At 72.0% G+C, this 111,365-nt stretch carries 111 protein-coding genes and 4 pseudogenes (1 of these 115 cut by a window edge); 73 read left to right on the forward strand and 42 right to left on the reverse strand.

The features are described from left to right. The first annotated feature begins 182 nt into the window (after positions 1–182). From ACIQJT_RS02375 to ACIQJT_RS02510, 28 genes are all read left to right on the forward strand, one after another. Complete coding sequence (locus tag ACIQJT_RS02375) at positions 183–581, forward strand: holin (RefSeq protein WP_402639181.1); 399 nt, start codon at positions 183–185, stop codon at positions 579–581. A 169-nt stretch (positions 582–750) separates the two neighbouring features. Further along, positions 751–984, forward strand: coding sequence for a hypothetical protein (locus ACIQJT_RS02380; RefSeq protein WP_402639183.1), 234 nt, complete (start codon positions 751–753; stop codon positions 982–984). Next, positions 977–1,459 (forward strand): phage terminase small subunit P27 family, encoded by a 483-nt coding sequence (locus tag ACIQJT_RS02385; protein WP_402639185.1) that lies wholly within the window; start codon positions 977–979, stop codon positions 1,457–1,459. Before ACIQJT_RS02380 ends, ACIQJT_RS02385 begins: the two co-directional genes overlap by 8 nt. 16 nt (positions 1,460–1,475) lie before the next feature. Next, a complete protein-coding gene (locus ACIQJT_RS02390) occupies positions 1,476–3,299 on the forward strand; it encodes a terminase large subunit (protein ID WP_402639187.1) in 1,824 nt (607 codons plus the stop codon). A gap of 13 nt (positions 3,300–3,312) precedes the next feature. Continuing rightward, entirely contained in the window at positions 3,313–3,513 is a 201-nt protein-coding gene (locus ACIQJT_RS02395; RefSeq protein ID WP_402639189.1) for a hypothetical protein, read from the forward strand. Beyond that, a complete protein-coding gene (locus ACIQJT_RS02400; protein ID WP_402639191.1) occupies positions 3,513–5,591 on the forward strand; it encodes a phage portal protein in 2,079 nt (692 codons plus the stop codon). The genes ACIQJT_RS02395 and ACIQJT_RS02400 overlap by 1 nt, the downstream gene beginning before the upstream one ends. Positions 5,592–5,790: 199 nt before the next feature. Continuing rightward, positions 5,791–6,555 carry a hypothetical protein gene (locus tag ACIQJT_RS02405; RefSeq protein ID WP_402639193.1) on the forward strand — a complete coding sequence of 255 codons (765 nt, stop codon included), beginning with the start codon at positions 5,791–5,793 and terminating at the stop codon, positions 6,553–6,555. A 58-nt stretch (positions 6,556–6,613) separates the two neighbouring features. Further along, entirely contained in the window at positions 6,614–7,813 is a 1,200-nt protein-coding gene (locus ACIQJT_RS02410; RefSeq protein ID WP_402639195.1) for a phage major capsid protein, read from the forward strand. Positions 7,814–7,867: 54 nt separating this feature from the next. Further along, positions 7,868–8,263: a hypothetical protein gene (locus ACIQJT_RS02415; protein WP_402639197.1), complete on the forward strand. Its 396-nt coding sequence runs from the start codon at positions 7,868–7,870 to the stop codon at positions 8,261–8,263. A gap of 14 nt (positions 8,264–8,277) precedes the next feature. Further along, entirely contained in the window at positions 8,278–8,619 is a 342-nt protein-coding gene (locus ACIQJT_RS02420; protein ID WP_402639199.1) for a hypothetical protein, read from the forward strand. Continuing rightward, positions 8,619–9,191, forward strand: coding sequence for a hypothetical protein (locus tag ACIQJT_RS02425; RefSeq protein WP_402639200.1), 573 nt, complete (start codon positions 8,619–8,621; stop codon positions 9,189–9,191). Before ACIQJT_RS02420 ends, ACIQJT_RS02425 begins: the two co-directional genes overlap by 1 nt. Further along, positions 9,188–9,541 (forward strand): head-tail adaptor protein, encoded by a 354-nt coding sequence (locus ACIQJT_RS02430; protein WP_402639202.1) that lies wholly within the window; start codon positions 9,188–9,190, stop codon positions 9,539–9,541. Before ACIQJT_RS02425 ends, ACIQJT_RS02430 begins: the two co-directional genes overlap by 4 nt. Next, the gene (locus ACIQJT_RS02435; protein ID WP_402639204.1) at positions 9,534–9,872 is read left to right on the forward strand and encodes a hypothetical protein; all 339 of its coding nucleotides are present in this window, start codon (positions 9,534–9,536) and stop codon (positions 9,870–9,872) included. Before ACIQJT_RS02430 ends, ACIQJT_RS02435 begins: the two co-directional genes overlap by 8 nt. Next, positions 9,872–10,051 carry a hypothetical protein gene (locus ACIQJT_RS02440; protein ID WP_402639206.1) on the forward strand — a complete coding sequence of 60 codons (180 nt, stop codon included), beginning with the start codon at positions 9,872–9,874 and terminating at the stop codon, positions 10,049–10,051. Before ACIQJT_RS02435 ends, ACIQJT_RS02440 begins: the two co-directional genes overlap by 1 nt. A 4-nt stretch (positions 10,052–10,055) precedes the next feature. After that, on the forward strand, positions 10,056–10,445 hold the full coding sequence (locus ACIQJT_RS02445) for an HK97-gp10 family putative phage morphogenesis protein (protein WP_402639210.1): 390 nt from the start codon (positions 10,056–10,058) through the stop codon (positions 10,443–10,445). Then, complete coding sequence (locus ACIQJT_RS02450; protein ID WP_402639212.1) at positions 10,442–10,870, forward strand: DUF3168 domain-containing protein; 429 nt, start codon at positions 10,442–10,444, stop codon at positions 10,868–10,870. The genes ACIQJT_RS02445 and ACIQJT_RS02450 overlap by 4 nt, the downstream gene beginning before the upstream one ends. 55 nt (positions 10,871–10,925) lie before the next feature. Beyond that, entirely contained in the window at positions 10,926–11,357 is a 432-nt protein-coding gene (locus ACIQJT_RS02455) for a phage tail tube protein (protein ID WP_402639214.1), read from the forward strand. Between the two features lie 22 nt (positions 11,358–11,379). Beyond that, entirely contained in the window at positions 11,380–11,796 is a 417-nt protein-coding gene (locus tag ACIQJT_RS02460) for a hypothetical protein (RefSeq protein ID WP_402639216.1), read from the forward strand. A 14-nt stretch (positions 11,797–11,810) separates the two neighbouring features. Beyond that, complete coding sequence (locus ACIQJT_RS02465) at positions 11,811–12,098, forward strand: DUF4035 domain-containing protein (RefSeq protein WP_402639218.1); 288 nt, start codon at positions 11,811–11,813, stop codon at positions 12,096–12,098. Continuing rightward, positions 12,079–13,668: a hypothetical protein gene (locus ACIQJT_RS02470; RefSeq protein WP_402639220.1), complete on the forward strand. Its 1,590-nt coding sequence runs from the start codon at positions 12,079–12,081 to the stop codon at positions 13,666–13,668. The genes ACIQJT_RS02465 and ACIQJT_RS02470 overlap by 20 nt, the downstream gene beginning before the upstream one ends. Position 13,669: 1 nt before the next feature. Beyond that, on the forward strand, positions 13,670–16,930 hold the full coding sequence (locus ACIQJT_RS02475) for a hypothetical protein (RefSeq protein WP_402639222.1): 3,261 nt from the start codon (positions 13,670–13,672) through the stop codon (positions 16,928–16,930). Positions 16,931–16,939: 9 nt separating this feature from the next. Next, positions 16,940–17,446 (forward strand): hypothetical protein, encoded by a 507-nt coding sequence (locus tag ACIQJT_RS02480; protein WP_402639223.1) that lies wholly within the window; start codon positions 16,940–16,942, stop codon positions 17,444–17,446. A gap of 10 nt (positions 17,447–17,456) precedes the next feature. After that, positions 17,457–17,675 (forward strand): hypothetical protein, encoded by a 219-nt coding sequence (locus ACIQJT_RS02485; RefSeq protein WP_402639225.1) that lies wholly within the window; start codon positions 17,457–17,459, stop codon positions 17,673–17,675. Positions 17,676–17,746: 71 nt separating this feature from the next. Next, positions 17,747–18,178, forward strand: coding sequence for a hypothetical protein (locus ACIQJT_RS02490; protein WP_402639227.1), 432 nt, complete (start codon positions 17,747–17,749; stop codon positions 18,176–18,178). Then, a complete protein-coding gene (locus ACIQJT_RS02495) occupies positions 18,178–19,104 on the forward strand; it encodes an N-acetylmuramoyl-L-alanine amidase (protein WP_402639229.1) in 927 nt (308 codons plus the stop codon). Before ACIQJT_RS02490 ends, ACIQJT_RS02495 begins: the two co-directional genes overlap by 1 nt. A gap of 19 nt (positions 19,105–19,123) precedes the next feature. Beyond that, positions 19,124–19,330: a hypothetical protein gene (locus ACIQJT_RS02500; protein ID WP_402639231.1), complete on the forward strand. Its 207-nt coding sequence runs from the start codon at positions 19,124–19,126 to the stop codon at positions 19,328–19,330. A gap of 9 nt (positions 19,331–19,339) precedes the next feature. After that, a complete protein-coding gene (locus tag ACIQJT_RS02505; RefSeq protein ID WP_402639233.1) occupies positions 19,340–19,603 on the forward strand; it encodes a hypothetical protein in 264 nt (87 codons plus the stop codon). Further along, positions 19,600–20,301, forward strand: a complete 702-nt coding sequence (locus ACIQJT_RS02510) for a collagen-like protein (protein WP_402639235.1) — start codon at positions 19,600–19,602, stop codon at positions 20,299–20,301. The genes ACIQJT_RS02505 and ACIQJT_RS02510 overlap by 4 nt, the downstream gene beginning before the upstream one ends. Positions 20,302–20,355: 54 nt before the next feature. Here ACIQJT_RS02510 and ACIQJT_RS02515 read toward each other — a convergent pair whose 3' ends face one another. After that, a complete protein-coding gene (locus tag ACIQJT_RS02515; protein WP_402639237.1) occupies positions 20,356–21,117 on the reverse strand; it encodes a helix-turn-helix domain-containing protein in 762 nt (253 codons plus the stop codon). A gap of 185 nt (positions 21,118–21,302) precedes the next feature. Here ACIQJT_RS02515 and ACIQJT_RS02520 point away from each other — a divergent pair, with 185 nt between their 5' ends. From ACIQJT_RS02520 to ACIQJT_RS02535, 4 genes are all read left to right on the forward strand, one after another. Then, the gene (locus ACIQJT_RS02520; RefSeq protein WP_402639239.1) at positions 21,303–21,767 is read left to right on the forward strand and encodes a glycine-rich domain-containing protein; all 465 of its coding nucleotides are present in this window, start codon (positions 21,303–21,305) and stop codon (positions 21,765–21,767) included. Positions 21,768–21,845: 78 nt separating this feature from the next. Next, entirely contained in the window at positions 21,846–22,511 is a 666-nt protein-coding gene (locus ACIQJT_RS02525) for a class I SAM-dependent methyltransferase (protein ID WP_402639241.1), read from the forward strand. Between the two features lie 412 nt (positions 22,512–22,923). Further along, the gene (locus tag ACIQJT_RS02530) at positions 22,924–24,204 is read left to right on the forward strand and encodes a helix-turn-helix domain-containing protein (RefSeq protein ID WP_402639243.1); all 1,281 of its coding nucleotides are present in this window, start codon (positions 22,924–22,926) and stop codon (positions 24,202–24,204) included. Between the two features lie 87 nt (positions 24,205–24,291). After that, positions 24,292–24,912 carry a hypothetical protein gene (locus ACIQJT_RS02535; RefSeq protein WP_402639245.1) on the forward strand — a complete coding sequence of 207 codons (621 nt, stop codon included), beginning with the start codon at positions 24,292–24,294 and terminating at the stop codon, positions 24,910–24,912. A 103-nt stretch (positions 24,913–25,015) separates the two neighbouring features. Here ACIQJT_RS02535 and ACIQJT_RS02540 read toward each other — a convergent pair. The 3 genes and pseudogenes from ACIQJT_RS02540 to ACIQJT_RS02550 form a co-directional block, all read right to left on the reverse strand. Continuing rightward, positions 25,016–25,330: pseudogene (locus ACIQJT_RS02540) on the reverse strand (GTP-binding protein); the annotation flags it as partial. A 16-nt stretch (positions 25,331–25,346) separates the two neighbouring features. Continuing rightward, positions 25,347–25,517, reverse strand: coding sequence for a 50S ribosomal protein L32 (gene rpmF / locus ACIQJT_RS02545; protein WP_365454975.1), 171 nt, complete (start codon positions 25,515–25,517; stop codon positions 25,347–25,349). 72 nt (positions 25,518–25,589) lie between these two features. Beyond that, positions 25,590–26,000: a (2Fe-2S) ferredoxin domain-containing protein gene (locus tag ACIQJT_RS02550; protein WP_402639247.1), complete on the reverse strand. Its 411-nt coding sequence runs from the start codon at positions 25,998–26,000 to the stop codon at positions 25,590–25,592. 127 nt (positions 26,001–26,127) lie between these two features. Between ACIQJT_RS02550 and ACIQJT_RS02555 the strand changes: the two genes are divergently transcribed. Continuing rightward, positions 26,128–26,619 carry a hypothetical protein gene (locus ACIQJT_RS02555; RefSeq protein ID WP_402639249.1) on the forward strand — a complete coding sequence of 164 codons (492 nt, stop codon included), beginning with the start codon at positions 26,128–26,130 and terminating at the stop codon, positions 26,617–26,619. Between the two features lie 6 nt (positions 26,620–26,625). Here ACIQJT_RS02555 and ACIQJT_RS02560 read toward each other — a convergent pair whose 3' ends face one another. After that, positions 26,626–26,841, reverse strand: a complete 216-nt coding sequence (locus tag ACIQJT_RS02560; RefSeq protein WP_365454984.1) for a dodecin — start codon at positions 26,839–26,841, stop codon at positions 26,626–26,628. Between the two features lie 91 nt (positions 26,842–26,932). On the opposite strand from ACIQJT_RS02560, the gene ACIQJT_RS02565 reads away from it, so the two are divergent. Continuing rightward, the gene (locus ACIQJT_RS02565; RefSeq protein ID WP_402640061.1) at positions 26,933–28,108 is read left to right on the forward strand and encodes a MalY/PatB family protein; all 1,176 of its coding nucleotides are present in this window, start codon (positions 26,933–26,935) and stop codon (positions 28,106–28,108) included. Between the two features lie 43 nt (positions 28,109–28,151). On the opposite strand, the gene egtD is transcribed toward ACIQJT_RS02565, so the two are convergent. The 4 genes from egtD to egtA are packed head-to-tail and all read right to left on the reverse strand — an operon-like array spanning position 28,152 to position 32,501. Next, entirely contained in the window at positions 28,152–29,114 is a 963-nt protein-coding gene (gene egtD, locus ACIQJT_RS02570; RefSeq protein ID WP_402639251.1) for an L-histidine N(alpha)-methyltransferase, read from the reverse strand. Then, positions 29,111–29,884, reverse strand: coding sequence for an ergothioneine biosynthesis protein EgtC (gene egtC, locus ACIQJT_RS02575; protein ID WP_402639253.1), 774 nt, complete (start codon positions 29,882–29,884; stop codon positions 29,111–29,113). The genes egtD and egtC overlap by 4 nt, the downstream gene beginning before the upstream one ends. Continuing rightward, a complete protein-coding gene (egtB, locus tag ACIQJT_RS02580) occupies positions 29,884–31,215 on the reverse strand; it encodes an ergothioneine biosynthesis protein EgtB (protein ID WP_402639255.1) in 1,332 nt (443 codons plus the stop codon). The genes egtC and egtB overlap by 1 nt, the downstream gene beginning before the upstream one ends. Continuing rightward, positions 31,212–32,501 (reverse strand): ergothioneine biosynthesis glutamate--cysteine ligase EgtA, encoded by a 1,290-nt coding sequence (gene egtA / locus ACIQJT_RS02585; RefSeq protein ID WP_365454996.1) that lies wholly within the window; start codon positions 32,499–32,501, stop codon positions 31,212–31,214. The genes egtB and egtA overlap by 4 nt, the downstream gene beginning before the upstream one ends. 235 nt (positions 32,502–32,736) lie before the next feature. Between egtA and ACIQJT_RS02590 the strand changes: the two genes are divergently transcribed. After that, positions 32,737–33,597, forward strand: coding sequence for a TIGR02452 family protein (locus ACIQJT_RS02590; protein WP_402639257.1), 861 nt, complete (start codon positions 32,737–32,739; stop codon positions 33,595–33,597). A gap of 374 nt (positions 33,598–33,971) precedes the next feature. Here ACIQJT_RS02590 and ACIQJT_RS02595 read toward each other — a convergent pair whose 3' ends face one another. Further along, on the reverse strand, positions 33,972–34,427 hold the full coding sequence (locus ACIQJT_RS02595; RefSeq protein ID WP_365455002.1) for a type II toxin-antitoxin system PemK/MazF family toxin: 456 nt from the start codon (positions 34,425–34,427) through the stop codon (positions 33,972–33,974). A gap of 51 nt (positions 34,428–34,478) precedes the next feature. Here ACIQJT_RS02595 and ACIQJT_RS02600 point away from each other — a divergent pair, with 51 nt between their 5' ends. After that, on the forward strand, positions 34,479–34,895 hold the full coding sequence (locus ACIQJT_RS02600; protein ID WP_402639259.1) for a hypothetical protein: 417 nt from the start codon (positions 34,479–34,481) through the stop codon (positions 34,893–34,895). Positions 34,896–34,984: 89 nt separating this feature from the next. Here the strand turns inward: ACIQJT_RS02600 and ACIQJT_RS02605 are convergent, their stop codons facing one another. From ACIQJT_RS02605 to ACIQJT_RS02615, 3 genes are all read right to left on the reverse strand, one after another. Beyond that, positions 34,985–36,463: an SPFH domain-containing protein gene (locus ACIQJT_RS02605; RefSeq protein ID WP_365455008.1), complete on the reverse strand. Its 1,479-nt coding sequence runs from the start codon at positions 36,461–36,463 to the stop codon at positions 34,985–34,987. Positions 36,464–36,596: 133 nt separating this feature from the next. Beyond that, positions 36,597–36,815, reverse strand: coding sequence for a hypothetical protein (locus ACIQJT_RS02610; RefSeq protein WP_030044637.1), 219 nt, complete (start codon positions 36,813–36,815; stop codon positions 36,597–36,599). A gap of 25 nt (positions 36,816–36,840) precedes the next feature. Continuing rightward, entirely contained in the window at positions 36,841–38,259 is a 1,419-nt protein-coding gene (locus ACIQJT_RS02615) for an amidase (protein ID WP_402639262.1), read from the reverse strand. 250 nt (positions 38,260–38,509) lie between these two features. Here ACIQJT_RS02615 and ACIQJT_RS02620 point away from each other — a divergent pair, with 250 nt between their 5' ends. Continuing rightward, on the forward strand, positions 38,510–39,889 hold the full coding sequence (locus ACIQJT_RS02620) for a glycoside hydrolase family 43 protein (RefSeq protein WP_402639264.1): 1,380 nt from the start codon (positions 38,510–38,512) through the stop codon (positions 39,887–39,889). 1 nt (position 39,890) lies between these two features. On the opposite strand, the gene ACIQJT_RS02625 is transcribed toward ACIQJT_RS02620, so the two are convergent. After that, positions 39,891–40,922 (reverse strand): saccharopine dehydrogenase family protein, encoded by a 1,032-nt coding sequence (locus ACIQJT_RS02625; protein ID WP_402639266.1) that lies wholly within the window; start codon positions 40,920–40,922, stop codon positions 39,891–39,893. Between the two features lie 101 nt (positions 40,923–41,023). Between ACIQJT_RS02625 and ACIQJT_RS02630 the strand changes: the two genes are divergently transcribed. Continuing rightward, on the forward strand, positions 41,024–41,998 hold the full coding sequence (locus tag ACIQJT_RS02630; RefSeq protein WP_402639268.1) for a helix-turn-helix domain-containing protein: 975 nt from the start codon (positions 41,024–41,026) through the stop codon (positions 41,996–41,998). Between the two features lie 215 nt (positions 41,999–42,213). Here ACIQJT_RS02630 and ACIQJT_RS02635 read toward each other — a convergent pair whose 3' ends face one another. Further along, complete coding sequence (locus ACIQJT_RS02635; protein WP_402639270.1) at positions 42,214–42,948, reverse strand: SDR family NAD(P)-dependent oxidoreductase; 735 nt, start codon at positions 42,946–42,948, stop codon at positions 42,214–42,216. A 60-nt stretch (positions 42,949–43,008) separates the two neighbouring features. Beyond that, entirely contained in the window at positions 43,009–43,770 is a 762-nt protein-coding gene (locus tag ACIQJT_RS02640; protein WP_365455024.1) for a ZIP family zinc transporter, read from the reverse strand. Positions 43,771–43,929: 159 nt separating this feature from the next. Between ACIQJT_RS02640 and ACIQJT_RS02645 the strand changes: the two genes are divergently transcribed. Next, entirely contained in the window at positions 43,930–45,123 is a 1,194-nt protein-coding gene (locus ACIQJT_RS02645) for a PP2C family protein-serine/threonine phosphatase (RefSeq protein WP_402639272.1), read from the forward strand. Positions 45,124–45,173: 50 nt separating this feature from the next. Here ACIQJT_RS02645 and ACIQJT_RS02650 read toward each other — a convergent pair whose 3' ends face one another. Further along, entirely contained in the window at positions 45,174–45,578 is a 405-nt protein-coding gene (locus ACIQJT_RS02650) for an STAS domain-containing protein (protein WP_365455030.1), read from the reverse strand. A gap of 163 nt (positions 45,579–45,741) precedes the next feature. Here ACIQJT_RS02650 and ACIQJT_RS02655 point away from each other — a divergent pair, with 163 nt between their 5' ends. The 3 genes from ACIQJT_RS02655 to ACIQJT_RS02665 all read left to right on the forward strand — a co-directional run bounded on the left by ACIQJT_RS02655 (position 45,742) and on the right by ACIQJT_RS02665 (position 49,309). Further along, positions 45,742–46,197: an ATP-binding protein gene (locus tag ACIQJT_RS02655; RefSeq protein ID WP_365455033.1), complete on the forward strand. Its 456-nt coding sequence runs from the start codon at positions 45,742–45,744 to the stop codon at positions 46,195–46,197. A gap of 432 nt (positions 46,198–46,629) precedes the next feature. Next, positions 46,630–48,270, forward strand: coding sequence for a phosphoglucomutase (alpha-D-glucose-1,6-bisphosphate-dependent) (pgm, locus tag ACIQJT_RS02660; RefSeq protein ID WP_402639275.1), 1,641 nt, complete (start codon positions 46,630–46,632; stop codon positions 48,268–48,270). A 139-nt stretch (positions 48,271–48,409) separates the two neighbouring features. Further along, positions 48,410–49,309, forward strand: coding sequence for an amidohydrolase family protein (locus tag ACIQJT_RS02665; protein ID WP_365455039.1), 900 nt, complete (start codon positions 48,410–48,412; stop codon positions 49,307–49,309). Positions 49,310–49,492: 183 nt separating this feature from the next. Here the strand turns inward: ACIQJT_RS02665 and ACIQJT_RS02670 are convergent, their stop codons facing one another. The 3 genes from ACIQJT_RS02670 to ACIQJT_RS02680 all read right to left on the reverse strand — a co-directional run bounded on the left by ACIQJT_RS02670 (position 49,493) and on the right by ACIQJT_RS02680 (position 52,743). Next, entirely contained in the window at positions 49,493–50,416 is a 924-nt protein-coding gene (locus tag ACIQJT_RS02670; protein ID WP_402639277.1) for a hypothetical protein, read from the reverse strand. Between the two features lie 302 nt (positions 50,417–50,718). Next, positions 50,719–51,930, reverse strand: coding sequence for a hypothetical protein (locus ACIQJT_RS02675; RefSeq protein ID WP_402639279.1), 1,212 nt, complete (start codon positions 51,928–51,930; stop codon positions 50,719–50,721). Positions 51,931–52,020: 90 nt separating this feature from the next. After that, complete coding sequence (locus tag ACIQJT_RS02680; protein WP_402639281.1) at positions 52,021–52,743, reverse strand: TetR/AcrR family transcriptional regulator; 723 nt, start codon at positions 52,741–52,743, stop codon at positions 52,021–52,023. 151 nt (positions 52,744–52,894) lie between these two features. On the opposite strand from ACIQJT_RS02680, the gene ACIQJT_RS02685 reads away from it, so the two are divergent. From ACIQJT_RS02685 to ACIQJT_RS02725, 9 genes are all read left to right on the forward strand, one after another. After that, positions 52,895–54,190 (forward strand): amino acid permease, encoded by a 1,296-nt coding sequence (locus ACIQJT_RS02685; RefSeq protein WP_402639283.1) that lies wholly within the window; start codon positions 52,895–52,897, stop codon positions 54,188–54,190. A gap of 22 nt (positions 54,191–54,212) precedes the next feature. Beyond that, positions 54,213–55,865 carry an amidohydrolase gene (locus ACIQJT_RS02690; RefSeq protein WP_402639285.1) on the forward strand — a complete coding sequence of 551 codons (1,653 nt, stop codon included), beginning with the start codon at positions 54,213–54,215 and terminating at the stop codon, positions 55,863–55,865. A gap of 123 nt (positions 55,866–55,988) precedes the next feature. Then, entirely contained in the window at positions 55,989–57,647 is a 1,659-nt protein-coding gene (locus ACIQJT_RS02695; RefSeq protein ID WP_402639287.1) for an NAD-dependent malic enzyme, read from the forward strand. Between the two features lie 114 nt (positions 57,648–57,761). Further along, complete coding sequence (locus ACIQJT_RS02700; RefSeq protein ID WP_365465677.1) at positions 57,762–58,778, forward strand: LacI family DNA-binding transcriptional regulator; 1,017 nt, start codon at positions 57,762–57,764, stop codon at positions 58,776–58,778. 206 nt (positions 58,779–58,984) lie between these two features. Beyond that, a complete protein-coding gene (locus ACIQJT_RS02705; protein WP_402639289.1) occupies positions 58,985–60,418 on the forward strand; it encodes a GH1 family beta-glucosidase in 1,434 nt (477 codons plus the stop codon). A gap of 84 nt (positions 60,419–60,502) precedes the next feature. Further along, positions 60,503–60,970 (forward strand): helix-turn-helix domain-containing protein, encoded by a 468-nt coding sequence (locus ACIQJT_RS02710; RefSeq protein WP_365465671.1) that lies wholly within the window; start codon positions 60,503–60,505, stop codon positions 60,968–60,970. 298 nt (positions 60,971–61,268) lie between these two features. Next, positions 61,269–62,375 carry an LLM class flavin-dependent oxidoreductase gene (locus ACIQJT_RS02715; RefSeq protein WP_402639291.1) on the forward strand — a complete coding sequence of 369 codons (1,107 nt, stop codon included), beginning with the start codon at positions 61,269–61,271 and terminating at the stop codon, positions 62,373–62,375. A gap of 67 nt (positions 62,376–62,442) precedes the next feature. Continuing rightward, positions 62,443–62,874, forward strand: coding sequence for a tetratricopeptide repeat protein (locus ACIQJT_RS02720; protein WP_402639293.1), 432 nt, complete (start codon positions 62,443–62,445; stop codon positions 62,872–62,874). A 174-nt stretch (positions 62,875–63,048) separates the two neighbouring features. Next, on the forward strand, positions 63,049–64,140 hold the full coding sequence (locus tag ACIQJT_RS02725; protein WP_402639295.1) for an ABC transporter substrate-binding protein: 1,092 nt from the start codon (positions 63,049–63,051) through the stop codon (positions 64,138–64,140). Between the two features lie 31 nt (positions 64,141–64,171). On the opposite strand, the gene ACIQJT_RS02730 is transcribed toward ACIQJT_RS02725, so the two are convergent. From ACIQJT_RS02730 to ACIQJT_RS02755, 6 genes are all read right to left on the reverse strand, one after another. Continuing rightward, positions 64,172–64,525: a VOC family protein gene (locus tag ACIQJT_RS02730; protein ID WP_402639297.1), complete on the reverse strand. Its 354-nt coding sequence runs from the start codon at positions 64,523–64,525 to the stop codon at positions 64,172–64,174. 187 nt (positions 64,526–64,712) lie between these two features. Beyond that, a complete protein-coding gene (locus ACIQJT_RS02735; RefSeq protein ID WP_402639299.1) occupies positions 64,713–65,693 on the reverse strand; it encodes an aldo/keto reductase in 981 nt (326 codons plus the stop codon). Between the two features lie 199 nt (positions 65,694–65,892). Further along, positions 65,893–66,264 carry a hypothetical protein gene (locus tag ACIQJT_RS02740; protein ID WP_402639301.1) on the reverse strand — a complete coding sequence of 124 codons (372 nt, stop codon included), beginning with the start codon at positions 66,262–66,264 and terminating at the stop codon, positions 65,893–65,895. A gap of 138 nt (positions 66,265–66,402) precedes the next feature. Further along, on the reverse strand, positions 66,403–67,524 hold the full coding sequence (locus ACIQJT_RS02745) for a PP2C family protein-serine/threonine phosphatase (protein WP_365459568.1): 1,122 nt from the start codon (positions 67,522–67,524) through the stop codon (positions 66,403–66,405). A 370-nt stretch (positions 67,525–67,894) separates the two neighbouring features. Beyond that, positions 67,895–69,163 (reverse strand): MFS transporter, encoded by a 1,269-nt coding sequence (locus tag ACIQJT_RS02750; protein WP_402639303.1) that lies wholly within the window; start codon positions 69,161–69,163, stop codon positions 67,895–67,897. A 240-nt stretch (positions 69,164–69,403) separates the two neighbouring features. Then, positions 69,404–71,134, reverse strand: coding sequence for a helix-turn-helix domain-containing protein (locus ACIQJT_RS02755; RefSeq protein ID WP_402639305.1), 1,731 nt, complete (start codon positions 71,132–71,134; stop codon positions 69,404–69,406). 232 nt (positions 71,135–71,366) lie between these two features. Between ACIQJT_RS02755 and ACIQJT_RS02760 the strand changes: the two genes are divergently transcribed. The 6 genes from ACIQJT_RS02760 (at position 71,367) to ACIQJT_RS02785 (ending at position 77,799) form a co-directional block, all read left to right on the forward strand. Next, the gene (locus tag ACIQJT_RS02760; RefSeq protein ID WP_402639307.1) at positions 71,367–73,106 is read left to right on the forward strand and encodes an FAD-dependent oxidoreductase; all 1,740 of its coding nucleotides are present in this window, start codon (positions 71,367–71,369) and stop codon (positions 73,104–73,106) included. A gap of 51 nt (positions 73,107–73,157) precedes the next feature. After that, positions 73,158–74,027, forward strand: coding sequence for an intradiol ring-cleavage dioxygenase (locus ACIQJT_RS02765; protein WP_365459555.1), 870 nt, complete (start codon positions 73,158–73,160; stop codon positions 74,025–74,027). Then, positions 74,024–75,091: a maleylacetate reductase gene (locus ACIQJT_RS02770; protein ID WP_402639309.1), complete on the forward strand. Its 1,068-nt coding sequence runs from the start codon at positions 74,024–74,026 to the stop codon at positions 75,089–75,091. Before ACIQJT_RS02765 ends, ACIQJT_RS02770 begins: the two co-directional genes overlap by 4 nt. 43 nt (positions 75,092–75,134) lie before the next feature. After that, positions 75,135–76,049, forward strand: a complete 915-nt coding sequence (locus tag ACIQJT_RS02775) for a YceI family protein (RefSeq protein ID WP_365459549.1) — start codon at positions 75,135–75,137, stop codon at positions 76,047–76,049. Between the two features lie 49 nt (positions 76,050–76,098). After that, positions 76,099–76,506, forward strand: coding sequence for a DUF3224 domain-containing protein (locus ACIQJT_RS02780; RefSeq protein ID WP_365459546.1), 408 nt, complete (start codon positions 76,099–76,101; stop codon positions 76,504–76,506). A 186-nt stretch (positions 76,507–76,692) separates the two neighbouring features. Next, the gene (locus ACIQJT_RS02785; RefSeq protein ID WP_365459543.1) at positions 76,693–77,799 is read left to right on the forward strand and encodes an FAD-dependent oxidoreductase; all 1,107 of its coding nucleotides are present in this window, start codon (positions 76,693–76,695) and stop codon (positions 77,797–77,799) included. A 157-nt stretch (positions 77,800–77,956) separates the two neighbouring features. Here the strand turns inward: ACIQJT_RS02785 and ACIQJT_RS02790 are convergent, their stop codons facing one another. Together ACIQJT_RS02790 and ACIQJT_RS02795 are read right to left on the reverse strand one after the other, a co-directional pair. Further along, positions 77,957–78,634 (reverse strand): response regulator transcription factor, encoded by a 678-nt coding sequence (locus tag ACIQJT_RS02790; RefSeq protein WP_365459540.1) that lies wholly within the window; start codon positions 78,632–78,634, stop codon positions 77,957–77,959. A gap of 218 nt (positions 78,635–78,852) precedes the next feature. Continuing rightward, entirely contained in the window at positions 78,853–79,698 is an 846-nt protein-coding gene (locus tag ACIQJT_RS02795) for a helix-turn-helix transcriptional regulator (protein ID WP_365459537.1), read from the reverse strand. Positions 79,699–79,801: 103 nt separating this feature from the next. Here ACIQJT_RS02795 and ACIQJT_RS02800 point away from each other — a divergent pair, with 103 nt between their 5' ends. After that, positions 79,802–80,509, forward strand: coding sequence for an SDR family oxidoreductase (locus ACIQJT_RS02800; RefSeq protein WP_402639313.1), 708 nt, complete (start codon positions 79,802–79,804; stop codon positions 80,507–80,509). Positions 80,510–80,542: 33 nt separating this feature from the next. Here ACIQJT_RS02800 and ACIQJT_RS02805 read toward each other — a convergent pair whose 3' ends face one another. The 3 genes from ACIQJT_RS02805 to ACIQJT_RS02815 all read right to left on the reverse strand — a co-directional run bounded on the left by ACIQJT_RS02805 (position 80,543) and on the right by ACIQJT_RS02815 (position 82,693). Then, positions 80,543–81,736 (reverse strand): CaiB/BaiF CoA transferase family protein, encoded by a 1,194-nt coding sequence (locus ACIQJT_RS02805; protein ID WP_402639314.1) that lies wholly within the window; start codon positions 81,734–81,736, stop codon positions 80,543–80,545. Between the two features lie 93 nt (positions 81,737–81,829). Further along, entirely contained in the window at positions 81,830–82,096 is a 267-nt protein-coding gene (locus ACIQJT_RS02810; RefSeq protein ID WP_402639315.1) for a hypothetical protein, read from the reverse strand. Positions 82,097–82,234: 138 nt separating this feature from the next. Continuing rightward, positions 82,235–82,693: a MarR family transcriptional regulator gene (locus tag ACIQJT_RS02815; protein ID WP_365459525.1), complete on the reverse strand. Its 459-nt coding sequence runs from the start codon at positions 82,691–82,693 to the stop codon at positions 82,235–82,237. A 125-nt stretch (positions 82,694–82,818) separates the two neighbouring features. On the opposite strand from ACIQJT_RS02815, the pseudogene ACIQJT_RS02820 reads away from it, so the two are divergent. The 3 pseudogenes from ACIQJT_RS02820 to ACIQJT_RS02830 form a co-directional block, all read left to right on the forward strand. After that, positions 82,819–83,094 (forward strand): annotated as a pseudogene (locus tag ACIQJT_RS02820) (hypothetical protein); the annotation flags it as partial. Positions 83,095–83,270: 176 nt separating this feature from the next. Next, a pseudogene (locus ACIQJT_RS02825) lies at positions 83,271–83,387 on the forward strand (TerC family protein); the annotation flags it as partial. A gap of 122 nt (positions 83,388–83,509) precedes the next feature. Continuing rightward, a pseudogene (locus tag ACIQJT_RS02830) lies at positions 83,510–84,390 on the forward strand (LLM class F420-dependent oxidoreductase). On the opposite strand, the gene ACIQJT_RS02835 reads toward ACIQJT_RS02830, so the two are convergent. Then, positions 84,387–84,593, reverse strand: a complete 207-nt coding sequence (locus ACIQJT_RS02835) for a hypothetical protein (RefSeq protein WP_053847708.1) — start codon at positions 84,591–84,593, stop codon at positions 84,387–84,389. The pseudogene ACIQJT_RS02830 and the gene ACIQJT_RS02835 overlap by 4 nt on opposite strands. Positions 84,594–84,710: 117 nt before the next feature. Between ACIQJT_RS02835 and ACIQJT_RS02840 the strand changes: the two genes are divergently transcribed. Beyond that, positions 84,711–85,616: a LysR family transcriptional regulator gene (locus ACIQJT_RS02840; protein WP_402639317.1), complete on the forward strand. Its 906-nt coding sequence runs from the start codon at positions 84,711–84,713 to the stop codon at positions 85,614–85,616. Between the two features lie 136 nt (positions 85,617–85,752). On the opposite strand, the gene ACIQJT_RS02845 is transcribed toward ACIQJT_RS02840, so the two are convergent. Continuing rightward, entirely contained in the window at positions 85,753–86,316 is a 564-nt protein-coding gene (locus ACIQJT_RS02845) for an NAD(P)H-dependent oxidoreductase (protein WP_053847706.1), read from the reverse strand. Between the two features lie 101 nt (positions 86,317–86,417). On the opposite strand from ACIQJT_RS02845, the gene ACIQJT_RS02850 reads away from it, so the two are divergent. Genes ACIQJT_RS02850 through ACIQJT_RS02865 form a run of 4 tightly spaced genes read left to right on the forward strand, consistent with a single transcriptional unit; the run spans position 86,418 to position 90,846 of the window. Beyond that, positions 86,418–87,095 (forward strand): TetR/AcrR family transcriptional regulator, encoded by a 678-nt coding sequence (locus tag ACIQJT_RS02850; RefSeq protein ID WP_365459513.1) that lies wholly within the window; start codon positions 86,418–86,420, stop codon positions 87,093–87,095. 59 nt (positions 87,096–87,154) lie between these two features. Then, positions 87,155–88,183 (forward strand): LacI family DNA-binding transcriptional regulator, encoded by a 1,029-nt coding sequence (locus ACIQJT_RS02855; protein ID WP_402639320.1) that lies wholly within the window; start codon positions 87,155–87,157, stop codon positions 88,181–88,183. Between the two features lie 17 nt (positions 88,184–88,200). Next, positions 88,201–89,379: a 4-hydroxybenzoate 3-monooxygenase gene (locus ACIQJT_RS02860; protein WP_402639322.1), complete on the forward strand. Its 1,179-nt coding sequence runs from the start codon at positions 88,201–88,203 to the stop codon at positions 89,377–89,379. Between the two features lie 30 nt (positions 89,380–89,409). Beyond that, the gene (locus ACIQJT_RS02865; protein ID WP_402639324.1) at positions 89,410–90,846 is read left to right on the forward strand and encodes an aldehyde dehydrogenase family protein; all 1,437 of its coding nucleotides are present in this window, start codon (positions 89,410–89,412) and stop codon (positions 90,844–90,846) included. A gap of 3 nt (positions 90,847–90,849) precedes the next feature. On the opposite strand, the gene trxA is transcribed toward ACIQJT_RS02865, so the two are convergent. Then, positions 90,850–91,236, reverse strand: a complete 387-nt coding sequence (gene trxA, locus ACIQJT_RS02870; RefSeq protein WP_053847702.1) for a thioredoxin — start codon at positions 91,234–91,236, stop codon at positions 90,850–90,852. Positions 91,237–91,380: 144 nt separating this feature from the next. Here trxA and ACIQJT_RS02875 point away from each other — a divergent pair, with 144 nt between their 5' ends. Next, positions 91,381–92,820, forward strand: coding sequence for a dihydrolipoyl dehydrogenase family protein (locus ACIQJT_RS02875; protein WP_402639326.1), 1,440 nt, complete (start codon positions 91,381–91,383; stop codon positions 92,818–92,820). Here the strand turns inward: ACIQJT_RS02875 and ACIQJT_RS02880 are convergent. After that, positions 92,817–93,461 (reverse strand): peptide deformylase, encoded by a 645-nt coding sequence (locus tag ACIQJT_RS02880; protein ID WP_365459498.1) that lies wholly within the window; start codon positions 93,459–93,461, stop codon positions 92,817–92,819. The two genes, ACIQJT_RS02875 and ACIQJT_RS02880, sit on opposite strands and share 4 nt — an antisense overlap. A 118-nt stretch (positions 93,462–93,579) precedes the next feature. Here ACIQJT_RS02880 and ACIQJT_RS02885 point away from each other — a divergent pair, with 118 nt between their 5' ends. Further along, positions 93,580–94,974: a PepSY-associated TM helix domain-containing protein gene (locus tag ACIQJT_RS02885; protein WP_402639328.1), complete on the forward strand. Its 1,395-nt coding sequence runs from the start codon at positions 93,580–93,582 to the stop codon at positions 94,972–94,974. 17 nt (positions 94,975–94,991) lie between these two features. On the opposite strand, the gene ACIQJT_RS02890 is transcribed toward ACIQJT_RS02885, so the two are convergent. Both ACIQJT_RS02890 and ACIQJT_RS02895 read right to left on the reverse strand, forming a co-directional pair. After that, positions 94,992–95,438 carry a MarR family winged helix-turn-helix transcriptional regulator gene (locus ACIQJT_RS02890; protein WP_402639330.1) on the reverse strand — a complete coding sequence of 149 codons (447 nt, stop codon included), beginning with the start codon at positions 95,436–95,438 and terminating at the stop codon, positions 94,992–94,994. Next, entirely contained in the window at positions 95,435–95,917 is a 483-nt protein-coding gene (locus ACIQJT_RS02895; RefSeq protein WP_365459489.1) for a MarR family transcriptional regulator, read from the reverse strand. The genes ACIQJT_RS02890 and ACIQJT_RS02895 overlap by 4 nt, the downstream gene beginning before the upstream one ends. 91 nt (positions 95,918–96,008) lie before the next feature. On the opposite strand from ACIQJT_RS02895, the gene ACIQJT_RS02900 reads away from it, so the two are divergent. Beyond that, positions 96,009–96,974, forward strand: coding sequence for a pirin family protein (locus tag ACIQJT_RS02900; RefSeq protein ID WP_365459486.1), 966 nt, complete (start codon positions 96,009–96,011; stop codon positions 96,972–96,974). Positions 96,975–97,031: 57 nt separating this feature from the next. Here ACIQJT_RS02900 and ACIQJT_RS02905 read toward each other — a convergent pair whose 3' ends face one another. The 3 genes from ACIQJT_RS02905 to ACIQJT_RS02915 all read right to left on the reverse strand — a co-directional run bounded on the left by ACIQJT_RS02905 (position 97,032) and on the right by ACIQJT_RS02915 (position 101,174). Continuing rightward, positions 97,032–97,787, reverse strand: coding sequence for an NPP1 family protein (locus ACIQJT_RS02905; protein ID WP_402639333.1), 756 nt, complete (start codon positions 97,785–97,787; stop codon positions 97,032–97,034). Positions 97,788–97,799: 12 nt separating this feature from the next. Continuing rightward, the gene (locus ACIQJT_RS02910) at positions 97,800–98,915 is read right to left on the reverse strand and encodes a glycoside hydrolase family 19 protein (protein WP_402639335.1); all 1,116 of its coding nucleotides are present in this window, start codon (positions 98,913–98,915) and stop codon (positions 97,800–97,802) included. Between the two features lie 72 nt (positions 98,916–98,987). Then, positions 98,988–101,174, reverse strand: a complete 2,187-nt coding sequence (locus tag ACIQJT_RS02915; RefSeq protein WP_402639337.1) for an RICIN domain-containing protein — start codon at positions 101,172–101,174, stop codon at positions 98,988–98,990. Positions 101,175–101,834: 660 nt separating this feature from the next. Between ACIQJT_RS02915 and ACIQJT_RS02920 the strand changes: the two genes are divergently transcribed. The 4 genes from ACIQJT_RS02920 (at position 101,835) to ACIQJT_RS02935 (ending at position 107,868) form a co-directional block, all read left to right on the forward strand. Further along, positions 101,835–102,914, forward strand: coding sequence for a YihY/virulence factor BrkB family protein (locus ACIQJT_RS02920; protein WP_365459474.1), 1,080 nt, complete (start codon positions 101,835–101,837; stop codon positions 102,912–102,914). Between the two features lie 55 nt (positions 102,915–102,969). Continuing rightward, positions 102,970–103,518, forward strand: a complete 549-nt coding sequence (locus tag ACIQJT_RS02925; RefSeq protein WP_365459471.1) for a phosphatase PAP2 family protein — start codon at positions 102,970–102,972, stop codon at positions 103,516–103,518. 435 nt (positions 103,519–103,953) lie between these two features. Further along, entirely contained in the window at positions 103,954–106,857 is a 2,904-nt protein-coding gene (locus tag ACIQJT_RS02930) for an aminotransferase (RefSeq protein ID WP_402639340.1), read from the forward strand. Between the two features lie 45 nt (positions 106,858–106,902). Beyond that, positions 106,903–107,868, forward strand: coding sequence for a LacI family DNA-binding transcriptional regulator (locus tag ACIQJT_RS02935; protein WP_402639342.1), 966 nt, complete (start codon positions 106,903–106,905; stop codon positions 107,866–107,868). 27 nt (positions 107,869–107,895) lie between these two features. Here the strand turns inward: ACIQJT_RS02935 and ACIQJT_RS02940 are convergent, their stop codons facing one another. Both ACIQJT_RS02940 and ACIQJT_RS02945 read right to left on the reverse strand, forming a co-directional pair. Then, positions 107,896–108,963, reverse strand: a complete 1,068-nt coding sequence (locus ACIQJT_RS02940) for a LacI family DNA-binding transcriptional regulator (RefSeq protein ID WP_402639344.1) — start codon at positions 108,961–108,963, stop codon at positions 107,896–107,898. A gap of 106 nt (positions 108,964–109,069) precedes the next feature. After that, positions 109,070–111,365, reverse strand: the 3' portion of a protein-coding gene (locus ACIQJT_RS02945; RefSeq protein ID WP_402640063.1) for a beta-galactosidase. Its footprint extends 89 nt past the window's final position; 2,296 of the gene's 2,385 nt are visible here — the last part of the coding sequence; its start codon lies beyond the right edge, outside the window; the stop codon is at positions 109,070–109,072.

The following is a 111,365-nucleotide window of genomic DNA, read 5'->3' on the forward strand; positions in this document are numbered from 1 at the left end:
GTCCGACCCTCCCGATCCGTTGGATGGCGCGCCGTACGGCTTGCTGCCGGGCAAGGCCATCACGGATCGGCGAGGCTCCGGCGGCCCCGCACTCATGACCACCCAGGGCCGGGTGGAGGGGAGAGGCTGACCGGGTGACCTGACACCCGGTCAGCACCCCCACCCCTGGGGAGGTGAGGCACATGCCCACCCGCGCACCCCGCCCCTGCAGCACAGGCGCATGTCCGGGCACGCCCGTACGAGGCTCAGCCAAGTGCGCCGACTGCCTGGCCCGCTCACGCCGCGACCGCCCCTCAGCCACGGCCCAGGGCTACGGCGCCGAGCACCGCCAGCGATTCCGCGCCGGCGTCCTCGCCCGGGACCCGACGTGCGTGTGCACCGAGCAGGGCCATGGCCATGGCGTGCCGTGCGGTGCCCCGAGCGAGCATGCCGACCACTGGCCGCTGTCCAAGCGCGAGCTGCAGGCACGGGACTGGGACGAGCACGACCCCCGGCACGGCCGCGGCCTGTGCCACCCCTGCCACTCCAAGGAGACCGGCAAGCACCAGCCCGCCGGCTGGAACGACACCCCGCCGTTCTGACACGGAGGGTGAGGGGGAGGGGGCCCCGGATCCCTGGCTCCTGGGGACCGCGGAACGCGGGGGGGAGGACCCTCTCGCGCTGACAGGTAACGGGAACCGCCGTACCGGGGCCGCCGCCGTAACCGAACGTGACCGGCAATCGCCCGCTGAGTTGATCATGGAGGTGCTCGTGAGCCAGGTGTGGATCGTCGCCGAAGTGAAGCGCTTCGCCGCCGACGGCTGGGCTGACGACTGGGAGTTCGCCGGCGTCTTCACCACCCGGGCCGCGGCCGCCGACGCATGCACGCGCCCAGGCATGTGCCTGTTCTCCGCCGAGCTCGACGCCCTCGTGCCGAACGCCGAGGTCACCACCCGGACGCCGAACCTGGCCTACCCCGCGGGCGCGGAGACGCGCCGTGGGTAAGCGCGGGCCCGCCGGGAAACCCACCGCACTGCGCGTTCTGCACGGCGATCGCAAGGACCGGATCAACACCGACGAGCCGCAGCCCGACGCCGGCGAGGTCGCACCGCCCGACTGGCTCGGCGACCAGGCCCTGGAGATCTGGGACACCTACGCCCCCGAACTCGAGGCCAAGCGCGTCCTGACCCCGTGGGACGTCGAGGCCTTCGCGAACTGGTGCGACGCGGTCGCCCGCCGGCGGGACGCCGCCGAGCACGTCGACGAGGAGGGCGCCGTCGTCGAGCTGAACGTCTTCAACAAGAACGGCGAGCTCACCGGCACACGGCGCGCGAAGAATCCCTGGCTCCTCGCCCTCGACGCCGCCGACGCCCAGGTCCAGAGATACGGGGCCCGCTTCGGGCTGACCCCGTCCGACCGGGCCGGGCTGCGGATCCCGAGCGAGGGCAGCGGGCAGGGGCCGGAGCGGCTGCTGTCCTGACCCTCGGGAGGGTGCCATGTCCCCGGCCGCGACGACCCGGCGCCCCGCCCGCAGCAAGGCCGCCACCCGCCCCGGGCGTACGACCCGGCGGCGCGTCCTCAAGGTCGACCACAACAAGCGCTGGCGGCCGAGCAGCCGGCGCGGCGGGACGTGCGGGTACACCCTCGACGGCAAGACGTGCAGCAAGCGCGGCGCGCACTACTGCGAGCCGCGCGCCGACAAGGTCGTCAAGTTCTTCGCCGAGCTGCTCATCCATCCCGCCGGCGCGCTCGCCAACACCCGCTTCGTGCTCGCACCGTGGCAGGAACACGAGATCATCCGGCCCCTGTTCGGCGAAGTGCACTGGTCGGAGCAGTGGGGCCGCTACGTCCGCCGCTACACCCGCGCGACGATCGTCATGGCCCGCAAGAACGGCAAGTCCGCGCTGCTGTCGGGCATCGCGCTGTACATGCTCGTCGGGGACGGCGAGGAGTCCGCTGAGGTCTACTGCGCGGCCGCCAACACCCGCCAGGCCGGGAAGGTGTTCGAGCCCGCGGTCAAGATGGTCCGCAAGTCGCCGATCCTCGCGGGCCGGCTGACGCACATCAAGAACATCCGCCGCCTGGTCGACGAGAAGACGAGCAGCCACTACGAGGCCATCCCGTCCGACGCCGACAACGAGCTCGGCCACTCGCCGCACTGCTTCATCCTCGACGAGGTCCTCAGCCAGCCCGACGACACGCTGTGGAAGGCGATGGTCACCGGCGCCGGCGCGCGCACGCAGCCCCTCATGCTGGCGATCACCACCGAGACCACCGACCAGGTCAGCTTCGGCGCCGAGTTCATCGACGAGGCCGACCGGGTCATGGAAGACCCGGCCCGCTCCCCGCACCACTTCGCGTTCGTGCGGAAGATGCCGCGCAACGTCGACGAGCTGGAACGGCTGTGGCGGCTGTTCCCCGCCCGCCCCGAACTGCCCGTCTCGCTGGATCCATGGGACGAGGCGAACTGGTACTGGCCCAACCCCGCCCTGGGCAGCTTCCTGTCTGTCCAGGCGCTGCGCGAGGACGCCAGCGAGGCCCGCACGGACCTGTCCAAGGAGAACGGGTTCCGCCAGTTCCGCCTCAACCAGCGTGTCTCGCAGGTCACCCGGTGGATCTCCATGGACCTGTGGAACGCCCGTACCGGCGAGGTCGCCCCCACCCCGGACTGGATCCGCGGCAAGCTGCGCGGCCAGCGCTGCTGGGGCGGACTGGACCTGTCCAGCAAGCTCGACCTGACCGCGTTCGCGCTCGTCTTCCCCGGCGGCGAGGTGCTGTGGCGGTTCTGGATCCCCGAGTCGGTCGTGCCGCAGCTCGCCGAGCACACCGGCGGCAAGTTCGCCGAGTGGGTCCGGGACGGCTGGATCACCGCGACCGAGGGCGACACGATCGACTACGACCGGATCTACGACGACATCACCGCGGACCACAAGGAGTTCCGCATCGTCGACATCACGTACGACAAGTGGTCCGGCGAGCCGGTACGGCAGGAGATTGTCAAGCGCACCCGGCTGACCATGGTCGAGTCGGACACCACCTACCTGCGGATGACGCCGCCCATGGCAGAGCTCATGCGCCGGCTGAAGTCCAAGGACGACGAGCTGCAGCACTTCGGCAACCCCGTCGCCCGGTGGATGGCCGACACCGTCGAGAAGAAGTCCCCGCGCGACGACCCGGACCGCCAGCGGCCGGTGAAGCCGGACCGCGAGAAGACCGGCAAGCGCATCGACGGGATCCCCGCGCTGCTGTTCGGCCTCGACGGCTCGATGCGCGGCCTGCCCAAGAAATCCGTCTACGAGAGCCGCGGAATGCTCGGCTGAAGGGAGGGCGAGCGTGGATCGCTGGGACGTGTTCGGCCTGGTGGGACTGCTGCTGCTCGGGGGCGGACTGGGCCTGCTGGCGCCCTGGCTCGGCGTCGCCGTGGCCGGCCTGCTGCTCTTCACCGTCGCGGTGTGCGGAGCCCTGGCCGAGCACCGCCAGGAGGCGCGCGCACAACTCGCCGAAGCGGTCGCGGGCAAGGGCGGTGAGCGCTGATGGGGATCCTGCGATCCGCGACGGCCGCCGTCGCACACGCCAAGTCCGGTCCGCTGTCGGGGATCGCCACCCCGGAGAAGTGGATTGTCGACTGGTTCACCGGCGGCATGGAGAACAGCTCCGGCGTCCGCGTCGACCAGGAGACGGCGATGATGTACGCGCCGTACTTCGCCGGCGTACGCGTCATCTCCGAGGACGTCGGCGGCCTGCCGCTGTTCATGTACGAGCGCCTGGCCCGCGGCAAGCAGCGCGCCACCACCCACCCGCTGTACACCCTGCTGCACGACGCCCCCAACGACATGATGGGCGCCCTGTCGTTCCGGGAGGCCCTGACCGGTCACGCGATGAACTGGGGCCGCGGCGCCGCGTACGTCGTCACCCACGAACGCACCGGCGTCATCGAGGAGCTGTGGCCGCTGCGCCCGGACCGGCTGCACGTCAAGTGCCGGCGTATGGGCAAGGGCCGCTTCGAGCGCTGGTACCAGTACCTCGACGACGTCAACGGCATCTATGCCAACCTCGCCCCAGGCGAGGTCCTGTTCGTGCCCGGCGTCGGCGACAACGGGTTCGGCGGCCACTCCATCGTCGAGCTCGCCGCGAACTCCATCGGGCTGGGGCTGGCGACCGAGCACTACGGCGCGAAGACGTTCGACAACAGCTCCGCCCCGGGCGGTTTCCTCACCCACCCCGACGTGGTCTCCGAGGAGGCCCGCAAGCGGATGCGGGCGGACTGGGAGGCCTACCACCGCGGCATCAACCGGGCGGGCCTGATGGCCATCCTGGAAGAGGGCGTCACCTGGACGCAGGCCGGCCTGCCCAACGACGCGAACCAGTTCCTGGAGACCCGCAAGCTCCAGGTCACCGACATGTCCCGCTGGCTGCGCCTGCCCCCGCACATGATCGGCGACCTCGACCGGGCCACCTTCAGCAACATCGAGCAGCAGCAGCTCGACTACGTGTCCATGGCCCTGGCGTCCTGGCTGGTCCGCTGGGAACAGGCCATCGTCACGCAGCTCCTACTGCCCGAGGAACGCGCCCGCTTCTACCCCGAGCACCTGGTCGACGGACTCCTGCGCGGCGACACCGCGGCCCGCTACGCGGCCTACGCGATCGGCCGCCAGTGGGGCTGGCTGTCCGCCAACGACATCCGCGAGCGGGAGAACCTCAACGCCATCGACGGCGGCGACGAGTACCTCGTCCCGCTCAACATGGTGCCCGCCGGCAGCAGCAGCGCCGGCGCCCCCGAGCGGTCCGTCGTACGGCTGGCCCGGATGCTGCGCGGCGGCCGCCGCTCCTGGCGGGCCCGGGCGAACATCGCCGCCGCCTGGGAGTCGAAGATCGCCGACGCCGACCAGGAGATCGCGGACCTCGAGGCCGAGAAGGTCGGCGAGCTCGTCGCCAAGGACCTGCCCGTGGCCGAGGACGGCGACCGCTCGTTCTCACACCCCGCTGACGGCGAGCGGCCCCGCCGCGTCCGTTCGGTCGCCGGGTTCCTCCAGGGCCTCGGCCGGCTGTACGCCGAGGACGGCCCGATCGGCGAGCGGATGTCGGCATTGTGGCTGCCGCTGTTCACGGCCTTCGCCGCAGACGTCGCCATCGAGGCCGCCGACGAGGTCGGGCATGAGGACGACATCGACCTGTCGGTGTGGGCGCGCGCGTACGTCGTCGCCCACGTCGCCTACCGGCTCGCGTCGTCCTACGGGCAGTTGCGGAAGATCGCCGAGGACAGTGAGAGCGACCAGGTTGCGCAGGCGATCGTCGACCGCTTCACCAAGTGGCAGGAGGAGCGGCCCGAGCAGACGGCCCGCTGGGAGGGCAGTCAGCTCTCGAATGCGGCCGCCCGCGAGACGTGGAAGGCCGCCGGCGTCACCACGCTGAAGTGGGTCACGCAAGGGTCGAAGAACTGCCCGTACTGCACGAAGCTCGACGGCCGTACGACCGAGATCGAAACGCCGTTCATCGGCAAGGGCGACGAGGTCGACGGCGACGAGGACGGCGAGCAGCTCGTCGCCAAGCGCAACACCTTCCACCCGCCCGTTCACCCGGGCTGCAACTGTCAGGTGGTGCCCGTCGTATGAGCGAACCCGAGATCGAGCAGGGCCACTGCGCGGGATGTCTCGCCGCCGCAGAACGCGGGCCCTCCGGCGCCTGGTGGCACCTGAGGCGTGAGGACTCCTGCCACCGCATGGATGCCCGCTTCGTGCCCGCGGGGCCGGAACAACGCCAGGAGCCAAGGTCGCCGCGCGACCGGCAGATACGAGACCCCGGGAGGAACCGATGAAGGTGAAGGATCTGCGCGGCCGCCACTACACACGCGGCTTCGTGAAGCGCGCCGACGACGCCGGCGACGCGGAGAAGGACATGGGCAAGCCGCTGCCCATCGTGGCTGCCACGGCCGGCCGCAAGGCCGACGGCCTGAACCTCGTGATGGACGGGGTGGATCTGGAGCGCTTCAGCGCCAACCCCGTCATCGGCTACGGGCATTCGTACTGGGGCCGCGAAGGCCTGCCCAAGGGCCGCGGCGAGGACGTCCGGGTCGACGGCGACCAGCTGCTCATGGACGTCGTCTTCGACCAGGGCGACGAGTTCGCCCGGGACATCGAGCGCAAGTACCGCGGCCGCTTCATGAACGCGTTCTCCATCGGCTTCGACGTCCACGACATCGCCGACGACGGCACCGTCAAGTCGTGGGAGCTGTACGAGGTCTCGGCGGTGCCGCTGCCCATGGACCCCAACGCGCTCGTCGCCGACGGCCGCGACGGACAGCTGGCGCTGGCCCGGGCACTCGGCCTCGACCAGCGCGGCCCGGCCGCCGACGCGTTCGCCCAGGCCGTCATGGAGCAGCTCGGCGCCCTCGACATCGGCGCCCTGCGCGCGGGCGCAGTGCTGTCGAAGAAGAACAAACAGCTCGTGCAGAACGCCGTCGACGCACTGTCCGAGCTCCTCGACGCCGCAGGCAGCGACGACACCAGCGACGACGGCCGCGGCATCGACCCCGAGATGTACGGCCGCGCCCTGCGCCTGGCCGGAATCTCGGCCTGAGATTTTCCGCCCCCGCACCGACGGGCGGCACAACCCAACACCCTGAGGGGACGGAAGCATGACCACTCTCGCGATCCGCTCGCTGAAGCAGAAGCGGACCCAGCTCGGCCAGGAAGCCCAGGCGATCATGGAGGAGGCCACCAAGGCCTCCCGCTCCATGACGGCCGAGGAGAACGAGAAGTTCGACCGGATCATGGGCGAGCGCGACGCCATCGACGAGACGATCGAGCGGGCCGAGCGCCTGGTCGACGACACCCGCGACGACATCGACGACCTCCCCGAGGACCAGCGCGGCACCGGTGACGCGCAGCTCAAGGCGTTCCGCACCTACCTGCTCAACGGGCGCGCCGCGCTCAGCGAGCAGCAGGTGCGCGCCCTCAACATGGGCTCGGACCCCGAGGGCGGGTTCCTGATGGCGCCGCAGCAGTTCGTGCAGCAGTTGCTGAAGAACATGGACGACATGGTGGCGATCCGCCGCCTGGCGACCGTGCAGCAGCTCACGAGCGCCGAGTCCCTCGGCGTGCCGACCCTGGACACCGACCTCAACGACGCCGACTGGACGTCCGAGGTCGCCACCGGCAGCCAGGACGACGCCCTGCGCTTCGGCAAGCGGGAGCTGCGCCCCAACCCGCTCGCCAAGCGGGTGAAGGTCTCCCGCACCCTGCTGCGCCGCGCGGCGCTGGACCCGGAGTCCATCGTCCGGGCGCGGATGGAGTACAAGTTCGCCGTCTCGGAGGAGAAGGCCTTCATGACGGGCGACGGCAACAAGAAGCCGCTGGGCCTGTTCACCGCCTCCAACGACGGCATCCCCACCTCCCGGGACGTCGCCACCGGCAGCGCCACCGGTATCACCGCCGACGGCCTGATCGACGCCAAGTACACGCTCAAGAGCCAGTACTGGAGCCGCGCCCGCTGGCTGTTCCACCGCGACGCGATCCGGATCGTGCGCAAGCTCAAGGACGCCAACGACCAGTACGTCTGGCAGGCCGGCCTGGCCGCGGACCGCCCGGACGTCATCCTCGAAGTGCCCTACGAGGTGAACGAGTTCGTGCCGAACACGTTCACCAACGGCAACTACGTCGGCATGATCGGCGACTTCTCGTACTACTGGATCGCCGACTCCCTCGCCATGGACATCCAGCGCCTGGTTGAGCTGTACGCCGAGACCAACCAGGTCGGGTTCATCGGCCGCCTGGAGACCGACGGCATGCCCACCCTGGCGGAGCCGTTCGTCCGCCTCAAGGCCGCTGTGTCCTGACCTACGGGCCGCGCCCGTAGCCCCCCGACGGAACGATCCTCCGGAAGGAACCCCATGAGCAGGACCGACCTGAAGAGCCACATCAGCGTGGCCCAGTCCCTGGCCCCCGCGTCCAGGACGGCCGCGGCCAACGGATCGGGCGTCGACCTCGCCGGCTTCGACGCCGCGACCGTCGTCCTCGACCTGGGCGCCATCGGCGGCACCACCCCGAGTTTCACGTTCGAGGTGCAGGAGTCCACCGACAACAGCAACTTCACCGCGGTCGCGGCCGCCGACCTCGACAGCGGCCAGCCGGCCGCGGTCACCGCCGGCGGCGCGGTCGTCGAGATCGGCTACCGCGGCATCAAGCGGTATCTGCGCGTCGCCATCACCGCGGCGAGCGGCACCACCCCGACCCTGCTGTGCTCGGCCACCGTCGTGCGCGGCAAGCCGCGCAAGCTCCCCGCCTGACCTGAGAGGACATCATGCGGATCACCATGAAGACCCTGTCCGCTCATCCGGACGGCACGCTGGAGAACGGCCAGACGTACGAGGTGCCCGGGCAGTGCAGCGAGGAACGGGCCGTCGAGCTCCTGGACGGCGGCTACGCGGTGCTCGCCGACGAGGACCTGGCCGCGGCCGCGCCGCAGGCCGAGGAGCCCGTGGACACCGGCGCCGACAAGCCGCTGGAGAAGCGGACCGTCGAGCAGCTGAAGGCCTTCGCCGCCGACAACGGCATCGACCTGGGCGACGCGTCGAAGAAGGCCGAGATCCTCGACAAGATCACGACCGAGCTCCAGCGGCGTGAAGAGGAGAGCGGCGACTGATGGCGTACGCGACCGCCGAGGAGTTCCGCCTGTTCATCCGGCACGCCGGCCCGTTCACCGACGAGGAGACGGAGCAGGCGGAGTTCCTCCTGGAACTGGCGGGCGCGTGCATCGAGGAGGAGACCGGGCAGTCACTGGAGCTGTCCACCGACACGCTCGTCCTGGACGGTGCGGGTGGCCGCAAGCTGGTGCTGCCCCGGTGGCCGGTCACCGCGGTCACCTCGGTCACCCTGCTGAAGGACGACGGTGACGACGAGGTCCTCACGTTCGGCGCGGACCACGACTACACGTGGTCCGCAGCCGGCACCCTCACCCGGATTGGAGCCTGCTGGCCCGAGGGCGACCGCGCCATCGAGGCCGTGGTCACCGCGGGCCTCGCCTCGTTCCCCATGTCGCTCAAGCGCATCGCGATGCGGCTGTGCGTGGCGCCCTGGACCAACCCGAACAACCTCTCCTCGGAGACCCTCGGGGACCTCTCCCGCTCCTACAACACGGCCACCGACATCGGCATGGAGCTGTCCAACAACGACCGCAAGCTGCTGGGCGCCTACAAGGCCAGGACGCAGTCGTGACCGGCCCGATCACCCACCTGCTCAACAGGAAGCTCGAAGTGTGGCGGCCGGTGTCCTCGCCGGACGGGTACGGCGGGCAGAGCACCACCCTGGCCCTTCAGCCCGCACCGGTCGCCGCCAAGGTCGACCAGCCGTCCGCGTCCGATCGGCTTGTGGCCGCGCAGACGGACAGCGACCACAGCCACGACATCTACCTCCAGCCGTCCGCCGACGTACGCCGCGGCGACGAGCTGCGCGACGAGGCCACGGGCGAACAGTGGCGGGTGTTCGCCGTCGTCGCCCCGTCCACGCCCGTCTACCGCAAAGCCCAAGCCCAGCTCATCCAAGGAGAAGGGGAGCCCGATGGCTGACCTGACGACGACCAAGATCTCTGTTGCCTCGGGCATCCTCGACCTCGCGGCCCAGGCGACCGCCGCGGCGGTGGCAGGGGACACCGCGGAGGTCGGCCCCCGCCGGTTCCTGTACGTCAACAACGGCAGCGGCGGCAGCATCACCGTCACCCTCGCCACTCCGGGCACCGTGTCCGGGCTCGCGGTCGCCGACCCCACCTACGCCATTGCCGCGGGCAAGGCCGGGGTGATCCCGCTGGCCAGCGTCTTCAGAGGCTCGACCGGCCGCGCGAGCATCACCTACAGCGCCGTCACCTCGGTCACGGTCCGCCCGTTCGAACTGCCCGCCTGATGGACGGCCTGCACCCGCACCCGGAAGACTCGCGGCCGCCGCTGCCGCGCGACCCCCTCGAACACCGCCAGGAAGCCGAACGTCTCCTGCCTCGGCGTGCCGATCTGGCCGTCGCACACGCGCTGCTGGCGATCGCCGGCGAACTGGCCCAGATCCGCCGCCAGATGGGGAAGAGGTGATCCGATGGCACGCCGACGGGCCAGCGTCACCGTCAACGGCATCGCGCGGCTGAAGAGGCGGCTGGAGGACCTGCCCGACGAGATCAGGCAGGCGCTCGCCAAGGGCGTGCAGAAGTCCGCGGAGGCCATTGCCGAGGACGTCGCCCGCAACGTGCCGGTCGACATCAGCGGACGCGACAGCCACCACCTCAAGGACACCGTCGACATCCGTTACCGCGAGGACGGCCTGATCGCCGAGATCGGCTGGTTCGACCAGCAGGACTACTACGCCGCGTTCGTCGAGTACGGCACCCGCCGCCAGGCCGCGCAGCCCACCCTGGGCCCGGCGCTGCAGCGTGAGCGCGGCCGCTACGCCTCCCGGCTGACCGACGAGGTACGGCAGGCTCTCCGGTGAGCGCCCCCGTTCCCGGCCTGGCGGCACTGCCCACCCAGGCCGGCATCCGCGAGGCGCTGCTCGCCGACGCCCCGCTCATGGACCTGATCAAGGGCGTCTTCGACTGGGTCGAGGAGAAGCAGCCCTACCCGTACATCACCATCGGTGAGGCGACGGAGACCCCCGCCAACGCCCACGACCGGTACGGCTCCGAGGTGCTGGAGACCCTGCACATCTGGGACCAGAACCGCGGCTTCGCCCAGAGTCTGACGATCGCGGCCCGGGTGATCCAGGCCCTGGACCACACACCGCTGACCATCGTGGGCCATGTCCACCGGTGGACGCGGTTCGTGTCCCTGCAGACGCTGCGGGACCCCGCGCCCCCGGGCGACATCCGCCATGTGCCGATGACGTTCCGCATCGGCACCGAGGTCGCCCCCGCATAAACGTTCGATCAACGACCGGCCCGTGCGCCGGACCTACTGAAGAAAGGCGGAGACCATGGCCGGTCTTGACGCATTCGGCACCCAGCTCAAGCGCGACTCCAACGGCGCCGGCACCTTCGTGGCTGTCGCCAACATTTCGGACGTGTCCGGCCCCTCCCGCTCGCGCGAGGCCATCGAGGTCACCGCGCACGACAGCCCGGACAAGTACCGGGAGTTCGTCAAGGGCCTCAAGGACGGCGGGGAGGTCGAGATCACCATCAACTACGACCCCGGCGACGTGAGTCACCAGGCGCTCGACGACGACTTCGAGGAGGACGACCTGAGGGACTACCAGGTCGTCGTCCTCCCGGGCAAGACGGATGAGCACACGTGGCAGTTCTCCGGGCTCATCACCGACCTCGGGGACGAGTTCCCCTACGACGACAAGATGGAACGCAAGTGCACCTTCAAGATCTCCGGCAAGCCGACCCTGACCGCGACCGGCTGACCACAGGAAGGGAGGGAGCGCCATGGCACTGCTGACGAAAGCTCAGATCAACTCGGCCGTCGACCGCGCATGGGAGGACGTGCCCGTGCCCGAGTGGGGAGAGGGCGCGATGGTCCGGCTGATGGAGCTCACCGCCGCCGACCGCGGCTACATCGAGGCCGGCAGCGTCGTCGCTAACGGCCAGAGCCCGTCGCTGAAGGTCGAGTCGCTCAAGACGTACCGCGAGAAGCTGGTCGGCATGTCGATGGTCGACGAGAGCTTCGAGCGGCTGTACTCCAACAAGGAGATCGCCGCCGGCGCCCTCGGCTCGAAGTCCGGTGCGGTCATCGAGCGACTGGCGGCCAAGGTCCAGGAGCTGTCGCGGATGGGCCGGTTCGCGGTCAAGGAAGCCGAGGGAAACTCCGACGCCGACCCGAGCGGCTCTTCCGATTCCGACTAGCGGAACACCTCGGGATGACCGTCGCCGACCTCGACATGCGGCTGGGGTCGGCGGAACTGACCGAGTGGATGGCCTACGAGAAGATCACCGGTCCGCTCGGCAGGCGCCGCCACGACATCCAGGCGGCGACCATCGCCTCCACCGTCGCCAACGCCAACCGCGGCAGGGGCAAGAGGTTCGCGGTGCACGACTTCATCCCGGCCTACGGGCTCGAACGGCAGGGGCCGCAGGAAATGCTTGCGACCATCCGCTCCATCAACCGGTCGATGGGGGGTGAAGAGCATGGCCGACGTGACGATTGAGGTCGCCGCGGACATGGGCAACACGTCCGCGACGATCGACGACGCAGCCGACAGCGTCGAGAGGCTCGGCGACGCAGCCGGCGACACCGGCGCCGACCTCGGTCAGGCGGACAGCCAGGCCGGTGGCCTCGCCGGCAGCATGGACAAGGTCGGCGTCGGAGCCCTCGGGGCCGCGGGCGCCTTCGCCAGCATGGGCGACATCGTCAACGGCGCCGTCGACCTGTGGAACACGGGGGAGCAGCGGGCCGACGACCTCGCGCGGGCACAGAACGACGTCGCCCAGGCCGCCCTCGACGTCAAGCAGGCCAACGTCGACATGCGGCAGTCCCAGATCGATGCGAACCAGGCGCAGTTGGACGGCACCCAGTCGGGCATCGACCTCAAGCAGGCCCTGCTCGACCAGAAGGTTGCGCAGAAGGAGTACAACGACGCGGTCAAGGAGTTCGGCCCGGACTCGCTCGAGGCGCAGCAGGCGCAGATCGACCTGGCCCAGGCGGATGCGGACGCCAAGCAGGCCAAGATCGACGGCAAGCAGGCGACCGCGGACTACGCCCAGGCCCAGGTCGACGGCAAGCAGGCGGCCATCGACGCCCGCAACGCCCAGCTCGACCTCAACGAGGCCCAGCGCAACCAGGTCGGCGCCGGCGTCATGGGCAGTTGGCTCGGGGTGATCTCGCAGGTCGGCACCGCACTGTTCGGCCTCATCGGCACCTTCGCGCTGTTCGGGGCCGGCACCGTCGCCACCGCCGCGACCGCCGTGGGCTCGGCCATCGCCACCGCCGCGGCATGGGTGGGCGCCTGGATCTCCATGGCCGCATCCGCCACCCTGAACGCGATCACCATGGCCGCCGCGTGGCTGCTCTCCATCTGGCCGATCGCGTTGATCATCGCGGCTGTCGTCGGCCTGGCCGTCCTGATCATCAAGAACTGGGACACGATCAAGACCTGGACGATCAAGATCTTCTCCGCCATCTGGGACAACCTGAAGGCGCAGTGGGACATCATCGTCGCCGGGATCTCCCGGGCCATCGACGGGATCAAATACCTCTTCTTCAACTTCACCCCGCTCGGCATCATCATCAAGAACTGGGGCGGCATCACCGGATGGATCTCCAACATGTGGTCCACCGTGGCCGGTGTGGTCCTGTCGGCGGTCCGCCGCATCGGTGGGTTCTTCAACGGGATGTGGGACGGCATCACCGCGGGCCTGAAAGCGGCCCTCAACGGGGCCATCTACCTGATCAACCTCGGCATCCAGTCGATCAACGACCTGATCTACGGAGCCAACCGGCTGCCCGGAGTCGATATCTCCTACGTGCCGTACATCCCCTACCTGGCTGAGGGCGGCGTCACGACCGGCCCCACCCTGGCCATGATCGGCGAGGGCCGCGAGCAGGAGACGGTACTGCCGCTGTCCAAGTTGCAGGGGCTGCTCGACATGCAGGGGGGCGGAGGGGGCCAGCCCGTGGTGTTCGACGTGCGCAGCAACGACTCAGCGTTCCAGGAGTGGTTCCAGGGCATGGTCCGCAACCGGGCCGGCGGCGACGTCGTCGTGTTCGCGGGAGGATGACATGGCACTGCCCCCGAGCCTGTGGGCCGAGCTGTTCTTCGACGGCACCTGGAACGACATCACCCCGGACGTGCGGCAGACCGCGGCCGCCACCGTGACCCGCGGTCAGACCTCCGAGTCCGGCGGCCAAGCGCCGCCCACGGCCTCCTCGCTGGTGCTGAACAACCGCAGCCGCCGCTACGCCCCTCGCAACCCCCGCAGTGAGCTGTACGGCAAGATCGGCCGCAACACCCCGCTGCGCTGGGGATACCGCGAGGGATCCCCGTGGGTGCAGTCGGACGGCACCGGCACCGGTGTGCTCACCACGCCCACCCAGAGCGTCTTCAACGTGACCGACCTGGACGTCCGCCTCGACATCGCCCTGGACTCCTGGGAGACGCAGCAGGCGCTCGCGTCCCGGTACACGGCCACGGGCAACCAGCGCAGCTGGGGCCTCTACCTGGCGGGTACCGGGCAGATCGCCCTGGTCTGGTCGGCGACCGGTTCCTCCACCACCATCACCCAGTTCTCCACCGCCTCGGTCCCCGCCTACAACGGCCAGCGCCTGACCATCCGGGTCACCCTGGACGTCGACAACGGGGCCGGCGGCTACACCCTGAAGTTCTTCACGGGGCGCACCGTGGACGACGAGGAGTACGAGTGGACCCAGCTCGGTGACGCGATCACGGGCGGTGCCACCACCGCGCTGTTCGCCGCCAGCTCGCAGATCGAGTTCGGCGACCTGTCCAGCGTGGTCCTGAACTGCCTGACCGGCAAGGGCTACGCGATGAAGCTGATGACGTCCATCGGCGGCAGCACAGCCATGCGGATGACCACGCAGGACGCCTCCCCCGGCAGGACGTCGTTCACCTCGGGCGGCCTGGTGTGGACCGTGACCGGCACGGGTGTCTCGCTGTCCAACAGGCACGTCCGCATGTCCGGCGAGGTCCCCGAATGGCCGGGCACCCGGGACCGCTCGGGCAACGACGCGTCGGTGACCGTCGCCCCGACCGACATCACGCGACGCATGGACTCCGGCAGCAAGCCGGTGGACTCCGGGCTGCTGCGCTACATCCAGTCCAACAATCCGGTCGAGTTCTGGCCGCTCATCGACGGCCCCACCTCTTTGAGCGGCCGGAACTTCGTGACCGGCGGCCAGGTGATGAGCACCGGGCTGACCAACGGCACCATCCTCCCCGAGTGGGCGAAGGGGGAACTGGCCACCGGCCTGGAGCCGGTGTTCGCGGCGAAGAAGGAGACCAGCGGCTACCTGAAGGCCGACACCCGCAACGCCGCCGCGGCCGCCGCTTCCTGGTCCGTGGACTGGTTCCTGCGCACCGAAGCCCAGGGCGACATCGGCACCATGGAGATCCGCGACCGCGGACTGACCACCGACGCCGACAACCTCGTCTATTTCCAGATCACGGCGAACCAGACGGACGACACGATCGTCATCTTCCGGTTCCTCCGCGGCGAGACCACCAGCTCGTTCGCCCTGGTGAGCACCATCAACGCCCCGGGCATCTTCGACGGCCAGATGCACATGCTCCGCTTCGCCGTCGACCCCGGGGCCACCAACACCGACTGGGTCCTGTACGTCGACGGCGTCGCCATCGGCTCGGGGACGATCTCCTCCATCGTGGTCAAGGCCGTCTCCCGGATCACCTACACCTGGTCGCTGGAGACCAGCACCGACACGCAGAAGGCCGACGAACTGATCGGCTTCATCACCTACTGGGACTCCACCGGCCCCTCGGCAGCAACCGTCTGGGGAGTCGCGACGGGCCTCCAGGGAGAGAGAGCGGGCACCCGCGCCGAGCGCGTGGCCGGCGAAGGCGGCTACACGCTCACGTCCTACGGGCAGGCGACGTCCCAGCAGCGCATGGGCGTCCAGACCCGCAAGAAGCTCCCGGAGGTCCTCGCCGATGCGGCCAAGACCGACTTCGGGTACGTCCTCGGCTCCCGCGACCGCCTCGAAGCGATCTTCCGCAGCGCCTCCACGCTCTGGAACCAGCACCCAGCGCTGACGCTGGACTTCTCGGCCGGACTGTTGTCGGACTACAAGTATCGGGACGACGACCTGCTGACCCAGAACGACGTCACCGTCACCCGCGAGGGAGGCTCCTCGTCACGGCAGGTCCTCGAGGAAGGGACCCTGTCCGTCCAGGACTTCCCCAACGGCGTCGGACGGTACGACGTAGGCCCCACCTACAGCCTCTACACCGACGAGCAGGCCGCCCACACGGCGTACATGCTGCTGCACCTGGGCACCTTCGACGGCATCCGCTACACCCGGATCACGCTCGACCTGGCCAACCCGCGCGTGCAGCAGCTGCTCGACGACATCCTGCGTACCGACGTCGGAGACCTGATCCGGCTGACGAACCTGCCCCAGGAGCAGGGCGCGGACAACGTCGACTCGCTCGTGGTGGGCTACCGGGAAGAGGCCGGGCCGACCTCGTGGAAGATCACTTTTATCTGTGTGCCCGCAGAACCGTTCAACGGCCTGATGATCGAGGTTGCCGGGCGGGACCGCTTCGACACGGGCGGCTGCCAGCTGAGCGAGGCCCTCGACGAGACCGAGACCGCGGTGGACGTGCTGACCACCGGACAGGCCCCATGGATCAACGCCGCCCCCGTCCTCAACGACAACAGCTCCTTCGACACCGGCATCACCGGGTGGTCCGCATTCGGTGGCGCCACCATCGCCTGGGACCCCGCGCGCGGCGTGCGCGCGCCCGGATGCATCGCCCTGACGACCACCGGGGCGGCCAGCCCGCGCGCCGAGGGGCCGCGCGCCGCGGTGACAGCCGGCCAGCAGTACGTGCTGTCCGGGTGGCTGTACACCGACGTCGCCCTCGGCGTCGCCGCCAACGTGTCCGTGAACTGGTACACGGCCGCCTCAGGTGGCTCGTACATCTCGACGTCCAGCGTCAGCCTGGCGAGTCTTCCCGCCGGTACCTGGACCTACTTCCAGACCACGGTGACCGCCCCGGCCACCGCTGCCGGGGGAGGCGTACTGACCTCGCTGAGCGGCACCCCCGCTGCCGGCCTGGTGTGGCGTGGCGATGACCTGGAGCTGCGGGACTACCTGCCCAACACCTATCCCGCCGACTTCCCGTTCGACGTCATCACCGGTGGAGAGGTCATGCGGGTGACCGCCTGCACGGGCACCACGCTGAGCCAGACCTTCACAGTGACCCGGGCCATCAACGGGGTGCGCAAGACTCACGCCAGCGGACAACCGGTCGCACTGTTCGTCCCCGTCTACTTCCAGCTGTAGGAGGCCGCTTTGACCACGCCGATCCTGGCCGGGATGCGGGCGACCGCCGACCGCATCAACGACGCGCACCCCCGCACCATCGCGTACGCGGCGATCACCTCGAACACCTCGGGCTCATCGTCAACGGCTGACACAGCGTGGGTGACCACGGGCGCCGTCACCTTCCGCACCGGACGCGCCTACCGCATGACGCTCAAGGCACTGATCCAGGGCAGTCCAGCCGACAAGGCAACCCTCCGGATCCGCAAGACGAACACCTCAGGCTCCGTCTACCTGGACACCTTCCATCAGGGCATCCAGGTCTCGAACAGCAACACCCTGATTTACGCCTCGAACATCTGCGTCAACACCACGGGCGCCGACGTCACCGCCACGGCCCTGGTGGGCACCTGGTCCAGAAGCAACGGCAACGCTGCTCCCGTCCTGGTGGCCGCCTCCACCACGCACGTCGCCTACGTCCAGGTCGAGGACATCGGCATCGCAGCCGACTTTCCGTCCGCCACCCCCATCACCTGAGGAGCAGCACATGGCAGACGTCATGTACCCGTACGCCCAGGTCAACGCCAGCTACGGAGACCTGCAGACCGTCGGATTCATCATCTACGGGAGCGGCGACGACAACAGCCCGGCAGGCACCGACCTGAACTCCGTGGTGGCCGTCGTACGGGCGTACCTGGAGGGCCTGGAGGGCATCGGCGGGACCGTCGCCTCCCGCATCGACCTGCATAACACCGAGCTCACCTGACCCGCAGGACCCACCCCGTCACCCCACGCCCCGCGCCGACGGCCGGGGCCTTGTCATTTATGGAGTCCCGCATGCCCCCACCCAGCCCCCGCGAACTGGCCGAGCTCGCGTACGACGCCTACGGCAAGTCGACCGGCGGCCGCAACTATCAGGGCCTGCCGATGCCCGCCTGGAACCAGCTCACCGGCGCCATTCAGTGCGCCTGGATCGAAGCCGCCGGCGCGATCGCCCTCCACACCATCGCCCGCCTCACCGGCGTCTCCGGCACGCTCGAGCCGGGCGTGGGCGACATCGTCCTGGTCCCGATGGACCCGGCCGACAACAACGGCGCCGCCGAGGCGCCCGCCGTCATCACGCGTGTGTGGTCCACGACCACCGTCAACGCCCGCGTGCTGGCCGACAGCCAGCACATCGACTGGCGCACGTCGCTCACGTACGTCGACAGCCTGACCGAGGCCGACGCCGCGGCCGCGGTGTGGACCTGGCCCGGAGGTGACGACTGATGGCCACCCCGCTGACCGCCGCGAAGATGCTCGCCGCGCTGAAGGCCGAGGGCCTCACCGTCCACGAGCACGCCGGCTGGAAGACCCACAACCGCGACACCGCGACCGGCAAGACGTTCGGGCCCGTGCACGGCGTCCTCATCCACCACACCGCCGGCCACAACGACCGCGAGGTCTGCTTCAACGGCAGAACCGGCCTGCCCGGGCCGCTGTGCCACTCCTGGCTGGGCAAGAGTGCCGGACTGTGGATGCTCGGCAACGGCCGCGCGAACCACGCCGGCCTGGTCGACGGCGACGTCATCCACGCCCTGGTCGCCGAGTCCTCCCCCCTGCCGAAAGACGACCGCGCCGACACCGACGGCAACGACTGCCTGTACGGCCTGGAGATCGAGAACCTCGGCAACGGCAAGGACCCGTACCCGGACGTGCAGTACCGGCAGGCCGTGCTGTGGGCGGCCGCGATCTGCCGCGCGCACGGCTGGTCGGAGAAGAGCGTGGCCGGGCACAAGGAGGTTCAGCCCGGGAAGATCGACCCCAGCTTCGACATGGACGCCTTCCGGGCCGACGTGAAGAAGCAACTCGCCAAGACGCCCGGGAAGACGGCCACCACGCCCCCTCCCGCCGCGTCGAAGCCCACGGTCGACCTGTCCCGCCTCATCGCCGCGGCCAAGACCGACCCGGGCGCGAAGCAGGGCCACGTCACATACATGGCCGGCACCAACTTGACCGAGGCCGCCCTGGTCAAGCTCGGCTACCTCGGCAAGACGTACGCGGGCGACGGCAGTTTCGGCAGCACGACCGTCACGGCGTACGGCAAGTGGCAGCGCCACCTCGGCTATCGAGGCGCCGACGCCAACGGCATCCCCGGCCGGGCCTCCCTTGCCGAGCTCGGCAAGAAGAGCGGCCTGTTCACCGTCACCGCCTGATCGAGAGGAACGATCCGCCATGTTGAAGATCTCCGGTATCGCCAAGTCCATCGTGTCCGGCGCGGCCGCCGGCGCCACGGCAGCCGTGACCGCCGTGCAGGACGGCGTCCTCGACACCGGGGAGGGCGTGACCATCGTGCTCGCCATCCTCGGCGCCTGGGGCATCACCTGGGCCGTGCCCAACCGGCCGGCGGCCACTCCCCGCAGCCTGCCGCGCGACCTGTAGGAGTTTCCCTTGGACGTCACTGCCCTCGGCGGCCTGCTCCTGGGCGTGGGTGCGGTCGTCGGCGGGTTGCTGACGTACCTCGGGAAGCGAAGCGAGAACGCGATCACCGGCTACAGCTCGCTCACCAACGACCTGCAAGAGGAACGCGACCGACTCGACCGCAAGGTGAACGAGCTGAACGCGAAGCTTGCCGAGCAGGCGGCGCTTCGAGCAGCCGACCAGGCGGAGATCACCCGGCTCCGCGCACTGATCCCACCCGGAGGACCAACGTGACCCGGACAGAGCGGGCCCTCGCCCGCCGCTGGCGCCCCCTGGCGCTGCTGTGCTGGCTGGTCGCTCTGTCCGGCGCCGTCATCATCACCTGGGGCCGCATCGAGGCCGAGAGCAGCCGCGCCGACCAGTTCGCCGCACAGGCCGACCAGGCCGCCGCCGAGGCCGACCGGCGAGGCAAGGCCGTATCCACCCTCGCCACCGACGTACGGGAGCTGCGCACACAGGTGCGGAGCGAGGGACACACTCCTGTTGCCCCCGACCCGTCCGAAGCGGTCAAGGATCTGCCGGCCCGGGCCGAGGTGCCCGTCCCGATCCCCGGACCGCGCGGCCCGCAGGGCGAGCCTGGCAAAGCGGCACCGACCATCACCCCGTCCCCCGGACCACCCGGAGCGTCCGGCGCACCCGGCAGGCCCGGCACCGACTCGACCGTCCCCGGACCGGCCGGACCCCAGGGCCCAGCTGGGCCGCCGGGCCCTGCCGGACCCCAGGGCGAGCCCGGGCCCGCTGGACAGGACGGCAAGGACGGGACCGACGGCAAGGACGGACAGACCTGCCCGACCGGATACAGCCTGCAAGCGCCGAGCTGGGATCCGGAAGCTCTCGTCTGCCGCCGCGACGACGCACCCTCCGACAACGACAGCCCCTCACCGACACCGCTCGCGGCCGCCCTCGATCCCTCGCGCCGGCAGTACCCATAAACACCTCGGCCGCTCCCGCCTTCGTGCGGGAGCGGCCCTTTCGTGCGTCGAGGCCTAGTCGGGGGGCCGGTTGTAGCTGGCGAGCGTGGCCTTCCCCGTCGACGTATCCATCAGTCGAAGCTCCCACGGTCCGGTGTTCACGTCGAACTCCTTCCCGAAACCCACCCACTTCCCGGCCATACGGCGGCCCGTCGGCTCCACCAGCATCTGGAGGGCACCGAAGTACCGGGCGCCCCGGTAGTAGCCGTCTGAGGCGGTCTGTTCCGTCCACGTGCCGGTCACCGTGCTGCCATCCAACTGGAGGTCCAGGGTGAGTGGGCTGTCTGGGTTCAGGGAGGCGTTCGGCAGGCTGCGGCCGGTGAGGCGATTCCCGTGCTGGAGGAGTACGACGTAGTGCTTTCCGGTGAAGACCTCGTTCCCGCGGCCGCTGGAGACGTACTCGTAGGTCGACAGCCAGACACCGGAGTAGTTGCCGCGGGGCGTGGTCTGCGGGGCGGACACGGTGCCGGTGGGGATGCCGACTGGCGAGTCTTGGAGATCGTGTCCGCCGCGGCCGTCGTCGGCGACGCGGGCGAGGACCGGCGAGGGGAAGCCGAGGGCGTCGATGGGCATACCGGTGACCCTCTCCAGAGCGCGCGCGTACAGCGGCTGCGGAGCGGCCGTCGAGCCGTCCTCCCATCGCTGGACGAGGCGCTTGGAGGCGTTGTTGGGCTCGCCTGCGCGTTCGCCATCCTCGCGCAGAACGCGGGCGAACTCGTCCTGTGACAAGAGCAGCCCCATGCGGACTGCCCGAAGGGTGCTGTTCGGTGTCGTCATGTGATCACGGTAGCCGCGAGGCGCCGACAATGACACCGGAATGACGCCCCCGATGTCGCCGCTATGACGCCCCGTTCGACGTCGCGCTACTCACAGCGATGAGGCGAACGTGTCCAGTAACACACGGCCCCGGGCGGCCGGTCTACGCCCGCCCGATGTGCCCTCGCCCCCACCAGGAGGAACACGTGACCATCGCGTTGGAACGTCCCGTGGGCACCACCGATCCGACCACCCTGATCGACCCTGAGGTGATGAACCGGCTGGTCCGGCGCGTCACCACCGACCACCCGGAAATCGACGAGGACACCGCGCGCCGCATCGTCGGCCAGGCCGCCGCGTTCATCGCCACGTCCGGCACGATGCCGGGCCGGTCCCTCGTCCCGAGCGAGCTGGTCGACTACGGATGGCACGCGTTCATCCTGCACACCGTCGACTACGCCGCGTTCTGCCAGAAGGTCGTCGGCCGGTTCGTCCACCACGTCCCCACCGACGAGGACGAACAGGTGCAGGGTGGCGCGGCCGCGGCGCGTGAGCGCACGGTGAACGCGATCCAGGCCGCCGGGTACACGGTCGACGCCGAACTCTGGCACTCGGCCGCCGACTGCAACCAGTGCCACGCTGGATGCCACGACAGCCCGAAGAGCGGCTGACACACCGGCACCCCGTGTAAGACACTCCAGCCGTCCGGTGTCGTAGCCGGGCGGCTGGCCCTATGAGCGGAGCAGGCAGTGACAGATACGGCGATCGCCTGGGACACCTACGCGCGGCAGCGGCCCGAGCGCCAGCCCACGAACGCCCGCGGCGAGACCACCTGGTTCAACTGGACCCAGTACCCCGACCACGGCCCCGGCGCCGAGCTCCTCCGCCTGCCCGCCGGCGGCCGCGTGCTGGACCTGGGCTGCGGCAAGGGCGGGAACGTGGCACACCTGGCCCGCCTGGGGATGGATGCGGTGGGCGTCGACGTCTCGGCGGCCCAACTGCGGGCGGCCGAGGAGCGGTGGGGCGGTATGCCAGGGCTCGACCTGGTGCGCGCGGACGCCGTCTCCTACCTGGAGGGCGCCGCCCCCTTCGACGCCGTGTGCTCCGTGTTCGGAGCGGTGTGGTTCACGGACCCGGCTGTCCTGCTGCCGGCGGTGCGTGAGCGGCTACGGCCGGGCGGCACTCTGGTGTTCTCGCAGCGGCCGCCCGTCGAGGGCTGCTACGGCTGTCAGGCCTCGTACATTCCGCGCGGAGACGACGAGGACCCGATGGTCGTGAAGCGGTGGGACTACGAGCCGGAGGCGTGGGGGCAGTTGCTCGGCGAGTACGGCTACACGGACGTGCGCACCCAGGAGCTGGCCGCGCCACCCGGCCCCCGCACGGTAGGAACACTGATCGTCCAGGCCCGCGCCTGAGGATCCGTCGACAGCCTCCGCTGATCCAGCGGCTACGTTCCTGTCCCGCAGGTACTCTCGATGCGTGACGCAGCAGTCCCCGCCGGAACCTCTCTCCAGCGAAGCCCCCGTGTCTCCGACAGTCTCGGAGATCACGACAACGGACTGCCGCCAGTGCGGCGCTCAGGTCAGCGGACTCAACAACCGGTACGCCTGCTCCCATTGCGGATGGGTGAATCACTGGGCGGAAGGTTCCACGATCCTGCCGGCGGCGCAGGATGACCCGGACTATCCCAACCGCTGAACGCCGAAGCCCCCTGTACTTCCCTCCGCGGGCCGTGCAGGGGGCGTTCTGTCTTGTCTCGACGAAGGCGCACCCGTGAGCACCTGATAGCGGCACACAGAAACGGCCTTGCCCCATACCCTGGCAGTGGTGAGCTGTACAGAGAGGGGCAAGACCGTGTCGCCTTCAGATGCTACTCCGGACCCGTACGCCGATCCGCTCGTGTTCGGCCAACGGTTGCAGATCCTCCGCACCCGCAAGGGCCTTACCCGTGACCAGCTCGGGGGCCTCGCGGGCAGGTCCGGGCAGTGGGTAAAGGACATCGAGACGGGCAGGCGCGGCGTGCCGCGCCTCGAGATGATCCTGCGCCTGGCGGAGATCCTCCGCGTGCGGGACCTCTCAGACCTCACCGGGGACCAGAGCGTGCACGTCGACCTGTTCGTTGGCCCGGGGCACCCGCGGCTTGCCGAGGTGAAGGCGGCCATCGACGCCTTCCCGCTCACCACGCAACGCCAGGCACCGCCCATCGCGCACCTGCGAGCCCGCCTGGCCCGGGCCTGGCAGGCCCGCCACAGCGCACCCAACCACCGTGAGGTCATCGGCGAGTTGCTGCCGGACCTGATTCGCGACGCACAGGCCGGCGTACGCCAGGCCGACAGCGGCGCAGAGCGCCGAGCAGCGCACGCGATCCTCGCCGAGGTGTACAGCCTCAGCCAGTTCTTCGTCGCCTACCAGCCCGATCCGGCCCTGCTGTGGCGCGTGGCCGACCGCGGGCTGATCGCCGCGCAGGAATCGGAGGACCCGCACGCCATTGGCGTGGCCGCCTGGCTTGCCGCCCAGGCTCACCGCGACGCCGGCCCAGCTCATTACGATGCCGCGGACGCCGTGAACATGGAGACCCTGGCCTATCTCCAGCCGCTCCTGCCGGACGCCAACAACGAAGTCCTCGCCATCGCCGGAGCGCTGACGTTCGAGGCCGGCTACACGGCTGCCCGCCGCGGCGAGACCGGCACCGCATGGCGCTACTGGGACCAGGCCCGCGACATGGCGGCGCGACTGCCTGAGGACTACTACCACCCTGCCACCAGCTTCTCCCGGGCCATCATGGGTGCCCACGCCGTGACGGTCGCCGTAGAGCTCCACCAGGGCGGCGAGTCCGTACGGCAGGCCGCGGCCGCCGACGCCGTCACGATCCCCTCACGCCCCCGCCGCGCCCGCCACCGCATCGAGGAGGCGCGCGGATACCAGCTCGACGGACAGCCGGACGTCGCACTCGCCACGTTGGCTCAGGCGCACGAAGCCGCCCCGGAAACGATCAAGTACAACGGGTACGCCAAGCGGATCGTGCTGGAAGAGACCGAAGCGAAAAGCCCGGCCAGGCGGCGCCGCGCGTCACAGCTCGCGGTCAAGCTCGGCTTGCTCGCCGCATAAGGGGTAGGGGTGCAAAGTGCACCCCTACACTCTCCCGCCCGCTCTTACCGTCAGTGACGCATTGATCACTGACGTGAGGAGCAGTTCGTGTCCGAAGACACAAAGCGCATGCAGCTCACAGCCGGTGCCCCCGAGGCCGGCCCAGACCTGCGGTTGGTCCCGGCACAGCACGACATCCTCGTCCACACCACCGCTGACCGCCGCCTGGCAGTCAAGCAGTGGCTCCTTGCCGGTCTGGACGGCTTCAAGTACGACCAGGCCCGCATGGAATGGGAGGAGTACCAGGTGACCCTCATGCCGTTGGGTGTGCGGTTCTGCGCCGTGCGGCTTCCCGAGCGGCTGGTGCACCGCGTCGTCCGGACGAACAGCCCGCGAATGTCGGCCGAGTACCTTGCGGCTGCTCTCGATGACGGCCCCGTCATCCACGACCCACGGCAGCGCCGTTACTACGCCCTCGCGCCGGCGAGTATGCCCGAGCGCTGGCAGAACGCCGCATCCTACTGGGAGACGCTGGGCGTCAGCTTTCTCGGCCGTGGCTCCGTGGTGGGCATCCCGAGGGTGGATTGCGTGACACTCAACCCGCAGACCTGGGCTACCTACTGGGCGGTGCCGATGCCCTCGGCCGGGGTTCTGTGCGATCCGATGACCATCGCCAGGCTGATCGCTGCGGCCCACCGCAGCCCGGTGCGCCCGGAGACCGAAGCGTGAACGTCGACCGCCGCCTGGTCGTGGCGTACCTCCTGGTCCTCCTCGGCATGGGGGGTGCGCTGGCCTGGGGCATTGCAAATTGCGGCTGCTAGTGAAGTGTCTGGTCGGAGATGCCGGACGACTCGATGAGCAGGTGGTCGAAGCGGCTCTCGCGGGCCAGCCGGTCCACCTCCTCCAGCAGGTCGTCGCGCAGGGTGCAGCAGATGCAGCCGTTCGTCATCTCGACCAGGCGTTCCTCGGTCCGCGACAGCGCGGCCTCACCGCCGCGCACCAGCGCCGCGTCGATGTTGACCTCGCTCATGTCGTTGACGATGACGGCGACCCTGAGGCCCTCGCGGTTGGCGAGGACATGGTTGAGGAGCGTCGTCTTGCCCGCCCCGAGGAAGCCGGAGAGGACGGTGACGGGCAGGCGGCGGTCGTACGGCATCCGGGCCTCAGCCCTCCGGGCGCAGCAGGCCGCGCTCGTACGCCTTGACCAGGTGCTGCGGGACCAGGTGCGCGACGCCGTCGACGGTGACCGGCACGAGCCGGGCGGTGGTGGCCTTCCACTGCGAGCGGCGGTGGCGGGTGTTGCTGCGGGACATCTTCCGCTTGGGGACAGCCATGGCGGGATCCTCTTCGGTGACCTCGGGGGGTGGGCACCGAGGACGCTATATGAAAATGGATCCCATTAACAACTAACGGCGGCGCCGCGACCGCACCCGGGCCTCCCTGGGCGGCTGGATGAACTGGAGTTCCAGGGTCAGCGGCGGCTCGGCGATCCCGGGACCGCCCGCCGCCGCCCACCGCACGACCTCCTCGGTGGCCTCGTCGTCCATGACGAACCCGATCCACGCGGCCTTGCCCCCGGCCCGGCGTCCGGCGGCCGAGGGGCGTACGACGATCACGTTGGCCTGGTCGCAGGGGCCCAGACAGTCGGTCGTACGGACCTGGAAGCCGTGTTCGGCGGCTCCGGCCCGCAGCAGCTCCAACTGCCAGGTGTGGTCGGTGCCGGGGTGCTTGCGGGCGTCGCCGCAGCAGCAGCCCCGGCAGACGACGAGGGTGCAGGAGCCGGAGCCGGTCAGGAAGGTGCGGGGCGTCGGAGACATGGGAGAAGCATGCGGCCTGCACTGATCGGGCAGTTCGGCCGGGGGTCTCCCGGACCTGAGGCGTGCCGCCCGGCTGACGGCGTCGCCGTACGCGGACGGGAAGACCGCCGGGGCTAGGGTGGGTGCTGTGACCGACAGCGACAAGCGCCCGCTCGCCGTGTTCGACCTGGACAACACCCTGGCCGACACGGCCCACCGGCAGCGGTTCCTGGAGCGCAGGCCGCGCGACTGGGACGCCTTCTTCGCGGCCGCGCCCGAGGATCCGCCGCTCCCCGAGGGCATCGCGCTGGTGCTGGAGAGCGCCGAGGAGTGCGAGATCGTCTACCTCACCGGGCGGCCCGAGCGCTGCCGCCGGGACACGCTCGCGTGGCTCACCGCGCAGGGACTCCCGGCAGGGAGCGTGTACATGCGCCGCAACGACGACCGGCGGCCCGCCCGGCGCACCAAACTGGACATCCTCAAGCGGCTCGCCCGCACCCGGGAGATCCGGGTCCTGGTGGACGACGACGAGTTGGTCTGCGAGGACGCCCGACGGGCCGGCTTCACGGTCGTACGGGCGGACTGGACCGCCCCTTCCGAGACGCTGGAGGCGGCCCAGGAGCGGGAGGGGCGGACCTGACGGCCGTCAGCCGGTCTCGTCCAGGCGGAAGCCGACCTTCAGCCCCACCTGCCAGTGCTGGACCTGTCCGTCCTCGATCTGGCCCCGCACTTGGGTCACCTCGAACCAGTCGAGATTGCGCAGGGTCTGCGAGGCGCGGGTGATGCCGTTGCGGATCGCCTGGTCTACGCCGTCCGGCGAGGTGCCGACGATCTCGGTCACGCGGTAGGTGTGGTTCGTCATGGTTCCACCGTGCCCCAGGCGGCTGCTGAGCGCGAGCCGTCCACCGGTTCGGAGTGGGGCTGACGCCGCCTATCTTGGGCCCATGGACGGTATGCCGAGCGACATCCCAGCCCCCGCCGCCGACAACCCGCTGCGCCGGCTCACCCTGGAGCAGCTCCGACGCCGTACGAGCATGAAATGGCGCACCTACCCGCAGGACGTACTCCCGCTGTGGGTCGCCGAGATGGACGTCCCCCTGGCCGATCCGGTCGTGCGGGCCGTTCGCGACGCCGTGGAGCTCGGAGACACCGGATACCCGTCCGGGACCGCGTACGCGGAGGCGCTGGCCGCCTTCGCGGGCGAACGGTGGGGCTGGGACGGGCTCGCGGTGCAGCGCACGGCGATCGTCCCGGACGTGATGCTGGGCATCGTCGAGATGCTCAAGCTGGTCTCCGGTCAGGGGGATCCCGTCGTCGTCAACTCGCCCGTGTACCCGCCCTTCCACCAGTTCGTCGGGAACATGGGCCGCAAGGTCGTCGAGGCGCCGCTCGGCGAGGACGGGCGGATCGACCTGGAGGTCCTGGAGGACGTCTTCCGGCAGGTCCGCAAGGGCGCGGGCCGGCCCGCGTACCTGCTGTGCAGCCCGCACAACCCGACCGGCACCGTGCACTCCGCCGCCGAGCTGGCGCACGTGGCCGCGTTGGCGCACACGTACGGGGTGCGGGTCGTGGCCGACGAGATCCACGCGCCGCTCATCGCGGCCGGGGCGACGTTCGTGCCCTACCTGAGCGTTCCCGGCGGCGGGAGCGGGCTGTCGCTGATGTCGGCCTCCAAGGCGTGGAACCTGGCCGGGCTGAAGGCCGCGGTGGCCGTCGCCGGGCCCGACGCGGCCGACGACCTCGCGCGCCTTCCCGAGGAGGTCGGCCACGGGCCCAGTCACGTCGGCGTCCTCGCCCACACCGCCGCGCTGCGGGACGGCGGCGCCTGGCTCGACGCCCTGCTCGCCGGCCTCGACGACAACCGACGGCTGCTGGCCGGACTCCTCGCCGGGACGCTGCCCGCCGTGCGCTACGAACCGGCCGAGTCCACCTTCCTGGCCTGGCTGGACTGCCGTGCGCTGGGACTGGGCGACGATCCCGCCGCCGTCTTCCTGGAGCGTGGCCGGGTCGCCCTCAACTCCGGCATCCCGTTCGGCACCGGGGGCGCCGGATTCGTCCGGCTGAACCTCGCGACCTCGCCCGAGCTGATCACCGAGGCGGTACGGCGGATGGCCGTCGCCCTGGAATGAGAGCCGGGGGGCCGGGCGAAACGGCCCCCCGACTCGGCGACCGCTACCGGACCACGCTCAGCGACAGCGCGAACCGGCCCTCGCCGTCCGTCCACCAGTGCGCCAACTCCAGCCCGGCGGCGGAGAGTTCACTGCGCACGCCCTCCTTGCGGAGCTTCGCGGAGATCTCCGTGTGCAACTCCTCTTCCGCCGCGAAGTCGACGGCCAGGTCGAGCGCCGGGACCTTCACGGTCTGGTCCCTGCGCGAGCGCAGGCGCATCTCGATCCACTCGTTCTCGGCGTCCCACAGCGCCACGTGGTCGAAGGCGCCGGGATCGAAGTCGGCGCCCAGCTCCCGGTTGACGACGGTCAGGACGTTCTTGTTGAACGCGGCCGTCACCCCGGCCGCGTCGTCGTACGCCCTGACCAGCACGTTCTCGTCCTTGACGAGGTCCGTGCCGAGCAGCAGCGCGTCACCGGGGGAGAGCAGCGAACGGACGGAGGACAGGAACGCGGCGCGCTCGACCGGCAGCAGGTTGCCGATCGTGCCGCCGAGGAAGGCCACCAGACGCGGTCCCGGCGTCCCCGGCAGGGACAGACCGCCCGTGAAGTCGGCGATCAGCGCGTGCACGCTCAGCTCCGGCCGCTGGGCGATGAGGGCGTGCCCGGCCTGGGTCAGGGCGCTCTCGCTCACGTCGACCGGCACGTAGGTGTGCAGCCCCGTCAGCGCGTCCAGCAGGTACCGGGTCTTCTCCGAGGAGCCGGAACCCAGCTCGACCAGGGTGCGGGCGCCGGTCGCCGCGGCGATCTCGCCGGAGCGCGCGACGAGGATCTCCCGTTCGGCGCGGGTCGGGTAGTACTCGGGCAACTCGGTGATCCGCTCGAAGAGTTCGCTGCCGTGGGCGTCGTAGAACCACTTCGGCGGCAGCGTCTTGGGCGTGTGCGTCAGGCCCTTGAGGACATCGGCGCGCAGCGCGGCCTCGGTGGCGTCCTCGGGCAGGGTGCGGGTCAGCAGGAACGGACTCACGTGCGGGGCTCCTCGAGTGCTTCCAGGGACTTGAGGGGTGTCAGCAGGACGTCGGTGCGGCTCGCCGTGAGCAGCGTGCGGTCGGGAGCCTCCTGCCAGTGCGGATCGTCGTCGTACGGCTCGGAGGCCACGACCGTTCCGAGGCCCGGGCGTTGCAGGTACCAGAGGGTGTCGCCCCAGGCGGTCGCGGCGATGGTCTCGCCGTCGGTCAGCAGCAGGTTGAGCCGGGACCCGGGGGCCGCCTCCGCGACCTCCAGGACGGTGTCGGACAACGCCTGGCCCTGGTCGTCGCCGCCGTGCAGCCGGTCGAGGACCAGGGCCCACACGAACGCCGAGTCGTTGCGGGCCTCCATCGACAGCAGCTCCGCCGGTGGCAGCGAGGCGGTCAGCGGGGCCAGGGAGTCCGGCCAGCCCCTGACCGCGCCGTTGTGGCTGAACAGCCAGGGCCCGGAGGCGTAGGGCGCCGCGGCGGCCTCGGCGTCGGCTCCCGCCAGGGTCGCGTCCCGTACGGCGGCCAGGACCGCCGTGCTCCGCACGACCCGGGCGAGATCCGCGAAGGAGAGGTCGGCCCAGATGGGCCCGGCACGCCGGTAGCGGGCGGGGACGGGGTCGTCCTCGGCGTACCAGCCGACCCCGAAACCATCGGCGTTGACGGTGCCGTACCGCTGCCGGCGCGGTGCCCACGACTGCCGGTACAGACCGTGCTCCGGCTCCACGAGGAGCCGGCCGAGCGGCTGCTCGGGGCCCAGATAGGCGAGGTGACGGCACATCAGACGGCTCCCGCGGAACGGGCCGTGCGGAAGCCGGAGAAGATCTGCCGCCGGATCGGGTAGTCCCAGTTGCGGAACGTGCCCCGGCAGGCCACCGCGTCCACGGCGAACGATCCGCCGCGCAGCACCTTGTGGTCGGGGCCGAAGAACACCTCCGAGTACTCCTTGTACGGGAACGCCTGGAAGCCGGGGTAGGGCTCGAAGTCGCTCGCCGTCCACTCCCACACGTCACCGATCAACTGCCGTACGCCGAGCGGTGACTCGCCCTCCGGGTAGCTTCCGGCGGGGGCGGGGCGCAGATGGCGCTGGCCCAGGTTGGCGTGCTCGGGCGCCGGGTCGGCGTCGCCCCACGGGTAGCGCATCGAGCGGTCGCCGGCCGGGTCGTGGCGGGCCGCCTTCTCCCACTCCGCCTCGGTCGGCAGCCGCCGTCCGGCCCAGCGGGCGTAGGCGTCGGCCTCGTACCAGCACACGTGGACCACCGGCTCGTCGGGCGGTACGACCTCGGTGACGCCGAAGCGCCTGCGCAGCCACTGCCTGCCGTCGCGCTTCCAGAACAGCGGGGCGTGGATGGAGTGGGCGCGGATGTGCGCCCAGCCCGCCGGGGCCCACCAGCGCTCGTCGTCGTAGCCGCCGTCGTCGATGAACGCCTGGAACTCGGCGTTCGTCACCGGGGTCGTGTCGATGTAGAAGGCGTCCACCTCGCGCCGGTGCGCGGGGCGTTCGTTGTCCAGCGCCCACGGCTCGTCGGAGGTGCCCATGGTGAACGGGCCGCCGGGGACCAGGACTTCGGCCGGGCCGGTGAACAGCGGGGCCGGTGCCGGGTCCGGGGCGGTCAGGGCGGCGGGGCCCTTGCGGAGCTGATGGGTGATCAGCATGGTCTCGTCGTGCTGCTGTTCGTGCTGCGCGATCATCCCGAAGGCGAACCCGGCCTCGGTGAGCCGCGTCCCGTGCAGGGCGGCGCCCTCCAGGACGTCCAGGACCCGTCCGCGTACCTCCGCCGCGTAGCGCCGGGACTCGGCGGGCGAGAGCAGGGGCAGGGTGGGGCGTTCGGAGCGCGGGTGCTCGAAGGCGTCGTAGATGCCGTCGATCTCGGGCCGTATCGCCTCCTGCCCGGCGACGGTCCGCAGCAGCCACTGCTCCTCCTGGTTGCCGATGTGGGCGAGGTCCCACACGAGCGGCGACATCAGCGGCGAGTGCTGGGCGGTCAGGTCGGGGTCCTCGACGCAGCTCGTGAGGAGTGTCGTGCGGTCCCGGGCGGTGACCAGGGTGGTCACCGCCCGCTCGCGGAAGGCCTTGGGATCGACGGACAGGTCGGCGGTGGAGTCGGTCATGTGCGGCTTTCCTTCCCGAGCGAACCGTGCGTCCGGTCCAGCAGGTCGTCTGCGGGGCAGCGGCCCCGGATCACATAGCGGTGCAGATACGTTTCGACAGCGGCGGTGACCTCGGGTGTCGCGCCCAGTCGGGGCAGCGCCTCCAGGGCCGTCGAGAAGCACGCGATCGCGGCCTCGTGCAGCTCGGGGTCGGCCAGGCCGTGGCGGGCCGCGTCGGTCCACAGCGGATTGTGCGGAGCGGGCATCGACAGGGTGCGCTCGGCCAGCGGCTTCACCACCCGGTAGGCGGTCTCGGCCGCCTCCGGATCGTCGAACAGCGCCGCCGTCACGGCGAGCGGGACGATCCAGCCGTCCTCGCCGGGCTGCGCGTCGATCATGCGCAGTTCGAGATGGCCGCGCGGCCTGACCGGCGGGAACAGGGTCGACACGTGGTAGTCGAGATCCTCCCTGGTCGGCTGCCGGGGCACCCCCGACCTGACCCACTCCCGGAAGGTCAGCCCCTCCGGGACGTCCCAGGGGCCGTCGTCCCGCCGGATGCACATCACCGGCGCGTCCAGGACGTGCCGGGCCCAGGCGGTGCGCGGGTCGGTGTCCAGGGACGGACCGCCCGCCCGGCCCCTGCCGATCTGAGTCCACCGGAGCTGGCGGGTCGAGAGCCAGCCGGTGGGCTCGGAACCGGCGAGCGGGGAGTTGGCGAAGGCGGCCACCAGGACCGGGCCCACCTGGTGCGCCAGGCACCAGCGGCGTCCCAGGCCGAGGGGGCCGGGCTCCTCGTGGCCCGCGTCCAGGCACACCTGCACGGAGGCCGAGGTGCACATCATCGCCCGGCCCGCCGGGCCGGTGCGGTCCAGGCAGGTCTCCATGGCGTCGTAGCGCGGTTCCCGCAGGTATCTGCGGGGCGGGTGCCAGGGGTCGTGGCCGATGCCGACGAGGCCGAGGCCGTGCTCGGCGAGGGCCGCCCGGACGGCGGCGAGGTCGGCGGAGACGGTACCGATGCACTCCGTCAGGGAGTCGGCGGGCTGCGAGCTCAGCTCCAGCTGTCCGCCGGGTTCGACGGTGAGCGCCGACTTCAGGGGCACGGTCCGCAGTGCGGCGTAGGCCGCCGCGAGTCGTTCGGGTGTGACGGGGAGCCGCGGGTCGCGCAGCTCGTGGACGAGCCATTCCACTTCCACCCCGATGCGGCGGGGCGGGCCGGTCTTGAAGCAGATACCGCGTACGAGAGCTTCCAGCTCGGCCTCCGGTATGGCCGTACGGGGTTCCGTACAGTCGCTTACCGAGTCGGACATGTCGGGATCCTCCTTGGTGGCCCGGACAGGCAACTCGTCCCACCCAAGACCCTCGCGGCGCTTGGCACAAGGGGGCGTACCCGTACGTTCCGGACTGGTCACACTTCCTTCCCGGGTGCTGTGGGCACCCCGAAACCCTGTTGCACCGCAGGACCAGCATCGCTCACGATGCGTTCATGAGCACGACGGGGGAGACCGCGCGGCGTGCGGTCATGGCGCTCACGGGGGTGGCGCCATGAGCGCACGCCTGCGCGGGATCGCACAGGAGACGGAAGAGATCGTCGCGGCGGGGCGCTACCGCGCGCCGGACGGCCGCGAGGTCTCCATTGCCGCCGAGATCGAGGCGGCGCGCGCCGGGACGCGGATGTACGGGCCGGGACCCGTGGAGGTGCCCGCCTTCACCGTCGCGGACACGGTCGGCGAGGTCGCGGTCGGCGCGGTCACCGTCGTCGAGGTCACGGGGGAGAGCAGTCTGGAGGCGGCCCGTCGGCTCGGCGGCCGGACGGCCGTGCTGAACTTCGCCTCGGCGCGCAATCCGGGCGGCGGCTATCTGAACGGCGCCCAGGCCCAGGAAGAGGCCCTGTGCCGGGCCTCCGCGCTGTACACCTGCCAGCTCCGGGCCCGCGAGTTCTACGACCACCACCGGGCCCACCGCGACCCGTTCTACACGGACCGGGTGATCCACTCGCCGGCCGTACCGGTGTTCCGCGACGATCGCGGCCGGCTGCTGGAGTCGGCGTACCCCGTGGGGTTCCTGACGGCGGCCGCCCCCAACGCCGGGGTGGTGCGGCGCACGGCGCCCGAGCGGGCCGCCGAGCTGCCGCGGGCCCTCGCGACGCGCGCCGAGCAGGTGCTGTCGGTGGCCGTGACGGAGGGCTACCGGCGACTGGTGCTCGGCGCCTGGGGCTGCGGTGTCTTCCAGAACGACCCCGCGCAGGTGGCGGGCGCGTTCCGCACCCTCCTCGGACCCGACGGCCGGTTTGCCGGCGCCTTCGAGCACGTGGTGTTCGGGGTGCTGGACCGGACGCGGGGGGCGGTGGTGCGGGGGGCGTTCGAGCGGGCGTTTCCGGTGGGGGGTCTGCTTTCCAGGGGTTAGGGGTCGGTGGGGGCGGGCTTTCAGGGGTTAGGTGCCGGTCGAGGTCGGCTTTCATGGTTAGGCCCCGGTCCCGGTCCCGATCGGGCTTCGAGGGGCGGGCTCGGGGTGGGTCGGGTCCGAGGGCCCGCTCCTGGTGGGGGGCCGACCTTCGATGGGTCGCCTGTCGGGTGGTGTTCCTGGCGGGGGGTTCGCGGTCCGAGGGGGTTGGCGGTCCGGTTGGCTTGCCTGCCGGGCTTGTGTGTCCGCCGGCCGTCGGACGATGCTCCCGGCCGGGCTCCCGTGTCCGCCGGTCGGTGGACGATGTTCCCGGCCGGGTTTCCGTATCCGCAGGGCCAGTCGGCGGGGGGTGTTCCCGGTTCGGAGGGGGATCGCCGTCAGGTCCAGCCGTACCGCTCGTGCAGCCGCTGCCTGACCAGGTTGAACCGCCCGCGGTCCAGTGCGCACGCCTCCCGGCGCATGCCCTCCTCGTGGAGGCGCAGGACGCGGTCGACGGCCACCCAGGAGTCCCGGCCGGTCCGGTCCCAGGGCCCGCTGCCGATCGCGACCCACTCCCGGTCCCCGTCGTGCCGCTTGCTCGACAGTTGCACGGCGAGGAACGTGCCGGCCGCCTCCCGGGCGACCACGAGCACCGGGCGGTCCTTGCCGCGCCCGTCGTTCTCCTCGAAGGGCACCCAGGTCCACACGATCTCGCCGGGGTCGGGGTCGCCGTCACGCGCGGGTGAGTACTCGGTGCGCACCCGGCCCACCTCGCGCGGGTCGGCCTCGATGGTGGCGGTGGCGCCGAAGCGGCCGGGGACGTTCTCGTCGGTGTCATGGATAGACGCAGTCACGAGGGCACCTTATGGCGTCGGCCCGACCGGGCGAGTAGTACGGTCTGTCGGATGGACGAAGCGGCGGGCGCGATCACCTTCGTGTGGCTCGGGATGGTGCTGGCGATCTCCTTCCTGGAGGCGCCGCTGAAGTTCCGCGCGCCGGGAGTGACGATCCAAGTCGGCCTGGGCATCGGCCGCTTGGTCTTCCGGGCCCTGAACCTGGTGGAGAGCGTCCTGGCCGCCGCGGTGGTCGTGCTGGTCGCCGTCGGTGACGCACCGGCCCGGGTGATCGCGTGGACCGTGGCGGTGACGGTCCTGCTCGTCGGTCAGCTCGCGGTGGTCCGCCCCCGGTTGAACCGCCGCTCCGACCGCGTCCTGGCCGGCGAGGGTCTGCCCCGCTCGCGCGGTCACCTCGTCTACATCGCCTTGGAGATCGCGAAGGTCGTCGCCCTGATGGGGTCGGGCGTCACGCTGCTCGCAAGCTGAACGCGGGGTGAACGAGCGATCCCCTCAGCGCACGCACGCGAACGCAGGCGATCCGGGGCCCTCACCGAGGGCCCCGGACCACCCGCCCCTCACTCCTGCACCGGCACCTTCTGGCCGGGCGGCGGTGCGGCGACCCCGTTGAGCGAGGTCGGGCCCGGCGTCTGCCCGTTCTGGTTCATCGACGCCAGCAGCTGACGGGCCAGCCCCAGCCCGGTGCCGCCCATCGTGAGCGCCTTGGCGAGCATGTCCGCCATGCCGTCGGCGCCGTTGAGCACCACCATGTTGTCGACGCTGCCGAACGCGGACGCGCCCGCCTTGACGATCTCCGGCCAGTTCTCGGCGAGTTGCTGGGCGACGACCGCCTCCTGGTTCTCGGCGAGGGCTGCGGCACGGGCCTTGATGGCCTCCGCCTCCGCGAGCCCCTTCGCCTTCGCGGCCTCCGCCTCGGCCAGACCCCTGGCCTGGGCCGCGGCCGCCTCCGCCTCACCGGTCGCACGGGTCGACGCGGCCACGGCCGTACCGCGGGCCTTCGTCGCCTCGGCCTCGGCACCCGCGGCCGTCTTGACCCGCGTGGCCTCGGCGGCCGCGGCGAGCTCGGTCTCCTTCGCCTTGGCCTCGGCGGCGGAGATCCGCGCGTCGCGCTCCGCCTCGGCGAGCGTGCGCTTCTCGTAGGCCTTGGCGTCCGCCGGCTTGCGGACGTCGGCCTGGAGTTGCTGTTCACGCCGGTGCGCCTCGAGTTCGGCGACCCGGGTCTCCTGGACGACGACTTCCTGCCGGGCCCCGGCGTCCGCGAGCGGACCGGCCTGACGCGCCTTCGCGGCCGCCTTGTCCCGCTCGGCCTGGTAGCCGGCCTGGAGGATCTCGCTGTCCCGCGTGGCCTCCGCCATCCGAGCGAACGACTGCTGTTCGGCCTCGGTGGCCAGCCGGTTCGCCTCGGCCTGTGCGATGCGCGCGTCCCGCTGGACGGCCGCCGCGTGCGGCATCGCCAGGTTCTGGATGTACCCGGTCGGGTCCTCGATCTCGTGGATCTGCAGGGAGTCGACGATGAGCCCCAGCTTCTCCATCTCGGTGCCGCAGGCGGCCCGGGTCTGCCCGGTGAGCTTCTCCCGGTCGCGGATCATGTCCTCGACGGTCAACCCGCCGACGATGGAACGGAGATGGCCGGCGAACACGTTGTGCACCCGCTCGGACATCAGCTTCTGCTGGTCGAGGAACCGGCGACCGGCGTTGGCGATCGACACGAAGTCGTCGCCGACCTTGAAGATGACCACGCCCCGCACCTTGAGCGGGATGCCCTGGTGGGTCACGCAGTCCACCTGCAGTTCGGTCTCGTTCAGGTCGAGCGAGAGCTTGCGCACCGCCTGCACCCCGGGCAGCACCAGCGTGCCGCGCCCCGTGACGATGCGGAACCCCATGCCCTCCTCGAGGCCCTCGGTCCTGTGCTTGGACCCGGAGATGATCAGTGCCTCGTTGGGTTCCGCGACCCGCCACATCATCTTGAACAGACCGATCAGAACGGCGACGGCACCTACGGCCACCCCCGCAACGACGCCGACAACCATCGGCATACGCCCCCTTTGCATGGTGCCCTTTCGGCACCGAACGAAGGGAGTGTGCGCCTGTTCCCGGCCCGGGTGAAGACGCGGGCGAATCCTTGTCGAAACCTTGATGCACGCGCCTCTCACCTGCGCGTGAACGGGCTCAACTGTCGTACGCCGCCTGCACGTAGACCGTCCTCGGCGGCAGGTACTCGACCACCATCACCACGGTGCCCCGCTCGATCCGGTCGGTGCCGGAGGCCGGGTAGGCGAGGAAGTGCTCGGCGCCGCCCCGCACCCGGACGATCACCTCGCCGACGAGCCCGGGCCCGATCGTCCCGGTGACCCGCCCCATGAGCCCGACCATCGACGCGTCGTCCATGGTCACAGCGTACGGGCCGGGTTGCTCACGCGGCCGGCGAATCCGCGGGGACATGCGGCCAGAGCTCGTGCCAGCGCAGTTCGGCCTCCAGCTGCGAGGCGAGCGACAGCAGGAGCGGCTCGCTGTTCGCGGGACCGAGCAACTGGGCGCCGACGGGCAGTCCGCCCGCGACGAACCCCGCGGGCACGTTGACCCCGGGCCACCCCAGTACGTTCCAGGGCCAGGCGTACGGACAGGCCGCGATCATCGCGCGGTCGGTGGCCAGCCCGCCCAGCTTCAGCATCGCCCCGACGCGCGGCGGGGGCGCGGCCGTCGTCGGGGCGAGGACGACGTCGTACGACGTGAAGAACTTGCCGATACGGCGGTGCAGGAGCGCCTCCGCGCGCCGCGCCGCCCGGAGCGGGACCCCGCCGAGCAGTCCGCCGAGCCTGGCCGCGTCCCGGGTGCGGCGGTCCAGGAGCGCCGGGAAGGGAGCCTCCCGCACCCGCTCGGCGAGACCGACGGTGGCGCGCGGGACGAAGGTGAGCCCGATCTGGCCGTACGGCGGATCCGCCTCTTCGACGATGTGCCCCAAGTCGCCCAGCTTCTCGGCGAGTTCGACGACCCGTGCGCGTACCTCCGGCTGGAGCCGGGCGGGCAGCGCGGTGAACGGCGGCTTCAGGGCGAGCGCGATCCGCAGCCGGCCGGGGTCCCGGCCGACCGCCGCCGAGGCGTCCACGGCGGGCGGGCGGTGCGGGTCCAGCACGTGGTTGCCGGCGGCCGCGTCGAGGAGGAGGGCCGCGTCGGCGACCGTGCGGGCGAGCGTGCCGTTGACGGTGATGCCCTGGAAGGACTCGCCGCGGGGCCAGGTGGAGATGCGGCCGCGCTGCGGTTTGACGCCGACGAGGTGGGTCCAGGAGGCGGGGATGCGCACCGATCCGGCCCCGTCCGAGCCCAGTGCGGCGGGCACGAGACCGGCGGCGACGGCCGCGGCGGACCCGCCGGACGAGCCGCCCGGTGTGTGTTCCGGGCTCCACGGGTTGCGGGTCGCGCCGAAGGCCGGTCCCTCGGTGAACGGCCACTGCCCGAACTCGCAGGTGTTGGTCTTCCCGACGATCACGGCCCCGGCCGCGCGCAGCCGTCGTACCGCCTCGCCGTCCCTGGCGGCGGCCGGGAACTCGCCCGCGCAGCCGAACGCGGTCGGCTCACCGGCCACGTCCATGTCGTCCTTGACGGCGACCGGCACGCCGAGCAGCGGTCTGCGTACTCCGGCGGCCAGTTGGGCGTCCGCGTCCGCGGCCTCGGCGAGGGCGGCTTCGGCCCGTACGATCCGGAAGGCGTTGAGGGTGCCCTGGCTGCCGTGGATCCGCGCGAGGGTCCGCTCGACGAGCGCCGCGGAGGTGATCGTGCCGTCGGCCAGCGCACGGGCGGTCTCCGTCAGACCCGCGGAGCGGTCGTGCGTCATACGGTCCACCTTCGGTACGACGTTTGCCTACCGCACGGTAACCCCGGAAAGCGCTTCGCTGGAACGACCCTGGCGGCAGTGGCGGTTCGGGCGCACACCACAGCCGCCTCGCGGTGCTCACGAGGTCCTGCGCAAAGCATTGACGCGTGCAGGTCACAGCCTTACCTTCTGATCGACTTCCCGAACCTCGTTCGGTATTTCGGACAAGCGGAGCCGCGTTGTCCGTGTCCTTGCCCCAGGGAGAGCCGCCGTGACCTCACGACCCCCCACGCCGTCCCGTCGCACCCTGCTGCGCGCGATGGCGGCCCTGCCCGCCTCCGCCGTCCTGCTGGGCGAACTGCCCGGCGCGGCCCTCGCCGCCGCCCCGCCGGGCGGTTCCGCGACCCGCTACACGATCGTGCCGTTCCTCAACAGCAACGACGGCACCGTGAACGTCTACCAGTCCGACGACGCCACGGACTTCCGGCTGCTCAAGTCCTCCGCCTACACCCCGCCCGGCAACAGGATCCGCGACGCGAGCGTCCTCAAGCACACCGACGGCTGGTACTACCTCACGTACACGACCCACACCTGGCAGGACGTCAGCACCACGATCGGCTTCGCCCGCAGCTCCGACCGGGTCAACTGGACCTTCCTGTATGACTGTCCGGTCCCGATCGCCGACCTCTCCCGCGCCTGGGCGCCGGAGTGGTTCGTCGACAGCGACGGCAGTGTGAACGTCATCGTGTCCTGCTCGGTCGCCGGCAACGAGTGGATCTTCACCCCCTACCGCCTGAAGGCGACCAACTCGGCTCTGACGGCGTGGAGTTCACCCGTCGCCCTGGCCGGGATCGGCGCGAACCACATCGACACGTACCTCGTGCGGACCGGCTCGACGTACCACGCCTTCACGAAGAACGAGACGACCAAGTACATCGAGTACGCGACGGCGTCGTCCCTGACCGGCCCCTACACGATCTCCAGGACCGGCGACTGGGCGGGTTGGGGCAGCTACCGCGAGGGCCCGTCCGTGATCCAGCTCGACAACGGCGGCTGGCGGATCTTCTTCGACGGCTACGGCGACGGCAACTACTACTACAGCGACAGCTACGACTCCTTCGCGACCTGGTCCGCGCCGGCCGCGCTGCCGGTGGTCTCCGGCACCGCGCGCCACTTCACGGTCGTCAAGGAGACGGTGTCCGGCGGCCCCTCGCTCGCGAGGAACGTCACCCGCTCCTTCCAGTCCGCCAACTACCCGTCCCGGTACTGGCAGGCGCAGTCCTCACTGCTCAACCTCCCGGTGGTGTCCGGCTCCAGCACCGCCGCCGAGAAGACTGCCGCCACCTTCACGGTCGTCGCGGGCCTCGCCGACGCCAACGCCTACTCCTTCCGCGACTCCTCCGGCAAGTACCTGCGCCACTGGGACTTCCGCGGTCGTTTCGACGTCAACGACGGCACGTCGACCTTCGCCAAGGACGCGACGTTCATCGCCCGCACGGGTTCGTCCTCGGGCGCGATCCGCTGGGAGTCGTACAACTATCCCGGCTATTACCTGCGCCACTACAACTACCAGCTCCGGGTGGAGCGGACGACGGGGACGGAGCTGTTCCGACAGGACAGCTCGTTCGTGCCGGTGGCTGCCTGGGGCTGAGCTACGGAGTCGGCTCCACCGTGATGTGCGGGGACAGCGCGCGGAGGAAGCCGGGCGCTTCGAACATCGCACCGGCGGAGGCGACGCCCACCGTCCTGGTCCGGCCCGTGAGGAGGCGGTGGACCGCTTCGACCGCGAGCGGCGCGGTGACGGCGTAGATGTCCTGGCCGCGGGCCACGGCGCGCCGTTCGGTGCCGCCCCGGCGTACGACGACGTCGACGAGGAAGGTCTGTGCGGAGCGCCCCTGTTCGTCGACCGCGGCGGGAGCCGGTGTGGCCGGGGACGACACGCCCCTGGCCGCTTCGGCGGTCATGTACGTGCGCACTTCGGGGACGGAGAGATGACTGGGGAGGGTGACGACGTCGGCCATGGTGAACTCGCCGATGACGTCCCGTGCCCCCAACGGGTCCGGGAAGGGCCACCGCAGGGTGGGCGGGTCGTCGCTGTGGTACTCCAGTCGCCCCTTCGTGAAGCGGACACGGCGGCCGTCTCGCCGCTCGGCGGAGACCCTGCCCGCGGCGCGTGTTCCGTCCGTGGGGGCCCAGTCGCTGAGGCCGTACGCGATGTGCGCCTCGTCCGCCTCGGTCCAGTCGCCCATCGTCGCGGTGGCCATCAGGTCGCCGAGGCCGCCGAAGAAGGCCATCGCCGGCACGATCGCCGCCCCCTCCGCGCGCGCCCGGTCCGCGAACCGCGCGAACGTGTCGGCGTTGGCCTCGATCTCGGCAGCCACGTCGACGTAGGGGATCCGGGCCCGCAGGGCCGCCTCGATCACCGGGGCGGCCGTCGTGGCGAAGGGCCCGGCGGAGTTCACGACGGCTGCCGCACCGGCCAGGGCGTGATCGAGCGCGGCCGGGTCGTCGACCGCGGCGGGACGGACCTCGAGTCCGGGGTGCTCGTCCGCCAGAGCCTTCAGCTTGTGGGCGTCGCGCCCGGACAGGACCGGAACGAATCCGCGCTCCCGCAGGTGTGCCACCACGAACCGGCCGGTGTGCCCGTACGCCCCGTACACCGTCACCGTCTGCCCCGTCGCCATGCCTTCTCCCCGTGCCGGAATCGATCAACGACGACGATCCTCGCGTGCTGGAGGGCGCGACCGTGAGTGTCCGGAACGACATCTCCCGTACAATTACGGACATGGGAACTGTCGCGTTGGCCGTCACCGAAGGGATGCTGCACTTCGAACTGTCCGTGGCCCACGAGGTCTTCGGCTCCGCCCCGGACGCGGTCACCGTCCCCTGGTACGACATCTCGGTCTGCGGACCGGGCCCGGTCCGCTTCGGCCGGTTCCGGCTGGAGCCCGACCACGGCCTGGACCGGCTCCGGGACGCCGACACCGTGATCGTCCCCGGCTGGGCCGACATCGACGTGGCGCCGCCCGCCGAACTGGTGGACGCGGTACGCGCGGCCCACGACGCGGGTGCTCGCGTGGTCTCCCTGTGCACGGGCGCGTTCGTGCTGGCGGCCGCGGGCCTGCTGAACGGCAGGCGGGCCACCACCCATTGGGCGCACACCGACGTCCTGGCCGCCCGCTACCCCGAGGTGGAGGTCGACCCGGACGTCCTGTACGTGGACAACGGCAGCGTGCTCACCTCCGCGGGCAAGGCAGCCGCGCTCGACCTGTGCCTGCACCTCGTCCGCCTCGACCACGGCTCGTCGATCGCCAACACGGTCGCCCGCCGCCTCGTCGTACCACCGCACCGGGCCGGTGGCCAGGCCCAGTTCGTCACCGCTCCGGTACCCGCCCGGGACGACCACCCGCTCGCCGCCCTGCTCCCCTGGATCATCGAGCGGCTCGACCAGCCGCTGACCGTGGCGGACCTCGCCCGCCACGCCCGGATGAGCGCACGCCATCTGGGCCGCCACTTCCACGCGGCGACCGGCACCACCCCCTTGCAGTGGCTGCTGGCCCAACGGCTGCGCCGCGCCCAGGAGTTGCTGGAGAACACCGACGAGAGCATCGACACCATCGCGGCGGCCACCGGCATGGGCACGGCCACCACACTGCGCCGCCACTTCCACCGCACCCTCGGCGTCCCCCCGGACACCTACCGCCGCACCTTCCGCTCCCGGCCCCGTCCTCTGCCTGACTCGGTCACCGGCCAGGGGTGACAGGGCCGTTCACGGGAGTGAGACACGGCATCCGGACCGTCGGCGCCGACAACGCCGGCGGCGCACGCACCCCGCGGAACGGCCGCCCCGCCGCTCGATGACCTCGTCCACCAGGAACCAGCGGCATCCGGATCGAAGCCCCCCGTCCCAGGGCGCCGCCCGATCCACCTCCCGCCGATGCCGCTCGGCGGTTGCACAAGGGCGCGTCGCCCGTGTCAGCGGCCCTCCAGAGCCGTCCCCGTCTCCTCCGCCAGCGCTTCCAGCAGACGGTCCTGGAACTCCTCGTCGTGCACGGCGGGATGCGGGTCCTGTGTCTGCTGGTGGTACCAGTACCCGCCCGTGGTCAGCGCAGCCGGCTCGTCGCTCGTCGCGAGCCACTCCTGGGTCCGGTGACCGAGCTCCAGATCGTCCGGAGCGTTCGGTCCGCCCATCTTCGTGGGCACCCAACCGGGATCCACGGCATTGCTCAGCACACCGGGGCGCAGCCGGGCCACCGCCGCCGCGAGCGCGGTGACGAACAGCTTGCTGTCGGCGTACGACCCGGCGCTCCCTCCCCGCCAGTCCACCCCGGTGAGGGAGGGGCGCCCACCGAAGTGCGAGCCGCTGCTCAGGTACACCAGCCGGCGGGGCCCGGGGAGCAGGGCGGTGAGCAGGTACGGCGCGACGACGTTGACCGGCATCACGGCCGGACCGCTCCACACCCCGGCGTTGTGGACGACCGCGTCGAGCGGCTCCGCGTCACTGAGCCCGGCCGCGATCCGCCGTACGGCGTCGCGTTCCACGAAGTCACCCACCACGACGTGGGCCCCGCGAGCGGCCAGGGCGTCGAGGGCCGCCGCCCGCTGCCGGTTGCGCGCGTGCACGACGACGTCGTGTCCCGCGGACAGGAACGCGTCCGCCGCGGCACGTCCGAGTCCGTCCGCGGACCCGGTCACCAGAATCCGGCTCAAGACCGCACCGCCTCCCGATCGATCGACTCCCTCAAGTGAACCCCTTCGCCGTCCGGCCGGTCAGGCGTGCGAGAGGGCGAAGGAGACCAGGAAGCCGCTCACGGTGATCAGGCCGATGGCCAGGTGGGCGTCCTCGAACGCCTCGGGGATCATCGTGTCGGCGATCATGGCGAGGATCGCACCCGCCGCCACGGCGGTCACCGTGGCGATCAGGGCGGGGGAGAAGGAGCCGACCACCGTGTAGCCGAGGACGGCCGACACGGTGCTCGCGGCGGCGATCGCGGCCCACACACCGAAGACGTACCTCTTGGTGCGGCCTGCCTTCTTCATCCCGGCCGAACTGGACAGCCCCTCGGGCACGTTGCTGATGAACACCGCCGCCACGGTCACCAGGCTGACCGCGCCGCCGTCGAGCAGGCTGACGCCGATCACCGCGGACTCCGGCACGCCGTCGAGCAGGGCGCCGAGCGCGAGTGCCGTCCCGGATCCGCCCTGCTGGGCCTCCGAGGGCTGTGCCGCCGACTGCCGGTGACCGGAGCGCTTGCGGTGCCGGGCACCCCGGCGGGCCAGCCACACGTTGCCCGCCGTGTAGGCCACGGCGCCGATCAGGGTGCCGAGGGCCGCGGGAGCGAGTCCGGCCTGGTCGTACGCCTCCCCGACCAGTTCGAAGGAGACCGCCGACAACAGCACCCCGGCGCCGAAGGCCATCACGGTCGCGATCACCTTCTGCGGCACCCGCACGCCGTACCCCAGCGCGGCACCGAGCAGCAGCGCCGAGCCCGCCACCAGCCCCCACAGCCCAGCCTGTACCACTTCAGCCATGCCGACGCGTCTACCCGGGATGGATGTGGATCAACACGTTCCGCCCGTCCGCTGAGCTCTGAGCGCTCTCGGCCACGTGTTTGACCAGGCAAGACGGCCGAATCAGGTGATGCTGCGCAGATGCGGGGAAGAAGTTGCGGCAACCGATGGGAGGTTGCTGTGGAGGGTGGAGATCTGGAACTGGGCGAGCTGCTGGCCGCTGCGGAAGCGGCCCCGCCCAGTGAGTCCGTGGACGTGGTGGCACGCGACCTGCAGAAGAGGCTCGGCGCGGAGCGCGTGTCGTTCCTCTTCGTCGACCTCATCGGGCAGCGGCTGGTACGGCTCACCGCGGCCGACTCCGACGCCGCGGAGCATGCCGGGCCGATCGACCTGCACGGCAGCGTCTACGACCGCGTACTGCGCAGCCAGCGCCAGCACACGGAAGCGGACGGCCAGGGCGGGATGCGCGTCATCACCCCGGTCACCAACCGCGGCGACTGCCTCGGCGTCCTGGAGGTGACCTTGCAGGCCGCCGACGACACCGTCCTCGGGCAGGTCCGTGACGCGGCCCACGCGCTGGCGTACATCATCGTCACGGACGGACGCTTCACCGACCTGTACCACCTGGGCCGGCGCACCACCGAGACCAGCCTGGCAGCGGAGATCCAGCACCAGCTCCTTCCCTCGGCGCCCTGCTGCGAGGCGGCCCAGTTCACCCTCGCCGCCGGGCTGGTGCCGGCGGACGACATCGGCGGGGACACCTACGACTACACCCTCGAACGCGACACCCTGCATCTGTCGATCACCGACGCGATGGGCCACGACACCAACTCCGCGCTGCTGGCCACCCTGCTGGTCGGCGCGCTGCGGCAGGCGCGCCGCAGCGGCTGTGACGCCCTCCGCCAGGCCGACCGCGCCCACCAGGCCCTGCTGACCCACAGCCGCGGACTGGCCACCGGGCAGTTGCTCTGCGTCGACCTGGGGACGGGGCTGTGCGAACTGGTCAACGCCGGCCACCCCTGGCCGCTGCGGCTGCGCGACGGCACCGTCGAAGAGGTCAGGCTCGCGGTCAACCTGCCCTTCGGCGTGGTGGCGCCCGGCTCCTACCGGCTCCAGGAACTGCAACTGCGGCCCGGGGACCGGCTGATCCTGCTCACCGACGGGATGCTGGAACGCGGTGCCGCGACGGCCGACCTGACCTCCGTCATCCATGACACCGCCGCCCTGCATCCGCGGGAAGCCGTCCGGGCCCTGACCGGGGCGGTGCTCGACGCCTGCCACGGCAGCCTCAGGGACGACGCCACGGTCATGGTCCTGGACTGGCACGGCGATCGCGGCCGGGCCGCCGAAGCCGCCCCGGGGTCAGCGGGCTGACCCCGGGGCGGGGAGAGATCGGCGGGACGCCTCGCATGGTTCCTCGCCGCCTACGGTCGGCGAAGGACCTCCGTGTCCGTGCCCGGGTCGAGTGCCTGCTCCAGCGTGGGACGGCAGGGGATGACGGAGTCCAGGCCGACGAGTTGGACGACCCGCATCACCGGCTCCTGCGCGGCGGCCAGACGCAGCCATCCCCCGGCCGCGCCGACCTGGTGGTGGACGTGGACGAAGACGTTGATGCCGGTGGAGTCCAGGAAGGTCACCCCGCTGAGGTCCGCCACGACACGCGGTGGCGGACCGTCGTCGTCGAGGTCCTGGGGCAGCAGTGCGGTCGCCAGCACGTCCTTGACATCGTGGTCGATGTCCCCGCGCAGCGTCACCACACGGATGCCGTCGACAGTGGAGTGCGCGACGGACAGCCGTTCTGGTCGTCCTGTGGGTGATATGTCGGTCACCGTTCCTCACCTGAGATGGGGCTGCGGGGGGCAGCGTCAGCGGATGATTGTGCCGCACCAGGCCCCCTGGTTGCACCAGACCGACTCTGTTCGAACATGGCCTCGGGCGGGAATAGCAATGGACCCGGCGGGCACTCGCGCGGAGACGAGGAGGACAGGGCTGATGCTGGTGGGTTCGCCATCCGAGGACGGGGACTGTACGGAGCACGCTGCCCACCCGAGGCGGGCCGGCTTCGCGCTGACCGGGGACGAGGGGTGCATCGCGCGGGCCCGGCGGCACGCCGCCGACTTCCTCTCCCGGCTCCGGGACAGGCAAGGCCTGGGCGTCTCCGCGAGCACCGTGGGGACGGTCCAGCTCATCGTGAGCGAGCTGGTCACCAACGCCCTCAAGTACGCCCCCGGACCCGTCCGCATGGAGCTGCGCGTCACCGGCGCGGGTGTGGAGGTCGTCGTCGAGGACAGCAACCCCGCCCTGCCCGCGGCGCACCCCACCGACCCGGACCGCGTCGGCAGGCACGGCCTGGAGATCGTCCGGGCCGTCACCGAGGAGCTCGACATCCAGCGGCTGGCACCCGGCAAGCGCATCACCGCCCGCATCGCCCTGGCCGGCCTCTGCTGAAGCCGCCTCCGGCGCACCTCGCCCGCGGGTGGGCCGGGCGCGGCGTCGCACCCCGGTCGTACGTCACCCGGTGGGTCCGCAACGCAGGACGGCCGCCTTGTCGCGTACGTCGACGGCCTTCAGGCCCATGACGTCGTCGACGGTTGCGGCCGGCCCCCCGCACCGCCCCCGGAACAGCCCGGGACGCTGTGGCTCGATCTCGTCAGCGGGGCGACCAAGTCGTCCACCGCAGCCGTCGCTCCATGTCTCTTCTTCCACGCGTCATGACGGCCCTCGAACTCCCACCGCCCGCCTCGTCGGCAGGCCGCCGCCCGGACCCCGTCGCCTGCCCCGGTCCACACGGAAGCGTGCACCCACGCGCGTCCCCACCACCCCGGCGGGGGAGAATGAGGCCCGTACCCCAACGGTCGACCCTTGCGGAGGAGCGGGTAAATGCAGAACGCGCGAGCGGGGCAGGTCGCCGGGCCCGATGACCTCATCGACGTGGCCCGTCTGGTCACGGCGTACTACACGCTGCACCCCGACCCGGCCGAACCGGGACAGCGGGTGGCCTTCGGCACCTCGGGACACCGCGGTTCGTCCCTCGTGGCGGCCTTCAACGAGGACCACATCGCGGCCACCAGCCAGGCCATCTGCGAGTACCGGGCCGCCCAGGGCACCGACGGTCCCCTCTTCCTGGGCGCCGACACCCACGCCCTGTCGGAACCCGCGCGGATCACGGCGCTGGAGGTGTTCGCGGCCAACGACGTGACCGTCCTCATCGACCAGGCGGACGGCTACACGCCCACCCCGGCCGTCTCGCACGCCATCCTCACCCACAACCGGCAGCGGACCTCCGCGCTCGCCGACGGGGTCGTCGTCACCCCCTCGCACAACCCGCCCGCCGACGGCGGCTTCAAGTACAACCCGCCGAGCGGCGGCCCCGCCGGTTCCGAGGCGACCTCCTGGATCCAGGACCGCGCCAACGAGATCATCGCCGGTGGTCTGAAGGACGTACGGCGCATCCCGTACAGCCGCGCCCTGGCCGCCCCCGGCACCGGTCGCCACGACTTCCTCGGCGCCTACGTGGCCGACCTTCCGGACGTCCTGGACCTGGACGCGATCCGGTCCGCCGGGGTGCGCATCGGCGCCGACCCGCTCGGCGGCGCCTCGGTCGCCTACTGGGGCCGGATCGCCGAGGAGCACCGGCTCGACCTCACGGTGGTCAACCCGCTCACCGACCCCACCTGGCGCTTCATGACGCTGGACTGGGACGGCAAGATCCGCATGGACTGCTCGTCGCCGTACGCCATGGCCTCGCTCATCGAGCGGCGCGACCGCTTCGACATCGCCACCGGCAACGACGCCGACGCCGACCGGCACGGCATCGTCACACCGGACGCGGGCCTGATGAACCCCAACCACTACCTGGCCGTGGCCATCTCGTACCTGTACTCGCACCGCGAGCAGTGGCCCTCGGGAGCCGGGATCGGCAAGACCCTCGTGTCGTCCAGCATGATCGACCGGGTTGCGGCGGACCTCGGCCGGCCCCTGGTCGAGGTGCCCGTCGGCTTCAAGTGGTTCGTGGACGGCCTGTCCGACGGCAGCATCGGCTTCGGCGGCGAGGAATCGGCCGGCGCGTCCTTCCTGCGCCGCGACGGCTCGGTGTGGACCACCGACAAGGACGGCATCATCCTGGCCCTGCTCGCCTCCGAGATCACGGCGGTCACCGGCAAGACCCCGTCGCAGCACTACGCCGGGCTCACCGACCGCTTCGGCGCCCCCGCCTACGCACGCGTCGACGCCCCGGCCACCCGCGAGGAGAAGGCCCTGCTCGCCAAGCTGTCCCCGAGCCAGGTCACCGCCGACACCCTCGCCGGCGAGCCGGTCACCGAGGTCCTCACCGAAGCCCCGGGCAACGGCGCCGCCCTCGGCGGCATCAAGGTGGCCACCGCCAACGCCTGGTTCGCCGCCCGCCCCTCGGGGACCGAGGACGTCTACAAGATCTACGGGGAGTCCTTCCTCGGCCCGGACCACCTGAGCCAGGTCCAGGAGGAGGCCAGGTCCGTGGTGCTGTCCGCGCTGAAGGCCTGACCCGGCGCTCGCCCCCGGCCCGTGGCCGTGACCCGGTCACGGCCGCGGGCCTGTCCGAGCCCTCTCTGTGACGGATCCCTCACCGCGCCCCTCGCGGAAACGGTCGCCGTACCCCTCACCAGGGACGATCGTGGGCGGCATGAACGATCGCGACGAGGCGACGCACGACGAGGCCGAAGAGGTCCGCCGCTTCTGGGGCCGGCTCGGTCTGCCGGGCCTGATCGACGTACACACCCACTTCATGCCCGAGCGGGTCCTGCACAAGGTCTGGGAGTACTTCGACAGCAACGGGCCGCTGATCGGCGGGCTGGGCTGGCCGATCACGTACCGGAAGGCGGAGGACGAGAGAACGGCCCTGCTGCGCGGGTTCGGCGTCAGGGCCTTCACCGCGATGCTCTACCCCCACAAGCCCGGCATGGCCAGGTGGCTGAACGGATGGGCGGCCGACTTCGCCCGCCGCACCCCCGACTGCCTGCACACCGCCACCCTCTACCCCGAGCCGGACGTCGAGACGTACGTGCGGGAGGCCGTCGAAGCGGGGGCGCGGGTCTTCAAGGCGCACGTCCAGGTCGGCGGCTACGACCCGGCCGACGACCTCCTCCAGAGGGCCTGGGGGCTGCTGGCCGAGGCGGGCGTCCCCGTGGTGATCCACTGCGGCTCCGGACCCGCGCCCGGCAAGCACACCGGCCCCGAGCCGATCGGGCGGGTCCTGGCCCGGCACCCGGGGCTGCGGCTGATCGTCGCGCACATGGGGATGCCGGAGTACGAGGAGTTCTTCGACCTCGCCGAGCGGTACGACCAGGTGCGGCTGGACACGACCATGGCGTTCACCGACTTCACCGAGGACTTCATGCCGTTCCCGCGCCGCGCGCTGCCCCGGCTCGCCGCCCTCGGCGACCGTGTCCTGCTGGGCTCCGACTTCCCCAGCATCCCCTACCCCTACCTGCACCAGCTCCACGCCCTGGAACGCCTGGACCTGGGACCGGAGTGGCTGCGGGCGGTCTGCCACGACAACGCGAGCAGGCTGTTCGACGTGTGACACCGCCGGCTGACCCGTGCGCGCGCCGGCGGCCCTGGGATGGGAGGAAGGGCCGCCGCGACCTCCCCAGGTGAGACGGCCCTTCCTCCGGGTAAGCATCGACTCTGCTACCCCGAAGATCCGGACTCATGCCCGATCTTTCCGGGAGGGCCCAGCGGGCGCCCGTCTCGTGGGCCGCCCGCGTCAGTTGATGCAGAGCAGGTTGAGCACGCACAGCCCCGACGGGTCGGTCGCGGACGACGAGGAGCTGCCCGTCTGCGAGGACTGCGAGCTGTCCCCGCCCGTGCTCGTGCCGGTGTTCGTGCTCGCCGTGCCGTCCGAGGACGAGGACGACGAGGACGAGGACGAGCCGGAGGTTCCGGTCGTCGTGCCGGTCGTCCCGGTCGTGCCCGTCGTCGTGGTCGTGGCACTCGTGCCGCCGGTGCCGGCGCCGGCCGTGCCCGTGGAGGGGAGCGAGCCCTGGGACTGCGAGCGCGAGCCGGTCGTCGCCGCCTGCGTGCGGGAGGTGACGGAGTCCGTGTGGACCGACGACAGGGTCGTGGTGGACGCCGAGTCGGCTGTGCGCCGGTGCGCGCCCGTCTTCGCGGCGGGCGTGGCCGTCGAGGGCCGCTGTGCCGTGGCGGGCGTCGCAGCCGGCTGGGCGTCGTCCGAGGTGGGCAGCTCCGCCATGCCCATGGCCCGGGAGTCCGGCGAGGTGGCCGCCTGGGTCCGGGTGTCGGACTGCTGGCTCATCGCGGTGACGGTCAGGCCGCCGCCGACGAGGGCGACGGCGGTCGCGACCACGGCCTTGCGCTGGCTCTTCTTCCAGCGGGCCCGCTGGCGCCGCCGTGCCGCCCGGCCCTCCGTCACCACCGGCCCGTCCACCACGTCCTCGGACGCGACACCGGGGTCGGTCCCGGCCGCCGGCTCCTCGGGGAGCCCCGCGTCGTGCCACTCGGGTGCCTCGTCCCACGCCGCGGCCGCCGTGCCGGTCGTTGTGTAGACGTGGGCGGGGGGAGCGATATCCGGGGCGTAGGCGCCGCATCCGGGACACGCCAGGGCGCCGTTGAGATGCCGACGGCACGAGGAGCAGTAGTCCATCTGGTCTTCCTGAGTCGACTGCACCATCGGCCCGATGGCCGTGGCCGGTCTCGTTCGCACGGGGGATCGAGCCGGAGGCAAAAGTAGCGAGGCTTTCGAAAGGCGGTGTGCAGCCTGTGTGATGCTCCTGCGCAGATGTCCGAGGGGTGCGGTGGGCGCGAGGGGCGTACGTCGGATTCACGCCAGTTGTCTGCGATGAGACCCCCGCGGTGTGTCCCGACCGGTCGGGCTGTCGGCCAACGCGGGCCCCGTCACGGCGAGTTGGCCGTGACAGGGCTCGCTCCGCGGGCCCGGTGCCGTGGGCACGGCTCAAAACGGCCCCTCGACGGTCAGCCGCGCCGGATCGTCCAGAGGGTGGCGTGGTAGACGCCGTCGGGGCTGGTGGGATCGGTCGGGGCCGTCGCGCTGTTGCCGACGGCGGCGCCGTGCCGGTCCACGTCGGACGCCGTGGAGTGGACGCCGCCGATGGCGGGCAGCAGCGTGAACCCGCCGGTGTCGACCCGGTACACGTAGGCGAAGGGGCCGGGGTTGGTGTCCCCGGCGGCGAACTTTCCGGCCACGCCGTTGATGTAGGTCCGGCCGGGTCCGGGGCCGAAGGCCGACAGGGTCCGGGTGCGCAGGTCGTAGCGGTACGCGCCCGGGCGTGTGGTGGCGAGGACGGTGTGCCCGGTGACGACCGGACGGTAGGACATCTCGGGGCCGAGGTCGCTCCAGACCCCGCTGCGGATGTCGTACGCGAAGCCGCGCTCGGGAGGTTGGCCGGAGGAGCCGTCCGGCTCCGGCTGGAAGGTGCCGACGACCGTGTGCCCGGTGATCGAGGTGACCTTGCTGGACACGCCGTTGTCGTACCTGCTCAGGTCGGTCCAGGTGTGGGTGCGCAGGTCGTCGACATAGGCGTGGCCGCCCTCGAACGGCGTGCCGGGGTGGTCCCAGGTGCCGGCGACGTACCGGTCCAGGGAGGTCCCGGCCGCGGTGCTGGTGCCGTCCGGGCCGACCGGGGAGTCGAGTTCGGTCATGGTGCCGGTGCGGGCGTCGTACGCGTAGGCGTGGGTGTTCTGGTTGCCGGGTGTCCGGGCGCTGCCCACCACCGTGTGGCCGCTGATGTCGGTGACATGGCTGTCGCCGCCCCCGAAGGTGCCGACGGCCCGCGTCCGGCCGGTGCGCAGGTCGTGCACGAACCCCCTGCGGTCGCCGCCGGCCAGCGAGGAGTCGCCGATCACATAGCGGCCCTCGACGTCGAGCGCGGTGCTCTCCGGCCCCCCGAGGGTGCCGAGGTCGGTCATGACGTGCGTGGAGCGGTCGTAGGCGAAGGCGTGCGAGTGGAAGTCGTCGCCGGCCCGGGTGGAACTGCCGACCACCGTGTCGGCGTCGAGGGCGAATCCCGAGCTGTAGGTGCCGCCGAGGGTGCCCAGGTCGAGGGCGGTGTACTGCGGCGCGGACGGCTTCGGAGGCTGGGCGAGCGCCGGGCCCGAGCCGAGGCCGAGCAGTGCGAGCGCGACCGCCGCGACCGAGGCGCGGGCGGTTAATCGTCTGTGTCTCATCGGGTCCCCCCTGTGGACTGGTGCGATCTTGACGTTGCTACCGTCCGGCCCCTCGGGCCAACCCCCGTCCCACGGAACGTACGGAAAAACTCATCCGGGTGACGAACCCCTCCTGGACGCCCGGCGCGCCGGCGCGCGCGCCGCCAGCGCCTCCAGCAGCAGATCCACCGCCGCCTCGAACGAACTCTCCGCCATCCCCGGCAGCTCGCGCCGTACCGCGGTGAGCGCCGGATACGCCCCCGGGTCCAGATCCTGGTAGACCTCCCGCCAGGCGCGGTGGTCGGCCTCGCGCTGCTGCCGGGGGAGCGCCTGGAACGCCGCGTCCGTGGCGGCGTGGCTGAGCACGGTGTCGATGAAGGCCAGGTACAGCCGGGCCGCGTCGGCCGGTGCGAAGCCCGCCGACAGCAGCAGGCCGATCCCGGTGTCCACCGCCCGGATCTCGCTGGTGCGCCGGGTCACCCGGTGCGCGGCCAGGGCGGCCGCCCGCGGATGGGCCAGGTATCCGGCCCGCACCCGCAGGGCCATCTCGCGCAGCGAGGCCACCCAGTCGTCCCCGGGGACGAATCCCGCCATCGCGTCGCCGATGATCCGGTCCGCGATGGCGAGCACCAGGTCGTCGGTGTCGTGGAAGTAGCGGTACAGGGCGGTCGGGTCGCAGCCCAGCGCCGCGCCGAGCCGGCGCACGCTCAGCGCCTCGGGGCCGTGCTCGCCGATCAGGCGCAGGGCGGTCCCGACGATCAGCTCCTCGGACAGCAGGACACCGGTGCGGGTGGGGCGCCGGCGTCGGCGTTCCTCGGGGACACGGCTGGACACGACCGGACTCCTCTCGCCGCGGGGCCCTCAGTGAACGGCCCCCGGCCCCCTTACGTCAACAGGGTTGACCCAATATGGACGCGGGCTGTTCCATCACCTCACCGCGCGGCTCTTCTCCTCTTCCCCGTCCCCTGGCCCCGAGGAGCCCTCCATGTCGTCCAGACCGCCCCAGTCCTCCGCACCGAGCCCGGACCTGCGCCGCTCCCTCGGTGTCGTCGACGGCGTCGCCATCGCCGCGTCCAGCACGGCGGCCACCACCAGCATCGCCATCGGCATGGGCACGATCGCCACCGTCGTCGGCCTCCAGGCACCGGCCCTGCTGCTCCTGGCGTTCCTGCCGGTCCTCGGCATCGCCACCGCCTACGCCCGCCTGAACCGCTCGGAGCCGAACTGCGGCAACGGCTACGTCTGGGTCGGCAAGTCCCTCGGCCCCTGGCCCGGCTTCCTGACCGGCTGGGTCACCCTGGTCGGCTCGGTCATCTTCTGCGCCTACACCAGCGCGATCATGGGCTCGGTCGTCCTGGCCTTCGCCAACAAGGCCGGACTGCGCAGCGTCGCCGGCCTAGCCCTCGACCCGACCTCCACCGGTGTCACCACCGCGGTCGGACTGGTGGTCCTCCTCGCCCTCACCGCGCTGGCCGTCACCGGGGTGCGGGCCGCGACCCGCTTCCAGTTCGCCCTCCTGGTCTTCGAGTACGCGGTCCTGCTGGTCTTCTGCGGCTGGGCCCTGATCACCGGCGACCACGCCGTCTCGCTGTCCTGGTTCAACCCCTTCGAGATCGCCGACGGCACCGCGTTCGCCCAGGGCATGGTCCTCGCGGTGTTCTTCTTCTGGGGCTGGGACGCCGCCTTCAGCGTCAACGAGGAGACGAGGAGCCCGGGCGACGCGGCCCGCGGCGGTCTCATCGCCCTGTTCGCGATGAGCCGCGACCGCACGATGGGACCGCTGTGGACCCGGGTCCACCCGCGCTGGGGCACCCCCGCGGCCGGCACCGCCGTCGTGATGTCCGTCGCGGCCGTGATCGCCGTGCTCGCCGTCGCGATCCCCGAGCTCAGCGACATGCTGCTGGCCGCCGTCAACGCCATCGGCCTGATCGTCGCCCTCTACTACGGCCTCACCGCGCTCGCCTGCGCCGTGCGCTTCCGCTCCGCACGCCACGACGGAGCACGGGAGGCGCTGCTCGCCGTCGGCGTGCCCGCGGTGTCCGGACTGATCCTGCTCGGCCTCGGCGGCTACCTCGGATACTCGTACCTGACCATGAGCGACCACTTCGAACTCAGCCCGGACAACGGCTGGTTCATGTTCTCGCTGCCCGCCGCGATCGTCGTGGCCGGCCTCGCCATGGCCGCCGTCGCCAAGTACGGGCGGCACTCGCCCTACTTCTCCACCGGGCGCGGCACCGACGCCGACTCCCTGACCCTGCCGATGGACCGTACGGCGGTCTGACCCCTCCCTGGAGTTCACCCCCATGTCACACACCGCGGACCTCGTCCTCACCGGCGGTCCCGTGCACACCGTCGATCCCGCCCGCAGCACCGCCACCGCCGTGGCCGTGCGCGACGGGCGGATCGCCGCCGTCGGCCACGACGAAGTGCACGAGCTCATCGGCCCGCGCACCGAAGTCGTCGACCTGGCAGGGAAGTCGCTGCTGCCGGGCTTCCAGGACGCACACGTCCACCCGCAGGGCGCGGGCCTCGAACTGGGCCTGTGCCACCTCGCCGACACCGTCGACCCGGCCGAGTACCTGCGCCGGATCAAGGCGTACGCCGACCGGCACCCGGACGCCGGGTGGATCACCGGCGGCGGCTGGTCCCTGGAGGCGTTCCCCGGCGGAGCGCCCACCGCGGCGGCCCTCGACGCACTCGTCCCCGACCGGCCCGTGTTCCTGCCCAACCGCGACCACCACGGCGCCTGGGTCAACAGCCGTGCCCTGGAACGGGCCGGCATCGACGCCCGTACGCCGGACCCCGCCGACGGCCGCATCGAACGCGACGCCGACGGCAACCCCACCGGGATGCTCCAGGAGGGAGCCGTCCACCTGGTCGGAAGGCTGGTCCCGGACCCCACCCCGGAGGACCAACTCACGGCACTGCTCCGGGCGCAGGCTGTGCTGCACTCGTACGGGGTCACCGCCTGGCAGGACGCCATCGTCGGCGCCTACGCCAACATGACGGACCCGGCGCCCTCCTACCTCGCGGCCCTCGACCGGGGCCTGCTCACCGCCCGGGTCGTCGGCGCCCTGTGGTGGGACCGCGAGCGGGGCGCCGAACAGATCCCCGAACTCATCGCCCGCCGCGCGGAGTTGGACCGAGGCCGGTTCCGGGCGGGCACCGTGAAGGTCATGCAGGACGGCATCGCGGAGAACCACACCGCCGCGATGCTGGACCCCTATCTGACCAACTGCGGCTGCGCGTCGGACAACAGCGGCATCAGCTTCGTCGCACCGGACGAGCTGCGGAAGTACGTCACCGAACTGGACGCGTCCGGCTTCCAGGTCCACTTCCACGCGCTCGGCGACCGCGCGGTACGCGAGGCGCTGGACGCCGTGGAGGCCGCCCGCACGGCCAACGGCCGGCGCGACACCCGGCACCACCTGGCCCACCTCCAGGTCGTGCACCCGCACGACATCCCCCGGTTCCGCGCCCTGGGTGCGAGCGCCAACCTCCAGATGCTGTGGGCCGCCCACGAACCGCAGATGGACGAGCTGACCCTGCCCTTCCTCGGCGACGAGCGCGGGGCACGCCAGTACCCCTTCGGCGACCTGCTGAGGGCCGGCGCCACCCTGGCCGCCGGCAGCGACTGGCCGGTCAGCAGCCCCGACCCGTTCCAGGCCATCCACGTCGCCGTCAACCGGGTGGCCCCCGGCGCCCCCGAGGGCACCCCGGAGTTCCTTCCGGGCCAGCGCCTCGACCTGGGCACCGCCATCGCCGCGTACACCGCGGGCAGCGCCTGGGTGAACCACCTCGACGACATCAGCGGCAGCATCGCCGTGGGGAAGTCGGCCGACCTCGTCGTCCTCGACCGCGACCCGTTCGCGGGCCCGCGCGAGGAGATCGCGGCCACCCGTGTCCTGCAGACCTTCGTCGAAGGGCAGCGGGTCCACGCGGCGGGGGACGCCTGAACGAGTGGAACCCCCGCCCACGGAACAGGTGATTCCGGCGTCCGGGTACGGGGCAGCAGGGATGCTGACGGGACGGCCGCGCGCACCGAGGCCGTCCCGATGCCCGTCGAACCGAGGAACACCATGGCCACTCCCAGCCCCGACCGAGTCCGAGGAACCGCCCTCCTCGCCGACCCCCTGCTCAACAAGGGAACCGCCTTCAGCCCCGAGGAGCGCGCCGCACTCGGCCTGGACGGGCTGCTGCCACCGGCGACCGAGACACTGGAGGAACAGACGAGCCGGGCGTACGCGGCGTTCCTCGGATACGACAAGACGCTCAACCGGCACATCTACCTGCGCCAGCTCCAGGACACCAACGAGGTGCTCTTCTACGGCCTGCTCACCCGGCACCTGGAGGAGATGCTGCCGGTCGTCTACACCCCCACGGTCGGCGAGGCGTGCCGCAAGTTCAGCGAGATCTACCGCAGGCCGCGGGGGCTGTTCCTGACGTACGAGGACCGGCACCGCTTCCGGGAGATCCTGCGCAACCGGCCGGGCGGCGAGGTCGACGTCATCGTCGTCACCGACGGCCAGCGCATCCTCGGCCTCGGCGACCAGGGCGTGGGCGGCATGGGCATCCCGATCGGCAAGCTCAGCCTCTACACCGCCATCGGCGGCATCCACCCCGCCCGCACCCTCCCGATCCTCCTCGACGTCGGCACCGACAACGACGAGCTCCTGTCGAACGAGCACTATCTCGGCCGCAGGCAGCACCGCGTCACCGGGGCGGCCTACGACGAGATGATCGAGGCGTTCGTCTCCGCCGTGGAGGCCGAACTCCCCGGCACCCTGCTCCAGTGGGAGGACTTCGCGACCCCCCACGCCCGCCCGATCCTCGGCCGCTACCAGGACCGGCTCCTCACCTTCAACGACGACATCCAGGGCACCGCGGCCGTGGCGCTGGGCGCGCTGACCACCGCCACGAAGGTCGCCGGATCGTCCCTGACCGACCACCGGATCGTGGTCCTGGGCGCGGGATCGGCGGCGATCGGCGTCGCCGACATGATCCGTACCGCACTCGTGGAGGAGGGTCTGTCCGAGGAGGAGGCGGCCGACCGGTTCTGGTTCGTCGACATCGACGGCCTGCTGGTGGACTCCCGCACCGACCTCACCCCCGAGCAGCGGGTGTACGCCCGCGACGACGAGGAGGTACGGCAGTGGGGCGGGGACGCGCCCGACCTGGCCCGGGTCGTCGGCGAGGTGGAGCCGACGGTGCTGATCGGGCTCTCCACGGCGCACGGCGCCTTCACCGAGGAGATCGTGCGCACGATGGCCGACTCCTGCGACCGGCCGGTGATCCTGCCGCTGTCCAACCCCACCTCGAACGCCGAGGCCGACCCCGCCGACCTAGCCCGCTGGACCGACGGCAGGGCCCTGATCGCCGCCGGATCGCCCTTCCCGCCGCTCACGGTGGACGGCCGCGAGGTGCCGGTCGCGCAGGCCAACAACGTCTACGTGTTCCCCGCCGTCGGTCTGGCGGTCACGGCCTGCCGGGCCCGCCGGGTGACCGACCGCATGATGGTGGCGGCGGCCCGTGCCGTGGGGGAGTGCGCCGTGCGGGCGGGCGCCGACGGGGCCACCCCGCTGCTGCCTCCGCTGGCGAGCATGCGGGACGCGGCCCGCGAGATCGCGCTCGCGGTGGCCCGGGCGGCCGTCGAGGACGGCGTCGCGCCGGAGGCGACGGAGGCGGAGCTGCGCGAGGCGATCGCGCAGGCGCAGTGGACACCCCGGTACGCGTCGTGAACGCCGGGCCCCGGGAGGGGACCGGAGGGTCCGGGGAGGCGGCCCGGCGGCTGTGACAGTATCGGCGGTGGGCGTGAGGCCGCCCGCTCGGGTCGAGGGCAGAGGACGAGTGACATGGACCGGCCGCCGGGCATGATGGACGTGGCCCGGGAGGCCGGCGTCTCGCACATCACCGTCTCCCGCGTCATCAACGGCCATCCGTCCGTGCGGCCGGAGACCCGGGCCCGGGTCGAGGCGGCGATCCAGAAGCTGGGATATCGCCGCAACAGCGTCGCGAGGGCCCTCAAGAGCCGGCGTTCCTCGACGATCGGCGTGGTGATCGTCGGTTCGGAGCTGTTCGAGCTGCCGCGCATCCTCCTCGGTGTGGAGACGGCCGCCAAACAGGCCGGCTACTGGGTGAGCCTGGCCAGCCGGCAGGGCGAGAGCACCACCGGCGACCTCATGGAGACACTGCAACGGCTCACCGACCAGGCGGTGGAGGCGATCGCGGTCGTCGCCGACCGGCCCGACACGGTGGAGACGCTGGCGGGCCTCTCGCTCGGGGTGCCGGTGGCGGTGGTGATGTCCGGCAACGCGCCCGACCCCGAGCTGAGCTTCGTCGAGGTCGACCAGGAACTCGGCGCCCGGCTCGCCGTCCGGCACCTCCTCGACCTCGGACACCGCGACATCGCCCATCTGACCGGCGCCCTGCGCACCTTCGACGCCCGGGCCCGCGTCGAGGGGTGGCAGGCCGAGCTCACCGCCGCGGCGGCCCAAGGGCCCCTGCTGGAGGGCGACTTCGGCGCGGAGAGCGGGTTCCGCCTGGCCGAGGCGCTCTGCGACGCCGACGGCGGCCTTCCCACCGCCGTCTTCGCGGGGAACGACCAGATGGCGATGGGCGTGCTGGCCGCCTTCGCTCGACGGGGCGTGAAGGTGCCGCATGACGTGTCGGTCGTCGGCTTCGACGACATGAAGGGCGCCGGATACCTGGTACCGGCCCTGACGACGGTCTGTCAGGACTTCGCCCACCTGGGCAGGAGCGCCATCGAACTGCTGGTCCGCAGACTGGACGGGGAACCGGCGCAGCGGCAGAAGCTCACGCCGCGGCTCGTCGTGCGCGACAGCACGGCCGCACCCCGCACGGACGCCTGAACTCCGGCGCGCAGCGAGGGAGCCGGACGGCTGCTCCGCTCCCGGGCCGACGGCGGGACGGGGACCGTGGGTGAACCCCAGCACCTGTGCGAACACCGCAGGCGGTGATTGGCCGGGCCAGGCCCTTGACAGCTTGTTAACGTTAACATCACCGTGGTTACCGGACACCGCCCCCCATCCCTGGCCTTTACCGGAAAGCGACCCGCATGTCGACAGTCCAGCCCCCGTCCTTCCCCGCGCACTTCCTCCTCGGCTCCGCGACCGCCGCCTACCAGATCGAGGGCGCCGTCGACGAGGACGGGCGCGGCCCCTCCATCTGGGACACCTACTCCCACACCCCGGGCAAGACGTGGAACGGCGACACCGGTGACGTGGCCGCCGACCACTACCACCGCCTCGACGAGGACCTCGACCTCATGGCCTCCCTCGGCCTGAAGGCGTACCGGTTCTCCATCGCCTGGCCGCGCATCCAGCCCACCGGCCGGGGCCCGGCCAACCCCAAGGGGCTGGACTTCTACAGCCGGCTGGTCGACGGCCTGCTCCAGCGGGACATGGTCCCCGTCGCGACCCTCTACCACTGGGACCTTCCCCAGGCCCTGGAGGACGAGGGCGGCTGGACGAACCGCGACACCGCCTTCGCCTTCGCCGACTACGCCCGCATCGTCGGCGAAGCCCTCGGCGACCGTGTCGCCGTCTGGACCACGCTGAACGAGCCGTGGTGCTCCGCCTACCTCGGCTACGGCTCCGGGGCGCACGCCCCCGGCCGCACCGACGGCGCCGCGGCGCTGACCGCGGTCCACCACCTCAACCTCGCCCACGGGCTCGCGGTCCAGCAGCTCAGGGAGGTCGCCACCAACGACCCGCAGTACTCGGTCACCCTCAACTTCCACGTCCTGCGCGGGGAGGGGGACGGCGCCGAGGAGGCCGTACGCCGGATCGACGCGCTGGCCAACCGGGCGTTCACCGAACCCCTGCTGCGCGGCCACTACCCGCAGGACCTCATGGAGGACACCGCGGGCATCACGGACTGGTCGTTCGTCCAGGACGGCGACCTGGCCCGCATCCACCAGCCACTGGACCTGCTCGGCGTCAACTACTACGCCACCACCAGGGTGCGGCTGTGGGACGGCGCCACGGCGCGGCAGAACAACGACGGGCACAAGGACATGGGCGGCTCGCCCTGGCCGGGCTCCCCCCAGGTGGAGTTCGTCGCACAGGAGGGCCCGCACACCGCGATGGGCTGGAACATCGACCCCGACGGACTCGAGGAGCTCCTGCTGGACCTGCACACCCGGTTCCCGGACCAGCCGCTGGTCATCACCGAGAACGGCGCCGCCTTCGAGGACCGCCTCGTCACCCGCCCCGACGGCAGCCGGGCCGTCCACGACCCGGAGCGCGTCGACTACCTGTACCGGCACTTCCTCGCCGCCCACCGTGCGCTCGCCGCCGGAGTCGACCTGCGCGGATACTTCGTGTGGTCGCTGATGGACAACTTCGAGTGGGGCTACGGCTATTCGAAGCGCTTCGGCATCGTCCACGTCGACTACGAGACGCAGCGCCGCACCCTGAAGGACAGCGCCCTGTGGTACCGGGAACTGGCGACCAAGGGCAGCATCCCGCCCCCAAGCACCACGGAGTAGCCCGGACGGGACCGGCCTGGGGAGCCGAGCGCCGCCCGGCCCCGCACCATTCGGTGATGTGTCAACTCCGCTTACACTTTGTCCATGGCAGACACAGTGCGATGGCTGACGCCGGAGGAGCAGCGCGCGTGGCGGGGTTTCGTCCGGTTGCACGAGCGGCTCGGCGGACGTCTCGGGCGTCTGCTCCAGTCCGGGTCCAAGGTGTCAGCCGCGGACTTCGCCGTGCTGGTCCATCTCACGGACACCCCGGAGGGGCGGCAGCGGTACCAGGATCTGGCCCGTGCGCTGGAGTGGGAGAAGAGCAGGATGTCCCACCACATCGCGCGGATGGCCGGGCGGGGGCTGGTGGTCCGGGAGGAGTGCCCGGAGGACGCGCGCGGTGCCTTCGTGGTCATCACGGACGCCGGCCGGGCGGCCATCGAGGCGGCGGCCCCGCGTCATGTCGAGGCGGTGCGGGAACTGTTCATCGACCACGTCACACCGGCCGAGCTGCGGGTGCTGGCCGAGATCTCCGAGCGTGTCATCGGCAAGCTGGACGAGAACCCGGCCTGACGCGGAGGGTCTTCGCGGTCGTCGTCGCGGCGTGCGGCGGCTGACTCGGCCCGGCGCGCAGAAGTGCAAGGCCGTCACCGGACCGTTCATCGGGGCGGCGAGGACCGTCCGCGGCAGCGATGCCGGGTCCTGCCTGCGAAATCCACGACGGGACCCCCGTCGGCGCCACCCGCTCTCGCCCGCGTTCTGCCTGCTCGGAACCCCCATGGCCCTGCTCCTGCCCGAGCGGAATAGCCGGCGGTGGCCCCACGTTGGGTGGGTATAGTTGATGCATCAACCACCAGGAAGGGTGAGGGCGATGCAGTTCGGCATCTTCACCGTCGGGGACGTGGCCACCGACCCGCACACCGGTCGTACGCCGACCGAGCACGAGCGGATCAAGGCCATGGTCGCGATCGCGCGGAAGGCCGAGGAGGTCGGACTCGACGTCTTCGCGACCGGAGAGCACCACAACCGGCCGTTCGTGCCCTCCTCTCCCACGACCCTGCTCGGCCACGTCGCCGCGCGCACCGAGCGCATCATCCTCTCGACGTCCACGACGCTGATCACCACGAACGACCCGGTGAAGATCGCCGAGGACTACGCGATGCTCCAGCACCTGGCCGACGGCCGGGTGGACCTGATGATGGGCCGCGGCAACACCGGCCCGGTCTACCCCTGGTTCGGCAAGGACATCCGGGACGGCATCAGCCTCGCCATCGAGAACTACGCCCTGCTGCGCCGCCTGTGGCGCGAGGACGTCGTGAACTGGGAGGGGAAGTTCCGCACCCCGCTCCAGGGCTTCACGTCCACGCCCCGGCCGCTGGACGGAGTCGCGCCGTTCGTGTGGCACGGCTCCATCCGCTCGCCGGAGATCGCCGAGCAGGCCGCCTACTACGGCGACGGGTTCTTCCACAACAACATCTTCTGGCCGAAGGAGCACACCGGGAAGCTGATCGACCTGTACCGGGAGCGGTACGCCCACTACGGTCACGGCACCCCCGAGCAGGCCATCGTCGGTCTGGGCGGCCAGGTCTACATGCGCCACAACTCCCAGGACGCCGTCCGGGAGTTCCGCCCGGTCTTCGACCACTCACCGGTGATGGGAGGCGGGATGCCCATGGAGGAGTACATGCGACAGACCCCGCTCACCGTCGGCACTCCGGACCAGGTCATCGAGAAGACCCTGTCCTTCCGCGCCTACGCCGGTGACTACCAGCGCCAGCTGTTCGTCGTGGACGGCGGCGGCATCCCGCTGAAGACCGCCCTGGAGCAGATCGACATGCTGGGCGAGGAGGTCGTACCGGTGCTGCGCGAGGAGTTCGCCAGGAACCGGCCGACCGACGTGCCCGACGCCCCCACCCACGCCTCCCTGCTCGCCGCCCACGAGGCGGAGCGGGCCGCGACCGCCGCACCGGCGGTCTGAACCGAATCCCAGGACCCTCGCGACGAAGCCGGTCCGCGCGAAGGCGCGGCCGGCGGACGGAGCCATCATGACCAACGACTTCAACGCGTACGCGGCCACCGGCGGGGTGGCGCCCGACCGTTGGGCCAGCGCCCTGCACCTGTTCGACGACGGCGTCGGAGTGCCGCACGAGGAGACCACCGTCGAGCGCTGGGAGCGGGCCGGGCTGCTGTTCGAGGCGCGCGACTACAGCGGTGCCGCGAAGCTCCTCGCCGCCGTCGTCGAGGAGGCACCGGAACAGACCGGCCCCCGGCTGCTGCTGGCGCGCGCCTACTACCACTCCGCCCAACTGCGGCGTGCCGAGGAGCAGTTGCGGGTGATCGTCGAGCGCGATCCGGTGGAGCACTACGCCCACCTGATGCTGGGACGCACCCTGCAACGGCTGGGCCGCGCAGAGGAGGCGGCGCCCTGGCTGCGGATGGCCGGTGCGTTCGCGGGCGAGTTCCCGGACGACGACTGAGCGGCGAGGGCGGCGCACTCGGGGCGGCGGGCATCGTGCCGACGGAACACTCCGGCCGCACGACGAGCCCGCCGCCCGCCGTGTGCCGAGGGCGGCCCGCCTGAAGCACCTCTCGGATCCCGGAAAGACTCAAGAGGTTGCCCTGGGGCCAGGGCGCGGGGTGCAATGACCGGCATGATCACTCAGGGGCGTCCGGCGGCGCCGGTCCGGATCGGCGCTCTCGTTCCGCTGACGCGGCCCGGCTGGGTCGAGGCCGGCCGGCACCTGCTCGCCGGCCTGGAACAGGCCGCCCACGAGGTCAACGAGGCCGGCGGGATCGACGGAAGACCTCTCGAACTGTCGGTCCGGGACACCGCGGCCGATCCGCTGCGGGCCGCGGCGGCCGTGGCCGAACTGGACCGGCTCGGTGTGGCCGCCGTGGCGGGCGAGTACCACAGCGTCGTCGCCCGCGCCGCCGCCGCCAGGGCCGACGCCCTCCGCCTGCCGTACCTCTGCTCGTCGGCGGTCCTCGACGCGCTGACCGAGCAGCCCACACGATGGGTCGCGCGCCTGTCCCCGCCGCAGTCCCACGGCTGGCGGGTCTACGCCGACTTCCTGCTCGGTGCGGGCCACAGCCGTGTCGCCGTGGCGACCGAACCGAGCGTCTACTGGGCGATGGGCACCCGCATCCTCCGGGACCGGCTTGCGGCACGGGGCGGCACCGTCCTCGAACTCGACGCGCGGGCCCTCACCCCCGAGGCGCTGTGCGACCGACTCGCGGAGCAGCGGGCCACGGCCCTCCTCCTGCTGGCCGGCTTCCCCGAGCCGGCCGTGTCGATCGTCCGGTCCGTCCGCCGCGACCTGCGCCTCGCCGAGGTCATGATCGGCGCTCCGGCCGGACAGCCCGAGTTCGCCGCATGGGCGGGGCTGCTGGGCGGCGACGGCACCGCGGTCCCGTTCCTGCGCTACCTGCCCGAGCCTCTCGGCCCCCTCGGCGCACGGGCCGAGGCGGCTCTCCGCGAGAAGCTGGGCGCGCCGCCCTCGTTCGTGGCCTTCGAGGGCCACGACACGATCACCGTCCTCGCCGAGGTCCTGCGCACCCACGGAACGGACCGGGCGGACATCGCCGCGGCCTGGCCGCACGTGGCGGTGGAAGGCACCCGCGGCCGCATCCGGTTCTCCCGCACGCCCGGCACCGGTGTCTGGCAGTGGGACGGGGCGCCGGTCCGGATCGTCGACCGGGATCCGGCCGAACCCGACCGCTTCCGCACCCGTCACGCAGACTGAGCGCCGGGCCCGCGCTCCTGCCCTCGACGGGTCAGGCGGGCTGCCACAGCTCGACGCGGTTGCCCTCCGGGTCGGTCACCCAGCCGAAACGGCCGACCCCCTTCATGTCCTGGATCTCCTCGGCCACGTCCGCTCCCCCCGCGCGCAGTTGCGCGAGCATCGCGTCCAGGTCGCGGACCCGGAAGTTGAGCATGGTCTGCTGGGCGCGGGACCCGAAGTAGTCGGTCCCGGACTCGAACGCCGCGAACACCGTGGGTCCGGCGTCCTGCCGCCACAGGCCGTTCTCGTCGGCCTCCAGGCCCAGGTGGTCGCGGTACCACGCGCTCAGGGCCACGGGGTCGGCGGCCCTGAGGAAGTATCCGCCGATGCCAAGCACACGTTCCATGCCGGCCATCCTGCCAGGAGCGCGCTCCGGCGGCCCGTCGCACGGGTGGGCGACCGGCGGGCGCACGGACTTCTTCTCGTGCCCCGCCACTGCCCCGGACCGTCATGGCGCGCCTGATCGTGTCCGGGCCGTCCGGCGCCCCGCGCACCGAGGCCGGCTACCGCCGATCCGCCGTGCGTACGGCGTGCTACGCCACAGGTGCCCGCTCGTCCAGGAGTCGCTCACTTCGCAGGTCGTCCCACAGCGCGGCGGGGATCTCCGCGCCGAACGCCGCCGTGTTGGCACGTACCTCCTCCGCCGTGCGCATGCCGACGACGATGCCCGCCACCGCGGGATGCCGGAGCGGGAACGCCATCGCCAGCTCCGGGAGGGTCACGCCGTGGGCCTCGCAGACGTCGGCGATGCGGTTCGCGCGCTCCAGCATCCCCTGCTCGGCGGGGGCGTAGTCGAAGGTGCTGCCCTCGGTGGGCCGGGCCGTGGCGAGCAGACCGGAGTTGAAGACCGAGGCCGCGAGGACCGACACCCCGCGGTCCGTGCAGACCGGCAGGAGTTCGTCCAGGGCGCTGTGGTCCAGGAGCGTGTAACGGCCGGACAGCATCACGACGTCGACGTCCGACTCCCTGACCAGCCGGGCCAGTTGGCCGGGGTGGTACATCCCCGCGCCGATCGCCCCCACCACGCCCTGGGCGCGGAGTTCGGCGAGGGCCGGGTATCCGTCGCGCAACGCGTCCTCGAAGTGCTCCTCCGCGTCGTGCAGGAACAGCGTGTCGACCCGGTCCACGCCCATCCGCTCCAGCGAGTCCTCCACGCTGCGCAGCACACCGTCCCGCGTGAAGTCCCACACCCTGCGGTGCGTGGCCGGCACCGCGAAGCTCTCGTCCATGCGGCCCGCCGCGTCCTGCGGGACCAGCAGCCGGCCGACCTTCGTCGACAGGGTGAACGAGTCGCGCGGCCGGTCCCGCAGCAGGGCGCCGATGCGGCGCTCGGAGTGGCCGATGCCGTAGTGCGGGGAGGTGTCGAAGTAGCGGATCCCGCTGTCCCAGGCCGCCTCCAGGGCGCCCGCGGCCGTCTCGTCGTCCAGTGGTGCGAAGAGTCCGCCGAGCGGGCCGCCGCCGAAGCCCAGCTCCGTGACGTGCACATCGGTCTTCCCGAGCCGGTTCCGCCTCATCCGCCGTCTCCCCTCGTCTGGCCGACACCGAGCGATCATCCTGCCGTGGCCGGGGCCTCGGGGCACAGCGATTTTCCGCGCGGCGCGGGCGCGCAGCGCGCACCGGCTGCCTGTCGTTCCAGGTCTCGTGACCGCGGGCCGTGGGTTCCGTGCGAGCCCGGCCACCGGCCCTCCCCGAGAACAGCCGACCGCACGGTCCCTACGGCTCCCGGCGCGCGAGGCGGTCCGAGGAGCGCTCGTACGCCCGGAGCTTCTCCGGCGCCGGCACCCGGTAGAGCCCGTCCATGCCATCGGCCCCGAGCGTGGCGCTCACCGAGCCGACGGTCTCCCCGCCCCGGCGGACGAGCACCCCGGGCAGACCGTTGACCTCGGCGAAGGCGAACCGGGCGCCCGGGATGAGCCTGTCGACGAACGCGCTGATCCCGGCCACCCGCTGCGCGCCCACCACCTCCAGCCGGGCCACGCCCCGCAGCCCGTTGCCGTCGGCGTAGGCGACCACATCGGCCGACAGCACCCCCTCCAGCGCCGCCACGTCTCCGTGCCGCGCCGCCGCGACGAAGGCGTCGAGCAACCGTCGGTGCTCCGCGCCGACCTCGCGGGGACGAGCACCTCACCGCGGTCGCGGGCGAACCGTCGGTCAGCGGCGGAAAGGTGTCCATGGAGGTGATGCCACGGCGGCCTCCGGGGACCGCTGCGCACCCGCCCGGTCTCAGGTGCGCCGGGAGCGGCGGACCGTCAGGACGGCCACGTCGTCGTGGGGGCCGCCGTTGCCGGCGAACGCGCGGGCGTCGTCGTGCAGGGCCTGCGGCAGCTCGGTGGGGGACAGGCCGGCGTACTTCGTCAGGCGCTCGTCGAGCGGATAGAAGGCGCCGTCGGCGGACCGGGTCTCCGTCAGGCCGTCGGTGCTCATCAGCAGCGTCGCGCCCTCGGGGAAGTCGAACCAGCCCACGGTCGTGGGCTCGTGGGCGAGCTCGGCCAGACCCAGCGGGACGCCGGGTTCGAGTTCGAGCGTGCTGACCGTCCCGTCGTGCAGCACATGCGGCAGGACGTGCCCGCAGTTGACGGCCTGCACCTCGGTGTCCGCGTCGACGCAGACGATGAGCGCGGTGACGAACCGCTCGTCGTCCCCGGTGTGCAGGGCGTAGGAGTTGTGCCGCACGACGGCGGCGTCCAGGGCGTCCACGAGCGCGGTGAGGGTCGGCTCGCGGTGGGCCGCCTCCCGGAAGGCGCCGATGACGGCGAACGCCGAGCCCACCGCGGCGAGCCCCTTGCCCTGCACGTCCCCGATCAGCACCCGCGTCCCGAAGGGCGAGTCGACGACGTCGTAGATGTCCCCGCCGACCAGCCGTTCCTCCTGGAGCGGCTCGTACACGCCGTTGACCAGGACGTCGACGGTCACCAGGGGCAGGGGATGCAGGATGTGCCGCTGCATGGCCGCGGCCGTGGACCGCAGGCGCAGCATCGCCTCCTCGCGTCTGATCCGGCGGTGGCATCCGTAGACGGAGGTCGCCGCGAGGACCACGGTGAACAGGATCAGCAGCAGCCGGTCGAACCAGTGGCCCGCCTGGCGGTCCCGCAGCAGCACGCTGGCGGTGACGACGAGCGTGGTCCACACGGCGACGAACGCCGTCTGCCGGACCGTGCCCAGCGCCGAGGCGGCACCCGGCAGGAACACCAGGAGCCCGAGGAGCCACACCTCGGACCCGGACAGCGCGCCGAGGAACTCGACCACAGCCGTCACGCCGACCACCGCGGCGACGAGCTGGGCGTCGCCGGGCGGCTCGATGGCGTCGAAGGTGTCGCCGGGTCTCCTGCGGCGGCTACCGGTCATGCGGGCTCCCGGGCAGACGGTGATCTGCCTCTACGGTATGCAGGCCCGCCGCGGCCCGGAGCGGCGCCCCGCCGGTCGGGCCCCTCCCGGACCGCGGCCCCTCAGCTGTGCCGGTACCGGTTCGGTGCCGCGCACCACGGTGGTGCCGGCACCGCCGCTGCCCTCGACCGTGAGGGCGACCGTGCCCCTGGGCCGCAGCGGGACCGGGCCCTGCCTGCCGCGCGGCCCCCACGGCTCGGCGAGGCAGCCGCCGTTTCCGCGGGTGCCGGAGACCGGGGCGGGAAAGCGGCGGGGAGCGACGTGGTCCGGCTGCCGCGCCCGCGCGGGGAACCGCAGCACAGTGCCGGAGCCCCGCCCCGAGGAGTCGCCGTCAGGCCGCTTCGTCCGGCAGAGGGCGTGCGCCGGAAGTCGCCGGCCGTCTCCGTACGCTCCTCAGGCCCGCGGCGACCAGGAGTGCGGCCACCCCCAGGGCCCCCACCGCACCCGCCAGGCTTCCCACGGCGGACTCCCCGGCCAGCAGCACCAGCGGGCACACGAACTCGCCGCCGAAGAACGCCGCCGTCCACAGCCCGGTACCGCGGCCGCGGTCCTCGAACGCCAGCCGGGACATCGCGCTCGTGAGCAGCGCCGGCAGCAGCATCCCCGTCCCCACACAGTTGATCACCGCGCCGACCACCAGCAGCGGGGCGTTCCCCGCGACGGACATGATCCCGAACCCGGCCGCGCACACCGCGAGCACGGCGGGCAGCATCGGCTCCGGCGCGCGCTCCAGGCGGGCGAAGGCGATCGCCCCGCCCACCGTGGCCGCACTGGCGACCGCCGTGGCCAGGCCGATCACCCCCGTGTTCGCCACCCCGAGGTCGTCGAGCAGATACGACATCTCGACCGGCACGGTGTAGAACACCATCGCCCCGAAGAAGGTGAGCGCACAGATGCCGCCCAACTGCCGCCAGGGGAAGGCACGTCGGGAACCGTCCGGGCTCCCGGCAACGCTCACCCGGGTCACCTGGCTCGCGGGACCGGGCAGCGCCGAGGCCATGAGCGGCGCCAGCACCAGGCTCACGGCGTACACCCAGAACGGCACCCGCCAGCCCGCCGCGCCCGCGGCCCCGCCGAGCACGAAGAACACGGTCGCCGACGCGGAGGCGCACATCGTCTGCAGCGCGAGGTACCGCACCCGCAGCCGCCCCGAGTAGTAGTCGCCGATCAGTGTCGTGCAGCACGTCATGATCGCGGCCTCGGTGACCCCGACCAAGGCCCGGCTCACGATGATCGCGCCCAGGGAGTCCAGCCACAGGGGTGCCGTGCCGAAGACGGCGTACAGCAGCGTCGCCACGATCAGCAGCCGCTTGCGCCCGAGCCGGTCCACGATCACTCCCGCGAACGGGGCGAGCACCGCCAGCGCCAGCGCGGGAACGGTCAGCGCGAGCGGCACGAGCGCCTTCGCGCCCGGCACGGACGCGAAGTGGTCCTGCATCCTCGGCAGCACCGGGGCGATCAGGACCGCCCCCAGGATCGGCAGGCAGCTTCCGGCCATCAGCAGGGTCACCCGCAGCAGATGGGCCGGGCCCGACACGGCGACGGGGGAGGGGGCGGTGTCGTCCGCCGCGGCGGGGGACGGGGGCACGGATCCGGGCATGACGACTCCAGGGGCGGCGTACGGGAAGCGGTCATGCCGTGAGCGACACGCCCTGCGTGGGCGCGCTCGGCATGCCGGGGACGTCCGCACACCGGCGGCTCGTCGGACAGCGGCGTGCGGGCTGGCACGACTATGAGCGGTACGGACGGCTCATCGCCATCCTCCACGCGATCCGAATCCCGTATCCGGTTCATCCATGGAGTGGATGCAGTCCGGGTTCCGGCCCGTCCCGACCGCTCCTCAGCCCTCGTACTCCCGCAGCTTGCGGTACAGCGTGGCCCGTCCGATGCCGAGGGCCGCCGCCGCCCGGGACTTGTTGCCGCCGTGGCGGTGCAGGGTCTCCAGGATCGTGGCGCGTTCGGCGTGTTCCATCGGGCTGAGCGGGCGGACGGCGGGGCCCTCCCGCACGGTGTCCGGAAGCTCGTCCCGCCGGACCGGCCCCGCGATCCGCCGGTGTTCCGCCAAGGCCTGCACGACGTGGGCGAGTTCGGTGACGTTGCCCGGCCAGGGATGCTGTTCGAGCGCCCGCAGGGCGTCCAGCGTCCAGGTGAGCGGAGGGCGCCCCGGGGCCGGGCGCGGGGCGAGGGCCGCCAGCAACTCCCTGATGTCCTCGGTGCGTTCACGCAACGGCGGCAGGACGACCGTGCGGGCGGCGAGTTTGTCGAGGAGCCGCTGGAGGCAGGGGCCGGGTGCGGTGCCGGGGGTGTGGGTGACCAGCAGCCGGAGCTCCGAATGCGTGTCGAGGAGGGAGTTGAGCGTGGCCACGGCGGGCTGCGTCAGCCGCTCGGCGTGCCGGAGGACCAGGGGACTTGCCGCGGCCCACTCGGCCAGGTCGCCTTCCAGGGTGCCGCCTTCGGCCGCGTCGACCACCTGGACGCCGGCCGGTCCCAGCAACTCCCGGGCCAGCGCGGTCTTTCCCGTCCCCCGTTCGCCGGTCAGCAGCACGGGCTCGGGGGAGCGGACCAGTTCGGCGGCGCGCTCGACGGCGTGACGCCACGGCGGGGAGGAACCCGCCAGACAGGGCAGCGGCAGCGGCCGCGGCCTCGGGGCGTCCTGCGCCCGCGGCTCCAGGACGGCCACGATCCCCACGACCAGGCCCTCCTGGCGCACCGGGTCGATGCGGGCCCCGCACCCGGCTCCCTCGGGCAGCTCCGCGACCGGCGGCGCGTCCGTGTGCCGTGCCGCCAGCGCCGTGTGCTCGAGGGCCCGGAGCACCTCCGGAGTCGCCAGCCGCTCGGCCGCCGCACTGATCAGGCGGTTGCGGCCGTCCAGCGCGGCCACCGCGCGGTCCTCGCGGCGGGCGGCCCGCAGGTAGGCGTCCAGCAGGACCTGTTCGGGCCGTCCGGCCCGGGCCAGCAGTTCCGCCTCGACCGCCGCCGCGGCGGCCTCGGCGAGCGCCGCCTGCGGGTGCGGCGGGCGTCCGCCCGGCAGGTGGGAGGCGACGGTGAGCGTGCCGAGCGCCTGTCCGCCCTTCGGCGCGAGGACCGGGACGCTGACCGCCGACATGTCCTGCCACAGGTCGAGGAAGTGCTCGGGCCCGTGCACCTCGGCACGGTGCCTGCTGCGCAGGGCGAGGGCCGCGCTGTTGTGACCGACCTCCTGCTCCGACAGCCCCGGGCAGGGGACGAGCCCGGGCGCGTTCCCGTACGTCCACAGCACGCGCAGCCGTGCGTCGGTGAGGAGGAGGACGGAGCGGCCGGTGCCGAGGGCGGGGGCGATCCGTTCGAGCACCGGACGGGCGGCGCCGAGCAGCGCGGACTCGACCGGCCGGGGCGCGTCGGCGGCGGACTCCCGCGAGCCGTGCGGTACGCCGAAGTCGTGCGGTACGCCGTAGAAACGGGCCCGCCGCCACGCCGCGAGGACCTCCTCCGGCACACCGTCGGGCACCGGCCGCCCGGCCAGGAAGCGCTCACGCGCGACTCGCAGCGGGGGGAGGGCGCGGACTGCGGGGGAGGGCTCTGTGGTGGTCACGACGTACCCACGGTAGCGGGTTCAGTTGAACGCGCAACGACTACCCCCGGGGTGGGTGCGCGGTCGGGTCCACGACCTGCGATCGCCGGGACCAGGAACCCGGTCGGCGAACGTGGTTGCCCGGGACGCCCCGTCCGCCCGGCCGCTGTACCAAATTGAGACACCCGCCCCCCGCTCCCTCCCCCCATGATCAAAACTGATCCCGTCCGTGAGCCCCCGCCTGGAGCGCCCCGTGTCCACCGTCGTCGAGACCGACGTCCTGATCGTAGGCAGCGGCCCGGCCGGAGCGTCCGCCGCGCTCGCGCTGAGCACCTACGGCGTGCCCAACATCGTCGTCACCCGCTACGCGAGCCTCGCCGACACCCCCCGCGCGCACATCACCAACCAGCGGACCATGGAGGTGCTGCGCGACCTCGGCGTCGAGCAGGACGTCGTCGCGCGGGCGACCCCGCAGCACCTGATGGGGAACACCACCTTCTGCACCAGCCTGGCCGGCGAGGAACTGGGCCGGGTGCGCTCGTGGGGCAACGACCCGGTCGTCCAGGCCGCCCACGAACTCGCCAGCCCCACCCGCATGTGCGACATGCCCCAGCACCTCATGGAACCGGTCCTCGTCGACGCGGCCGTGGCCCGCGGCACCAGCCTGCGCTTCCAGACCGAGTACCTCTCCCACACCCAGGACACCGACGGCGTGACGGCCACCGTGCGGGACCGGCTGCGCGGGGACACGTACGAGATCCGCGCGAAGTACCTGATCGGCGCGGACGGCGGCCGGTCCAGGGTCGCCGAGGACGCCGGGCTCCCGATGGGCGGCCGGATGGGCGTGGCCGGCAGCATCAACATCGTCTTCGAGGCCGACCTGACGAAGTACACCGCCCACCGCCCCGCCACTCTCTACTGGGTCCTCGCCCCGGGCGCCACCGTCGGCGGCATCGGCGCGGGCCTGGTGCGCTGCGTCCGGCCGTGGAACGAGTGGCTGATCGTGTGGGGGTACGACGTCACCGCGGGCTCCCCGGACCTGACCACCGAGTACGCGGAGTCGGTCGTACGGCAGTTGGTCGGCGACGACGAGATCCCCGTGACGATCAAGTCGTCCTCGGCCTGGACCGTCAACGAGATGTACGCGGAGAGCTACTCCCACGGCCGCGTCTTCTGCGCCGGGGACGCCACCCACCGCCACCCGCCGTCCAACGGCCTCGGCTCCAACACCTCCATCCAGGACTCCTACAACCTGGCCTGGAAGCTGAAGCTCGTCCTCGACGGCACCGCCTCGCCGAAGCTCCTCGACACCTACACCGCCGAACGCGCCCCCGTCGGCAAGCAGGTCGTCACCCGGGCCAACCGGTCCATCGGCGAGACCGCCCCGATCTTCGAGGCCCTCGACGGACTCGCCCCCCAGACCCCCGAACAGCTCTGGGCCAACATCGCCGCCCGCAAGGACGCCACCGAGGCCGCCGAGAAGCAGCGGGCCGCGCTCCGCGAGGCGATCGCCTTCAAGGCGTACGAGTTCAACGCGCACGGCGTCGACCTCAACCAGCGCTACACCTCGGACGCGGTCGTCCCCGACGGCACCCCCGCGGAGACCTTCGCCCGCGACCCCGAGCTCCACCACCAGCCCACCTCCCGCCCCGGCGCCCGCGTCCCGCACGCCTGGATCACCTCCGGCACCCGCACCCTGTCCACCCTCGACACCGTCGGCCAGGGCCGCTTCACCCTGCTGACCGGCATCGGCGGCGAGGGCTGGGTCCGGGCCGCGAAGACGCAGGACATCGAGATCGCCACCGTGGTCATCGGTCCCGGACAGCAGTACGAGGACCCGTACGGCGACTGGGCGCGCCTGCGCGAGATCCCCGACGCCGGCGCCCTGCTCGTACGGCCGGACGGCTTCGTCGCCTTCCGGCACGCGGCCGCGGCCCCGGACGCCGACGCGCTCCTCTCGGGCGCGCTGCGGCGGATCCTCGGACACGCCTGAGAACGCGCGACCATGGCAGAAGCGGACCGCCGTCGAGCAGGAGGAGCCGGGATGACCAGCGACGCGATCGGAACCAGCGTCACCGAGGAGGCCGTCGCGAGCCTCCGTGGGACCGCCGATCCACGACTGCGCGAACTGCTCGCCGGTCTGATCGGCCATCTGCACGACTTCGTGCGCGAGACCCGGCTCACCCAGGAGGAGTGGGAGCGGGCCATCGCCTTCCTCACGGCGACCGGACAGAAGTGCACGGACACCCGGCAGGAGTTCATCCTCCTGTCGGACGTCCTCGGCCTCTCCATGCTGGTCGAGACCGTCAACGGCGACCGCGTGCAGGGTGCCACCGAGTCCACCGTGCTCGGGCCCTTCCACATGACCGAGTCGCCCGTCCGGGAACTCGGCGACGACATCGACCTGGTGGGCGGCGGTGAGCCGTGCGTGGTCAGCGGCCGGGTGCTGTCGGCGGACGGCACCCCGCTGCCCGGGGCCGTCCTCGACGTCTGGCAGGCCGACGATCAGGGCTTCTACGACGTCCAGCAGCCCGACGCGCAGCCCGCGGGCAACGGACGCGGACTGTTCACCGCCGACGCCGAGGGCCGCTTCTGGTTCCGCACCTGTGTCCCGGCGCCCTACCCGATCCCCACCGACGGCCCGGTCGGGGACCTGCTCCGCGCGACCGGCCGGCACCCCTACCGGCCCGCCCACATCCACTTCATCGTCGCCGCCGAGGGCCACACCCCCGTCACCACCCACATCTTCGTCGCGGGCAGCGACTACCTCGAGTCCGACGCCGTCTTCGCCGTGAAGCAGAGCCTGGTGCAGGACTTCGCGACGACCGACGATCCGGTGCTGGCCGCGGAGTTCGGCGTCCCCCATCCCTTCCGGCACGCCCGCTTCGACCTCGTACTGGAGCCCGGCGCATGACGTTCACGGGCGACTTCACCTACGAGAGCCGGCCCGGACGGGTCGTCCTGCGGCCCGGTGCCGCCGTCACCGCGACCCCCGGCGAGGTCGAACTCCTCGGTCTGCGGCGGGTGCTGGTGGTCTGCGGCAGCCGGGGCGAGGCCGTCGCGCGGAGGGTCGCGGACGCACTCGGCGACTCCTGCGCGGGGCTGCACGCCGAGGCCCGTATGCACGTACCCGTCGAGGTCGCCGACCGGGCCGTGGCGGTGGCCCGCGCGGCCGGGGCCGACGGTGTCGTCGCGGTCGGCGGCGGCTCCTCCATCGGCCTGGGCAAGGCGATCGCCCTGCGCACCGCACTGCCGCTGATCGCCGTGCCGTCGACCTACTCGGGCTCCGAGATGACCCCCGTCTGGGGCCTGACCGAGGGCGGCGCCAAGCGCACCGGCCGCGACCCGCGGGTCCAGCCCCGCAGTGTCGTCTACGACCCCGAGCTGACCCTCTCCCTGCCGGTACCGCTCACCGTGACCAGCGGCGTCAACGCCCTCGCGCACGCGGTCGAGGCGCTCTACGCCGCGGACACCTCGCCGCTGATCGCGCTGATGGCCGAGGAGGGCGTACGGGCCATGGCACAGGCACTGCCGCTGCTCGCCTCGAACCCCGAGGACCTGGACGCGCGCGGCCGGGCGCTGTACGCGGCGTGGCTGTGCGGGACCTGCCTCGGCGCCACCACCATGGGCCTGCACCACAAGCTCTGCCACGTCCTGGGCGGCACCTTCGGTCTGCCGCACGCCGAGACGCACACGATCGTCCTGCCGTACGCGCTCGCGTACAACGCCCCCGCCGCCCCCGATGCGTTGACCGCGCTGGGCCGGGCACTCGACGCCGACGACCCGCCGGGTGCCCTGTGGGACCTGGCCGGACGCCTGGGCGCCCCGCGCTCCCTCGCCGAACTCGGCCTCCACGAGACCGACCTGGCGGAGGCGGCCGTACAGGTGGCGGGACAGCCGTACGCCAACCCGCGTCCCGTGACCGTGGACGGCGTGCGGGCGGTGCTCCGGGCGGCCCACGAGGGCCGCCGGCCATGAGCACCGCGGCACGACAGCAAGTCCCCTAGGAAAGGTGAACATCATGGCCCTCGCACTCCTCCGGCGCCGGCGGTCCAAAGCTGCCCTGGCCGAGGCGGCGGGCCTCTCCGTCCCCCTCCCCGAAGGCGCGGGCGCCGTGGCCCGCGAGATCGTCGACCCGATGGGCTCGCCCATGGCGGGCGCGGACGTCACCGTCACCGCCCTGGACACGCACCGGGTCGCGGCCCGCGGGACGACCGACCCCTACGGCTACTTCGTGGCCGTGCTGCCGCCCGGCCGCTACAGCCTGCTGGCCGCCGCCGAAGGGCTCCAGCCGCACCGCGAGACGCTGGAGGTCGGGCCGAGCGGCCCGGCGCCCGCCGAGCGGGTCTGGCTCCAGCCGGCCCAGGCCCTCCAACTCCCCACGCCCGGCGTCTGGTTGTTCGATCCGCCGCACACCGCGATCCGCTTCATCGCCAAGCACGTCGGCATGGCGCACGTCCACGGCCGGTTCGAGCGTTTCGAGGGCGGCATCCAGGTCGCGCAGGACATGTCCCAGTCCCGCGTCCAGGTCCGCATCGACGCCTCCAGCATCACGACCGGCAACACCACCCGCGACAACCACCTGCGTTCCGGTGACTTCCTCGACGTGGAACGCTTCCCGCACATCGACTTCGTCAGCAGCCGTTTCGCCTACCGGGGCGGCAGCAAGTGGACCCTCCAGGGCACCCTGACCATGCACGGCGTGAGCCGCTCGGTCGCCCTCGACACGACCTACCTGGGCACGGTCAACGGCGGCTACGGCGAGGAACTGCGCTGCGCGGCCCTCGCGACGGCGGAACTGCACCGGGAGGACTACACCCTCAACTGGCGGTCGATGCTGGCCCGGGGCATCGCGGTCGTCGGTCCCACGGTCCAGCTGGAACTGGACGTGCAGGCGATGTACCGCACCCACGACACGCCGACGCCGCCGGAGTAGGCGCGCACGGCGGCGGGGCATTGTCGGACCCGGTCGGTACGGTCGGCCCATGAGAGCCGACGGAACATTCAGCGTGACAGCGTTCGTGCCGACCGGGACGGTGCCCGAGCCCGCCGTGGCCACCGGGCTCCCGGTCGGCGTCGCGACCATGGAGAAGCGGTTCGAGGGCGAGATCGCCGGCCGCTCGGCGACCTTGTTCACCGCCGCGTACGACCAGGAGTCCGGCGTCGGCACCTATGTGGCCATGGAGTCCTTCGAGGGCTCGGTGCACGACCGGTCCGGAGCCTTCAACTTCGCGCACTCGGCCACCACGTCCGGCAGCGACCGCACCGCGGAGTTCTTCACGATCGTCCCCTCCAGCGGCACCGGGGAGCTGGCGGGGATCTCCGGCACCGGGGGACTCACGGTCGACGCCGACGGCACCCACCGGATCCGGCTCGACTACGAACTCGGCTGACATCCGGGGCAACTCGCCGTGACCGAAGGGCACATCGTGCCCCGGACGCCCGACAGCTTCACGGAAAACTCACAAGACACCACTGACACTTTATGTTTCAAACGTTACGCTCGCCGTCATCCGAGTGCTCGGGGGAGCGGCCGGGCCGCCATGGCACTCCCTCCCCCCACGGCTCAGGAGACCGGCGTGAGTGACGGCGACGTAGTGGTGATCGGCGGCGGCTATGCGGGCGTCCGGCTGGCGAGACGGCTGGACGCGACAGCCCGGGTCACGCTGGTGGACCGCAAGGAGGTGTTCTTCCACCGCATCTCCTCCCTGCGGGCCGGAGTCCGACCGGAGTGGAGCGCGACCCCCTTCATCCCGTACGACAGGCTGCTGCGCCGTGGCCGGGTCGTGGTGGGCAAGGTGACGGGAATCGACACCGCCGAGCGGCGCGTGCTGCTGGGCGACGGCACCCGGCTGCCCTACGACGTGGTGGTGATCGCGACCGGCGCCGACTACCCGGAACCGGCCCGCTTCAGCGGGAGCACCACCGAGGAGGCGATGAAGGCCTTCGCCGAGCACCAGCAGAGGATCGCCTTCGCCGAGCACGTCCTCGTCGTCGGCGGCGGGCCCTCCGGCGTCGAACTCAGCGCCGAGATCCGCCTGGCCCGGCCGGACGCCCGGGTCACGCTCGCCCACGCGGGGTCCGCGCTGCTCGACGGCACCGGCAGCGAACGGGCCGCCCGCAAGGCCCGCGCCTGGCTGGAGGCCCACGACGTGGAGGTGCGGCTCGGCTCCTTCATGTCCCCGGGCAGCGACTTCGGCACCTACCGCGACGCCCGCGGCCAGGTCCTCACCGCGGACCTGTCCTTCTGGGCCACCGGCACCACACCCAACACGCTCTGGCTGCGCCTGTGCGGTCACGGCGACTGGCTGACCCCCTCCGGGCACGTGAAGGTCGACCGCGCGCTGCGGGCCGAGGGTCAGATGGACGTCTTCGCGGTCGGCGACGTCAACGACGCCACGGAGCTCAAGATCACCCCGGCGGCGCTCGCCCAGGCCGACCTCGCCGCCTGGAACATCCGCGCCCACCTGAACAGTTCGGGTCGGCACCGCAGGGAGCCCCGCTTCTACCGGCCCATGCACCGCACCCCGCTCATCGTGCCCTTCGGTCCGGCCGACGGAGTGACCATGCTGCCGGTGCCGGGCGGCGAGACGGCGGTCCTCGGCAGCCGCACCAGCACCCTGGCCAAGGCGAAGACCCTGATGACGCCGTACATGCGGCGCCAACTCGGTTACACGGCGGCGTGATCCGGCGAGGGGAGCGGGGCGCTCGACTCGTCGGGCACGGCACGGCGGCGCGCCGCGGGACCCCGGCGCCGAGCCACCGGGGGCAACCCGGACGGGGTCCGGCGGGCGGCGTCCCGCAGCCGTACGGGACGGCACCGGGACCGCCGGAAAGGGTGCTTCATGCGTGCAGGACGTGCTGCGTGGGCCGGACCAGGCCCGACTCGTAGGCGAACACCACCGCCTGGACCCGCCCGCGGGCGCCGATCTTGGTAAGGATGTTGCTGACGTGGGACTTCACGGTGGTCGGAGCGATGGACAGCCGGTCGGCGATCTCGGCGTTGGAGTCGCCGGAGGCCACCGCCGTGAGCACGTCGCGCTCGCGGCCGGTGAGGGTGTCCAGCCGGTTGCCCGGGGCGGAGTCCCCGACGGCACGCCCGCTGCGGACGGCGTCGATGAGGGCGCGGGTCAGTCCGGGGGAGACGACGACGTCGCCGGCGGCCACGACCCGGACGGCCGCGACCAGTTCGTCGGCGGTGGCGTCCTCCGGAAGGTGCCCGGCCGCTCCGGCGCGCAGGGCGCCGTAGGGGCTGGTGTCGTCGCCACCGGTGAGCAGCAGGACGTGCGGGGCGTGCCCGTCCGGCGCGTGGGCGAGGCGGCGGACGGTCTCGACGGTGTCCGCGCCGGTGCTGCGGCCGTCCAGCAGGACGACGTCCGGCCGGAGCAGGGCGCTCAGCCGGACCGCCTCCGGCCCGTGCGCCGCCTCACCGGTGACGGTCAGGTCGGTCTGGGACTCGAGGAGCATTCGAAGGCCGACACGCTGAAGTGACTGGCCGGTGGCGATGAGGACGCTGGTCATGGCTGCGTGCTCCATCCTCGTCCAGCGCACAACATGCTGAACGAAACGGTTTCGTTCTCGTGGGGATCAGCGTAACTCCGCAACTATCGAAACGGGCGCGTCTCGATTGTGGGGTGGCTCACATCCGGCCCGCGTTTCCGGAGCACCGTGAGCCGTCACGGCTGGTGAGCGGAGGGCGGGACAACCCGCGAACCGGGCACTGACCGGACGAGGACCCGCTAGCCGCTCTCCACCAGACTCTGCGTGCCCAGCACCGAGATCAGCCGCAGCTTCTCGGCGGCCTCGGTGCCGGGCTCGGCCGAGTACACGAGGACGTGGAGGTCGTTGTCCTCCACCCGGAGCAGATCGCAGTCGAGGGTGAGCGTTCCGACCTGCGGATGCTCGATCGTCTTGTGCGAGGTGGCGAGACGCCCCACCACCCCCGCGTCCCACAGCTCGGCGAAACGCTTGCTCCTGGTGCGCAACTCCGCGATCAGCGAGGCGAGTTGCCGGTCGGCGGGGTAACGGGCGGCGGTCGCGCGCAGTTCGGCGACCATGCCCGCCTCGAAGTCCCGCCGTTCCTCCGGGGTGTGCCGCACCCGGGTCGGCATCCCCGTGAAGTTGCGCCACACGCCGTTGCGTTCGAAGCCTCGCAGGACGGACGGATCACCCATCAGGGCCGCGTACAGCGGGTTGGCCAGCAGCAGCGTCATGGCCGCGTCGGAGACGGCGACCGCGGTGTCGACCAGCCGGTCCACCAGCCGCTGCACGCTGGGCGTGATGAACCCGGGCACCACGTCCGGCCCCGGCGGCACCAGTTCCGCGAGTCCGAAGAGATACGTCCGCTCGTCCCCGGAGAGCCGCAGCGCCCGGGCCAGCGCCTCGACGACCTGCACGGACGGGTTGGCCGCCCGGCCCTGTTCGAGACGCGTGACGTAGTCGACCGAGATACCGGCCAGCAGCGCCAGTTCCTCCCGCCGCAGCCCGGCTGCACGCCGCTGGCCCCCCGAGGGGAGCCCCACCGCGTCCGGGGACACCCGGTCGCGCCAGCGCCGCAGCGCCTGCCCCAGTTCTGTCGCCGCCATGCTCCTCAGTGAACACCGTCGGCCGCGCATGTGCCTGGTACCGCCAGTCCCAGGAAGAAGGGTCTTCTGGCTGACCCCGCCGCGCCGCAGCAGCCTGGACGGCATGACGACAACACTCATCACCGGAGCCAACAAGGGTCTCGGCTTCGAGACCGCCCGCCGCCTCGTCGCCGCGGGCCACACCGTCTACGTCGGCGCCCGTGACCCCGAACGGGGGCGGCGCGCGGCCGAGCGGCTCGGCGCGCGGTTCGTCCGGCTCGACGTCACCGACGACGCCTCGGTCGAGGCGGCGGCCAAGACCGTCGAGGCCGAGGGCGGCCTGGACGTCCTGATCAACAACGCGGGCATCGAGACCCGGACCGAGGACAACAGCGTGCCGGTCGCGGAGACCGTGACCGCCGACCAGATGCGCACCACGTTCGAGACGAACGTCTTCGGGGTCGTCCGCGTCCTGCACGCCTTCCTGCCCCTGCTCCAGCGCTCGGCCGCCCCCGTCGTGGTCAACGTCAGCAGCGGCCTGGGCTCGCTGACCCACCTCTCCGACCCGGACCACCCCGCGCACTTCTACCCGGGCATCGCCTACCCGACGTCCAAGGCCGCGGTGAACATGCTCACCGTGCAGTACGCGAAGGCGTTCCCGGGCATGCGGATCAACTCCGTGGAGCCCGGTTTCACCAGGACCGACCTGAACGGCAACACGGGTACGCAGACCGTGGAGGAGGGCGCCGAGATCATCGTCCGCATGGCGCAGGTCGCCCCGGACGGCCCGACCGGCGGATACTTCGACGCCAAGGGCCCGCTGCCCTGGTGACCGCCGGGTGATCCGGCCGGCGGGGCCGGTGGTTCAGACGACCCCGTCGGCGCGCAGGGCCTCGATGTCCTCGCCGGTGCGGCCGAGCTCCGTGAGGATCGCCTCGGTGTGCTCGCCCACCCCCGGGACCGGGTCCATGCGGGCGGGCACGCCCGCGAGGTCGGCCGGGGGCAGCAGCGCCTGTGCCGTGGCCCCGCCGGGGAGGGCGACCTCGTGCCAGCGGCCGCGGGCGGCCAGGACCGGGTGGTCGAGGAACGCGGCGACGTCGTTGACGCCGGCGCAGGCGATGCCGATGCCCTCCAGGTCCTCCAGGACCTGCGCGGCGTCGGAGCGCGCGATCCGCTCGGCGACCAGGGCGTTCAGTTCCCCGCGGTGGGCGACCCGGGCCGAGCCGGTGGCGAAGCGCGGATCGTCGGCCAGCGCGGGCTGCCGCAGGAACGCGGAGCACAGGACGGTCCACTCGCGTTCGTTCTGGACGGAGAACAGCACGTCCTTGCCGTCGGCGGCCGTGAAGGCGCCGTAGGGGGCGATGGTGGCGTGCTGGGTGCCCAGCCGCGGCGGCTGACTCCCCCCGTAGCGCGTGTAGTTGGCCGGCTGGCTCATCCACTCGGCCAGTGCCTCGAACAGGGACACCTCCACCGGGTGGGCCCTGCCGGTGGTGGCGCGGGTGTACAGGGCGGTCAGGATGCCGCTGTAGGCGTACATCCCGGCGGCGATGTCGGCGACGGAGATGCCGACCCGCGCGGTCTCCTCGGCGGTCCCGGTCAGCGACACCAGCCCGGTCTGGCACTGCACCAGCAGGTCGTACGACTTGCGGTCGGCCCACGGGCCGTCCGTGCCGTACCCGGAGATCGTGCACGGGATCAGCCGCGGCAGGCGCTCGGCGAGCGCGTCCGCGCCGAGGCCCAGCCGGTCGGCCGCGCCGGGGGCCAGGTTCTGGACGAACACGTCGGCCCCGTCGAGGAGCCGATGCAGGATCTCCAGGCCGCGTGGGTCCTTCAGGTCCAGGGTGAGCGACTCCTTGGACCGGTTGAGCCACACGAAGTAGCTGGAGTGGCCGTGCACGGTCGTGTCGTAGCGGCGGGCGAAGTCACCGTCGCCCGGCCGCTCCACCTTGATCACCCGGGCCCCGAGGTCGGCGAGCTGACGGGTCGCGTAGGGCGCGGCCACAGCCTGCTCCAGGCTGACCACCGTGATCCCGGACAGGGGCAACTGCGGCACGCTCATGCGGATCTTTGTACGGCCGGGTCCGAGAGGGTGTCAACGACTGCCGCCCCCTGTGACCTGTGCCGTTCACCACCGGCCCGGCGAACCCACCGCTCAGTTCCGGCGGTCCGGATGGCACAGCACCATGACCGCCCGCGCGACGAGCTCCCCGGCCCCGCCCAGTTCCCGGCGGTAGCGCTCGGTCATCTCTCTCACGGCGTCCACGAAACCGGGGTCGACCGCGCGGGCCCGGGCCGGGGCCGGGAGCCCCTGGGCCATTTCGCGGCGACGGGCCAGCAGCGCGATGATCTCCTCGTCGAGACGCTCGATCCGGGTGAGTGACGTGTCTTCTGCGGGGTTGATCGCCTGGCTCGTCGTCACGCTGGGTCTCCGTTCGTCTGCGCGGAACGTGTCGCGTTCCTCCACGGCTGGTCGTTGAACACCTTGCCCGTGGCGGACGGCGACAATGCCTCCGGCGGCTCGACGGTCCCCTGCACCCCACAAGTACCGGTCAACGGCTCAGGCCGGCACGCCCAAGGACTCCAAAGCCCTGACGAGGGGGGCGAGTTCGGGGGTGGTGGCGGCTTGGTCGAGGGCTTCGCGCAGGGCTTTCTCGTTGGTGGGGCGGGCTTGTTCGAGGAGGGTGCGGCCGGTGTCGGTGACGTCGGTGTAGATGCCGCGGCGGTCGGTGGGGCAGAGGTAGCGGGAGAGCAGGCCGCGGTCCTCGAGGCGGGTGACCAGGCGGGTGGTGGCGCTCTGGCTGAGGACGACGGCGTCGGCGACCTGTTTCATCTGGAGGTGTCCGCCCTCGCCGTCGTGCTGGCGGCCCAGGACGTCGAGCAGGGAGTACTCGCGGACGCTGAGGTCGTGGGCGGACTGGAGCGCCTTCTCGATGTGTGCCTCGATCCGTCCGTGCAGCAGGGAGAGCGCGCACCAGCCCTGGGCGAGGGCGGTGAGCGCGGGGTCAGTGGCGGTCATGGGGCCTGCTTCCTCCGTCCCGATACGGATACACCCAGGATATTGCATCGCTGAAATTTCCGGCGTCTGCTTCTATAGTGCGCGCGTAACTATCGACACGGTGGTCGCGCACGTCGAACCACCCCTGGCGCGCCTGGCCCCCGAGACTGCCCGAGCAGCCGATCTTCTACCCGGTCCTGGACGAGGACTACGCGATCAGGATCGCCCGGGACTGGAACGTCAAGCACGACGGCGCCGGCTTCGTGACCCGCTTCCAGGTCGAGTCGGACTTCCTCGACCGCTATCCCGTCCAGCAGGCGGGTGGCCGCACGATCCTCGAACTGTGGGTCCCGGCCGAGGAACTCGACGAGTTCAACGCGCACATCGTGGGTCGGATCGACGTCGTGCACGGGTTCCACTGAGCGGCTGAACCACCCGCTACGGGGTCCTGGACGCCCTGAAGGGGCGCGGGAAACTGCGCGACCGGCCACAACGAACCCGCAGCCACCCGCGGACGCGGGGCGCGGAGGCTCGTGGCGTCATGATCGGGGCAACGGCGTCCGTCCGGGGCTCCGCCGTACGGCGGAACCTGCCGGCCGACATCAGCATCCCCTTCTCCCTCGGCTTCATCGTCCTGGTCCTGACGATCACCACCCTGACGAGCCTGCGCGCGGCGAAGAGGCACGACATGGTGGACGCGGAAGGCGTGGCGTGACGGCGGCCGGAACCCGCATGGCCTCGCAGCGATCCGCCCTGGACCTGAGGACCTTGACTTGGAGAGCGCTCCAAGTTCTACCGTCGGCACGGTCGGCGAAGGACCTGTGAACGGAGACGGCCATGCGCGTGGGCGTGCACATCAACCGGTTCAACCACCCCGCGGGCGCGCCCGCACTCGGTGCCGAGCTCGCCGCCGCGGGCGCCGCGGCGGAGGCGGCCGGGGTGAGCTGGCTGTCGGTGATGGACCACTACTTCCAGATGGAGTTCAACGGCGGCGCCGAGGATCCCATGCTGGAGGCCTACACGACCTCTCCTTCCTCGCCGCCCACACCGAGACGGTCCGGCTCGGCGCGCTGGTGACCGGAGTGACGTACCGCCACCCCGGCCTGCTCGCCAAGATCGCCACCACGCTCGACGTGCTCTCCGGCGGCCGGGCGGCCCTCGGCATCGGGGCCGCCTGGTACGACCGGGAGCACGAAGGTCTCGGTGTGCCGTTCCCGCCCCTCGCGGAGCGCTTCGAGCGGCTGGAGGAGACCCTGCGGATCTGTCTGCAGATGTGGGACCCGACGGCGAACGGCCCCTTCGAGGGCGCCCACTACCGGCTCGCCGAGACCCTGTGCGTACCGGCCCCGGTCAGCACTCCGCACCCCGAGATCATGATCGGCGGCAGCGGCGAGAAGAAGACGCTCCGCCTGGTCGCCCGCTACGGCGACGCCTGCAACCTCTTCGCCACCTCCCCGGAGGAGGTCGCGCACAAGCTCGACGTGCTGCGCGGCCACTGCGACACCGAGGGGCGGGACTACGACGAGATCCGCAAGACGATGACCTACTCGGGCGAGGCGGCCGACGAAGGCGACCTGGACGCCTTCCTCCGGGACGTCACCGGTTACGCCAAGCTCGGCCTCGACACGGTCATCCTCGCCCCGCGGACCGGCGCCCCCGCAGAGTGGATCGAGAGCTTCACGGCACCCGCCGTACGAAGGCTCGCGGAACTGGACTAACCCGCCCGCGCGGCGGAGGGCCGGCTGCGGGAGACGACACGGGTCCCGCGGCCGTCCGTCACCCGGACCTGGAGCGAACCGCACGCGCAGCGGGTCCACACCGTGCCGCCCGCCGCCGTGCCGTGCCGGGACACCACCTGGAAGGGTTCGGCATCGTCCGGCCAGGCGCAGTGCGGGCAGACGGCGCGGGTCGTGCTGGTCATGGTGACTCCTCGAAGCTCGTGACCGGACAGGGCCGTCGCGACACAGCCCAGGATGCGGCGGAGTCATCGTTCACGTCCAGGTTGACTTTCCGTACGTCATCTTGAAGCGTGGACTTCATGATCGATCTGCGCCGGCTCCACGTCCTGAGGGCGGTCGCCCACTACGGCACGGTCACCGCGGCCGCCCGCGCCCTGCACTTCACCCCGTCGGCCGCCTCGCAGCAGATCCGCCAGCTCGCCCGCGACCTCGGCGTGGACCTCCTCGAACCCCAGGGCCGCGGGGTCCGGCTCACCCCGGCCGCCGAGAGCCTGCTCGCGCACGCCGACGCCATCCAGGTGCGCTGGGAGCAGGCCGAACTCGATCTGCGCGCCGACCGCGGCGAGCCCGCCGGGCCACTGCGGGTGGGCGGTCTGCCGGTGTCGGTCCCGGTCCTGCTCGCCCCGATGGCGGTCCGGCTGCGCGAGCGGCACCGCCGGCTGACCGTCAGCGTCCGGGAGACGGGCGTACCGGACAGCTTCGACCTGCTCTTCGAGGGGGAGATCGATCTGGCGGTGGTGGAGGCGACGCCGCACAACCCGCCCGTGGGCGACCCCCGCTACGACCAGCAGCCCCTGTTGGACGACCCGTTCGACCTGGTCGTCCCGGCGGATCATCCGCTGGCCGGGCGGGACCTCGTGGATCTCGCGGACGCGGCTCGCGAGGACTGGGTCGCCCCCTTCTCGGACAGTCCCTGCCGCACCCACGTCATGTCGGCCTGCGGCGCGGCCGGCTTCACCCCGAGCGTGGTCCACCAGGCCCAGGACTGGAACGTCACCGCTCACCTGGTCGCCCACGGCCTGGGCGTGGCCCTGATCCCCCGCCTGGCCCACCTGACCCCTGACCTGCCGATCACACGGATGCGCTGCGCGGGCAACCCCCACCGGAAGCTCCTGACCTGCACCCGCGCCGGAGCTCGGCAACGCCCGGCGGTCGCGGCGGCGCTGGGGGTTCTGCGGGACCTGGCACTCACGGCGGCGGCTTGAGGCGGCGCGAGCGGGACGCGCCCGCAGGGGCGCGGGGAACCGCGCGATCAGCCCACCGGCCCGCAGACGACACGCAAGGGGGCCGGAGTTCGAAAACTCCGGCCCCCTTGTCGGAAACCGTTCAAGCACCGCGGGTTCAGGCGGCCGCGACCTCACCCGTGTTGCTGTGCAGCTGGGCGACGACCTCGGTGAGCTGCGCGGCGACCTCGGCGTCGTCGGCCGGGTGGGTCTCGGCGAAACGGACCACCGAGCCCGGAATGGACAGCTTGACGTCCTCGAGCACCTTGCCGCCGGCGATGCCCACGGCCTTGCGGGTCTCGTCCTGCGCCCAGACGCCGCCGAACTGGCCGAACGCGGTGCCGACCACGGCGACCGGCTTGCCGCCGAAGGCGCCGGCGCCGTACGGACGGGACAGCCAGTCGATGGCGTTCTTCAGCACCGCGGGGATGGTGCCGTTGTACTCGGGGGAGAAGAGCAGGAACGCGTCGGAGGCCTGCGCGGCCTCACGCAGCTTCGCGGCGGCCGCCGGGACGCTGCCCTCGACGTCGATGTCCTCGTTGTAGAACGGGATCTCGGCGAGGCCCTCGTAGAGCACGACCTCCGCGCCCTCGGGGGCGTGCTTGACGGCCGCCTCGGCGAGCTGACGGTTGTGCGAACCGGCGCGAAGGGATCCGACGAGCGCAAGGATGCGAACAGACATGCGTAACTCCAGGGGTGGTGAAACACGGCGTTAACGTTCCGGACCGGGGTCCGTTTTAATTTCTAGCACCTTAAACGGACCGAGGTCCAGTTCTCTTCCCGATGCTTTACGCTGGCTTCATGTCCGCGACCCTGCCGCCGTTCCCGAACCCCCAGGAGCCCGTCGACACGCCCCAGCTCCTTGAGGTCGGCTCCGCCCACGAGGCCTGCCTCCGCGCCGACGCGGCCCGCAACCGCGCCCGCCTGCTGGAGGCCGCGGCCCGGCTGATCGCGGAGCACGGTGTGGCCGGAGTCACCATGGAGGCGGTCGCCCAGGCGGCCGGCGTCGGCAAGGGCACGGTCTTCCGTCGCTTCGGCGACCGCACCGGACTGCTCATGGCGCTGCTGGACCACTCCGCGCGCACGCTCCAGGCGGACTTCATCGGCGGCCCGCCGCCGCTGGGTCCCGGCGCCCCGCCCGTCGAGCGGCTGCGGGCGCTCGGCACGGCCCTGCTGTACCGCTACGCCGAGCAGCTCGACCTGCTGCTGGCCGCCCAGTCGGAACCGACCCGCCGCCACTCCCACCCGTCGGCCAGGGCACTGCACATGCACACCACGATGCTGCTGCGCCAGGTCCTCCCGGACGCCGACTGCGACCTGCTGGCCCAGACGCTGATGGCGTATCTCGACCCGGCCCTCATCCACCACCTCACCCAGCAGTGCGGCATGCCCCTGGAGCGTCTGGAGGCCGGCTGGTACGACCTCGTCGCCCGGGTGACCGGCACGGACGTGCCGCGCTGAGCCGAGGCGCAACCCCACATGTGGGCGTCGTCACAGCTTCTGCAAAGATGACGATCGTCATGGTGCAGATACAGAACACGTCCGCGTCCCCCGTCACGCGCCCGGTTCCCACGAGCGCCGATGTGGCCCGCCTGGCCGGCGTCTCGCGCGCGACCGTCTCCTACGTCCTCAACAACACCAGCGCCGTCCGGATCAGCGAGCCCACGCGCCGCCGTGTCCACGACGCCGCCAAGGAGCTCGGGTACGTCCCGCACGCGGCCGCCCGCAGCCTGCGCGCCGGCCACAGCCGGATGGTCCTGATGCCCGCCCCGTCCATCCCGGTCGGCCCGCTCTACAGCCAGTTCATCAGCGAACTCCAGTGGGCCCTGGGCCGGTTGGACTACACCGTCGTGCAGTACGGCAGTGTCGGCCTCCAGGGCGACGAGGCGGCCCGCGCCTGGGCGGAACTGCGCCCGGTGGCCGTGCTGGTGCCCGGCACGGGACTCGGACCGCAGGGCGTGGCGCTGCTCCGGCGCTCCGGTGCCCGCGCGGTGGTCACCCTCGGTCCCGAGGCGGTCGAGGGCGCCCACGCCCTGCTCATGGACCACGCGGGCGTCGGCCGCGGCGCCGCCGCCCACCTGTACGCCCGCGGCCGGCGCCGCATCGGCGTCGTGGTGCCCGAGGAGCCCGGTCTTGAGGCCTTCTCGCTGCCCCGTCTGGCCGGCGTGCGCGAGGCCCTGGACGGCACCGACGCCACCCTGACCGAGCTGCCCCTCGCCTTCGAGGAGCAGTCCGCGGCCGGGCTGGCGGCCCGCTGGCGGCACCTCGGTCTGGACGCCGTGTTCGCGTACAACGACGAGTACGCGATGCTGTTAATGCGGGCCCTCCAGGACGAGGGCGTGCGCATACCGGAGGACACGGCGGTGATCGGCGCCGACGACCTGCTCCTCGGGCGGCTGCTGCGGCCCAGGCTGAGCACGGTCCACCTGGAGCTCCCGTCCGGCCGTGACCTCGCAGAACTGGTCGACCGCGCGGTGCGGGAACCGGGCACCGCGACCGAGACGCACACGGTGCTGGGTGCCACGGTCGTGCACCGCGACTCCAGCTGACGCAGGGAGGGCCTGCCATGCGCACCACGGTCGGGATCATCGGCGGCGGCCCCGCCGGACTGCTCCTCGCCCGCCTGCTGCACCTGGCCGGCATCGACTGCGTGGTCCTGGAGAGCCGGACCCGGGAGTACGTCGAGCACCGCCAGCGCGCCGGGATGCTGGAACAGGGCACGGTCGACGCCCTGCGCGCGTGCGGCGCCGCCGACCGCCTGGACGCCGAGGGGCTCGTCCACCAGGGCATCGAGCTGCGGTTCGCGGGGGAGCGGCACCACCTGGACTTCCCCGCGCTCACCGGCGGCCGCACGGTCACCGTCTACGCCCAGACCGAGATCGTGAAGGACCTCGTCGCGCTCCAACTGGCCGAGGGGCCGCCCCTGTTGTTCGAGGCGGAGGCCCTGGCGGTCGAGAAGCCGGACAGCGACGCCCCGCGCGTACGGTTCCGGCACGAGGGCCGTGAGCAGACGCTGACCTGCGACTGGGTCGCCGGCTGCGACGGCTTCCACGGCATCTCCCGCGAGGCCTTCCCGGCGGCGGCGAGCCGGACGTACGAGCACGACTACCCGTACTCCTGGCTCGGGATCCTCGCCGATGTCGCGCCGTCCTGCGAGGAGTTGATCTACGCCCGCGGCGAGCGCGGCTTCGCCCTGCACAGCATGCGCTCGCCCCTTGTCTCCCGGCTCTACCTCCAGGTGCCCAACGGCACCCGCGCCGCCGACTGGTCCGACGAACGGATCTGGGACGAGCTCGACGCCCGCTTCGCGATCGACGCCGAATGGACCCTCGCCAGAGGTCCGATCACCGCCAAGTCCGTGACCCCGATGCGCAGTTACGTCCACGAGCCGATGCGGCACGGCCGTCTGCTGCTCGCCGGTGACGCCGCGCACATAGTGCCGCCGACCGGGGCCAAGGGACTCAACCTCGCCGTGTCGGACGTATCCGTCCTCGCCAGGGCCCTGACCGATCTGTACCGCACAGGATCTGCACAACCGATCGACAGATATTCGGAGTTGTGTCTTTCTCGTGTGTGGCAGGCCACGCGTTTCTCGTATGACATGACTAGGATGTTGCACGCTCAACCAAATGGGGATGCGTTCGAGAGCCGGATGCAGCTCGCACGGCTGCGCCGTATCACCGCATCCCGCCATGCGGCCGCCGAACTGGCCGCGAACTACACGGGACTACCGCTCCCCGTGTGAGTCCCACCGGTGATCGAACGGAGAGCCGTCATGTCGTTGCTCGAACCCAGGAGCTGGCAGCCCCATCCCCTGTCGGGGCCCGAGTACGCGGTCACCGAGCCCGCCACCGGTGACACGCTCGCCACCGTCACCCTCGCCACGGGCGAAGACGTGGAGCGCTCCGCCGAGGCCGCCCGCGCCGCCCAGAGCGAGTGGGCCCGCCTCCCGCACTTCGTCCGCGCCGGAGTGCTGCGCAAGGCCGGCGACCTGTTCGCCGCACACGCCGACGAACTGCGCGGATGGCTCGTCCGGGAGTCCGGGTCCATCCCCGGCAAGGCCGACTTCGAACTGCACGTGGCCGCCCAGGAGTGCTACGAGGCCGCCGCCCTGGCCTCCCGCCCGGCCGGTCAGGTCCTGCCCAGCGAGGCGCCGAGGCTGTCGTACACCCGCCGGGTCCCCGTCGGTGTCGTGGGCGTGATCTCCCCCTTCAACGCCCCGCTGATCCTCTCGATCCGCTCGGTCGCCCCGGCCCTCGCGCTCGGCAACGCGGTGATCCTCAAGCCGGACCCGCGCACCGCGGTCTGCGGCGGCATCTCGCTCGCCGCGGTCTTCGCCGAGGCCGGGCTGCCGGAGGGCCTCTTCCACGTCCTGCCGGGCGGCCCGGACGTCGGCCAGGCCCTGGTCGCCGATCCGCGGGTCCCCGTCATCTCCTTCACCGGGTCGACCGCCGCGGGCCGTGCCGTGGGGGAGGCGGCGGGACGCCACCTCAAGCGCGCCCACCTGGAACTCGGCGGCAACTCCGCCCTGATCGTCCTGGAGGACGCCGACATCGAGGCCGTGATCTCCACGGCGGCCTGGGGGTCCTTCTTCCACCAGGGCCAGATCTGCATGACGACGGGCCGCCACCTCGTCCACGCGTCGCTGTACGAGGAGTACGTCGAACGGCTGGCCGCCAAGGCCGACTCGCTCGCCGTCGGCGACCCGTACCGCGAGCAGGTCCACCTCGGCCCGATCATCGACGACCAGCAGCTCGCCAAGGTGCGCGGCCTGGTCGAGGCCAGCACCGCGCAGGGCGCCAAGCTGGCCGCCGGCGGCACCCACGACAGGCTCTTCTACCGGCCGACGGTCCTCGCGGGCCTCGACGACAGCACCCCCGCCTACGCGGAGGAGGTCTTCGGGCCCGTCGCGCCCGTACGGTCCTTCGGCACCGTCGACGAGGCCGCCGCCCTGGCCGCCGCGGGGCCCTACGGCCTCTCGCTCGGCATCGTCACCGGGGACGCGGCCCGCGGTCTCGACCTGGCCGAGCGGATCCCCACCGGGATCGTGCACATCAACGACCAGACCGTGAACGACGAGGCGGTCGCGCCCTTCGGTGGCATCGCCGCGTCCGGCACCGGCGCCCGGTTCGGCGGCGAGGCCAATGTGGAGGCCTTCACCGACGTGCGCTGGACGACGGTGCGGGCGGACGTGGCGACCTATCCCTTCTGAGGGTCACTCGCCGTTCTGCTCGGCCTGGGCCTGCTGGGCGGCCACGGACTTGCGGACCTCGTCCATGTCCAGCTTGCGGGCCTGCCCGATGACGTCCGTCAGGGCCGACTCGGGCAGCGCGCCCGGCTGGGCGAACACCGCGACCTGGTCGCGGACGATCATCAGCGTCGGGATCGACTGGATGCCGAAGGCCGCGGCCAGCTCCGGCTGCGCCTCGGTGTCCACCTTGCCGAACACCAGGTCGGGGTTGTCCTCGGCCGCCTTCTCGTAGACCGGCGCGAACTGGCGGCAAGGACCGCACCAGGACGCCCAGAAATCGATCAGGACGAACTCGTTGTCCGTGACCATCTGGTCGAAGTTCTCCTTGGTGAGCTCCACGGTGCTGCTCATGACGTGATCCCTCTTCCTGGTCTCGGAGCGAAGCCGTCGGCACAACACGGCTTGCCGGCCGGGTATTCCACAGCTGTCACCTCTCGGTATCCGGCGCGCGTACCCCTGGTGGCCCGAGCGCACACCACCCACCAGACTGGGCCCATGACGGAAACGGAAAACATCGCCTCCAGTACCTACGACGTCGTGGTGCTCGGTGCCGGACCCGTGGGGGAGAACGTGGCCGACCGCACCCGCGCGGCCGGCCTCTCCACCGCGGTCGTGGAGAGCGAGCTGGTGGGCGGAGAGTGCTCGTACTGGGCCTGCATGCCCAGCAAGGCCCTGCTGCGGCCGGTGATCGCACAGGCGGACGCGCGCCGCCTGCCGGGCCTGAGCGCCTCCGTGCAGGGCCCCCTCGACGCGGCGGCGGTCCTCGCACGCCGGGACTACTGGACCTCGAACTGGCAGGACGACGGCCAGGTCGGCTGGCTGGAGGGCATCGGCGCCGACCTCCACCGCGGCCACGGCCGCCTCAGCGGAGAGCGCACGGTGACGGTGACCGGCCCCGACGGCGTACGGAAGGTGCTCACCGCCCGGCACGCCGTGGCCGTCTGCACCGGCACCCGCGCGGTGCTGCCCGACCTGCCGGGCCTCGACGAGGTCAAGCCCTGGACCAGCCGTGAGGCCACCAGTGCCAAGGCCGTACCGGGCCGTCTCGTCGTGGTCGGCGGGGGAGTGGTCGCCACCGAGATGGCCACGGCCTGGCAGGCCCTCGGCTCCCGGGTGACCCTCCTCGTGCGCGGGAAGGGACTGCTCAACCGCATGGAGCCGTTCGCCGGCGAGCTCGTCGCCGAGTCGCTCACCGAGGCCGGCGTCGATGTCCGCACCGGCACCTCGGTCGAGTCGGTCACCCGGGAGAACGGCACCGTCGTGGTCGTCACCGGCACCGGCGACCGCATCGAGGCCGACGAGATCCTCTTCGCCACCGGACGCGCCCCGCACACCGACGACATCGGCCTCGACACCGTCGGCCGGGAGCCGGGCAGCTGGCTGGAGGTCGACGACAGCCTGCGCGTCATCGGCAGCGACTGGCTCTACGCCGTCGGCGACGTCAACCACCGCGCGCTCCTCACCCACCAGGGCAAGTACCAGGCCCGCATCGCCGGGGCCGCGATCTCCGCCCGCGCCTCGGGAGCCGAGGTCCAGGCGGACCCCTGGGGCGCGCACGCCGCCACCGCCGACCACGACGCCGTACCCCAGGTCGTCTTCACCGACCCGGAGGCAGCCGCCGTGGGCCTTTCCCTGGCGGAGGCCGAACAGGCCGGACACCGCGTCCGCGCGGTCGACTACGACCTCGCCTCGGTGTCGGGCGCCGGTCTCTACGGCGACGGCTACCGCGGCCGGGCCCGCATGGTCGTCGACCTGGAACGCGAGATCCTCCTCGGCGTCACCTTCGTCGGCCCCGGCGTCGGCGAACTGATCCACTCCGCGACGATCGCGGTCGCCGGCCAGGTCCCGATCAGCCGGCTGTGGCACGCGGTCCCGTCGTACCCGACGATCAGCGAGGTGTGGCTGCGGCTGCTGGAGGCGTACCGGGACAACTAGGGCAGCTCGAAGCCGAGGGACGCGGCCGCCCGCTCCGGCGTCGGCTGCGTCCAGTGCTCCGCGACCGCCCGGTTCGAGGACAGGGAGCGCAGTTCGGCGCGGTCCAGGTAGAGGGTGCCGTCGAGGTGGTCCGTCTCGTGCTGCACGATCCGCGCGGGCCAGCCGCGGAACACCTCGTCGACCGCGCGGCCGTTCTCGTCCTCGCACCGCAGCCGGACCTCGGAGGGCCGCGCCACCACGGCCTGCCACCCCGGCACGCTCAGGCATCCCTCGAAGAACGCCACCCGCTCGGTGCCGACCGGCTCGTACGACGGATTGACCAGGACCCGGAACGGCAGCGGCACCCGCCCGCGCGCCAGCCGGACCTCCTCCGGCACGGGCGCCGGGTCCTCGACGACGGCGATGCGCAGCGGCACACCCACCTGCGGGGCGGCCAGGCCCACACCCGGCGCCGCGTGCATGGTGACGCGCAGGGCCTCGACGAAGCGGGACAGGAGCGCGGCGTCCAACTGGCCGTCGTAGGGCTCGGTGCCGTGCCGCAGGACCGGTTCGCCGGCCGCCACGATCGGCAGCGGGCCGTCGGCGGCCAGGAGTTGCTCGACCAGCTCGGCAAGGGGCGCGCGGTGACTCGGAGTTGCCATCGCGCCAGGATGCCATGCAGGGCCTTGTGACGCAGGTCACTTGAGGGGCCGGGAACTCGACCCGCCCTCGCTCCGACTACTGGACCGACACCGTCCCCAGCCCTCGGAGAAGCCGCCGATGTCCATCGCCCCCTCGACCACCAAGGACGAGGTCCCGCAGCCGGCCGCCCCCGCTCCGGCCCCCAGCAGATGGGCCCCGCTGCGCCCGCTCGTCCTGCGACTGCACTTCTACGCCGGCGTGTTCGTCGCCCCCTTCCTGCTGATCGCCGCCGTCACCGGCTTCCTCTACGCGGGCGCCTTCCAGGCCGAGAAGATCGTCTACCGGGACGAGATGACCGTCGCCGCCGTCGGCGACAGCCGACTGCCCGTCTCGCGACAGGTGGACGCGGCGCGCAAGGCCCATCCCGAGGGCACGGTCTCGGCGGTGCGCCCCGCCCCCGAGGCCGACGCGACGACCAGGGTGATGCTCTCCGGAGTGCGGGGCGTCGACCCGGACCACACCCTCGCCGTGTTCGTCGACCCGTACACCGGCGAGGTCCGCGGCGCGCTGGAGCAGTACGGCTCCACCGGCGCGCTGCCGCTGCGCACCTGGATCGACGAGTTCCACCGTGACCTGCACCTCGGCGAGAACGGGCGCCTCTACAGCGAGTTCGCCGCGAGCTGGCTCTGGGTGATCGCGGGCGGCGGTCTGGTGCTGTGGTTCTCCCGTCGCCGGGCGCTGCGCAAGGTGCGCGGGACCAGCGGGCGGCGCCGCACCCTCGGACTGCACGGCAGTGTCGGCGTCTGGGCCGCGGCCGGCTTCATCTTTTTGTCGGCGACCGGACTGACCTGGTCGACGTACGCGGGCGCCAACATCGACGAACTGCGCACCTCGCTCGGCCAGTCCACGCCGTCGGTCTCCGCGTCCGCGGGCGGTGACCACTCGGGCCACGGGGCGTCCGCCGCGGCCGGGGACGCCGCGCACGGTGTCGGCCTCGACAAGGTGCTGGCCGCCGCCCGCGCCGAAGGGCTCGGCGACCCCGTCGAGATCGTGCCCCCCGCCGACGAGTCGTCGGCCTATGTCGTACGGCAGGTGCAGCGCAGCTGGCCCGAGAAGCAGGACGCGGTCGCGGTCGACCCGGGGACCGGCCAGGTCACCGACACGCTGCGGTTCGCTGACTACCCGCTGCTGGCCAAGCTGACCCGGTGGGGCATCGACCTGCACACCGGCGTCCTGTTCGGGCTGGTGAACCAGATCGCCCTGATGCTGCTCGCGCTCTCGCTGGTCCTGCTGATCGTGTGGGGCTACCGCATGTGGTGGCAGCGCGGCCGGGGCTCCGCCTTCGGCCGGCCGATCCCGCGCGGGGCCTGGCAGCAGGTGCCGCCGCAGATCCTGGTGCCCGCCGTGGCCGTGATCGCCGTCCTCGGGTACTTCGTGCCGCTGCTGGGCATCCCGCTGGCCGGCTTCGTCGTCGCCGACGTGGTCCTCGGCGAGATCGCGCACCGGCGGGGCAGGGGGAAGGCGGCGGCCTGACACCCGCGCGGGTGCGCCTAGCCGGTGAGAGCGGCGAGCTCCGCGTCGGCCCGCTCGGTGACGAGGCTCAGCACGCGTCCGGCGACCGCGAGATCCTCCTCGGGGATGCCGGCGTAGACCCGGGCGGTGAGAGGGGCGGTCTCGGCGGACGTCGTCGCGAACAGCTCGCGCCCGGCGTCCGTGATCCGCACCCGGGACGAGCCCTGCGGAGCCAGGAGCCCCGCGGAGATCAACTCGTCGACGACGGAGTGCGCCTCCGCCGCGTCGATCTTCAGCGCGCCGGTCACGTCCCCGGCGATGAGCTCGCGCTCGACCGGTCCCTCCGCGACGGCGGCCAGCCGCAGGGTGACGGACTGCTGGAAGCTCACGCCGTGGCGGGCCAGGACGTTCTCCAGGAGTGCGCGGGCGGCGTAGTGGGCCAGGGCTATGACGCGGGGGTTGAGGACGGGAGGGGTGGTGGTCATGACTGCTCCTCGGAAGTCTCGTTCGTCGGGTCGAGGGGGGCGTCGAGCAGGGTCGTGAGCTCCCGCTCGAACGCCCTCGTGCGTGCGCTGTCCAGGCCGCCCAGCGGCGCCAGCAGTTGCTCCAGGAGTCCCCGGACGATGCCGATGGCCTGCCGGGTCCGCTCGCGGCCCTCCTCGGTGAGCGCCAGTTGCACCGCGCGCGGGTCGCGCGGGTCGCGGGTGCGCTCCAGGAGCCCGGCGCTCTCCAGGGAGCGCGCCAGCTTGGAGACGTAGAGCGGTTCGAGCCCGGTCCGGTCGGCGAGGCGTCGCTGGCTGGGGCGCTCGCCGCCGCGCTGCATGCCGTACAGCGAGGCGACCAGCGAGTACTGGGCGTGTGTCAGGCCGAGCGGCGCCACCGCGCGGTCGACCGCGACGCGCCATTTCATCGACAGTCGCCAGACCAGGAAACCGGGCGTCGCGCCCTCGGATGCCGTACTCATGCACGATACAGTACATGGCTACTATAGCCATGGCTACTATTATCCGGACGGGGCCTGACGGGAAGCGCCCGACGGGGTTAGGTTGGGCGTCATGAGCAATCTTGATCGCCAGGCCGTCCCCGCCCTGTGCGGCGGCCGCGGCTTCGTGGTGGCGGAACCCGTGCGCGAACTCCTGAGTCCCCGCCGCGTGAAGCTGGGCGAGTCCAGCGAGGTGCGCCGGCTGCTGCCCAACCTGGGCCGTCGCATGGTCGGCGCCTGGTGCTTCGTTGATCACTACGGCCCCGACGACATCGCCGACGAGCCCGGCATGCAGGTGCCCCCGCACCCGCACATGGGCCTTCAGACGGTGAGCTGGCTGCACCAGGGCGAGGTCCTGCACCGAGACTCCACCGGCAGCCTCCAGACCATCCGCCCCCGCGAGCTGGGCCTGATGACCTCCGGCCGTGCGATCAGCCACTCCGAGGAGAGCCCGAAGTCGCATGCCCGCTTCCTGCACGGCGCCCAGCTCTGGGTCGCCCTGCCGGATGGCCACCGCCACACCGACCCGCACTTCGAGCACCACACGGGGCTGCCGCAGATCACCGCCCCCGGCCTGACGGCCACGCTCATCTTGGGCGAGCTCGACGGCGCCCGCTCGCCCGGAACGGCGTACACCCCCATCGTCGGCGCCGACCTGAGCCTCGCCCGCGGCACGGACGTACGCCTGCCGCTGGAACCGGACTTCGAGTACGCCGTCCTGTCCATGTCCGGCGAGGCCCACGTGGACGGGGTGCCGGTGCTGCCCGGCTCGATGCTCTACCTCGGCTGCGGCCGCACCGAACTCCCGCTGCGCGCAGAGTCGGACGCGGGCCTGATGCTCCTGGGCGGTGAGCCGTTCGAGGAGGAACTCGTCATGTTCTGGAACTGGATCGGACGGTCCCAGGCGGAGATCGAGCAGGCCCGCGAGGACTGGATGACCGGGACGCGCTTCGGCGAGGTGAAGGGCTACGACGGCGCCCCGCTGCCCGCTCCGGAACTCCCGCCCCTGCCGCTGAAGCCGCGGGGCCGGGTGCGCTGAAGTGTCGTACGGCCCCGGGTCCGAAGCGAACCCGGGGCCGTATGCGGGGTGTTCGGATCAGGCGTACGCGTCGAAGGGGATGCCGGACGGCTTGGAGTGGTCGAGGGCGTACTGGAAGTCGCCGTCGTCGATCTTCAGGGTGGCGGAGCCGAAGTCGGCGGCGATGAGCTTCTCCCGGTACCCGGCCGGATAGCCGTTCCAGCCGACGAGGCGCGGGAAGAACCAGCCGCCGGTGGCGTTCTCCGGGGGCTCGTCGCCGCCGCTCGCGAAGCGGAAGCAGTGCGTCGAGATGCCGTCCTTGTGGTAGACGATCTTCGGGTGGGTGCCGTCGAAGCGCACCGCCGAGCGGGCGGCCACCTGGTAGCCGGAGTGCTGGGACACCGACACGTACTGGGCCTGGTCGCCGTTGACCCACACCACGACGTGCTCCCAGTCGTGGGTGTGCCCGATGGCCGCCGGACCCAGCGTGGCCTGGTCCTTCTCGAAGTAGCTGGCGTACATCACGGCACACCAGCCGTTGTTGCACTTCGCCCGGGAGTAGGTGTTGGCGTTGGCGAGCTGGGCGTAGTCGTGGCACTTGCCGTTGACGTCGCCGCCGAGCTTCAGACCGGGGTTGATCGTGCCGTCGGCGCCGATCGCGGCGGTGGCGTAGCAGCCGTCACCGTCGTAGTCGTAGGCGGGGGAGAAGGTCTGCTCCAGGCCGTCGGCGTTCTGGGGCAGCAGGGTCAGGACGTTCGCGTGGGCGGTCGCGGGCAGCGCCACGACGAGCGCCAGCGCGCCCACGGCCGTGATCAGGGATCGCAACGTGCGCATGCCGTACCCCTGTCAGCAGTAGAGGTTGCCGCCGGGGCTGACCCCGAGGATCGACGTGAACCGGTTGTAGGCGTCGACGCGGCTCTGCACCTGGGCCGGGTTGCGGCCGTCGCACTCCAGGGAGCCGTTGATGGAGCGGATGGTCTGGCCGAAGCCGGCCTGGTTGACCATGGCGTTGTGCGGGGTCATGGTGCCGGGGCCGGACTGGGTGTTCCAGTACCACAGGCCGGTCTTCCACGCCACGGCGGAGTCGTTCTGCACCAGCCAGGGGTTGTTGAGCAGGTCGATCCCCAACGCGTCGCCCGCCGCCTTGTAGTTGAAGTTCCAGGACAGCTGGATCGGGCCGCGCCCGTAGTACGCCGCCTGACCGGCGGGGCAGCCGTACGACTGGTTCCAGTCGCAGTAGTGCGGGTAGTTGGCGGTGTTCTGCTCGACGATGTACACCAGACCGCCGGTCTCGTGGTTCACGTTGGCGAGGAAGGCCGCCGCCTCCTGCTTCTTCACCGTGTCGCTGCCGGTGGTGGCGAAGCCGGGGTAGGCGCTCAGTGCCGCGACCAGGCCGCTGTAGGTGTAGAAGGAGTTCCGGTTCGGGAACATCTGGTTGAACTGCGCCTCGCTGACGACGAACCCGGACGGGGTGCTGCCGCCGCCGCTCGCCGGCGCGTTCCACTTCTGGTTGGCCGTACCGGAACAGGTCCAGATCTGCAGCCGGGTGCCGTTGGCGCTGTTGTTGTCCCGGACGTCCAGGCACTTGTTCGCGGCCGGGTTGACGATGTCGCGCGCGCCGGAGACCACCCACTGCTGGTTGGCGCCGCCCGAGCAGTCCCAGAGCTGTACCGACGCGCCGTCGGCGGTGCTGCGGTCGGCGACGTCCAGGCACTTGCCGAGCGCCCGCAGGGTCCCGTCACCGGGGTTGGACCAGATCTGGGCGCCGGTGCCGTTGCAGTCGTAGAGCTGGACGGCCGTGCCGTTGGCGGTGGACGCTCCCGCCACGTCGACGCACTTGCCGGCGAGGCCGGTGATGGTGCCGGAGGCGGCGTGCGCGGGTGTCACGGTGAACAGCGCGGTGAACATCGCGGCCAGGACGGCGAAGACCGCGAGGCGGCCTCCGCGGAGGGATGAGGACATGGGTGGGCACGCTCCTTGAGGGGGGTGGGGAGGCCGCCCCCCGGAGGGTAGGGGCGGCCGGAGGGCGGAGCTCTACGGGTAGTTGGTCAGGTTCGCCACGTTGGTCGAGGAGTTGGAGGGACCACCGGTGCCGTTGACGACGTGCCGGATGGTGCCGGTGCCGCCGAGGGAGACGGTCACCATGCTCTGGAAGCGGACCCCGGTGGTGTTCGGCGCCTCGATGGCCCGTTCCGCGGCCACGCTCGGGTTCACGTTGAAGTAGCAGTAGCTGCCGAGGCCGTAGGCCTGGTGGCTGGTGACGGAGTCGGCGACCTTGTAGGCGGCGTAGCCCTGCGTGGAACCGTTCATCCAGGCCGCCTGGTTGGGCGGGTCGTAGGGCATCTCGTTCTGGTAGAAGTACGTGCGGCCGCCGTTGCCGTTCCAGACGGTCTGGTACTTCTGGTAGTGCTCGACGAACAGGCCGTACGCGGTGACGTTGTCGCCGTTGACGACCAGTCCGGTGTCCGCGGTGTTGGTGGTCCAGCCGACGCCGCTGCCGTGGTCGGCCCGCCAGATCCACATGTGGTCGCCGATGACGTTGTCGCTGTTGATGACGAGGCTGGTGGTCGCCTTGCCGACGCCCGCGCCGCCGACGCGGAAGTACACGTCGTGCAGGGAGGTCGGGTTCGCGGTGTGGGAGGCGGTGGAGCCGGCCGGCCCGACCTCCATCAGGGTGGGCGAGTTGGTGGTGCCCGCGTCGAAGAGGACACCCGCGACTTTCACGCCGTCGACGTCGGCCACCTTCATCGCGGTGACGCCGTTGTCCGGCACGAAGGTGGCGAGACCCAGCCCGAGGACGACGGTGTCGGCGCGGTTGACCTGGAGCGTCTGGTTGAGGTGGTACACGCCCGGGGTGACCAGCAGGTTCTTGCCCGCAGCGAGCGCCGCGTTGATGTCCGCGGCGCTCGCGCCCGGCTTCACGACGTAGAAGGTGTCCAGGGACAGGGAGCTGCCCGCCGGGGTGCCGTTCGTCCAGCTCGTGCCCGTCGAGTTGGTGCGCACCGACGGCACGAACACCTTGTAGGCGCCGTCGGCGTCGACGTACAGGAACGGCTTCTCCCGGCTGACCGGGGACTGCGCGACGGTGGTGTGGGGCGGGTTGGGGAAGGTGGTGCCGGGGACGCCCTGGCTGCCGACGAAGACCATGTTCCAGTTGGATCCGGTCCAGCTCCCGAGCTGGGAGTTGCGCGTCAGCCACTGCTGCTGGCTGCCGGAGTTGACCTGTCCGTCGACCTTCGTGTCGGCGAGCAGACCGCCGCTGGACCAGCCGTTGTCGTCCAGGGCGAGGTTGCCGCGCAGGTGCATCCGGCGGTAGGCCGCCGCCTGGGAGACCGCCCAACGGTCGGTGCCGCCGCTGGGGTTGACGGACAGGTTCTCGGCCCCGCGCCAGAAGTTCTGCGTCGCGTTGCCCTGGAACCAGTCGGCCTCGGCGTGCACCGCCCCGTTGATCGTGACCGCGTCCGGGGTCAGACCCAGACCCGCGACCTGGGTGTAGAAGCCGACGTTGGCGTCCGCGGAGTAGGAGCCCGGCTTGAACAGGACCGCGTAGCGCTGGGAGCCGAACTGGTTGGTCTCCTGCTGCTGGAAGATGGAGTTCAGCCGTGACTGGATGGTCGAGGACGACATCGACGGGTCGAAGACGACCACGTTGGGGCCGAGGTCGGGGTTGGTGGCGGACTGGGTCACCGGGACCACCTGGAAGCGCTGGGCCGCGCTGCCGTTGCAGGTGTACTGCACGAACTGCACGCTGTCGGCGGTCGAGGCGCCCGGGTCGTCCAGGCACTTGCCGCTGTTGCGGTTGACGAAGTGGTAGGCGCCGCCGCCGTCGTGGACGGGCAGCCACTGCTGGTTGGCGCCGCCGCCGTAGGCCCACAGGTGCACGGGCGCGTTGTCGGCGGTGGAGACGTCGGCCACGTCCACGACCTGCGAGGTGTTGTTGCGGTTGTCGATGCGGACGTAACCGTCGCTGGTGGGGGTGAAGCTCCACTGCTGGGCCGTGGTGCTGTTGCACGTGTACTGCTGGACGACCGTGCCGTTGGCGGTACCGGCCGCCCTGGCGTCCAGACACCGCCCGCTTGCCGCGTTCATGACAGTGGAGAAGCCGGTGGGGAGCGCGGTGGCCGCTTCGGCGGGTGTGGGGATACAGGTGAGTGCGGAGGCGGCGGCCACCGTGACGAGGGTGGCGGCGCCGGATCTGCGAAGGCGCGTGAGGGTGTGCATGCGCAGGGCCCTTCGTGGGGGTGAGGGTGTCGCGAGGTGTCTGGCTGACCCGTGAACCTAAAGGTATGGACCAATTACGTCAAGAGATGAAGTAAGGTTTGAGAGAAGGGGATTGAGGCTTCGCGGGAGAACGCGCTCCCGGTTCGGAAGCCTTGGACGCCTGCGGAGGGGCACCCGGCTCGCTGTCGTCGCCGGGAGGGAACCTGCGTTGTGATCGCCGTCGCCTTGTCGTTGCTGCCCGCCCTGGGTGTGCTGCTGTACGCCATGGACCGCGTCGAGGACCGGTTGTCGGCCGGGTCGTCGACGCCCCGTCATGCGCGGGGGCGCCACCTGCGGTTGATCCGCGGCACCGGCCCGTCGCGTGGCCGGCGGTCGTCCGCGCCGGCCCGGCACGGCGGGACGCGTCCGCGTCACGGTGCTCCGTCCGCGGCCGCGGCGGGGACAGGGCCACGGTCCGGGCGAACGGCCTCCCCTCGCCCCGCCTCCGCTGCCGCAGGGACGCGGCACCGGGAAACCGGCCGTCGGGCCGCGTGACGCCGTCGGCGGGACAGCCCGCGTGCGGACGGCCGTCCGGACCGTCCCGGACCGAACCGTCGGGGACGCCGCACGACTCCCTGCCGCAGCCCTGATTGGGCGGGTCTTCCGGGGTACTCGCGGGACATGAAGCTGCATCTTCCTGGACGTAAAGACCACCACGGCAGCGACGGGGCTCCGGAGCGCGAGGTCCCGTCGTCCGACGAGGTGGGCCCCGGGCCCGCCGTGGAGGAGCGCGCGCCCGACACGCCGTCCCAACTGCCGAAGACGGCGTGGGGGGCGGTGCTGCGGGGCAGCGTGCGGGAGTTCAAGGACGACGAACTGACCGACCGGGCCGCGGCGCTGACGTACTACGGCCTGCTGTCGCTCTTCCCGGCCATCCTGGTCCTGGTGTCGATGCTCGGCCTGACCGGCAAGTCCGCCACGGACACCGTGCTGAAGAACCTCAAGCAGTTCACCCCGGGCTCGGCCCGCGACATCATCACCGGGGCCGTCGAACAGCTCCAGGGCAACGCGGGCGTCGGGTCGGTCATGGCCATCGTGGGCCTGGTCCTGGCGGTGTGGTCGGCGTCCGGGTACGTGGCCGCGTTCATCCGCTCGGCCAACCGGGTCTACGACATGCCGGAGGGCCGCCCGATCTGGAAGATCCTCCCGGTGCGGATCGGTCTGACGGTCGTCCTCATGGTGCTCGCCGTCGTCAGTTCCCTGATCGTCGTCTTCACCGGCACCCTGGCCGCCAAGGCCGGCTCGGCGCTCGGGATCGGCGACACCGCCCTGACGGTCTGGTCGATCGCCAAGTGGCCCGTCCTGGTGGTCCTGGTCACGGTCATGATCGCGCTCCTGTACTGGGCCACCCCCAACGCCCGGGTGAAGGGGTTCAGGTGGATCACGCCGGGCAGTTTCCTGGCCCTCGTCATCTGGCTGGTCGCGTCCGCCGGATTCGCGTTCTACGTGGCCAACTTCGCCTCGTACAACAAGACGTACGGCACCATGGCCGGTGTCATCGTCTTCCTGATCTGGCTGTGGATCAGCAACCTGGCGATCCTCCTGGGACTGGAGTTCGACGCCGAGACCGTGCGGCAGCGGGCGATCGCCGGCGGGCTGCCGCCCGACAAGGAGCCCTACACGGAGCCGCGCGACACCCGCACGTGGGACGAGCAGGACCTCCGCAGGCTGGACGACGAAGGACCGGCACACGACAAGTGACGGGTTGATCCGATTCTGTCGGCTTATCTCGGGGAGCTTGGGACAACCGCAGGTCATGAGGTTGCTGACGGACTTGTATGAGATCGACGGGGCGCTGACACGGGATGCCGCCTCCCGGATCCCGCCGGGGGTGGCCAAGGCGTTGTCGGCGGTGGAGGAGGCCGCGGAGAGCACCAAGCTGTGGTGCGGCGCGGCCGCCGTGATGGCGTGGAAGGGCGGCTGGCGCGGGCGCAGGGCGGCGGCCGCCGGAGTGGTGGCCATGACGGTCGCCCAACTGGTGTCGAACGGCCTGTGCAAGCAACTGGCCGACCGCCCCAGGCCGCCCGCGGAGTGGATCCCGCACGACGAGGTCGCCGACCGCCCCGACTCCTCCTCGTTCCCCTCCGGGCACACGGCGGCGGCGGTCGCCTTCACCGCCGCCGTCGCTCCGACCTGGCCGGTCGCGGGCGCGCTGGTCGCGCTGCCGGCCGCCATGGTCGCCGTCGAACGGGTGCAGTCGGGTGCCCACTATCCCAGCGACGTCGCCGCCGGTGCCGTCATCGGCCTGGCCGCCGCCTGGCTCACCCGTCGCGCCCCGGTCCTGTTCCTGCGCCACCGGCTCTAGCCGTCCGGGGCAGCCGGCCGGGCGGGGGCCGGCTCGCCTCGCGAAAGGAAGGGCCGCGCACACACCAACGGCGCCGGAGCTTCGGGAACGACGTCGGCGCCGCACGGGCGAAGACCACGCAGTCCGTCCTCGCCGCGGTCCGTCCGCGTCGGCCCGCTCGAACGTCCTGAGCGGGCCGACGCCGTGTGCCGGCAGCCCCACACCGCGGGCACACACGGGACAAGCCACCGTGGACCGCCGCCGCGGCTCCACCAGGGACCCAGGCGAGCGGGTAACCCGTATCCCACGAGGTAATCCCGGAGATCCGAGACGGATGGGACCGGGGGGAGCCGTTGACCGGAGAACCGGGTTCGTCCTACCGTCGTCGGACCAGGTGCCGGAACGTTCCGGCAAAGAAGCGGCGGCCTCGTCGCGGAAGCGGAGCGGAGCGGACCCATGGGCCTGTCGTCCACGGACTGGCTGGTGCGACCCGTCGCACCGATCGACGAAGCCACGGTGTCGGCCGTACTGGAGACCCGGTTCGGGGTGCGGGGCACCGTGCGGGACCTCGGGAGCCAGCAGGACCGCAACTACCGGGTGCGCGCCGAGGCCGGGGAGTACGTCCTCAAGGTCGCCAACCCGGCCACCGCGACCGCCGAGTTGCGGGCCCAGTGCGACGCCGTGGAGCACCTCGCCGGTGCGCTGCCCGGCGTCCGGCTGCCCCGGGCGGTCCCCGGCGCCGACGGTGACGTGGTGCAGCCCTTCCTCGTGGACGGAGCCGAGCTGGCCTGCCGTCTGCTGGACTTCGTGCCCGGTGAGCCGATCATGGACAGTCGCTACCTCGCCCCCGCCGTCGTCGCCCGCCTCGGCGAACTCTCCGGGCGGATCGCCGCGGCCCTGGCCGGCTTCACCGCCCCCGACCCCGGCCGCCTGCGGCCGTGGGACCTGCGCAACGCCCTCCGGGTGATCGAGACCCTCGCCCCGCACTGGTCCGACCGGGACCGCGCCGACCGCGTGCTGAGCGCCGCCCGCACCGCGCACGCCCGCGTGGAGCCGCACGCCGAGGAGCTGCCGGTCCAGTTCGTGCACGGCGACATCACCGACAACAACGTCGTCTGCGAGACGGCACGGGACGGCCGCCGCATGCCGGTCGGCGTCATCGACTTCGGAGACCTGGGCACCGGCTGGACCGTGGCGGAACTGGCGGTCACCTGCACCTCCCTCCTGCACCACCACGGTGCCGGCCCCGCCTCCGTGCTGCCCGCCGTCCGCGCCTTCGACGCCGTGCGCCCGCTCTCCGACGGCGAGGCGGCCGTCCTGTGGCCGCTCGTCGTGCTCCGGGCGGCCGTCATGGTGGTCAGCGGGCAGTACGACGTCCTCCAGGACCCCGGCAACGGCTACGCGTCCGCCGCCCTGGACCGGGAGTGGGCCATGTTCGAGTCGGCCGTCTCCGTGCCCGCCGAGGTGATGGAGGCCCAGGTGCGGGAGGCACTGGGCCGCCCCCTGCCCCCGGTCGCCGTCCCGCCCGCCCACCGCATGCTGCCGGACCTTCCCGACGACATACCGGTCCTCGACCTCTCCGCGCAGAGCGACGACCTGCACACGGGCCGATGGCTGGAGGCGGACGCCGAGTCCGCCCTCGCCGCCGGCCGGCCGGCGGCCCGTACCCGGCACGGCGAGTTCCGCCTGACCCGGACCACGATCGACACCATGGAGGCCCCGGCGACCTGCGCCCTCGGAGTGGACCTCCACCTCGCGGACCCCCTGGAGGTGCACGCGCCCTGGGCCGGCACGCTCACCCGGCACGCCGACGGCACGCTCGCCCTGCGCGGCGCGGGCCCCGTGCTGTGGCTGCACGGCATCGACGGGCCGCCCGCGTCCGGGCCGGTCGCCGCCGGACAGCGCCTCGGCACCGTCGCCGAGCGGGACGGCGGACACGTCCTCGGCCTGCAGATGTCCACCCTGGCCGACCCGCGCCTACCGCGCTTCGCCACCCCGGACCTGGCCGCAGGCTGGCTGGCGGTGAGCCCGGACCCGACGGCACTGATCACCGGACAGGAGACGGAGGAGCCGTCCGCCGACGAGGATCTCCTCGACCGCCGCGACCGCGCCTTCGCCGGCGTCCAGGAGCACTACTACGACGAGCCGCCCCGCATCGAACGCGGCTGGCGCCACCACCTCGTCGACACCCGCGGCCGCGGCTACCTCGACATGCTCAACAACGTGACCATCCTCGGCCACGGCCATCCCGGACTGAGCGACGCCGTGCACCGGCAGTGGCGGCGCCTCAACACCAACTCCCGCTTCCACTACGGCTCGGTCGTGGAACTCTCCGAGCGGCTCACCGCGCTGCTGCCCCCCGAACTGGACACCGTCTTCCTCGTCAACAGCGGCTCCGAGGCCGTGGACCTCGCCCTGCGCCTGGCCTGGGCGGCGACCGGACGGCAGGACACGGTCGCGGTCGAGGAGGCCTACCACGGCTGGACGTACGCCAGCGACGCGGTCTCCACCTCGATCGCGGACAACCCGAACGCCCTGTCCTCCCGGCCGAGCTGGATCCACACCGTGGCCGCCCCCAACTCCTACCGGGGCCGCCACCGAGGTGCCGAGGCCCGGCGGTACGGCCCCGAGGCCGCAGCGCGGATCACCGAACTCGCCGCACAGGGCCGGCCGCCGGCCGCCTTCATCTGCGAGCCCTTCTACGGCAACGCGGGCGGCCTCCCCCTCCCCGACGGTTACCTCCAGCAGGTCTACGAGGCCACCCGCGCCGTCGGCGGACTGTGCGTCGCGGACGAGGTGCAGGTCGGCTACGGCCGGCTCGGCACCCACTTCTGGGGGTTCGAGCAGCAGGGCGTGGTACCGGACGTCGTCACCGTGGCCAAGGCGATGGGCAACGGGCATCCGCTGGGCGCGGTGATCACCCGGCGGGAGATCGCCGACGCCTACCGTACCCAGGGCTACTTCTTCTCCTCCGCCGGCGGCAGTCCCGTCAGCAGCGTGGTCGGACTGACCGTGCTGGACGCGCTGCGGGACGAGCGGCTCCAGGACAACGCCCTGGAGACCGGGGGATACTTGAAGCGGCGGCTGGAGGAACTCGCCGACCGGCACCCGCTGATCGGCGCGGTGCACGGCTCCGGGCTGTACCTGGGCGTCGAGTTCGTCCGGGACCGGGAGACGCTGGAGCCGGCGACCGAGGAGACCGCGGCGATCTGCGACCGGCTGCGCGAGCTCGGCGTGATCGTCCAGCCCACCTCGGACCGGCAGTGCGTGCTGAAGATCAAGCCACCCCTGTGCCTGACCCGGCACAGCGCCGACGTGTTCACCGCCGCGCTGGACGACGTACTGACCCACGGCTGGTGAGGCGGGGTGCCGCAGAGGGGTCCCCGCACGCCGGCCGGACCGGCCGTGCCCGCCACCATCGCCGACGTCGCCCGCGGGGCGGGGGTCTCCAAGACCACCGCGTCGGACGCGCTGCGCGGCCACGGCCGGGTGTCCGACGCGACCCGCCGGGCCGTCCTGGACACCGCCCGGCGCCTCGGGTACACGCCCAACCGCAGCGCCCGCAGCCTGCGCACCTCGGTGACGGACACCGTCGCGCTGCACATCCCGGAGTTCCTCACCAGCGCCGAGTACTACATGTCGTTCGTGTTCGGCGTGGCCGAACAGGCCGCGCGCTCCGGGCTGAACGTCACCCTGGTGTCCGCCGGCCGCCTCCCGCAGGCCGACGGGCTGATCCTGTGCGACCCGATGCCGGACAACCCCGTCGTCGACGAGCTGATGAACGCGGGCCTCCCGGTCGTCACGGCCGAGCGCTACGGCGGCGACACCCAGCCCGCCGGGGTGATCTGGTCCGACCACGAGACAGCGCTGACGGAACTCCTCGACCACCTGCGCAGGAGGGGCGTCCGCAGGCCCGCGTTCGTCGCCTCCGACACCACCGCCGACTGGGCCCTCACGCTCCAGCGCACCTACGCGCGCTGGTGCGCCGGGCACGGCGTCCGACCGCTGCTGCGCAAAGCGCCGTTCGGTGCCTCACCCGAGGTGCTGCGGGCGGTGGTGGGGGAGTTGCTGGCCGATGCGCCCGGCACCGATGCGATCGTGTGCGCCGCCGACGGGGCCGCCGCGGCCGTCCTGCCCGAGATCCGGTCGGCGGGCCGGATCGTGGGCGAGGACCTGCTGCTGGCGTCCTGCGTCGACAGCCTGGCCATGCGGACCGCGGAACCGCCCATCACGGCGATCGACCTGAGACCCCGTCACATGGGCGCGGAGTGCGTGCGGTTGCTGTGCGGCCTACTCGCCGGCGAGGTGCCGGACGGTACCGCTCGTACCGTGGCCATCGACGTGCACGTCCGGGCGTCCACGTCCGCGTGAGCGCCGGGACCCCGGGCGGTGGCGCGCTCAGCGCCCCGGTGCCGGCCCGCTGCTCCCGCGGACGACGAGGTCGACGGGGACGAGCGAAGCGGGACGAGGTGGTCGCGCCGAGGCGTCGATCCGGCTCACCAGGAGCCGCAGCGACCGGGTGCCGATCTCCGCGAAGTCGGTGCGCACGGTCGTCAGCGGCGGCAGCAGATGCGCGGCCTCGGGGATGTCGTCGTACCCCACCACGCTGACCGAGTCCGGCACCGGACGGCCCGCCTCGTGGAAGGCGTGCAGGACGCCGAGGGCCATCTGGTCGTTGGACGCGAACACCGCGGTGACGTCCGGGCGCCGGGTCAGCCGGCGGCCCAGGTGGTAGCCGGAGTCGGCGCTCCAGTCACCGAACAGCGGCTCGGGGACCGGCGCCCCGGCCGCCTCCAGCGTGACGCGCCAGCTTTCCAGCCGCTGGTCGGCGGAGGTCCAGCCGCTCGGCCCCGCGATGTGCCAGACGGTGGGGTGGCCGAGCCCCAGCAGATGCTCGGTCGCCTTGCGGGCACCCTCGCGCGAGTCCCCGGTGACCCGCTCGCTCTCGGGGTCGAAACCGTTCTCCAGCACCACCAGCGGGATGTCCAGCCGGGCGTCCGCCAGGGCGTGCCCGACCCACAACTGCGGGGCGATGGCGATCACCCCGTCCGCGCCCTCGGCCGAGAGCCGGTTGACGGCCTCGACGACCGTGCCGGGCTCGGCCGAGTCCAGCGCGATGGAGCTGAGCAGGTAACCGGCCTCCTGGGCGGCGGTGTTGATCGCGGTCAGGATCGCGGCAGGCCCGTAGCGGGCCGCATCGAAGGAGATCACCCCGAGCATCCGGGTCCGGCCGCTGGCCAGCGACCGGGCGCTGCGGCTGGGCCGGTAGCCGAGGGTCCGCATGGCCGTCATGACCGCCTCGCGGGTCTCGGGGCGGACGGACGGATGCTCATTGAGCACCCGGGAGACGGTCTGCTTGGAGACACCGGCCAGCCGGGCCACGTCGTCCATGACCGGGCGCGAGCCGGCGAAGTTGCGGCGGCTGCGCCCCTTCGGCACGGCTCCCTCGGCGGCGCTTGGGGTCATGGTGACGGTGTCCTCGACGTGGTGGTGGCGGTGGTGCGGCGGTCCCGGCCCGCCCGGGAGCACAGCATAGGCGGGCCGGGACCGGGGGCCGGGCCCCCGCGGCAGGTCAGCCGGCCCGAACCGGCCGGATGTGCCGGGTGATCCACTCGGCGCGCGTGACGGCGGCCGTCCCGCGTTCGCCGCGCGCCTGCTCCGGCAGATGGACCGGGGCGTCGGCGTGCAGCGGCAGCAGCCGCAGCCGCAGGCCCTCGGAGCGCAGCGCGTCCGCGGGCAGCCGGTCCAGGCCGATGTCCCAGACCCGTCCCGCCCAGAACTGGTCGGCGACCAGCGTGTCCCCCACGTACGCCCGCCCCACGTCCCCGTGCCAGTGCAGCCGCAGGAGCGTCCCCGGCGGCAGCCCCTCCGGCACCTCGACGCGGTACTCGGCGGCCACGGTGTCGAAGTGCTTGTCGGCCGGCGCGCTCGCCCGGCCCTGGACACCGGTGACGGGCTCGGGGGCGGGTCCGGCGGCCCGCACGAGGCGGACCCCGGGCGCGGCGTGCCGGGGGGCCGGCACCGGCGGGACCCGGTACCGGAGGAACACCCCGTCCGCGACCGCCTCCGCCGGCGCCCCGTCCACCACGGGCGCCCGCTCCGGTGCGGGCAGCACGGCGAACGAGGTCGCCGCACCGGAACCGTGCAGCCGTACCTCGTCCCGGTCGAAGACCACCCCGTCCCCGCTCAGCACCAGCCGCTCGGCACCCCAGGCCCTGCCCCGGTAGACGGTACGGGCGGTCGCCGCGTCCAGCACCAGCAGGCCCACCCGGCCGCCGTCGGCGGTCTCCGCCTCCACGAGGGCGTCGGTACCGGGGCGCAGCCCGGTCACCAGCAGCCGGTCGCCGACCGGGGTGACCTCGCCGGTCGGCGTGCGCACGGCGGACACCGTGGCCGCGTCCAGGGCGAGTTCGGGAGCGATGCCGTCCGTGGCGGCCAGCACCAGGACCGTACGGCCGTCGGCGTCGACCGTGCACACCGGCTGGGCGGTGGCCCACTCCAGGCGCAGACCGGCCACGTCCAGGCACAGCGGCCAGCAGAAGTACGCGCCGCTGGGGACCGTGACGGGAGCGCTGGGGAAGGTCAACTCCGCACCTTCAGAGGGGAATGCAATGCTGAACGTCGTGTCCGGGTGCTCCGGGAGCTGTTCGTGCGGCTGGTGGTTGTTGACGAACAGGAAGCCCGAGCCGCCGTCGCCGCGCACCGCCCAGCGCAGGGTCTCCCGGTCGGACTGTCCCCTGGGCCGCCGCTCGGGCAGCACGGACTCCATGGGCGCGATCAGGTGTCCGAAGTCCGCCAGCAGCAGGTGCTGGAGCCGGAGTTCGTGATAGGTCCCGCGGTACTGGCCGTACTCGCCGAGCGGTGCCTGGAAGTCGTACGTCAGGACGGGCAGGTCGTTGGGGTAGCCCGTGGCGTGCGACTCCTGGAGGGTGCTGAGCTCGCCCGTCGGGTTGGTGCCGCCGTGGAACATGTAGAAGCCCTGCCACACCGAGCCGCAGCCGATCTTGGTCAGACCGAGGGCGCCGATGTCGTCCGGGCCGACGTACGGCCGGCGGTGGTACGACACCGCCATGCCGCCGCCCAACTCGCAGGTGGCCCAGGGGAACCGGTCGGCGGACGCGTCGGGTTCGCTGCCCCGCACGCGCACCGGCCGCAGATCGGAGCCGATGCCCTCGTCGTCGCGCTGGTGGGTGAAGAAGAAGTGCTTGCGGCAGGTGTCGGGCCAGCCCCCGTCGGCCTCGGTCCAGAAGGCCTCGGTGTACCCGCCGTACAGCGGGAGGAGCTCGTCCGGCGGGAGCCGGACACCGCCCCAGGCGGTCGACGTCCACAGGGGCGCGCTGAGTCCGGCCTGCTGGGCCATCCGCTTCAGCGTCAGCAGATGGCCCGGCTGGTCGTAGAGCTCGTTCTCGATCTGGATCGCCACGATCGGGCCGCCGTGGGCCCGGTCGAGACCGTCCAACTGCTCGGCGATCGCCGCGAACCAGGGCCGTACGGCCGCCAGGTAGACGGGGTCGTCGGTGCGGGGCACGCAGTCGCGGGCCAGGACCCAGTCGGGCAGTCCGCCGCCCCGGACCTCGGCGTGCGACCAGGGGCCGACGCGGGGGACGAAGTCCAGGCCGTGCCGGGCACACAGCTCGGCGAAGCGGCGCAGGTCGCGGTCGCCGTCGAAGCGGACGCGGCCCTCGCTCTCCTCGTGGTGGATCCAGATGACGTAACTGGCGACGGCGGTGACCCCGCCCGCCTTCATCTTCAGCAGTTCCTCCTCCCACTCGCCGGCGGGGCAGCGGGAGTAGTGGAACTCGCCGGAGACCGGGAACCAGGGGCGGCCGCCCCTGGTGAGCCAGCGGTTGGTGACCTCGATCGGGTCG

The sequence above is a fragment of the Streptomyces sp. NPDC091972 genome (genome assembly GCF_044756385.1).
Lineage (GTDB): Bacteria > Actinomycetota > Actinomycetes > Streptomycetales > Streptomycetaceae > Streptomyces.

Coding starts and splice junctions, on each gene's coding strand:
- ACIQJT_RS02375 (WP_402639181.1), top strand. CDS start 183: ATGCCCACCCGCGCACCCCGCCCCTGCAGCACAGGCGCATGTCCGGGC.
- ACIQJT_RS02390 (WP_402639187.1), top strand. CDS start 1,476: ATGTCCCCGGCCGCGACGACCCGGCGCCCCGCCCGCAGCAAGGCCGCC.
- ACIQJT_RS02400 (WP_402639191.1), top strand. CDS start 3,513: ATGGGGATCCTGCGATCCGCGACGGCCGCCGTCGCACACGCCAAGTCC.
- ACIQJT_RS02405 (WP_402639193.1), top strand. CDS start 5,791: ATGAAGGTGAAGGATCTGCGCGGCCGCCACTACACACGCGGCTTCGTG.
- ACIQJT_RS02410 (WP_402639195.1), top strand. CDS start 6,614: ATGACCACTCTCGCGATCCGCTCGCTGAAGCAGAAGCGGACCCAGCTC.
- ACIQJT_RS02415 (WP_402639197.1), top strand. CDS start 7,868: ATGAGCAGGACCGACCTGAAGAGCCACATCAGCGTGGCCCAGTCCCTG.
- ACIQJT_RS02420 (WP_402639199.1), top strand. CDS start 8,278: ATGCGGATCACCATGAAGACCCTGTCCGCTCATCCGGACGGCACGCTG.
- ACIQJT_RS02425 (WP_402639200.1), top strand. CDS start 8,619: ATGGCGTACGCGACCGCCGAGGAGTTCCGCCTGTTCATCCGGCACGCC.
- ACIQJT_RS02435 (WP_402639204.1), top strand. CDS start 9,534: ATGGCTGACCTGACGACGACCAAGATCTCTGTTGCCTCGGGCATCCTC.
- ACIQJT_RS02440 (WP_402639206.1), top strand. CDS start 9,872: ATGGACGGCCTGCACCCGCACCCGGAAGACTCGCGGCCGCCGCTGCCG.
- ACIQJT_RS02445 (WP_402639210.1), top strand. CDS start 10,056: ATGGCACGCCGACGGGCCAGCGTCACCGTCAACGGCATCGCGCGGCTG.
- ACIQJT_RS02455 (WP_402639214.1), top strand. CDS start 10,926: ATGGCCGGTCTTGACGCATTCGGCACCCAGCTCAAGCGCGACTCCAAC.
- ACIQJT_RS02460 (WP_402639216.1), top strand. CDS start 11,380: ATGGCACTGCTGACGAAAGCTCAGATCAACTCGGCCGTCGACCGCGCA.
- ACIQJT_RS02465 (WP_402639218.1), top strand. CDS start 11,811: ATGACCGTCGCCGACCTCGACATGCGGCTGGGGTCGGCGGAACTGACC.
- ACIQJT_RS02470 (WP_402639220.1), top strand. CDS start 12,079: ATGGCCGACGTGACGATTGAGGTCGCCGCGGACATGGGCAACACGTCC.
- ACIQJT_RS02475 (WP_402639222.1), top strand. CDS start 13,670: ATGGCACTGCCCCCGAGCCTGTGGGCCGAGCTGTTCTTCGACGGCACC.
- ACIQJT_RS02485 (WP_402639225.1), top strand. CDS start 17,457: ATGGCAGACGTCATGTACCCGTACGCCCAGGTCAACGCCAGCTACGGA.
- ACIQJT_RS02490 (WP_402639227.1), top strand. CDS start 17,747: ATGCCCCCACCCAGCCCCCGCGAACTGGCCGAGCTCGCGTACGACGCC.
- ACIQJT_RS02495 (WP_402639229.1), top strand. CDS start 18,178: ATGGCCACCCCGCTGACCGCCGCGAAGATGCTCGCCGCGCTGAAGGCC.
- ACIQJT_RS02500 (WP_402639231.1), top strand. CDS start 19,124: ATGTTGAAGATCTCCGGTATCGCCAAGTCCATCGTGTCCGGCGCGGCC.
- ACIQJT_RS02515 (WP_402639237.1), bottom strand. CDS start 21,117: ATGACGACACCGAACAGCACCCTTCGGGCAGTCCGCATGGGGCTGCTC.
- rpmF (WP_365454975.1), bottom strand. CDS start 25,517: ATGGCTGTCCCCAAGCGGAAGATGTCCCGCAGCAACACCCGCCACCGC.
- ACIQJT_RS02550 (WP_402639247.1), bottom strand. CDS start 26,000: ATGTCTCCGACGCCCCGCACCTTCCTGACCGGCTCCGGCTCCTGCACC.
- ACIQJT_RS02560 (WP_365454984.1), bottom strand. CDS start 26,841: ATGACGAACCACACCTACCGCGTGACCGAGATCGTCGGCACCTCGCCG.
- ACIQJT_RS02565 (WP_402640061.1), top strand. CDS start 26,933: ATGCCGAGCGACATCCCAGCCCCCGCCGCCGACAACCCGCTGCGCCGG.
- egtC (WP_402639253.1), bottom strand. CDS start 29,884: ATGTGCCGTCACCTCGCCTATCTGGGCCCCGAGCAGCCGCTCGGCCGG.
- egtB (WP_402639255.1), bottom strand. CDS start 31,215: ATGACCGACTCCACCGCCGACCTGTCCGTCGATCCCAAGGCCTTCCGC.
- egtA (WP_365454996.1), bottom strand. CDS start 32,501: ATGTCCGACTCGGTAAGCGACTGTACGGAACCCCGTACGGCCATACCG.
- ACIQJT_RS02590 (WP_402639257.1), top strand. CDS start 32,737: ATGAGCGCACGCCTGCGCGGGATCGCACAGGAGACGGAAGAGATCGTC.
- ACIQJT_RS02600 (WP_402639259.1), top strand. CDS start 34,479: ATGGACGAAGCGGCGGGCGCGATCACCTTCGTGTGGCTCGGGATGGTG.
- ACIQJT_RS02605 (WP_365455008.1), bottom strand. CDS start 36,463: ATGCCGATGGTTGTCGGCGTCGTTGCGGGGGTGGCCGTAGGTGCCGTC.
- ACIQJT_RS02610 (WP_030044637.1), bottom strand. CDS start 36,815: ATGGACGACGCGTCGATGGTCGGGCTCATGGGGCGGGTCACCGGGACG.
- ACIQJT_RS02615 (WP_402639262.1), bottom strand. CDS start 38,259: ATGACGCACGACCGCTCCGCGGGTCTGACGGAGACCGCCCGTGCGCTG.
- ACIQJT_RS02625 (WP_402639266.1), bottom strand. CDS start 40,922: ATGGCGACGGGGCAGACGGTGACGGTGTACGGGGCGTACGGGCACACC.
- ACIQJT_RS02630 (WP_402639268.1), top strand. CDS start 41,024: ATGGGAACTGTCGCGTTGGCCGTCACCGAAGGGATGCTGCACTTCGAA.
- ACIQJT_RS02640 (WP_365455024.1), bottom strand. CDS start 43,770: ATGGCTGAAGTGGTACAGGCTGGGCTGTGGGGGCTGGTGGCGGGCTCG.
- ACIQJT_RS02655 (WP_365455033.1), top strand. CDS start 45,742: ATGCTGGTGGGTTCGCCATCCGAGGACGGGGACTGTACGGAGCACGCT.
- pgm (WP_402639275.1), top strand. CDS start 46,630: ATGCAGAACGCGCGAGCGGGGCAGGTCGCCGGGCCCGATGACCTCATC.
- ACIQJT_RS02665 (WP_365455039.1), top strand. CDS start 48,410: ATGAACGATCGCGACGAGGCGACGCACGACGAGGCCGAAGAGGTCCGC.
- ACIQJT_RS02670 (WP_402639277.1), bottom strand. CDS start 50,416: ATGGTGCAGTCGACTCAGGAAGACCAGATGGACTACTGCTCCTCGTGC.
- ACIQJT_RS02675 (WP_402639279.1), bottom strand. CDS start 51,930: ATGAGACACAGACGATTAACCGCCCGCGCCTCGGTCGCGGCGGTCGCG.
- ACIQJT_RS02685 (WP_402639283.1), top strand. CDS start 52,895: ATGTCGTCCAGACCGCCCCAGTCCTCCGCACCGAGCCCGGACCTGCGC.
- ACIQJT_RS02690 (WP_402639285.1), top strand. CDS start 54,213: ATGTCACACACCGCGGACCTCGTCCTCACCGGCGGTCCCGTGCACACC.
- ACIQJT_RS02695 (WP_402639287.1), top strand. CDS start 55,989: ATGGCCACTCCCAGCCCCGACCGAGTCCGAGGAACCGCCCTCCTCGCC.
- ACIQJT_RS02700 (WP_365465677.1), top strand. CDS start 57,762: ATGGACCGGCCGCCGGGCATGATGGACGTGGCCCGGGAGGCCGGCGTC.
- ACIQJT_RS02705 (WP_402639289.1), top strand. CDS start 58,985: ATGTCGACAGTCCAGCCCCCGTCCTTCCCCGCGCACTTCCTCCTCGGC.
- ACIQJT_RS02710 (WP_365465671.1), top strand. CDS start 60,503: ATGGCAGACACAGTGCGATGGCTGACGCCGGAGGAGCAGCGCGCGTGG.
- ACIQJT_RS02715 (WP_402639291.1), top strand. CDS start 61,269: ATGCAGTTCGGCATCTTCACCGTCGGGGACGTGGCCACCGACCCGCAC.
- ACIQJT_RS02720 (WP_402639293.1), top strand. CDS start 62,443: ATGACCAACGACTTCAACGCGTACGCGGCCACCGGCGGGGTGGCGCCC.
- ACIQJT_RS02725 (WP_402639295.1), top strand. CDS start 63,049: ATGATCACTCAGGGGCGTCCGGCGGCGCCGGTCCGGATCGGCGCTCTC.
- ACIQJT_RS02730 (WP_402639297.1), bottom strand. CDS start 64,525: ATGGAACGTGTGCTTGGCATCGGCGGATACTTCCTCAGGGCCGCCGAC.
- ACIQJT_RS02735 (WP_402639299.1), bottom strand. CDS start 65,693: ATGAGGCGGAACCGGCTCGGGAAGACCGATGTGCACGTCACGGAGCTG.
- ACIQJT_RS02745 (WP_365459568.1), bottom strand. CDS start 67,524: ATGACCGGTAGCCGCCGCAGGAGACCCGGCGACACCTTCGACGCCATC.
- ACIQJT_RS02750 (WP_402639303.1), bottom strand. CDS start 69,163: ATGCCCGGATCCGTGCCCCCGTCCCCCGCCGCGGCGGACGACACCGCC.
- ACIQJT_RS02765 (WP_365459555.1), top strand. CDS start 73,158: ATGACCAGCGACGCGATCGGAACCAGCGTCACCGAGGAGGCCGTCGCG.
- ACIQJT_RS02770 (WP_402639309.1), top strand. CDS start 74,024: ATGACGTTCACGGGCGACTTCACCTACGAGAGCCGGCCCGGACGGGTC.
- ACIQJT_RS02775 (WP_365459549.1), top strand. CDS start 75,135: ATGGCCCTCGCACTCCTCCGGCGCCGGCGGTCCAAAGCTGCCCTGGCC.
- ACIQJT_RS02780 (WP_365459546.1), top strand. CDS start 76,099: ATGAGAGCCGACGGAACATTCAGCGTGACAGCGTTCGTGCCGACCGGG.
- ACIQJT_RS02790 (WP_365459540.1), bottom strand. CDS start 78,634: ATGACCAGCGTCCTCATCGCCACCGGCCAGTCACTTCAGCGTGTCGGC.
- ACIQJT_RS02795 (WP_365459537.1), bottom strand. CDS start 79,698: ATGGCGGCGACAGAACTGGGGCAGGCGCTGCGGCGCTGGCGCGACCGG.
- ACIQJT_RS02800 (WP_402639313.1), top strand. CDS start 79,802: ATGACGACAACACTCATCACCGGAGCCAACAAGGGTCTCGGCTTCGAG.
- ACIQJT_RS02805 (WP_402639314.1), bottom strand. CDS start 81,736: ATGAGCGTGCCGCAGTTGCCCCTGTCCGGGATCACGGTGGTCAGCCTG.
- ACIQJT_RS02815 (WP_365459525.1), bottom strand. CDS start 82,693: ATGACCGCCACTGACCCCGCGCTCACCGCCCTCGCCCAGGGCTGGTGC.
- ACIQJT_RS02835 (WP_053847708.1), bottom strand. CDS start 84,593: ATGACCAGCACGACCCGCGCCGTCTGCCCGCACTGCGCCTGGCCGGAC.
- ACIQJT_RS02840 (WP_402639317.1), top strand. CDS start 84,711: ATGATCGATCTGCGCCGGCTCCACGTCCTGAGGGCGGTCGCCCACTAC.
- ACIQJT_RS02845 (WP_053847706.1), bottom strand. CDS start 86,316: ATGTCTGTTCGCATCCTTGCGCTCGTCGGATCCCTTCGCGCCGGTTCG.
- ACIQJT_RS02850 (WP_365459513.1), top strand. CDS start 86,418: ATGCTTTACGCTGGCTTCATGTCCGCGACCCTGCCGCCGTTCCCGAAC.
- ACIQJT_RS02855 (WP_402639320.1), top strand. CDS start 87,155: ATGGTGCAGATACAGAACACGTCCGCGTCCCCCGTCACGCGCCCGGTT.
- ACIQJT_RS02860 (WP_402639322.1), top strand. CDS start 88,201: ATGCGCACCACGGTCGGGATCATCGGCGGCGGCCCCGCCGGACTGCTC.
- ACIQJT_RS02865 (WP_402639324.1), top strand. CDS start 89,410: ATGTCGTTGCTCGAACCCAGGAGCTGGCAGCCCCATCCCCTGTCGGGG.
- trxA (WP_053847702.1), bottom strand. CDS start 91,236: ATGAGCAGCACCGTGGAGCTCACCAAGGAGAACTTCGACCAGATGGTC.
- ACIQJT_RS02875 (WP_402639326.1), top strand. CDS start 91,381: ATGACGGAAACGGAAAACATCGCCTCCAGTACCTACGACGTCGTGGTG.
- ACIQJT_RS02880 (WP_365459498.1), bottom strand. CDS start 93,461: ATGGCAACTCCGAGTCACCGCGCGCCCCTTGCCGAGCTGGTCGAGCAA.
- ACIQJT_RS02885 (WP_402639328.1), top strand. CDS start 93,580: ATGTCCATCGCCCCCTCGACCACCAAGGACGAGGTCCCGCAGCCGGCC.
- ACIQJT_RS02890 (WP_402639330.1), bottom strand. CDS start 95,438: ATGACCACCACCCCTCCCGTCCTCAACCCCCGCGTCATAGCCCTGGCC.
- ACIQJT_RS02895 (WP_365459489.1), bottom strand. CDS start 95,917: ATGAGTACGGCATCCGAGGGCGCGACGCCCGGTTTCCTGGTCTGGCGA.
- ACIQJT_RS02900 (WP_365459486.1), top strand. CDS start 96,009: ATGAGCAATCTTGATCGCCAGGCCGTCCCCGCCCTGTGCGGCGGCCGC.
- ACIQJT_RS02905 (WP_402639333.1), bottom strand. CDS start 97,787: ATGCGCACGTTGCGATCCCTGATCACGGCCGTGGGCGCGCTGGCGCTC.
- ACIQJT_RS02910 (WP_402639335.1), bottom strand. CDS start 98,915: ATGTCCTCATCCCTCCGCGGAGGCCGCCTCGCGGTCTTCGCCGTCCTG.
- ACIQJT_RS02915 (WP_402639337.1), bottom strand. CDS start 101,174: ATGCACACCCTCACGCGCCTTCGCAGATCCGGCGCCGCCACCCTCGTC.
- ACIQJT_RS02920 (WP_365459474.1), top strand. CDS start 101,835: ATGAAGCTGCATCTTCCTGGACGTAAAGACCACCACGGCAGCGACGGG.
- ACIQJT_RS02925 (WP_365459471.1), top strand. CDS start 102,970: ATGAGGTTGCTGACGGACTTGTATGAGATCGACGGGGCGCTGACACGG.
- ACIQJT_RS02930 (WP_402639340.1), top strand. CDS start 103,954: ATGGGCCTGTCGTCCACGGACTGGCTGGTGCGACCCGTCGCACCGATC.
- ACIQJT_RS02940 (WP_402639344.1), bottom strand. CDS start 108,963: ATGACCCCAAGCGCCGCCGAGGGAGCCGTGCCGAAGGGGCGCAGCCGC.